Source organism: Pseudoroseicyclus sp. H15 (assembly GCF_054353345.1).
This window is the reverse complement of sequence record NZ_JBTHJE010000002.1, coordinates 605,796-719,203: the sequence shown is the minus strand read 5'-3', so window position 1 is coordinate 719,203 and position 113,408 is coordinate 605,796. Positions and strand designations below refer to the sequence as shown.

Sequence of the window (113,408 nt, the reverse complement as noted above, 5' to 3'; positions counted from 1 at the left end):
GCGCCTGGTCAACCTCGCAATCGGAGGTTTTCCTCACCGCGATCAACCTGCGGCACCTGCTTCTCGCCGTCGCGCCCGCCGCCATCGTGGCGCTTGCGCAGCTCGTCGTGCTGTTGGTGCGAGGCCTCGATGTCTCAGTCGGCTCGATGATGAGCCTGACCGTCGTTGCCGCCTCCTTCCTCATCGCCGGAGGAGGGCCGGTGATGATCCTTCTCGGTGCGCTCGCCTGTCTCGCGCTCGGCGCTGTCGTTGGCCTGATCAACGGCTCGCTCATCCGGCTTGCGGGCGTCAACGCCGTAATCACCACCATCGCCATGCTCTCGGTTCTGGGCGGTATCGCCCTCGTCCTGCGGCCCACGCCCGCCGGCCTTATCGACGGCGGCTTCGCCGAAGTGCTCCGCACGCGGATCGGCTGGCTGCCCATCTCGACCGTGTTCGTCCTCGCCCTCGCACTCGCCGGAGATTGGTGGCTGAACCGCACCCGCGCGGGGCTGGAGGTCAAGGCCGTGGGCTTCCGCGAGGAGGCGGCGCGGCGCAATGGCGTGAACGTCAATGGCGTGCAGATCCGCGCCTATGTCATCGCTGGCACGCTCGCGGCGCTGGCGGGGCTGTTCCTCGGCTCCGAAGTGGGAGTCGGCCACCCGACCATCGGTGCCAACTACGCGCTCACCTCCATCGCCGCCGCCGTGCTTGGCGGGGCGGCGCTCACGGGCGGGCGCGGCTCGTTCCTCGGCGCGCTGGCGGGGGCGCTGTTCTTCACGCTGATGATCAACGTGCTGTCGATCCTCGGCCTGTCCTCCGCCGTGGGGGTGATTGCCAGCGGCACGCTGACCCTCCTGGCCATCTTCCTCTACTCCGGCCTGCGCGAGATCGACCGCCACCTGCGCCGGATGCGCAACTCAAGATCGGTGCGGCGGGCCGCGGCCACGCCGGCGGAATGACGCTATGACCGCAGGATCGGGAATGGACATGACCAGCAACCTCGCCTCCACGGCCGCGCGGCCGCCCCGCTACAGCCGCAAGGGCGTGAAGGGCCTGATGCGCTTCTTCGCCATCTGGATCGCGCTGGCCGTGCTCGTCGCCCTCTGCCTCGTCTTCGTTCCGCGGGCCGTGTCGCCGATGACGTTCCGCCTCATCATGCCCTTCATCGCCTTCCTCGCTATCGCGGCGATGGGGCAGGCGATCGTGCTGATGGCGCGCGGCATTGACCTGTCGGTGCCCGGCATCGTCGCCATGTCCTCGGCCGTCGTGCTCGGCGTCTCCAGCGGCAGCGACGATCGGATGTGGCTCGCCATTGCCGCTGCCCTGGGGGTGTCGACCCTCCTCGGGCTCATCAACGGGTTGCTCGTGGCGGTGATGCGGCTCAACGCGCTGATCGTCACGCTCGCGAGCGGCTCCATCATCACCGGCCTCACGCTGCTTTACCGGCAGGGCTTCGCCGCCGAGGCGCGGGTGCCGGACAAGCTGGCAGCCTGGGCCAGCATGCGGCTCTGGGCCGGCATCCCGCTGTCGGCCGTCGTGGCGCTCGTCGTCATGGTCCTGCTGATCATCCTGCTGCGCAAGACCGTGCTTGGCCGCCGGTTCGAGGCGGTGGGCGCCAACCCGGAGGCAGCCCATGCGACCGGGATCGAGATCATCCGCTACCAGGCGGGCGCCTTCGCCCTGGCCGGGCTGCTCTACGGGCTGATGGCGATCCTGCTCTCAGGCTTCATCCGCAACCCGACGCTGGAGGTCGGAAACGCCTACCTCCTCGCCCCCATCGCGGCGGCGGTGCTGGGGGGAACGGCAATGTCTGGCGGGGTCGGCAGCATGCTGGCGGTGACCGGGGCGGCGATCTTCCTGATCCTGCTTGATCAGGCTTCGAAGATGCTGGGCCTCGCGACCTCCTGGCAGATGATCATTCAGGGCGCCGCCATCGCCGCTGGCATGTGGCTTTCCGAAGCCACCGCGCGCGCGGGGCGAGGGCGCAGCTAGAGCTGCGCCCTCAGGGCTTAGATGCCGGATGGGAGTGGCGCGTCAGCGGTGACGCGGCACTCCCGCCTTAGGGTATCAGAGCTATCGATTGCAGCCTTGCGGCAGTCACTGCGTCATGCGTTCAACTCAGGGCCTTCGCCCAACCATTACCGATGCTGCCCTGCACACGCAGGATGAACCGGCTGACATCCGAGCGCGGGGCCTGGGACGACAGCCGGTCCTGGGGTCAGCGCTCTATTGCTCCGTCGGGGCCGAGAGCCCGTTCGCGAACATGTAGCTCACGCCTTCGATGAAGCCAGGCTCCCACACGGCCATGCCGTGGCCGCCGTTGAGGATGCGCAGCTCGGCGGGGCTGGCGGGGACGTCTTCCCATTTCTCGAACTCCGCCCCGTAGATGTTCTCGCGGTGGAGCGCGGTGTAGAAGGCGACGGCCTGCACCTCCATGTTGTACTTCGTGGCGTCCGCGGGGAGGTCTTCCTTCTCCGACAGGTGGTTCCAGTCATCGTCGCCCGCCACGATGAAGAAGGGCACGCGGTTGCCCTGCGCAGCGTAACTCTCGATGAGCGCCGGGTAGTTCAGCGCGTCCCAGCGGGCCGGATCGTAGGGCTCGCCGAAGGAGCCCCGCTCGATGGCGCCGGCGGTCGCGGGCGGCTGGCCGGATTGGAGCGCGGGGCTGAGAAGCGTCGCGGCGGCGAAGAGATCGGGGTAGGCGAGGCCGTATCGGGCTGCGCCGAAGCCGCCCATCGAAAAGCCGACGAGCGCGCGGCCGTCGCGGCTGGAAATGGCCGGCAGGGTCTCGTCGATATGGGGGATCAGGTCTTCGATCACCGCGGTTTCAGCGGCCCCGAAGGCGGCGGAATCGACCCAATAGGAATTGCCGGTGACCGGGGCGACGGCGATGACGGGGGGAATGGTGCCTTCAGCGATCATCGTGTCCAGGATGGGCCAGAAATCCTCCCAGGCATCCGCCTCGCCGCCGCTGCCGTGCAGCAGGTAGAGGACCGGATAGAGCGTGCCGGCATCGGCGTCGAAGCCATCCGGCAGATAGAGCGCGTAGCTCAGATCACTGGTCTCGGCATTGTCGTCCGCCGCGAGGGCGGGGGACGCCATGGATTCGACCGTCACGTCGCCGGCAAAGGCCGGTAGGGCCAGCGTGCTGGCCAGGGCAGGGACCAGGGCGGTCCTCAGAAGATAATGCATGTTAAAAACGCCTCCTCCGCGTTTTTGGGGGGTTAAAGCTTCGACAGAACTCTCCGCGCGCGGGCGATGATAGGGGCGTCGACCATGCGGCCATCTAGGCTGAAGGCGCCGGTCTCGTGGGCCTCTGCGGCGGCAAGGATGCGGCGGGCCCAGTCGATCTCTTCGGCGCTTGGTGCGAAGGCGGCGTTGAGTACCGGCGCCGCCGAAGGGTGCACGCAGGTGGCGCCGTCGAACCCGTGGCGGCGCGCTTCCTGCGCGGCGTCTTCGATGGCGGGAAGATCGCTGTAATCGGCGATGGTGCGGAACAGGCCGAGAGAGATCTTGCCATGCGCCTTGGCGGCGTAGTGGATCAGCAGCTTGGGCGTGCGCAGGACTTCGGGGTCGGGCAGGGCGCCGAGGGACGTGGCGAGGTCTTCTCCGCCCGCTGACAGGCCGATGACGGCGCGATGGGCGGCTATAGCCCCGACCTCCAGAAGGGCCGCCGGGTCTTCGATCAAGGCGAAGAGCGGCAGGCCGGGGGCGAGGGCGGAGATCACGTTGAGGCTGTCGAGGCTCGCCTTGGAGACGTAGAGCGCATCGGCCCCGGCGGCTTGCGCGGCGGCCGTATCGAGGGCGAGCGCATCGGCGTTGATACGCACGAAGGCCTTGGCGCCGCTCTGGCGGACGGATTGCACCGAGGCCGGCAGAGACTGCCGCGCCCCATCGCGCCGCTCGGGGCGGACGGAATCTTCAAGGTCGAGGATGATCGCATCGGCGCCGCGCTCGTGCGCCTTCGCAATGAAGCGCTCGTTGTCGGCGGGGACATAGAGAAGCGAGCGCAGCCTCATGCCTCCTTCCCCAGTGCGGCGGCGATGGCATCGGGGGTGAGGCCGATCTCGGAGAGGATGGCCTCGCCATCCTCTCCCAGCGCCGGGGCGGGCCGGAAGAAGCCGCCGGGCGTTTCGCTGAGGCGGGGCACGATGTTGTGCATCGGCAGGGTGCCGTACTCGGCGTCCTCGACGTCGAGGAACACCTCGCGCTCGCGGAAATGCGGATCGTTGAAGGCGCCTTCGATCGAGTAGATCGGCCCGACCGTGGCGCCGGCCTCGCGCATAATGGCGAGGGCCTCGTCGCTCTGGCGGGCGGCGAACCAGCCGCCGATGGCGGCGTCGACGAGGTCGCGGTGCTGGATACGGTCGGAGTTCGTGCGGAAGCGCGGGTCATCGATCATGTCGGCGCGGCCGATGATGGTGAAGATCCGCTCCGCCACCGCCTGGGTGGAGCCGGAGAGGGCGAGGTACGTGCCGTCGGCGCAGACATACACATTGCGCGGGCAGGAGGTGTTCGAGGCCGAGCCGACACGCTCTTTCACGATGCCGGTCTTGGCGAAGATCGCCGCCTCCGGGCCGAGGACGGAGAAGATCGGCTCAAGCAGCGACAGGTCGATCACCTGGCCCTTCGCCTTGCCTTTCTCGCGGGCAAGGAGCGCCGTGCTGACGGCGGAGGCGCCGTAGATGCCGGCGATCATGTCGGCCAGCGCCAAAGGCGGCAGGATCGGCTCGCGGTCGGGGAAGCCGGTGCGGTGGGCATAGCCGCTCATCGCCTCGACGATGGTGCCGAAGCCGGGCAAGTGCGCATAGGGGCCGGTCTGCCCGTAGCCCGAGACGCGCAGCACGATGAGGCCGGGGTTGCGCGCGAGCAGGGCCTCTGGCGCCAGCCCCATCTTTTCCAGCGTGCCGGGGCGGAAGTTCTCGATCAGCACGTCGGCGCTGTCGATCAGGCTCCAGAGCGCCTCCATGGCAGGCGGGCGGCGCAGATCGAGCGCGATGGAGCGCTTGTTGCGACCGTAGACCTTCCAGAAAAACGAGGCGCCGCCGTCCTTCCATGCGCGCAGGGGGTCGCCGGCGGGCGGTTCGATCTTGATGACATCGGCGCCGAAATCGCCGAGCTGCAGCGAGGTCATGTTGCCCGCCACCAGCCGCGACAGATCGAGCACACGCACGCCCTTGAGCGGCCCCTCGGCATTGGAATCGAAGGCCCGCGCCATCAGACCAGCCTCTTGCCCGAGGCGGGGTCGAAGAGCAGGGCACGCTCAGCGTCGATGCCCAGCGTAATCCGGTCGCCGGGGGAGAGGATGGCCTCGTTGTGCAAGACGACGGAGAATTCCGTCTCGCCGATCTTCACCACGAGGTCCTGGCTGTCGCCGTTCGGCTCGACCAGCACCACCTCTGCTTCCTGGCCCGTCTCTGCCAGCGCCATGTGCTGCGGGCGAATGCCGTAGAGAACCTCGGTGCCGGCCTTTACGTCGCAGGGCGCTGCGAGGGGCATGCGGGTGGCGCCTGTCGCGAGCTCGACTTCCCGCGCGTCGGGGCCGAGGGCCCTCGCGTCGAAGAGGTTGATCTCAGGCGAGCCGATGAAACCGGCGACGAAGGTGTTGGCCGGGTTCTGGTACACCTCCTGCGGGGTGCCGAGCTGGGCGATGTCGCCGTCGTTGAGCACGACGATCCGGTCGGCGAGCGTCATCGCCTCGGTCTGGTCGTGGGTGACGTAGATCATCGTCTTGCCGAGGCGCTGGTGGAGCTTCTTGATCTCCGAGCGCATCTTCACCCGCAGCTTCGCGTCGAGGTTCGACAGCGGCTCGTCGAACAGGAAGGCGGTGGGGTTGCGCACGATGGCGCGGCCCATGGCCACCCGCTGGCGCTGCCCGCCAGAGAGCTCGCGCGGCAGCCTGTCCAGCAGCGCCTCCAGCCCGAGGATATCGGCCGCTTCCTGCACGCGGGCCTGGATCTCGGCCTTCGGCTCGCCGGCGAGCTTGAGCGCGAAGCTCATGTTATCGGCGACCTTCATATGCGGGTAGAGCGCGTAGGACTGGAAGACCATGGCGAGGTCGCGCTGCTTAGCCGGCATGGTGTTGACGACCTTGCCGCCGATCTCGACCGTGCCGGAGGAGATATCCTCCAGCCCCGCGATCATGCGCAGCAGCGTGGATTTCCCGCAGCCGGAAGGCCCGATGAGAACGACGAACTCGCCTTCCTCGATCTCGATCGAGATGTTCTTGAGCACGGGAACCTGGCCGTAGCGCTTGGTGACGTTGTTGAGCGTGATGCGGGACATGGGGCTTTCGTCCTTCTGGCTATTGCTCGACGATCTCGAACGAGGAGACGGCAAACCGCCCCGGCCCACCGAGGCGCAGACCGGCCTGCCCGTAGGCAATGCGGTCATCGCGGGCGGTGAGGGCGGGGGTGCCATCGACAGTGACGCTGATCTCGTCGCCCTTGATTGTGACGGAGAGCTCGTATTCGCGCCCGATCTCCACCGGATAATCCGTCTCGGCGAGGACCGTCGTGCCGAAATCTTCACGGAGGATGCGCAACTTGCCGTCCTCGAACCCTGCCGCGTAGAAGCGCGAGGTGCCCTGCGCACGGACGCTCACGAGATGCGAGGCTCCTGAGAGCGGCGTGAGCTGAGCGGTGACGGTGGCGTCTTTCGTGTAGAGATGGCCTGTCCAGAGATCGGCGTCGGTGTCTGTCAGGCAGGTGATCAGGTCGCCTTCCTTCTTCCAGTAGCCGCGGTTCCAGGTGAAGCGGCTGATGGCCTCCCACTCCTCGGTCGCCTGCGCGGCGTAGATACGGGTGGTGCCGTGCCCGCTCACCTTGAAGTTGGCGAGGTAGAGCTTGCCGAGGAACTTCAGCCGCCCGAAATACTCGATATCGATGCCAATCTCGTCCACGGCGTCGCCGCCCGCCTCGGGGACGGTGAACTCGATATGGGTCCATCCGCCCGTCGTCGGGGTCTGGTAGGCGCCGGCCTCGATGATCTCGCCGCTGTCGGTGGCGCGCACATAGGGCGCGATGCGCAGGTGGCCGTCGCCCTCGAAGGGCTCCATGAGTACGTCGAACGAGACGGTTTGCCCTGCCGCCACGAGGGGCGAGAACATCGGGCGGTAGCGCTGATCGTCGAAATCGGTCTGGCGATAGAAGGGCTTCCAGAACACGTGACCCGAATGGCCACGCTCGAAGCGATCAACGAGGATCTCAAGGGCGCCCTGGCCCGCGTCGGTCTCCTTGTCGGCCCAGCGGAGTTCGAGCTGGTTGGTGCCGGAGGTGCGGAAGCCATGCGTCGAGCCGGGGAGGGCGAAGTCGAAGGAGACGCCCCGGTCGGTCATGGCCTCGGCCCAGCCGTCCGGCACGTCCTGGCCATCGAGCTGCAGGGCCAGCGTTGCCAGTTCGCGGGCGAAGGTGGGGATGTCGACGATGTTGAGCGCGCCGGTGACGCCAGAGGTGACGATCATGTCGTTGATCGGTTTGCGATACTTGTCCCAGCTGGGGCCCACGCCCTCGAAGGTGCCGATGATCGCGCCGGCGTTGCCGGCGTTGCAGTCGGTATCCCAGCCGCACATGGTGGCGATCTCGACGGTGCGGCAGAGGTCGCCTTGCCCGTAGATCATGGCCAGTGCCAGCACGCCGGCATTGGGGATGATGTGGCAGACACCCGGATAGCGGTCATAGCCCCACTCGCGCTCCAGCAGGTCACGGCAGCCGCGCCAGTCGGCCGGGTCGCTCTTGTGCTGCGCGAGCACGGCGTTGACGACGGCGGCGTAGGTGGACTCGGCCGGGATCACCGAAAGGCCGACCTCGAAGAGCTCGTCCACCGATTTGGCGGTGAAAGCGGCAGCGATCATGGCGGCGCAGAAGCGGGCGCCGTTCAGGCCCTCGCCGTCATGGGCCACGGAGGCAGCGGTCGCCGACATTTCGGCGGCGCGCGCCGGGTTGCCGGGGTTCACCCAGCCCCAGCTGTCGATGAAGATCTGCCCGCCGATCTGCTCGGCGATCGCGGCGCCGTTCTGCGCGATGGAGCCGGAGCGCGGCGCCTCGATCCCGGCGCGGAGGTTGAGATAGGCGGTGTGCTCGGTCGAGCGGCCATAGCCGCCCCACCAGTACATGCCATGCCCCTCGGCCGCGTAGTTCAGCCAGGTCTTGGCGACCTCCTGCGGGTCGGGCTGCAGCTGGTAGTCGCGCATGGCGCGGATGAAGTAGACCGGCCCGTTGGTATCGTCATCGGCGGCGAAGTTCTTGAAATCGCGCACGTATTGCGTGATCTCGCCATAGGTGTCGCGGATCCGCTCATAGCTCCAGATGGTGGGCTCCACCGGGGCGCCAAGGCGCACGCCGATGGCCTTGCCGAGGAAGCCCGAGTAGATGCGGAAGAGGATGTCGGAGGAAGAGAGCATGAGAGAATCCGGTCTGTAAGAGAGGTTAGGTGGCGGCAGCCATGAGCTGGCCACGCTGGCTTGCGAGACGCTCGAAACGGGTCTGGTCGGCTGCCTGAATGGCGCGGGCGGTTTGCGCGAAACGGGCGGATTCAGCGCCCAGATCGAGGCGGTTTATCTCGTCGATCTGATCGGCCTCGGCGCGGTCGATGACGGCCTCGCCATGCATCGCGCCAAGAATGGCGCCGGCCATCACGCCGATGGAATCCGTGTCGCGGCCCGAGTTGATGCCGTCTTCGATGGCGCGGCGGAAGTCGCCGCCTGCCACGATGGCGAAGCCGAGCGCCAGCGGCAGCTCCTCGATGGAGAGAAGGCGCGACGGCTGGTAATTGGGCGTCGCCCGGCCGACCTTGGCGGCGGTGTGATCGAGGTCATCCCCGAGGGGAGAGAAGGCGGCGATCTTGTCATGGAAGGTCGCGACGACCTCGTCCTGCTCGGCGCCCTTGGCGCGCAGGCGCTGGGCAACGTCGGCAATCTCGCCGATGGCATCGCGGGTGCCGTCCTTCGCAAGGCCATGGGCCGTGGCGACGATCTCGTCGATGGTTGTGCCGGGCACGAAGGCCGCGGCGACTGCGCCGGCCAGCACGCCGGCCGCCTCCAGCCCGTAGCTCTGCTGATGGCCGGAGGCGAAGGCGATGGCCTCGTCATAGGCGGCGCGGGGGTCGCAGGCGTTCACCACGCCCAAGGGGGCGATGTACATGGCGGCGCCGCAGTTCACCATGTTGCCGATGCCGCCCTGGCGGGGGTCGCAGGAGGAAAGCTGGTGGCGCTGGAAGATCCATTTCTCGGGGTAGAACAGCCGCTCCAGCAGCGGGCATTCACGTTGCAGCTCAGGCACGTAGCGCTTCACCCAGGCGATCTGGCGCACCATGCCATCGGCCATGTCCCATGCGTCGAGATGGCGCTGAACGTCGTTATAGACGGCCATGAGCGACAGCGTCATCAGCGTGTCGTCGGTGACGATCCCGTTGCCGCGCACGCGGCCGTTGCCCGCCGCCGGGTCTCGGCTGGTGCGGTGCCAGGCGTTGTCGAGCGAGGTGACGCGCCCGTACATCTCCTTGATCTCGGCCGGGGTGAGCTTTTCGACGGGGGCTCCGATGGCGTCGCCTAAAGCGACGCCATGGAGCAACCCGCGGACCCGGCTTTCAAAGCCGGGGCCCGCGTTTTGCTTAGTGGTCATGGAAGAACGGTCCTCGCGTGGTCGGTCATGGCCTGGCCGCCGGCGGCGTACCAGCCATCGACGTATTGGTCCCACTCATCCATCGACCATTCGCCAGAGACGAAACGGAACACGGATGTGCGGTAGTATTGCTCGGCCGCGTCGACCTGCGCGGCGAGTTCACTCGGCCAGACAAAGGCATTGTCGGGCGTGAAGTATTCGGCGCCCTGCTCAAGCGAGCCTTGCGCGACATCGGAGAGAAGCGGCACCGGCGGCTGCCAGTAATCGGGGTTCACCGTCCAGAAGCGCGGATACCAGGTGCCCATTTCCGGCAGGATCTCGTAGCTGTCGCCGTCTCTCGTGTAGTGCTGGCCTTCAAAGCCCATCCGGTCGATCAGCTGGCCTTCGGGGCTGGCGAGGAAGTCGAGCACGTCAAAGGCCGCCTCCTTGTTCTCGCTCATCGCGTGAATGGCGAAGCCGCGATCTTCCTTGGCAACATTCGTGGCCTCAAGCCCCGCCGGGGGATCGAGCAGCACCAGGTCAGAGCCGGGATTCACTTCCTGCATCTTGGTGCGGTAGATATCGACGACCTGACCGGCCGTGCCCATCACCACGCCGACTTCGCCGGAATAGAAGTTGTCTTCCTTCACTTCCCAGTTGGAGGTGACGTATTCCGGGTCGAGCAGGCCTTCCGCATAGAGCATCTGGTAATAGGCGAGCTTGTCGCGCTCGGCATCCGAAACGCGCGCATTGATCCACTCGCCGTTTTCGTCCTTCAGCCAGGTGGCGCTGACGCCGAAGGCCTGGTTGAAGATGGCGTCGAGCTCCGCGGTATTGCCGGGGGCGATGATGCCATAGGTGTCGTCGCTGCCATCCCCGTCGAGATCGGAGGTGCTGATGTCGCGCAGCAGCTGCGTCCACTCGTCGAGATTGGTCGGCGCGGCAGAGCCGAGCTGCTCAAGCCAATCCGAGCGCATCACCGGCGATTTGGTGCGCGCTGGGAAGACGTAGAGAAGGTAGGGGTAGTTCGCCAGCCGGTCGACATTGTGCGGCCAGAGCGCGTCTTTCAGATAGCTCGACTGGTCGATCCAGGGGCCCAGATCCTCCAGCACGCCCTGCGAGGCGAATTCCGCATCGCCGCCCTGGAAGTAGATGATGTCGGGAATCTCGCCCGACAGAAGGCGCAGGCTCATCGCGTCGGAATAGCCCGAAGAGGGCAGGGCGATCAGCTCGATATCGACCGGCGTGCCCGCTTCGGTCATCGCCTCTTCGATGCGGGCGAAATGCTCGGCATCCTGCGGGTTTTCCTGCGTGAGAATGGTCACGGTCGGAACGTCCTGGGCGAAGGCTGCGCCGCCCAATCCCGCTGCGACAGCCAAGGTGGCCGCCTGTGTCAAAAGGGTTCTTCTAAGCATCGGTTTCTCCTCCTCAATGCAAGTTGGCTCAGTCAGATCATCCCTTCAGGGCGCCGCTCATGGTGCCCTTCGTGAAGAATCTCAGAATGAGTGGGTAGACGGCCAGGATCGGCAGCATGGTGAACATGATCATGCCGGCGTTCAGCGACCGGGTCGAAAGCTGGCCTGCGCCTTCGTAATTCGTCATCGCGGCCACGCCGACCATCGCGGATTTGTCGCCTTCCACCACGAATTGGCGCAGCACCACCTGCAGCGGATGCATGTCTGAATCCGTCAGGTAGATCATCGGCCGCAGGAATTCGTTCCAGTGGTAGACGAGATAGAACAGGGTGATGGTTGCAATGGCTGGCTTGGTCAGAGGCAGAACCACCTTCCACAGCGTCTGGAAGGCATTGGCGCCGTCTAGCTCTGCCGCCTCCAGCAATTCGCCGGGCACTTCCTCGAAAAAGCGGATCAGGATGATCAGGTACCAGGCGTTGACCATCTTGTAGAGGATGACCGACCAGTAGGTGTTCAAGAGGCCGAGCTCGCGCACCACGAAGTAATCGGGGATAAGCCCGGGCTCGAAGATGATCGTCACGAGCACGAAGACGAACAGGATGCGCCGCCCCGGCAGCCGCGGGCGCGACAGGGCCCAGGCCATCAGCGCGGTGAAGGTGACGTTGAGCAGCGTGCCCGACACGGTGATCAGCAGCGAGTTAAACAGTCCGCGCTGCACGGCGGGGTGCTGGATCAGCAGGCTCCACACATCCAGCGAGAAGCCGGAGGGCACAACGGCCATCCCGCTCATTCCCGGCACCTGCGCCGGTTCCGACAGCGAGATGGCCAGCAGGTTGAGAATGGGCTGAACGGTGACGACCACCATCAGCAGCAGGGAAGAGACGATGATCGTCTGCTCGATGCGTTCGAGTGGCGTGCGATTGGCTGTATTCATCACCAAACCCCCTTGCCGGTAAGACGCTTGGAAATGGTGTGGGCCGCGACGATCAGCACCATGCCGATCACGCCCTTGAAGAGCCCGGCGGCGGTGGCGAGCGAGAACTGCCCCGATTGCAGGCCGAGCCGGTAGACATAGGTGTCGATGATATCGATCTGGTCGCGCACCGCGTCGTTCGACAGGTTGAAGATCTGGTCGAACCCGGCATTCATGAAGAGCCCGACGTTCAGGATGAAGAGCGTCGCGATCGTGGGCGCGATACCGGGCAGGGTGACGTTCCGGATCTTCTGCCAGCGGTTCGCACCGTCCATCTCGGCGGCATCGTAGAGCTGCGGGTCGATGGCCATGATGGCGGCGAAGTAGAGCAGGGAGTCCCAGCCCGCAGTGCGCCACATCTCGGAGAAGACGACCACCCAGCGGATCGAGCCGGAATCGGTCATGAAGGCCTTCGGGGCAAGGCCGACCGCTTCGCGGATATCGTTGACGACCCCGGTGGAGGGGGACAGCGCGGCGATGAAGACACCGGCGATGACGACCCATGACAGGAAGTGCGGCAGGTAGATGGCCGACTGGATGAAGCGGCGCATGTTGGTGCCGCGCACCTCGTTGATCAGCAGCGCAACGATGATGGGCACGGGGAAGACGCAGACCATCTTCATGGCCGAGATGATCAGCGTATTGGCGAGCACCTGGTAGAAGGCGGGGGCGCCGACCAGCGTCTCGAAGTGCTTCAGGCCGACCCAGAGGTTGTCGCCGAAGATGCGGAAATCCTCGAAGGCGAGCTTGGCCTGATAGATCGGGAAATAGTGGAAGATCAGGAAGTACACGATGCCCGGCGCCATCATGGCGTAATAGGGCCACCAGGTGCGAACCTTGATGCCAAAAGCGGCCCGTCGCGACAGAGGGGCACCCTCTTCGGGAACGTTCCCAAAATCGGACAAGTTCGACGCGAGATGTTTTTCGTCAAGGCTCATGGGTGTTGTCTTCCTCCCGCCACGGCCCGTGAAGGCGCCGCGGAGTCGGCCTGCCTGAGCGAGCCGCGAATGGTCAGCGTGCAGTCGAGCAGCACGCGGCGGTGGTCCAGCTTGTTGTCGATCGTCTCCGTCAGGAGCTTCATGCCTTCGGTTCCGATGGCCCGCGCCGGTTTGGCGATGGTCGTGAGCCCGGGGTCCGAGAAGGCAGTCGCGGGAATGCCGTCGAAGCCGAGGATCGAGATGTCGTCCGGGCAGCGCAGCCCCGCCTCGCGCACCGCCAGCAGAGCGCCGAGCGCCATCAGGTCGTTGGCCGCGAAAACGCAGCTTGGGGCGGTCTCCCTTTGCAGCAGGCGAAGCATGGCGGCGTGGCCGGATTCGACGGTATATCCGCCGTCTTCAACCGGCAGCGTCGCCGGGTCGATATCATGCGCCACGCAGTAATCATGCACCACGCGCATGAAGCGCACGCGCGCCAGGCGATGCGGCTTGCCAGCCAGCAGGGCAGGGCGATGGTGGCCCAGCGAAACGAGGTGGCTGAGGCCGAGGGCCACGCCCTGCGCGATGTCACTACCGACGCTGGAGAGCTCGGGAAAGCGCTCGGCGCTCGAGCCGATCAGCACGACCGGCAGGCCTGCGCGCCCGAAGTCATCCACCGTATCCGCCACGGGATTGACGATGGCCCCATCGACCCGCGCCTGTCTGAGGGCGCGCAAATGGCTCGCCTCGCGCCCGGCATCCCAGTCGGAGCTGAAGATGAGAAGCGACGCGCCATTCGCCGACGCCGCGTCTTGGGCGCCCCGCGCCACCTCGGCCCAGAAGGGGTTGGCGATGTCGGGAATCACGAGGCCCAGCATGCCCGTGCGGCCTGACCGCAACGACTGTGCGAGGTGATTGCGCTCATAGCCCAGGCGCCGCGCAGCCTCGGTCACGCGCTCACGCGACTTGGTGCCAATGTCCGGTGAGCCCGAAAGCGCACGCGCCACGGTGCTCTTCGACACGCCCGCTGCGCGGGCGATATCGATGATCGTAGGCTGTTTGGTGCGACCGCTTGTCATAAAGCTTCGCCCCCGCGAACGGCGGCATATCCTCCCAGATTTGGGAACGTTACCAGAGGCGGTCGGTTCTGTAAATCGCCGTTCGATATCGATGCTCCGGCGCGGCCGGGGCGCTGTAAATGCAGGCCCTCAGACGCCAGCCGATTTCCGCGACCTGCTTCGAGCGGCCACCTTCGAGTGGATGAACGGCGTGGGCGCCCAGACCTTCGCGAATCTGCTGACCTGTCAGCCCGCCGCGATCTCGCAGCACTTCGGCTTCGTCAGTAGCGCCTGCCCGAGGACGGCTTCCAGACCTCGCCCTGCCCGGGCAGGGGCCTCAGCCCATCCGGTCGGAGGCGTAGGCGCCGGGGCTGGCGGGAAAGACGACTGTCTTCTCCTTGTTCAGGAACACCCGGTGCTGCGCATGGGCATGCACGGCCCGCGCCAGCACCTGAGCCTCGACATCGCGGCCGAGCGAGACGTAGTCCGACGGGCTCTGCGCATGGGTCACCCGCGTCGTGTCCTGCTCGATGATCGGCCCCTCGTCGAGATCGGCGGTCACGTAGTGGGACGTCGCGCCGATGAGCTTCACGCCGCGCTCGAAGGCCTGCTTGTAGGGGTTCGCACCCTTGAAGCTCGGCAGGAAGGAATGGTGGATGTTGATGATCCGCCCCGACATCTTGCGGCAGAGGCTGTCCGACAGGATCTGCATGTAGCGGGCCAGCACGACGAGCTCGGCGCCGCTGTCCTCCACCACCTGCAGCAGCTGCGCCTCGGCCTGTGCCTTGTTCTCCTTGGTGACCTTGATGTGGTGGAAGGGCAGGTCGTGGTTCACGACCACCTTCTGGTAGGTCATGTGGTTGGAGATGACGCCCACAATCTCGATGGGCAGCGCGCCGATCCGCCAGCGATAGAGCAGGTCGTTCAGGCAATGGCCGAAGTTCGAGACCATGATGAGAACCTTCATCCGGTCGGCGCTGTCGTGGATGCCCCATTCCATACCGAAGCTCTCGGCGATGGGGCCGAAGCCGGTGCGCAGCGTCTCCAGCTCGGCGCCGGTCTCGGCCTGAAAGCTGATGCGGGCGAAGAAGCTGCCCGTCTCGGTATCGTCGAACTGGGCGGCATCGGTGATGTTGCAGCCCTGCTCGGCGAGAAAGCCGGAGATGGCGGCGACGATCCCGCGCCGGGCGGTGCAGTGGACGGTGAGAACATAGGTCATGGGGCGGTCTTTCAGGTCAGGTCTGCGGGCCGAGCGGCGTTGTCGGTGCACTCTGGGCGGAAAGTCGGTCCGGGGAAAGGGCGGTCTCTGGCGCGGGCGTCATCTGAGGCTGCTCTGGAGCGGCGGTGCCTGACGGGCAAGCAGATGCGGTGGGGATCGCCTCGGGCTCGTCAGCTAACGGGGGCGACAGCCAAGCTAAGCGCCTGCCGCACACATGGACCGGGTGGTCCCGGTGCGTCGGCGGCTACTGGTCAGACCGCGTCATCGCCGGCGGTGATCGTATAGGCCTGGAGCGTTCTGCCGTTTGGATCTCGATCTTCGATACGGCGGGCGAGCGCACGCGGCCACTGGGGCAGGTGGCCCCAGAAGACCGGACGCCCGCCGCTTCGCTATGCCAGCGCCTTAAGCCCGCTCAGTGCCTGGGTGAGGTCGGCCTTCAGGTCGTCCTCCGCCTCCAGCCCGATCTGCAGCCTGATCACCGGGCCGAGATCGTTCCAGAGCGGCAAAGTCCGGCTCTCGGGATGCATCGGCAGCACGAGGCTCTCGAAGCCGCCCCAGGAAAAGCCGATAGAGAAGTGCTGCAGGCTGTCGATGAAGAGCCCCGCGGCATCGGGGTGGCGCGAGGCGAGCTCGATGGAGAACAGGCCCGAGGAGCCCGCGAAGTCGCGCGCCCAGATCTCGTGGCCCGGGAAGCTGGGCAGGGCCGGGTGCAGCACCCGGGCGACCTCGGGGCGGGTCTCCAGCCATTCGGCCAGCTCCAGCGCCGCCGCGCCCTGCCGCTCCAGCCGCACGCCAAGCGTGCGCAGGCCCCGCAGCGCGAGGTTGCATTCCTCTACGCCCGCGCAGCCGCCCATATCCTGCGCCGCGGCGCGGACCTTGTCGTAGACGGCGGCGTTGGTCGTGAGCACACCGAGCATGCCGTCGGAATGGCCGACGATATACTTCGTCGCGGCATGGATCGACACGTCCACCCCAAGCGACAGTGGTTGCAGGTAGAGCGGCGTCGCCCAGGTGGCGTCGATGGCCGTGGCGATGCCGCGCGCCTTGGCGACGGAGACGATGGCCGGGATGTCCTGCACCTCGAAGGTGCCCGAGCCGGGGCTTTCAAGGTAGATCAGCGTCGTCGCCTCGGTGATCAGCTTGGCGATGCCCGCCCCGATGCCGGGGTCGTAGAAGGTGGTGGCGATGCCCATCCGCCCCAGCGTGCGCGTGCAGAAGCGGCGCACCGGCTCGTAGACGGTGTCGGGCACCAGAAGATGCCCGCCCGCCTCGGCGAAGGCCGTGATCGTGGCGGTGATGGCGGCGAGGCCCGAGGCGGTGGCGATCGAGCGGTGGCCGCCCTCCAGCGCGCAGATCGCCTCTTCGAAGGCGAAGGTCGTGGGCGTGCCGACGCGGCCGTAGAACGCCCCGTCGAAGGGGGTCTTCGCGGCGGTCTGGAAGCTTTCGAGGCTGTCGAAAAGGAAGGTCGAGGCCCGCACGACAGGCGGGTTCACCGGGGCGGGGGAGGCGCCGTGCGGACGGCCGGCGGTGACGAGCTTGGTGTCGGTCTTCACAGGCTTTCCTTCGGCAAATCGACGCGCTGGCCCCATTCGTGCCATGAGCCGTCATAGAGGCGCACATCCGTTCGCCCGGCGCGGGCGAGCTGGAAGAGCAGGATGGCGGCGGTCACGCCCGAGCCGCAGGTCGCGATCACGGGGCCGTCCTCCGGCACGCCGGTCTCGGCGAGAAGGGCGCGGGTTTTTTCCGGGGCGGTGAAGGTGAAATCGCCCTGCTGCGGCAGGAGCTTGCCCCAAGGCAGGTTCACGGCGCCGGGCATGTGGCCGCCGGCAACGCCGGGGTAGCCCGAGGGTAATTCGCCGGTGAAGCGTTCGGCGGTGCGGGCGTCCAGCAGGGTGGCGCTACCGGTTTGCAGTGCACCGAGCACCTCCTCCCAGCCTGCCACGTCGTCTTGCGGCGCGCGCGGCGGGAAGGTCGCCTGCGGGGCGGGGGCGGGCTCGCCGGCTTCCACCGGGCGCCCCTCGGCCAGCCAGCGCTTGATGCCGCCGTTCAGCACCGCGACCTCGGCATGGCCGAAATGGCGGAACATCCACCAGACGCGGGCGGAGACGTAGGAGCTGTCGTAGATGACCACCCGCGTCTGCGCCCCGATGCCGAGCGACGCGGCAACAGCCGCGAAGACCTCGGCGCTCGGCAGCATGTTCACGTAAGGCGAGGCCGCGTCCGAGGCGGCGTCGAGATCGAAGAAGCGCGCGCCGGGGATATGCCGCTCGCGGAACTCGTCCAAGCCGCGCTTGCCGGCCTCGGGGATGTACCACGAGCAATCGAGCACCACGAGATCGTCGGTGCCGAGCTCAGCCTCCAGCCACTCGGGCTCTACCAGATACTTGTCCATGGCTCAGAACCCGATCGGCCAGTGCTTGATCTCCGAGCCGTCGATGAAGCGGCTGTGCCGGAAGGGCTTCGGATCGACGCAGGGCGCGTCGCCGGTGATGAGGTCGGTCATCAACTGGCCCGCTCCGGGCGCGATGCCGAAGCCGTGGCCCGAGTAGCCGGTGGAGATGAAGAAGCCCGGGATCGCCTCGACCGGCGAAATCACCGGGATGGCGTCCGGCGTCACGTCGATCCACGCGCTCATGCGCTCGTTCACCTGCATGTCCTTGAACTGCGGGAAGAGCGCCTTGAAGTTGATCGTGGCCTGATCGAGGATCTTGTGCCCCGGCTCGGGCCGCATGATGCGGTAGGTCTCGAAAGGCGAGCGCTGGTCCAACTTCCAGCCGCGCTCCATGTTCACTTCCTGGAAGCTGCGCTTGCCGATGCGGAATTTCATCGCCCGCCACTCGTTCTTCAGCGCCGGCACGTAGTCTTTCACGAAACGGAAGCTGTCGGGCACGATGTCGACCGCATGGGCCGAGCGCATGCCGACGTTGTAGCCGCCGTCGAGCCGCTCGCGAAAGCCGAAGCCCGGGCCGGAGCCGCAGCCCTTGAGCATGCCGTCGATGGGCCGCGTGCGCATGACCTGGCTGAGCATCTTCAGCTGCGGCATCTTCACATCGATGCTGCGCGCGAAGAGCGATGACCAGATGCCGCCGGCGAGCACGACCGTCTTGCACTTGATGCGGCCCTTCTCGGTGACGACCTCGCTGATCTTCCCGCCTTCCGTCTCGAAGCCGCGCACCGCGCAGCCCTCGATGATGCGGGCGCCCAGCTTCTCGGCGCCGCGGGCGATGCGCTTGGTGGCGACATGCGGCTCGGCGAAGCCATCCGACGGGGTGTGCAGGCCGCCACCGAATTCGCGCGTGCTGCCGGGGGCGTATTTGCCGATCTCGGACTTGCTGACCCAATGGGTGTCGAGATCGTATTGCGCGACCTCCTTCATCCATTCCTCGTAGCGCGAGAGGTCTTTCTCTTCATTGACGAAATAGGTGATGCCGCGCACGCGGAAGCCGACATCGTCTTGCACCATGCCATCGAGCTGGCCCCAAAGATCCATCGCCAGCTTCATCAAGGGCACTTCGCGCGGGTCGCGCCCCATCTTGCGCACCCAGCCCCAGTTGCGGCCCGATTGCTCCTCACCCAGCACGCCCTTCTCGCAGAGCGTGACGGGGATGCCCTTCTTGGCGAGGAACAGCGCGGTCGAGGCGCCGACAATGCCGCCCCCCACGATGACCACCTCGGTCTCGAGCGGGGTGACGGAGAAATCGGCTTGCGGGGAAGAGGGGGCGTTCATTCGTGGGTCCAGTATCGTGAAAGGGTCAGCCGGCGGTCGTCTTGAGCGAGTCCTTGAGCGAGGACGCGCGTTTCAGAACGAAGGCATGGAAGGTCTGCGCCGCGATGGAGAGGGTCTCCTCATCGGCGATCATGCCCAGGGTGATGGGCATGGCGGGCAGGAAGGGGCGGAACTCGAGCCGCGGGTTGCGCCGCAGATGCGGCGAATACGGGCTGACGATGGAGATGCCGAGCCCGGAGGCGACAAGGTTGCAGACCGCCTCATGCGTCGTCGCCTCGGTGCGCAGGCGCCGGTCGATGCCGCGCTTCTCGAACAGGCTGTCGGTCTCGAAGCGGAAGGGCGCGCCGCGCGGGAAGCTGACGAAACTCTCGTCCGCCAGGTCCTCGGCCTTGATCTCTGTCTTCTCGGCCAGCCTGTGCCCCGCCGGCATGACGCAGAGCGCCGGCATGGTCAGCAGCTCGTGCACGGTGACCTGACCGTTCGAGATCGGCAGCGAGACGAAGCCGATATCGGCCCGACGCGTCGCCACCCATTCGCTGATCCGGCCCTGCGGCTGGCTTTCGAGCCGGATGGAGATGTCGGGGTAATCCTCGCGGAAGCGCGCCACGATCTCGGGCAGCAGGCCGTTGTCGTAGGGGCCCATCGCGGCGATGGTAACCGTGCCGCTCGCCAGCGCCTTGATGGAGCGCACCTCTTCGTTCATCTCGTCAAGGCCGACGAAGAATTTGTCGACCAGCTCAAAAAGGCGGCGCGCATCTTCGGTGGGCTCGGCGCCTCCGCGTGAGCGGCGGAACAGCTTGAACCCGACCGCCTCTTGAAAGTCGACCATGAGTCGCGACACGGCGGGCTGAGAAATGCCCAACGATTCCGCAGCCTTGGTCATGCTGCCGAGCGTGATGATCGCCCGGAAAGCCTCGATCTGTCTGACGTTGAAGCGTTTCACGAAGGAGCCTTCCGTCCGCAGGGTGCCGCCGGTTTGCACAAAAATTGTGCCGTTGCGGCGATCTTGTGATTGAGGTTGGTATATAACGTCTAGCACGTCAAGGCCGGCGTTGACGGCATAAATGTTATTTCCTAGCGTCGTCTCAACAGCCGCGTCGCGGCCACCTTTTGCCGAGGGCCTTCATGACCGACACATCGCATCTTCCCCTGTCCGCCTCGCATTGGGGCGCGTTCCGGGCCGAGGTCGCGGAGGGCAAGGTCGTGAAGATCCACCCGTTCGAGCATGACCCGCGCCCGAGCCGCATGAACGAGGCCTGGCCCGAGATGCTGGATGCGCCCTTGCGCGTCACGCAGCCCGTGGTGCGGCAGGGCTGGCTCGACGGTGACGGCGGCGCGGCGCGCGGCGATGACACCTATGTCGAGGTCTCGTGGGACGAGGCGCTTGATCTCGTCGCCGGAGAGATCGGTCGGGTGCGCGAGGCGCATGGCAACGGCGCGCTCTTCGGCGGCTCCTACGGCTGGTCGAGCGCCGGGCGCCTGCATCATGCGCGCACGCTGGTGCGCCGCTTCTTCGGCGCCATCGGCGGGTTCGTCGATCAGGAAACGAATTATTCCTACGGCGCCGCGATGGCCTTTCTGCCGCGCATCGTGGGGCAGGGGATGATCGGCTCGTCGGTCACTTCGCTGGCCTCGATCAAGGCCGAGTGCGACATCTTCCTCGCCTTCGGCGGGCTGCCCGCCAAGAACTGGGAGATCCAGTCCGGCGGCGTCGGCGCGCATGTCTATGACAGCTTCATGGGCGGCGCCACCGGCGGCCCCCGCTGCATCAACATCTCGCCCTACCGCAAGGATGTCGAAGACCGCTTCGGCGTGGAATGGCTGCCCGTCCGCCCGAACAGCGATGCGGCGCTGATGATGGCGCTGACGCAGGTGATCGTGGCCGAGGGCAAGGTCGATACGGACTTCCTCGCCCGCTACACCAGCGGCCACGAGGGCTACCTTGCCTATCTCGCCGGCGAGAGCGACGGCGTCACCAAGACGCCCGAATGGGCGGCGGAGCTGACCGGCATCGACGCCGCGCGCATCCGCGAACTGGCGCGCGATCTGCCCGGCAAGCGCGTGATGGTTGCCGCGAACTGGAGCCTGCAGCGCGCCCGCCACGGCGAGCAGCCCTACTGGGCCGCCATCGCGCTGGCCTGCGTGCTGGGGCAGGTGGGTCTGCCGGGCGGCGGCTTCGCCTTCGGCTACGGCTCGTCCAACGCCATGGGCAACCCCAATTACCGCACACCGCTCTTCGGCCTGCCGACGCTGGGCAACCCCACTGGCCAGTCGATCCCCTGCGCCCGGGTCTCCGACATGCTGCTGAACCCGGGCACGAAGTATCGCTACGACGGCGAGACGCGCACCTACCCGGAGGTGAAGCTCGTCTACTGGGCCGGCGGCAACCCGTTCCACCACCATCAGGATCTCAACCGCCTGCGCGAGGCCTTCCGCCAGCCCGAGACGATCATCGTCAACGAAGGCTACTGGACGGCGACGGCCCGCCACGCCGACATTGTGCTGCCCACCACCGTGACGCTGGAGCGCGACGATATCGGCGGCGCCTCGCGCGACCGCTACATGCTGGCGATGCACAAGCTCGTCGAGCCCAACGCCGGCGCGCGCGACGATTACGCCATCTTCGCCGATCTCGCCGAACGGCTGGGGCAGGGCGAGGCCTTCACCGGTGGCAAGACGCAGCCCGAGTGGCTGGCGCAGACCTGGGGCAAGATCAGCGACACGCTGGCGGCGCGCGGGATCAACCCGCCGAGCTTCGCGGAGTTCTGGGCGCAGGGCTATCTGAAGATGCCCAAGCCGGCCGAGGATTACGTGATGCTCGCCGATTTCCGCGCCGACCCGGACGCGCATCCGCTGCACACCCCCTCGGGCAAGATCGAGCTTTATTCCGCGCAGGCCGCCGCCGAGCCGGGCCAGACCGGCCACCCCGTCTGGCTCGACCCCGAGGAGTGGCTGGGCGCGGCGACGGCAGAGGCGCCGCTGCATCTTCTGTCGCCGCAGCCCGCCCGCAAGCTGCACGGGCAGATGGATTTCTCCGCCCCCTCGCGCGAGGGCAAGGTGCAGGACCGCGAGTGCCTGCAGATCAACCCCGCCGACGCCGCCGCGCGCGGCATTGCCGAGGGCGACGCCTTGCGGGTGTTCAACTCCCGCGGCGCTTGCCTCGCCATCGCCAGGTTCGATGACGGCGTGATGCCGGGCGTCGTGCTCTTGCCGACCGGCGCCACCTATGACCCCGACGGCCCGCTCGACCGCAACTCCAACCCCAACGTGCTGACCCGCGACATCGGCTCGTCAGAGCTGGGGCAGGGCTGCGCCGCACAATCCTGCCTCGTCGAGGTGGAGCGCTATGAGGGGCCGCTGCCATCCCTGCGCGTCACTCAGCCCCCCGAGATCAAGACCCGAAAGACCGCCTGACATGACCACCCCCTTCGACCATATCGTCCTGCTCGTGGATGACCTCGCCGCTGCCGAGGCCGACTTCACCGCGCTCGGCTTCACCGTGCAGGAGCGCGCCGATACCGAGCATGGCAAGACGCGCTTCCGCTTCGTCTCCTTCGAGGATGGCAGCTACATCCTGCTGACCTCCTTCGCGACGCCCGAGGATCAGGCCGCCCACCGGCTTGGCGAGGTGCTCTCCGCCGGCGAAGGTCTGGCCGACTGGAGCTTCACGCTGCCCGAAGTGGCCGAGACCGCCGCGGAGCTGGCGGCGGCGGGGCACCCCGTGAAGGGTCCGGTGCGGGTGGCGAATGTCATCGCCGACGGCACCCCCTGGGGGCTCGACCTGCTGATGTGCGGGCGCGGCGCCGGCGGCGACGTGGCGCTGCCGTTCGTCGTGAGTGATGTCGAGGGCCGGGATGCCCGCATCCCCGCGCCGAAGCCGCATGCCAACGGTGCGACCGGCATGGTCGGCCTGCGCCTGACCACCGGCGATGCAAGCGCGGTTGGCGAGGCTCTGAAGGTCATCGGCTGCGAAGAGACCGCGCCGGGCCGCTACGCCTTCGCCGATGGCTGGGTGGAGGTGCTGCCGCTCGATACGCCCGGCGGCCGCGCCGGCGGCGGCATCCTCGAGGTCGTGCTCACCGGCCCCGAGGCGGCCACCTTCGACGCCGCGCTCACCCATGGCGCGCCGCTGTCGATGGAGGCGCGCTGATGCAGCCGACCGACAAGACCTCCAGGCAGATCTTCCGCGACTATCAGGCCAACCCGCGCGTCCCCGCCCGGGGGCTCGGCGAGACCATCGCACTCATCAATGTCGACCTGCAGCGCCGCTATACGGATACCGCGACCTTCTCCTCGGCCTACGCCGGCCACCCCCGCCAGTTCGAGGCAACCAACGCGCTCGCCCGCGCCGTGCGTGCCCTCGGCGGGCCGGTCGTCTGGGCCTATGTGGCCTATCTGCCGGATGGCTCCGATGCCGGCATGTGGTCGAAGCTCTCCACCAGCGACATGGCGCTGCACAAGGTCGGCCATGACAGCCCGCAGGCGGAGTTCGACCCGCGGCTCGACATCGAGCCCGGCGATCTGAAGCTGCACAAGCGCATGAGCTCGTGCTTCTTCGAGACGCACCTGCCGAGCTACTTCAACTTCCACCGCGTCGACACGGTGATCGTCACCGGCGGCGCCACCTCGGGCTGCGTGCGCGGCACGGTGATGGATGCGCTCTCGCTCGGCTACCGTGTCTGCGTGCCCGAAGAAACGGTCGCCGACCGCGAGGAGGGCGCCCATTACGCCAACCTCTACGACATCGCCTTCAAATACGGCGACGTGGTGCCGGTGGACGACGTGCTCGCCCGCCTTGCCGCCCGCCTTCCCGCAGGAGACCAGCCATGACAGCCTGGGCCGAGCCCTTTTCCTACGACTACGCGCCCTACACGGGCCGCCCGAAGATCGAATGGCCGAACGGCGCGCGCTTGGCCTTCTGGGTCGCGCCCAATATCGAGTTCTACGAATACGCCCCGCCGCCCTCGCCGACGCGCGAGGTCTGGTATCGGCCCGAGCCCGATATCCTGAACTACTCGATGCGCGACTACGGCAACCGCGTCGGCTTTCACCGCATGGCCGATGTCATGGCCCGGCACGGCGTGCGCGGCTCGGTCTCGCTGAACGTGGCCGTCTGCGACCACTTCCCCGAGATCATCGAGCGCTGCTGCGAGCTGGAATGGGAGCTGTTCTCCCACGGCGTCTACAACACCCGCTACCTCTATGACATGACGGAGGATCAGCAGCGCCAGATCATCCGCGACAGCCGCGAGACCATAAAGCGCGCCTCGGGGCAGGATCTCGACGGCTGGCTCTCGCCCGCGATCTCGAACCTCGAGACGACGCAGGATCTGCTGGCCGAAGAGGGCGTGAAATACACGCTCGATCTCTTCCACGACGACCAGCCCATGCCGGTGAAGACCCGCAGCGAGAACCGTCTCGTCAGCGTGCCTTACATGATGGAATGCAACGACGTGCCGGTCTTGAACTTCAAGAACATCTCGCCGCGCAATTACCTCTCCATCATCAAGAGCCATTTCGACCGGCTCTATGCGGAAGGGGAGGAAAGCGGCACCGTCATGTGCCTGCCGCTGCACCCCTACCTGATCGGCCAGCCGCACCGGCTGCACATCCTCGACGAGGCGCTGAAATACATCACCGGCCACGACAAGGTCTGGCTGGCGACGGGGCGCGAGATCGCCGCGCATTTCGAGGCGAATTACTACGACAGCTTCCAAAGCTGGATGGATGCGGAGGGCGCGGCATGAGCCTGATTTCAGACGATTACTTCGACTACCCGAACCGCGGGCCGCAGATGGATCAGGGCCGCTACGGCATCCGCTACCTGCGTGACCTTCCCAAGTTCGAGTGGCAGGGCGGCGCCTCGCTGATGGTCTGGGTGACGGTGCATCTGGAGCATTTCCCGATGGACATGCCCCGCGGCCCGGTGAAGCCCATCGGAGCGATGGAGCGCCCGGCGCCCAGCGTCTGGGATTACTCCAGCCGCGACTACGGCAATCGCGTCGGCATCTACCGGCTGATGGAGGTGCTGGACGCGAATGGCATCCGCCCGACGGCGGCGATGAACTCCGCGCTCGCCACCCGCTACCCGCGCCTGATGGCCGACGTGCTGAAACGGGGCTGGGAGGTTGCGGCCGCCGGCACCGACATGGGGCATCTGCACCATTCGGGGCTGAGCGAGGCCGAGGAGACGGCGCTGGTGGCCGAGGCCTTCGCCACCCTGCGCGACATCTCCGGCCAGCCCGTCACCGGCTGGCACTCGCCGTCGCATTCGCAATCGGCCATCACGCCCGATCTCGTGGCCGAAGCGGGCGGGCAGTACATCTGCGACTGGATCAATGACGACATGCCCTACGCGTTTCACACGCGGGCCGGCGATCTGACGCAGATGCCGCTCTCCTACGACCTGTCGGATCACAAGATCCTCGCCGCGCAGCACATGCCGATCGAGGATTACGAATACCAGCTCGGCGCCGCCTTCGACATGCTGCTCGCCGAAAGCCGCGAGCGCGGCGGGCGCATCCTGTCGCTGTCCCTGTCGCCCTGGGTCATCGGCCAGCCCGGCCGCATCGACGCGCTGAACCGCCTGCTGACCCGCTTCATGGCGACAGACGGCGTGGCCACCGCCACCGGCGCCGAGATCTGCGGGCAGTGGACCGCGCTGGAGCTCGAAGCCTGATGACCCCCGCGCGCCCCCCTGCCAACTGGCTGACCGCCCGTGACGCGCTGGCCGAGATGCGCGCCGGCGCGCTCTCCGCCAGCACGCTCATGGCCGATTGTCTCGCCCGCTGGCGGGAGCGTGACAGCGCAGTGCGCGCCTGGACCTATCTCGACGCCGAGGCCGCCATGGCGCGGGCCGAGGCGGCGGGGCAGGGGCCGCTCGCCGGGCTGCCCATCGGCGTGAAGGACATCATCTACACCAAGGACATGCCGACGAGCTTCAACTCGCCGCATTTCGAAGGGCATTTCCCCAATATCGACGCCGCCAGCGTCGCCATCCTCCGGCAGGCCGGGGCGGTGATGATGGGCAAGTGCGATACTGTGGAATTCGCCGTGAACGGCCGCCGCGCCGCCACGACCAACCCGCATGACCCGGCCCGCACGCCCGGCGGCTCCTCCTCCGGCTCCGCCGCCGCGGTGGCCGACGGGCAGGTGCCGGTGGCTCTGGGCACGCAGACAGGGGGCTCGGTGATCCGCCCCGCCTCCTATTGCGGGGTCTATGCCATCAAGCCGACGTGGAATGCCGTCAGCGCCGAGGGCTTCAAGGTCTGCGCCGCCAGCTTCGACACGCTCGGCTGGTATGCCCGCAGTGCCGATGACCTCGACCTGATCGCCGAGGTGCTGGGGATCGAGGCTGTGCCCGCCCCCGCCACGCTGCAAGGCGCCCGCATCGCGCTCTGCAAGACGCCCGTCTGGGACAAGGCCCTGCCGGAAACGCGCGAGGCCATCGCCGCCGCTGCCCGCGCCCTTGAAGGGGCCGGCGCCGAGGTGACCGAGCTGGAGCTGCCGGAGGCGTTTGGCGGCCTCACCGAGGCGCACCGCGTCATCATGCAGGCCGAGATGCGCAGCTCTTTCCTCGTAGACTGGCGCCAGCTCGGCGACGCGCTCTACCCAGAGCTCGTCTCGATCCTGCGCAACGAGCGGGGCGACAGCCGTGCCGACCTCCTCGCCGCGCTCGACCTTGCCGCCGCCTGCCGCGCGGAGTTCGACCGGCTCGCCGCGCCATTCGATGCGGTCCTCACGCCCAGCGCCCCGGGCGAAGCCCCGCTCGGCCCTCAGGATACCGGCGCCGCGATCTTCAACCGGATCTGGACGCTCCTTCACATGCCCACGGTCAACGTGCCCGGCCTCACCGGCCCGAACGGCCTGCCCGTGGGCGTCACCCTCGCCGGACCGCGGTACAGCGACCGGCGGCTCATTGCCCTGGCTGGCCAGCTCGGCGCTCTTCTGCCGCAACCGCGCCGGCCCGGCGTGCAGGCGTCAGAGGAGGCTGCCCTCTGACAGAGCTGTGTCCTGCCCCTCTCCCTCCCGTTCCTCTATCCTGGCGCAAGCGATGCGCGCCGCGACTACCCCCACTGGCCCCGCCAAAAACCCTCACCGGCGGGCCCGACTGTCTCGCGATCATCGCGCAATACGGAGTACGTACCCTTGTCCAAGTCGTTTGAAATGAACCGCCGTGGTTTCCTCGGCAGCCTCGCCGCCGCCGGCCTTGTCCCCGCTGGCATGGTGGCCTCCGGCCCCGCGCTCGCCCAGGACGCGGGCGGCATCCTGCGCACGCCCTTCTGGCCGGCGCCGACCTACCTGAACTCGGCCATCTCGACTTCTGGCCCCGAGAGCTTCCTCTCGCCCAAGTTCTACGATGGCCTCCTTGGCTACGACAGCGGCATGGTGCCGAAGCCCTCGCTCGCCACCGCCTGGGAGATCAGCGAAGACGGCCTGACCGTGACCTTCACCCTCCGCGAGGGCGTCACCTGGCATGACGGCGAGCCCTTCACCTCGAAGGATGTCGCCTTCACCTTCATGGAGGTCCTGAAGGTCCACCACGGGCGCGGCGTGAACACCTTCGCCAACCTGACCTCCGTCGACACGCCCGACGAGTACACCGCGGTCTTCAACCTCTCGAAGCCCTCGCCGGCCATGATGCGTGCGCTGGACAGCCGCGAATGCCCCATCCTGCCGGCACACCTCTACGAGGGCACCGACATTATGGAGAACCCGGTGAACACGGCCCCCGTCGGCACCGGCCCCTTCAAGCTGGAAAGCTACGAGATCGGCTCTGCCGTCGTCATGGTGCCCTACGAGGATTACTGGGACGAAGGCTACCCCCTGCTCGACCGCTTCATCGTGCAATTCGTGCCCGACCCGGCGACGCGCGCCGCGATGCTGGAATCCGGCCAGACCGACGCGATCTTCCTCGGCATGATCCCCACGCAGGACATCCTGCGCATCGCCGAGATGGATGGCTTCGAGATGACCACCACCGGCTTCGAGGCGATGCCGAGCGGCATGCAGCTCGAATTCAACCTCGAGAACGAGATCCTCTCGAACAAGCTCGTCCGGCAGGCCATCGCCCATGCCATCGACGCCAACTGGATCCTCGAAAACGTCTTCTACGGTGTGGGCCAGACCGGCGCCTCGCCGCTGCACTACGACCAGCGGCCCTTCTACACGACCGAGGGCGTGCCGAGCTATCCGTTCGACCTTGCCAAGGCCAACGAGCTGCTCGACGAGGCGGGCTACCCGCGCGGCGAGGGCGACATGCGCTTCAAGCTGATGCTCGATCCCTCGCCCTGGGGCACGGATGCGATCAACTCCTCGGCCTATATCCGCGAGGTGCTGCGGCAGGTCGGGATCGACATCGAGGTGCGCCAGCAGGACTTCGCCGTCTTCGTCACCACCGTCTGGACGGAGCGGGCCCACGATCTGGTGCTCTACACCGCCACCATGGGCGTCGACCCGACGATCGGGGTGCACCGCTTCTACCTGTCGAGCAACTTCCAGCCCGGCACCGGCTTCTCGAACGGCGCGCATTACGACAACCCCGAGGTCGATGCGCTCTTGAACGAGGCCGCCATCGAGATGGATGAAGAAGCCCGCATCGCGCAATATGCCGAATTCCAGCGGATCGCCTACGAGGATCTGCCGATCATCAAGATGATTGACATCGCCGCGGCGCCCACGATCGCGAGCACCAGGGTGCATGATTACGCGCCCGACGCGCTCGGCGCCCTCGGCAGCCTCAAGCAGACCTGGGTCGAGCAATGACGCAAACCTCCGGACCCATCACCGGGAACGGGACAAAAAAGGCGGGGCCGTTCGCGGCCCTGTCTTCCCCGCTTGGGCGCTATATCCTGCGCCGGCTGGTCCAGGCCCTCTTGGTCATGGCTCTGGTCATGGTCGGCAGCTTCTTCCTGATGAAGCTCGCGCCCGGCGATTTCGTCGACGTGCTCGCCGGCACGCGCGACCTCACCGCCGAACAAACGGCAGAGCTGCGCGCCCGCTACGGGCTCGACCAGCCGCTGGTGATCCAGCTCGTCCGCTACATGGGGCTGCTCGCGACCTTCGACTTTGGCTATTCGCCCATCAACGCGGCGCCGGTGACGGATGTGATCCTCGCCCGCCTGCCGGTGACGGCGATCCTCGTCGTCGCCTCGGTCAGCCTGTCGATGGTGATCGGCACGCTCTTCGGCATCGCCGCCGCCCGCAATGCCGGCAAGCCGGTGGACCTTGGCATCTCCATCTTCATGCTGCTGCTTTACGCGACGCCCAGTTTCATCGTCGCGATCATGCTGATCCTCGTCTTCGGGCTGAAGCTCGGGCTCATGCCCATCGCGGGCTACGAGAGCGTCGGCATGGGCTATACCGGCTGGCAGCATGTCTGGGACGTGACGCGCCACCTGACGCTGCCCGTCGTCGCGCTCTGCACCTTCTACATCGCCATCTACGGCCGCATCGGCCGCGCCTCGATGCTGGAGGTGATGCGCCTCGATTTCGTGCGCACCGCCCGCGCCAAGGGCATCTCGGAGGGGCGCGTCTTCTACGTGCACGCCCTGCGCAACGCGCTTTTGCCGCTCATCACCATGGCCGGCCTGCAGGTGAGTTCGCTCGTCGGCGGCGCCGTGCTGATCGAAACGGTCTTCGGCCTGCCCGGCATGGGCCGCACGGCCTATGACGCCGTCCTGCAACGCGACACCAACCTGCTGCTCGGGGTGATCTTCACCTCGTCGCTGGCGGTGGTGACCGTCAATTTCGTGATCGACATGCTCTACATGGTGCTCGACCCGCGGGTGAACCTGAAATGACAGGGACCTTCGCACATATCCGGCGGCTCGCCCGCCACCCCTCGGGCCTCTTCGGCCTTCTGCTGCTCGCGGCGATCATCCTGATGTCTGTCTCGGCGGGCTGGATCTTCCCCGAGGGGCCCTGGGCCATGGTCGGCCCGACGCGCCTGCACCCCGGCGTCGACCCGCGCTTCCCGCTCGGGACCGACACCTACGGGCGCGACATCGTCTCCGCCATCTTCTACGGGGCGCGGGTGTCGCTCTTCGTGGGCATCGCCTCGGCGGCCATCGCGCTGATCGTCGGCATCGTCGTCGGCGCCATCGCGGGCTATTTCGGCGGCAAGGTCGATGACGCGCTGATGCGGCTGACCGATGCCTTTCAGACCATCCCGAACTTCCTGCTCTCGATCGCCATCGTCGGCATCATCGGCGCCTCGCTGCCCACGATCACCTTCGCGATCTCCATCGTCGCCTGGCCGATGATCGCGCGGCTGGTGCGGGCCGATGTGCTGCGGCTGCGCACCTATGACTTCGTGCAGTCCTGCAAGATCATCGGCATGTCCGACATGCGCATCGTCTTCCAGCAGATCCTGCCGAACTGCATGGCGCCGATCATCGTCACCACCTCCGTCCTCGTTGCCAACGCGATCATCGTCGAGGCCAGCCTCGCCTTTCTCGGCCTTGGCGACCCCAACGTGATGAGCTGGGGCACGCTGCTCAATGTCGGCCGCCAGCAGCTTCGGACAGAGGCGTATATCACCATCGTGCCGGCCGTCGCGCTCGTGCTGACCGTGCTGGCGCTCAACCTCATCGGCGATGCGCTCAACGACGTGCTGAACCCGCGCCTGAAGGAGCGGACATGAGTCTGATTACCAGCAGCGAGCCGCCCATCCTGCAGATCGACAAGCTGCGCATCGGGCAGGGCACGAAGGCGCCCATCGTCGAGCAGATGAGCCTCACCGTCAGCCGGGGCGAGACGGTCGGCCTCGTCGGCGAAAGCGGCTGCGGCAAGTCGCTGACGGCGCTCTCCGTCATGGGGCTTCTGGCCGGCAACCTGAAGGTCGTGGGCGGATCGATCACGCTGGATGGCGACGAGATCCAGGGCCTCTCGCAAAGGAAGCTCCGGCGCCTGCGGGGCGAGAAGATGGGCATGATCTTCCAGGAGCCGCTGACGGCGCTGAACCCGGTGATGACCATCGGTGCCCAGATCGCCGAGATGGTGCGCGCCCACCGCGACGTCTCGCGCAAGGCGGCGCACGAGCGGGCGCTGGAGCTTCTGCGCCTCGTCAAGATCCCCGACCCCGAGGAGCGGCTGGGCGAATATCCGCACCAGATGTCGGGCGGCATGCGCCAGCGCGTCGTCATCGCCATGGCCATCGCCTGCAACCCCGCGCTCCTGATCGCCGACGAGCCGACCACCGCGCTCGACGTGACCGTGCAGGCGCAGATTTTGGAGCTGCTGGCGCAATTGCAGCGCGAGGAGAACCTCGGCCTGCTCATGATCACCCACGACCTCGATGTCGTGCGCCTCGTCGCCGACCGCATCGTGGTGATGTATGCCGGCTCGGTGGTGGAGGAGGGCGCCGTCGAGGCAGTGCTCGACAACCCGCGCCACCCCTACACGCTCGGCCTCATCTCGGCCCGGCCCACGGGCAGCTTCGCCGCAGGGGCGCCGCGCCTTGCCGACATTCGCGGCAGCGTGCCGGCGCCCGACGACCGCCCGGCGGGCTGCGTCTTCCGCGACCGCTGCCCCTACGCCCAGGAGACATGCGCCGCGACCCGCCCGATGCTGGAGGAGGGGCAGGGCGGCCATGCCGTGCGCTGCCACTTCCCGGTGGATCGCCAGGCCGATGCGCCCAAGGAGCTTGCCCAATGAGTGCCGTCCTCAAGCTGACCGACCTGCAGGTCCACCACGACACCCCCCGCGGCGCCCTGCGCGCCGTCGACGGCATCTCGCTGGAGATCGCCCGCGGCGAGACGCTCGGCCTCGTCGGCGAAAGCGGCTGCGGCAAGTCCACGCTGGCCCGTTGCGTCACCGGCATCGACACGCCCACCGGCGGCAGCGTCGAGATCGAGGGCGTCACCGCCGGGCGTGGCAAGGCGGCACGTCTGCAGCGCGCCCGCAACGTTCAGATGATCTTCCAGGACCCGTCGGGCGCGCTGAACCCGCGCCTGCAGGTCGATCGCATCATCACCGAGCCGCTCAGCGTCGCCGGTGAGGAAAGCCGCTCGGCACGGCGGACGCGCGCTATCGAGACGGCGCACAAGGTCGGCCTGTCGGATTACCACCTCGAGCGGATGCCGCACGAGCTTTCCGGCGGGCAGCGTCAGCGCGTCTCCATCGCGCGGGCACTGGTCTTGAACCCGAACCTGCTGGTCTGCGACGAGGCGGTCTCGGCGCTCGATGTCTCGGTACAGGCGCAGGTGCTGAACCTGCTGCTCGACATCCAGAAGGAGCTCGGCCTCTCCTACCTCTTCATCAGCCACGACCTTGCCGTGGTGCGCTACATCTCGCACCGTATCGCTGTGATGTACCTCGGCCGCATCGTCGAGATCGGCGCGGCGGAGGATGTCTGGGCCGGCCGCCTGCATCCCTATACGCAGGCGCTGATCCACTCGATCCCCGAGGAAGCGGCGAAGTCCGGCCGCACGGTCACCCTGGAAGGCGACGTCCCAAGCCCCGTCAACCCGCCCTCCGGCTGCCCCTTCCGCACCCGCTGCCCCTTTGCGCGTGGCGCCTGCGCGGAGACGCGGCCGGAGCTGCGCCAGGTCGGCAGTCACGAGGTCGCCTGCCATTTCGCCGAGGAGATCGCTGAGACGGGCGGCCTGATGGAGGCTGCCAGGGCCTGAGCGCCGGCTTTCGCCTCACTTGCCCGCCATCTCGGTCGCAGCCTCCTCCCGATGCAGGCCATGTTCGCCGCAGAGTTCGGCCAATACGGTGTGCAGGCGTGCGATGATCTCGGCGCGGGGAGACGACGTGCGCTCGACAATCCCGATCTGCCGCGTCGCCTGCGGCGAGCCGAAGGGAATGCGGATCAGGCCGGCATCCTCCGGACCCGCCAGGGCGACGTGAGGAACAACCGAGATGCCAAGCCCCTGGCGCACGCAGGTGACGATGGCGCTGATCGTGTCGATCTCGGCTACATCCTGCGTCACAACGCCGAGGCGCGACAGCTCTGTGTCGATGAGGTTGGCGAGTGGCACGGCGCTCTTGAAGCGCACATAGGGGCGGGTGTTCAGCAGGCGGAACGGGTCGCCCTCTCCGGTGCCCTCCGGAGCAATCAGCCAGAGCGGTTCGCGCAGGAAGGGGCTCCAGCGCAGGGCGCTCGGCATGCCCATATGCTCGGCCACCATGGCGGCGTCGAGCCGGCCGGAGGCGACGTCGGAAATCAGCGTCGACGACAGCGAGATGCGCAGGCTGGTCTTCAGTTTGGGGTAACGCTCGCGCATCCGCACCAGCGCTGTCGGCAGCAGGTTGAGGGCGCTGGAGCGGACAGAGCCGATCATCAGCGTGCCCGCCATCTGATCGCCGCGCAGCGAGGTCTTCGCATCCTCTTCCAGCAGCAGGATCTGCCGGGCGAGTTCGAGCACCTGTGTGCCTTGCGCGGTCAGCTTGGGCGGCCGCGAGGCCCGGTCGAAGAGCTTGACGCCAAGCTCCTGTTCCAGCGCGTGAATCTGCTGGCTGACGGCAGAGGGGGTGAGGCCCACGATGTCGGCCGCCATGGCGAACGTGCCATGCGAGGCGATGGTGGCGAGGGTCTTGAGCTGGCGCGTATCCATGGGGTCATTCAGTTTTGCTTAATCACCTGTCCAGAATTACGCGCTTTCGTACAGAAGCGCTATCCCTTACGCCAATGGGCGGAGGAACGCCGCCTCGGTCTGAGGAGCCCGTCGCGGATTTCACACACGAGACGTATCCCCCTGGCCGGGTTCTCCCGGGCCAGGCCACGAGAGGCTTGCCATGAGCAAAACGATCCTTGTCACCGGCCCCGATCTGCACCCGTCCGCGGTGGAGATCGTCAAGGCGCACGGTTACACAACCGCCCATACGCCAGCCTATGCCGATAGCGCCAAGATCATCGAACTCCTCGCCGAGACCGGCGCGCAGGGCATCGTCTCTCGCATGGGCCGGATCGATGCCGAGGTGATGGACAGCGCCCCCGATCTCAAGGTCATCTCCAAGCACGGCGTCGGCGTCGACAATATCGACCTTGAAGCCGCCGCCGAGCGGGGCATCCCCGTGATCGTGGCAACCGGCGCCAATGCCGTTTCTGTCGCCGAGCATGCCATCGCGCTGCTGCTGACCGCTTCGAAGCGCATCCTGCCGCTCGATGCCGGGCTGCGCGCCGGGCGCTGGGAGAAGCCGGGCTTTTCGGGCATCGAACTTGCCGGCTCGACCATCGGCCTCATGGGCATCGGCTCCATCGCCCGGGCAACCGCCCGCATGGCGCAGGGGCTGGGCCTGAACGTGATTGCCTACGATCCCTATGCCGACCCCGCCCAGTTCGAGGCGATCGGTGCCGGGCGCTGCGAGAGCTTCGAAGAGCTGGCGAGCCGCTCGAACATCCTCAGCCTGCATTGCCCGCTTACCAATCAGACCCGCGGCATCCTCAATGCCGACGCGCTGGCGCGGATGCCCGAGGGCTCCTTCGTCATCAACACCGCCCGCGGCGGGCTGATCGACGAGGCGGCGCTTGTCGCCGCCGTCCAGTCGGGCCACATCGCCGCCGCCGGGCTCGACAGTTTCGCCACCGAGCCTCCGGGCGAGGGGCACCCGTTTTTCGCCGAACCGCGCATCGTGGTGACGCCCCATATCGGCGGGGTGACGGCCCAGGCCAATGCCCGCGTGGGGCGCAATGCCGTGGAAGGCATCTTCGCCGTGCTCGACGGCGCCCCGCTGCCGCCCGAGCGCATCATCAACCGCAAATTGCTCACGCGCGCCGACAAGCCGCTGCCCGCCATGGAGACCCTGTCATGACCGTTGGATTCCGCATCCTCAACCGCACCGCGACCGCCAGCAAGGAGCTCGTCGATGCCTTCGCCAAGCTCCCGGTGGCGAATGTCTCCGACGCCATGTCGCGCATGACGGCCGCCGGCCCCTCGCTGCGGCCGATGCACGCCTCGGGCGGCATGGCCGGCGTGGCGGTGACGGTGAAGGCGCGGCCGGGCGACAACCTGATGCTGCACAAGGCCATCGACATGGCGGTGCCGGGCGACGTGATCGTCGTCGACGCGGGCGGTGACTGCACCAACGCGCTGATGGGCGAGCTGATGCTGGCCCACGCGATCAACCTCGGCGTTGCCGGCTTCGTCATCAACGGCGCGATCCGCGATGTCGATGCCTTCGTGGAGACGAACCTGCCGACCTTCGCCGCGGGCGTCACGCACCGCGGCCCCTACAAGGACGGCCCCGGCGAGATCAACGTGCCGATCAGCCTGGGCGGCATGGTCATCAACCCCGGCGACATCGTGATCGGCGACGCCGATGGCGTGCTGGCCGTGCCGATGGCCGATGCCGAAGAAATCCTGCGCAAGACCCAAGCCAAGCAGGACGCCGAGACGCGCCAGATGGAAGCGATCAAGGCTGGCAAGAACGACCGTTCCTGGGTGGACGCCGCGCTGAACAAGCTCGGCTGCGCGCTGCCCGAGAATTCCTGAAACCGACTGCATGCAACGGAGGAAAACATGCTGAAACTCGCACTCAACACCACCCTCGCGGGCACGATCGCCCTCGCTGCCGGCGCTGCCATGGCGCAGGACTATCCCGATGAGCCCATCGAGGTCATCGTGGGCTACGATGCCGGCGGCGGCACCGACGTGATGGCCCGCACCGCGGCGCCCTTCATCGAGAAGTACCTCGGCGACGGCGCCAGCCTCGTCGTGCGCAACATGCCCGGCGCCAGCGGCCAGATCGGCATCACCGAGGTCGCCAATTCCGACCCCGATGGCTACACGATCGGTACGTTCAACCTGCCCGGCATGATGGCCCGCACGCTCGACCGTGAAGCCGGCTACGACCGTGACAGCTTCACCTACCTCGCCAACGTCGTGAACGACCCCAACGTGATCGTCACCTCGCACGACAGCGGCATCGAGAGCATCGACGCCCTGATCGCCGAGGCGACCGAGAACCCGGGCGCCGTGACGGTGGGCATGTCGAGCCTTGGCGGCGACGACCACTTCATGCTGATCAAGCTGCAGGAGCTGACCGGCGCCGAATTCACCATCGTGCCCTTCTCCGGCTCTGCGCCGGCGCGGACGGCCCTGATGGGTGGTCACGTGACGATGGGCATCCTCAACATCTCCGAGGTTGCCGAATTTCAGGAAGAGCTGAACGTGCTGGGCGTCGCCCAGGCCGAGCGCTCGCGCTTCGCCCCCGACCTGCCGACCTTCCGTGAGCAGGGCGTGGATATCGTGAACGGCTCCATGCGCGGCTTCGTCGCCCCCGCCGGCCTGCCCGATGATGTGGAAGCCCAGCTGGTTGCCGCCTTCGATCAGCTCGCCACCGACGAAGAGTTCATGGATGCCATGGCCGCCACGGCGAACCCCGTCGAAGTGGTCACCGGCGAAGACTTCCGCGCTCTGACGTCCGATCTTTACGATCTGGCCGAAGGCGTCTGGAACGAGACCCCCTGGAACTAAACTCTCCAGCCCCCCGATAGGGGCCCGAGTGAGCCGGGGGCAGCGATGCTGCCCCCGGCGCTTCAGTACATTCCCCCCCGTGAGGCGCCAATCATGTCCGCACAACATTCATCGCGTATGACCCGGCCGGAGACGATTACGGCGATTGCCATCGCGCTCATCGCTGCCGGGTTGCTTATTCCCGCTGCCGCTCTGCGCCCGATTTCGGCGCTTCTGCCGGCGGCGATGCTCGTCGGCCTGATCGTTCTCGCGGTCTTCCTGCTCATCGCCGACCAGCGCAAGGCGACGCTCGAGCGCAACGGAGAGCGCGAGCCGGCCGGCCCGCTCAGCGACTCGCCGAAACGCGCCCTCGGGGCCTTCGCCCTCATCGTGCTCTACGCGCTGGCTGTCGATTTCGCTGGCTTCTACCCCAGTACCATCGTGATGATCCCGCTGGTGACCTACACCTTCGGCTATCGCTCGATACCGGGCATCGCGCTGGCCACCGCGATCGTCATCGCGACGATCTATCTCATTTTCTCGGTCGGGATGTCGCAGAACTTCCCCACCGGCATGCTCTGGGAGTCGTAGGAAATGTATGGCGACCTTCTGAGTGCGCTGCCCGAAGTTATCGGGTTCACCAACTTCGCCGCCGTGGTCATCGGCGTCATCGCCGGCATCGTGGTCGGCGCCATGCCGGGCCTCAGCGCCACTATGGCGATCTCGGTTCTGGTGCCCTTCACCTTCGGGCTGGAGCCGCTCGTCGCGCTCGGCATGATGGCCGGTATCTACAACGGCGCCATGTATGGCGGCGCGATCCCCGCCGTCCTGCTGCGCATCCCCGGCACGCCGGCGGCCGTGGCCACCACGTTCGACGGCTACCCGATGGCCCAGAAGGGGCAGGGCGGGCTGGCGCTGCAGGTGGCAGTGGTCTCCTCCTCCATCGGCGGCATCGCCTCGGCCTTCGCGCTGATGCTTCTGGCCCCGCCGCTGAGCCGCGTGACGCTGCTCTTCGGCCCGTCGGAAGTGTTCTGGGTCGCCGTCTTCGGCCTCGCCTCGATCATCTTCCTGCTCGGCGGCAACATCGTGAAGGGCCTGATCAGCGCCTGCTTCGGGGTGTTCGTCTCCGTCATCGGCTCTGACCCGATATACGGCTCCGACCGCTTCACCTTCGGCCAGCTGGAGCTGCTCGACGGCATCTCCATCGTCATCCTGCTGGTGGGTCTCTACGCCCTGCCGCCGGTGATCGACCTGCTGGAGACGCCGCTGAAGACCGACGAGGTGAACAACTCCAAGCTCGGGACTGACCCGATCTGGAAGTCGCTGCCCTCGATGAAGGGCTACTGGAAGACCTGGCTGCGCGGCTCGATCATCGGCATCTGGATCGGCATCCTCCCCGGTGCCGGCGGCTCGATGGCAGCCTTCATGAGCTACAACGAGGCGCGCCGCGCCTCGAAGAACCCCAAGGATTGGGGCGAGGGCGAGCCCGAAGGCGTCGCCGCCTCCGAGGTCGCCAACAACGCCGACACCGCCTCGGCGCTGATCCCGGCGCTGACGCTCGGCATCCCAGGCACCGCCGTGGCCGCCGTCATGCTGGGTGGCCTGCTCATCCACGGGCTGCAGCCGGGGCCGATGCTCTTCCGCGAGAACCCGACCATCGTCTTCGGCTTCATGTGGCAGTTCCTCTTCGGCGCCATCCTTCTCGTGCTGCTCGGCGGTTCGCTGGCCACCAACAGCTTCGCCAAGCTTCTGAACCTGCCGCGCCCGCTGCTCGGCTCGGTCATCATTATGCTGATGCTGATCGGCGTCTATTCGATCCACGGGCGGATGTTCGATGTCTACCTGATGCTCGGCTTCGGCGCGATCGGCTGGGTGATGGACAAGCTGAAGTTCCCGCTGCCGCCGGTGGTTCTGGGCCTCATCCTCGGCGCCTTCGCCGAAGAGAACCTGCGCCTCGCCCTTCGGATCGGCCGCGGTGACTGGACGCATCTCGTCTCCAACACCACCAGCCAGATCCTCGTCGCCCTGACGGTGGCCGTGGTTGTGGGGCCGATCATCAAACGGCGCTTCATCGACAGGCGCAAGAAAGACAAAGCGGCCTGACGCAACCGCTGATACGACACCAAGGGGGCCCTCCGGGGCCCCCTTCGCCATTTCACCCGAGGGGCCCATGCGCCTTCTGCTGCACCGCGATCTTTCGCTCTACCTCGCCGGCAACTTCGCCTCGATCACCGGCACATGGGCGCAGCGTGTCGTCGTCTTCTGGCTGGCCTGGGAGCTGACGGAATCCCCCTCGATCCTCGGTGTGCTGGCGGCGCTGGAGCTTCTGCCCTCGATCATCTTCGCCCCGCTCGCCGGAACATGGGCCGACCGCCGCCCCGCCGCCCGGCTGGCTCGGGACGTGCAGGCGGCCTCGATACTGCCGCCGCTGGCGCTGCTCGCCGTGGCGCTGATGGGAGAGCCGGGCCTGCCCGCGCTGGTGCTGGTGACGCTGGCGACAGGCGTGCTGAACGGGCTCGACCATCCGCTGCGCCTGCTTCTGGTGGGGCGCGTGGCGCCGAAGGGGCAGGTCTCGGGCGCGGTGGCGTGGAACTCGGCCGCCTTCAACGTCGGCCGCATGATCGGGCCGGCGCTCGGCGGCTGGGCGATCTCCGCCGGCCGGCCAGACCTCGTCTTCGCCTATAACGCGCTCTCCTACCTCGGCTTCGTCGTCGTGCTCACCATCGTAGGCCGGCACATGGCAGAGGCGGGGCCCGGCCCCGCCGGCGCCGGACAAGCAAGCTGGCGGAACCTCCTGCGCGCCTTCCCCCGCGATGTGCTGCTGCTGTTCGCGCTTTTCGCCGCCACCGCCGGCCTCTTGCGCCCGATCTTCGAGCTCCTGCCGAGCTTCGCCGACGCGCTCAGCGGCGGAGTAGGGGAGGCGAGCGCGCCCCCCCCAGGCGGGGCCGCCCCAAGCGGGGCAGGGGCCTTCTCGCTGCTCACCACGGCGCAGGCCGCGGGCGCGGTTGTGGGGGCGCTGGTTGCCTCAGTCCTGTTCGGCAGGTTCGGCAACCGGCGGGTCGCCATTGCCATGGCCTTGGTCGCCGCGCTCTCGGCGCTCGCCTTCGTCGCGGCGCCGACGCTTGCGCTGGCGGTGCTGGCCGTCGCCGTCATGTCGGGCGCCACGCTCGCCAATGGCATCGCCACGCAGGTCGACCTGCAGACGACGCTCGACGAGACCGTCCGTGGCCGCGCGCTCGCGCTCTACACCATGACGTTCCGCGGCCTGCCGGCGCTCGGCGCGCTGCTGCTCGGTGTGCTGGGGGAGGCGCTCAGCGTGCATCTCGCAGCGGCGCTCTCGGCGGTCGTGCTGCTGGTCGTCTGGGCGGTGCTGGCGCTGCGGATACGGCGCCACTAAGGGCGCCGTCGCAGGATCTTAGAGGTCGTAGATCTCGATATCGAGCGCCGTGATCCGGTAGCCGATCTCTGCGATCTCGGTGGAGCTGTGCGATATCTCCAGCCGTCCAGTCACCCAGACCGCTGTCCAGAAGCCGGTGCCTTCCAGAGGCTCGTTGGTCGTGACCATCACGAGCTGGTTCGGCGGCGGCGGGGGAACGTGGATGCAGGCACCCACGAAAGGCGCGAGGATGAACTCGGTGATGCCGCTGCCAGAGGTCTCCATCGGAATGATGAAGCCCGGCATGCGGATCAGCTTGCCTTCAAGGCTGGTGTTCAGCCGCGAGGCGTTCTCGTCCCAGACGGGCTTCCAGGTATCGGCCTCGACGTCGATCTCGCCGTCCTCGACCACCTCGGGGTAGGCGACATCTTCGGGGATAAGATCGCGCCAGGCGATGGTTTGCGGCGTCTGCGCCAGCGCCGTGCGGGGGGCGAGGGCCAGAGCGCCGCCGAGGGCCAGCATCTGGCGGCGGGAGAGGGTGGGGAAGGCGGGAATACGGCTCATGTCAGTTAAGTCCCTTTGCAATGATAAATGCGCGCCACGGCGGGAGGAACCGGGCGCGCATGCCCGGCGAGAGGGTCGCTCTCGCCGGGGTAGGAGGTCTTACTCGACCGGGGCGGGCACCGGGATGTCGGCGCCGTCAGCGACCATCTGCGCCACGTCGGCGGAGAGGCAGTTGCGCCAGGCGCTGTAGTAGCCGAGCACCTGCTCGTGGCCCACGATGTAGGGGTTGGTCGACGGGTCGGCCGCCATGTCGGCGATCTTCGTCAGGCCGTCATCGCCGATGGTGTGGTTCGACATGATGACGTCGGCGCCCATCAGCTCGCTCCAATAGGCCATGCGGTCGACCGACTCGCGCCACTGGTTGACGGTCGCGATGTCGCGCGGCGCGCCGACGCCACCCATGTAAGAGCCCATGTGCTCTTCACCTTCCCACGTCAGCGGGATCATGAACGACACGGTGCCGGGCGTGTGGCCGGGCGTGAGCAGAGCGGTCAGCGTGGTTTCGCCAAGCGTGATCTCCATGCCGTCGGTGATGACGAAGTCATTCTCATCCCGCTCGGGAATGTCGCCGGCGATCATCGCAAGCTGGTAATCCGCTTCGGACATGCCGACAGAGGCACCGGTCAGCTCCTTGAGATACTCAAGGCCGCCCGTGTGGTCGCCGTGGCCGTGCGAGATGATGATGATCTTGATGTCCTGCGGGTCGAGGCCCATGCGCATCATGTTGCCGACGATGAAGCCCTCGGCCTCTTCGGCGTCACGCAGCGTGTCGAGCAGGATGATGCCTTCGCTGGTGTCGAACGCCCAGATGTTGTTGGCGTCGTTGCCGATAGAATAGACGTTGTCGAACACTTCCAGCGGCACGGGGTATTCGGCGTTCAGCGCAGTGCCGCCATGGGGGTTCTTGCACTGGTAGAACATCGTCGGTCCCCAGTTGCCGTCGGCAGCGATGGCGGCGAGGCTGGCGTAGTCGAGCGCCGCGGGAGCGCTGTAGCCGCTGGTCTCGACCATCTCTTCGACGGTGTTGATCTCGGGGCGGCCGCCGTTCGGCGTGTCTTCATGGCCTTCCCAGACAGCACCCTGCCGCTCGGGCGAAAGAGGCGTGTTCTCGGGGTAGGGCGGGATGTTGTCCTGCGCGAAGGCGATGGTGCCTTGCAGGGCGAGGGCGGCAATGCCGGTCGCCAGGGCCAGTTTGGATTTCATTTGCATAAGCTGTCTCAGCCCCTTGGGCTGACCTCCTCATTTAGTGTTGCCCCGTTTCCGGGGCGTCCGTCCGACGAACGAGCATACGTGGACGCGGCCGGCGATGCGCACATCGCCAGAATGAACGGCCGAGCAAGGCGCGACCGTATCCAACCGCCCCGCGTGCGGGGCGTGTCAGGTGCTAAATTTTGTTTTTGAAACCGAGCCGCCCTCCGGCGACCTGTCTCCTCCTGAAAGGAAGGATGGCATGAAGAGCTTCTGTAGAGAAACGGAAATTTCTACACGTTAGGGTAAGGAAAACTGTACGATCCGGTGCGGACGCGCAGCCGTCTTCACAGCTTATTCAGGCTTCCGTGCCACCTGACATGGCCACGTCACGAGACGCTGCTTCGGATGGTTGAGGCCGAATCGTGCCCTCGCAGCAGGGCGCGAAACCCCGAAACGCCCAATCCCTGACATCGCAAACCACGCCCTAGCCCCGCCCCAATCTGGCGCGATGGGCGCAATCCTACACGCCGTGATCCCGGCGATGGGTGAGGCAGGGAACATCCCTGCAGCCGACGCGCAAAAAACTGGCAGGCTGAGCTCTGCACCTTTTGCATAGCAGCTAGTCGGCTGCTCCAACCGCATCTCGACGGCAGCGCGCATTCTGCGGGGCTCGTCGAAATCGGAGGAGACAAGATGAATACGCACGTTTCAATTCTTGCCGGCTGCACGCTCGCGCTTGGCATCGCCGGCGCCGCCAGCGCGCAAGACGTCGATCGCTCGGACTGGCCGTCCAGCTTCACCGTCGGCACCGCCAGCCAGGGCGGCACCTATTTCGCCTATGGCTCCGGCTGGGCGAACCTCGTAGCCGATGAGCTCGGCCTCTCCGGCGGCGCCGAAGTAACCGGCGGCCCGATGCAGAACATGGCGCTCGTTCACACCGGCGATCTCGCCTTCGGCATGACGACCCTCGGGCCGGCCCGCGAGAGCATGGAAGGCACCAACCCGATTGCGCCCGGTCTGGAGATGACCAATGCCTGCGCGATCTTCCCGATGTACCAGACGCCGTTCTCGGTGACGGCGCTCACCTCCTCGGGCATCGCCAGCATTTCCGATATCCCCGATGGCGCGCGTATCGGCTTCGGCCCGGCAGGCTCGACGTCTGACACCTATTTCCCGCAGATGATGGACATTCTGGGCGTCGAGTACGAGCGCCGCAACGGCGGCTGGTCCGACCTTGGCGGCCAACTGCAGGACGGTTTGCTCGACGTGATCGCCTTCGCCGCGGGTATCCCGGTGCCGGCGGTCAGCCAGCTCGAGGTGCAGACTGACGTCAACATCATCCAGTACACCGAAGAAGAGCAGCAGCAGCTGATGGATGCTTTCCCGGTGTCTCAGTTCGAGATCCCGGCGGACACCTATTCCAGCCTCTCCGAGCCGGCGCGCTCGGTGGCGATGTGGAACTTCGCCATCGCCAATTGCGACCTGCCGGCGAGCTTCGTGGAAGCGGTTGTCGATGTCGTCATGTCCGACAACGAGCGGATGGTGAACATCCACCGCGCCGCGCAGACGACGGTGCCGGAGAACGCCGACAAGAACACCGTTCTGCCCTGGCATCCCGGTGCGGCGGCCTGGTTCCGCGAGAACACCGACGTCGAGATCGCTGACGACATGATCTACAGCGGCGGCAACTGAGCGCTGTGACAATCCGGCGGGCCCCGCATGCCGGGGCCCGCCCGTTCAGAGGGAGGGGATAGAATGGTCGCAGTTCAGTCAGCGAAAGAGGAAAGCCTGATCGCCGAAGGCGTCGATGAAGAGGTCATCGAGAACAACCGGCGGCTCTTTGTCGGGTGGCGCTTCACCCTCATCGCCGTGGCCGCGGGCCTTTATGCCGCGTTCCACATGGCGGCCCTCACCGGGCTGTCGATCTCTGGAATGACGGGCATCGATCTGCCGTTCCTGCCGACCTTCCCGATGGAAACCTGGAACTTCCGCATCGTGCACGTGGCCGGCGCTCTGATCCTCGGCTTCCTGCTCTACGCGCCCAACGCCTTTCCCGAAGACAAGGACGGCGAGACCCGGCTGATCGGCATTCTCGCCCTGGCCCTCGGGATACCGGCGGTCTTCTCGCTGATCGTGGCGATCTGGTTCGCCCTGCAAATCAACTCCGGCGTCCAGTGGACGGGCATGGACCCGGTTATCAAGTTTCGTGAGACATGGCTCTTCGGCGCCCCGCTCTGGCTTGCCACCTTCGGTGGCATCGCCCTGAGTTGGTGGCACCGGCGCGTTCGCACGGGCTATGCGATCCCCGACATCGTTCTGTCGATCTGCGCCGTTGCGGTCGCTGTCTACCTGATCGCCATCTACGGCACGCTTATGCGTAACTCGACGGGTACGCCCTTCGCCCCCATCGGCATCTCGATGGCGGCTGTGGCAGGCTCGGCGCTGATCCTGGAGATGACCCGGCGGGTCGCCGGCCTGGCGCTCGTCGTCATCTCGGCGATCTTCCTGATCTACGTGTTCACCGGGCAGTTCCTGCCGGGCTTCCTGAACTCTCCGCAGATCGAATGGGGCCGCTTCTTCAGCCAGCTCTATACCGACGCCGGCATTCTCGGCCCGACAACGGCGGTCTCTTCCACTTACATCATCCTCTTCATCATCTTCGCCGCCTTCCTGCAGGCCTCGAAGGTGGGGGACTACTTCGTGAACTTCGCCTTCTCGCTCGCCGGCCGCGCCCGGGGCGGGCCGGCCAAGGTGGCGATCTTCGCCTCCGGCCTCATGGGCATGATCAACGGCACCTCGGCGGGCAACGTCGTGGCCACCGGCTCGCTGACGATCCCGCTGATGAAGAAGGTCGGCTACAAGCCCAAGACCGCCGGCGCCATCGAGGCCGCGGCCTCTACCGGCGGGCAGATCGTGCCGCCGATCATGGGCGCGGGCGCCTTCATCATGGCAGAGATCACCGGCATACCCTACACGCAGATCGCCATCGCCGCGATCATCCCGGCGATCCTCTACTTCGTGTCGGTCTACTTCATGGTCGATTTCGAAGCCGCCAAACTTGGCATGTCGGGCATGCGCAAGGAGGAGATCCCCTCCACCCGCAAGCTGATGAAGCAAATCTTCCTCTTCATCCCCATCGTCATCCTGATCGTCGCGCTGTTCTTCGGCTATTCGGTGATCCGTGCCGGCGTCTATGCCACGCTCGCCGCCGTTGCGGTGAGTTGGCTGACGGTCAATCGCATGGGGCCGAAGAAGATCGCCAAGGCGTTCGAGATGGGCGGCATCATGGCCATCCAGATCATCGCCGTCTGCGCCTGTGCGGGCATCATCGTGGGCGTCATCAGCCTCACCGGCGTCGGCGCGCGCTTCTCTTCTGTGCTGCTCGACCTCGCCTCGACCTCGCAGCTGCTGGCGCTGTTCTTCGCGATGTGCATCTCGATCCTGCTGGGCATGGGCATGCCCACGACGGCCGCCTATGCCGTTGCCGCCTCGGTCGTGGCACCGGGCCTCGTGCAGCTCGGCATCAGCCCGCTGACGGCGCATTTCTTCGTCTTCTACTTCGCGGTGCTCTCGGCAATCACGCCGCCGGTTGCCCTGGCCAGCTACGCTGCGGCGGGCATCTCGGGCGCCAACGCGATGGAGACCTCGGTCGCCTCGTTCAAGATTGGTATCTCGGCCTTCATCGTGCCCTTCATGTTCTTCTACAACGCGGCGATCCTCATGGACGGCACGGTGTTCGAGATCGTGCGGGCCGCCATCACCTCGATCATCGGCGTCTACCTGCTCTCGGCAGGCGTCCAGGGGTGGTTCATCCTCGGCAGGGCCAGCTACGCGACACGGGGCCTTCTCATCCTCGCGGCGCTGGCGCTGATCGAGGGCGGGCTCATGAGCGATCTCATCGGCGTGGCGCTGGTCGCGGCGGCCTATGTGATCCACCGCTTCAAGGACGCGGACATGACCGCAACCGAGCTGCTGAACGGCCAGGACAAGTCGAGCGTCAGCTGATCGCTCTCGGCGCGCGCCCCGACCTTCACGGGGGGCGCGCGCCACCAGCTTCAAGCGAAATGATGGCCATGCGCCGCCCGGCCGCAACCCGTTGCGCGGCCGGGAATTTCCATCAAGACTTTCGGGCAGCAAAGCGCGACAACAGGTCATGACCGAGGAAACAGCCACCGGCGCCTTCAATCCGCCCCGCAACGGCACTGCCGCGCGAGGGGCTGCGAAGGTGCGGCGGGGCCGCCGCTGGCCGGCCTGGCGCACGCTGACGATACTGACTGTCGTCGCCGCGGCGATTGGCTTTCTGGTGCTGACCTTCCTGCTCAGCTTCTTTCAGGATCAGGCCACCCAGCGCGCCCGCACGGCCACAACCAGTTCGGCCGATCTGGTGGACGACTGGTTCTCGCACTTCGCGCCCTTGCCCTATCTTCTGGCCCGCGACCCCCGGGTGATCGACGTCATGGCCAGCGAGGCGGATGCCGCCGATCTGGGCTGGCTGAACCGCGAGCTGGAGGTGTGGAAGGACTATACCCAGACCTCCGACATCTACCTGATGGCGCCCGATGGAACGACGGTCGCCGCCTCCAATGCCGAGACGGACATCAGCTTCGTCGGCCAGAACTTCTCCTACCGCCCCTATTTTCAGGAGGCGATGGAGGGTGAGGCGGGGCGCCTGTTCGCCCTTGGCACCACGTCGGGCCTGCGCGGCTACTACCTGTCGGCCCCGGTGCGCAACGGCGCCGAGGTTGTCGGCGTCGCCGTGGTGAAGATCTCCATCGACCCGCTGGAGCTGGCCCTCGCGAACAGCCCCTTCAGCCTGTTCGTCACCGATCAGACCGGCGTGGTCATCATCTCCAACGTCGAAGAGCTGCGGCTGTCGTCCCTCGGCGCCCTCACGCCGGACGCCGCGGATGAGATCACGCGAACCCGTCGCTTTGATCTGGAAGGGATCGACCGCGCGCCCATCGTCGCTGCGGGCAGCTGGGGACCGGAGCGGCCACTGGTGCGCGGGCCGTCCAAAGAGGGCGGGCAGGCGCGCACCTATCTGCATCTGACCGAACCGCTGACCCAGAACCCCTGGACACTGCACTTGCTCTACGACACGGCGCCGGCGCGAAGCTCGGCCCTGACGTGGAGCCTGGTGGCCTTCTCCCTCTTCCTCGCGGCCCTGGCCATGAGCGCTCTCGCGCTCGGGCGCCGCCGCCGCCTGATCGAGCGGCTGAACGAACGCGAGCGGGCCGAGCGGGAGCTGGAGCGTCGGGTCGCCGCCCGGACCGTCGCTCTGGAGACAGAGGTGAGAGACCGCCGCGCCGCCGAGACGAACCTGCGCCAGACCCAGCACGAGCTGGTCCAGGCCGGCAAACTCGCGGCGCTCGGGCAGATGTCGGCGGCGCTGAGCCATGAGTTCAACCAGCCGCTGACGGCCATCCGCACTTATGTCGAAAACGCCGTCGCCTTCCACGAGGCGGGCAAGAAGGCGCAGGCCACCCAGAACCTCGACCGGGTGCTGCGCCTGACCGAGCGCATGGCGCAGCTGTCGAAGCGCCTGAACCGCTTCGCCCGCAAGTCCGACAACGAGGTGCACCCTGTCGAGATCGACGCCGTGATCGACGAGGCGCTCAACCTCCTCTCCGGCCGGATCGAGCGCTCGGAGACCCGGATCGACCGGCAGGGCGAGCGGGGCCTTGTGGTTCTGGGCGGCGAGGTGCGCCTGCAGCATGTGGCCATGAACCTGATCGGCAATGCCATCGATGCCGTCCCCGAAGATCGTGAGCCGGCGATCAACGTCCGCATGGTCTCAAATGGGATGACCGCCCAGATGATCGTCGAAGACAACGGCACCGGCATCCCCGACGAGGTCGCCGACCGGATCTTCGACCCGTTCTTCACCACCAAGGAGGTCGGGCGCGGCCTCGGGCTGGGCCTGTCCATCTGCTACAACATCGTGCGCGACTTCGGCGGCACGATGGTTGCCGAAACACGCCCCGAAGGCGGCGCGCGGGTGACGGTCACACTGCGTCTGTCCAAAGCGGAGCCGGGCCCCGCATGAGCGATCCTGACATCATCCTGGTGGACGACGACGAGGATATCCGCCTGTCGCTGAGCCAGACCCTCGAACTGGCAGGGCACGACGTGCTGGCCTTCGCGCGCGGCGAGCGCGCCGTCGAACGGATCGGCCCCAATTTCGCCGGCGTCGTCATCTCCGACATCAAGATGCCCGGGATGGACGGTTTACAGCTGCTGGAGGCGGTTCTTCAGATTGACATGACGATCCCCGTCGTCATGATCACCGGCCATGGCGACGTGCCGCTCGCTGTCGAGGCGCTCGGCAAGGGCGCTTTCGATTTCATCGAAAAGCCCTTCGCCAGCGACCGGCTGACCAGCGCCATCGAGCGCGGCATCGAGCACCGCAGGATGGTGCTGGAGCTGCGCGACCTGCGCGAGACGGCAACGGTCGACTCGTCGCTCGAAAACCTGATCCTCGGGCAATCCGCCCCGATCGTCGAGCTTCGCCAGAAGGTCGAAACCATCGCCAGGAGCGATATCGATGTGCTGATCGTCGGTGCGACGGGCACCGGCAAGGAACATGTCGCCCGTGCGATCCACAGCAGGGGCGGGCAGGAGCGCGAGGGGCCGTTCGTCACCATCAACCTCACGGCCCTGCCCGAGGCGCAGATCGAGAACGAGCTCTTCGGCTATGTCTCGGGCGCCTTTCCCGGCGCCAACCGCGCCCGCATCGGTCGGCTCGAACATGGGCGCGGCGGCACCATCTTCCTCGACGAAATCGGATCGGCCCCCCTTTCGCTGCAGGCCAAGCTGCTGCGTGTCATCGAAGACCGCGCGGTCGTGCCCTTGGGCGCCTCCGAGCCCGTGCCGCTTGAGGCTCGCTTCATCGCCTCCAGCCGCTCGCCCCTAGAGCCGCTGGTCGCCGCCGGCGAGTTCAGGGACGATCTGCTCTACCGCATCAACCCCGTCACGATCCGCCTGCCGGCGCTCTCCGACCGGCCCGAAGACCTGCCACGGCTGTTTCAGCGCTTCGTCACCGACGCCGCGCGCCGCTTCAAGAAGCCCGAACCACCGATCACGCCCGAGCAGCTCATCGAGCTGGGCAACCGCACCTGGGCCGGCAACATGCGCGAGCTGCGCAACGCGGCGGAGCTCTTCGTGCTGGGGTTGGAGACTGAGAGACCGACAGAGGCTGCGAGCGGGCAGACCCTTCCGGAACGCATGGACCGCATCGAGCGCGACATCATCGCGGCAACCCTGGCTGCCCAGAACGGCAGCGTGAAAAAAACCTACGAGGCCCTAGGTCTGTCGCGGAAGACGCTCTACGACAAGATGCAGAAGCACGGGCTGCGCCGCGAAGAGTTCTCCGGCTGAGGGCAGAGGGCGCGGGGGCGGGTGGCAAACTGCTGGCCCGCACAGCCACCCGTGCTCTGTCAGCACTCCGGGTTGCAGGCGGCCTCGTAGATCCTGAGCACGCGCGTGACCGAGCCGAGCAGCAGCGAGTGGGCATCGGAAGCAAGTGCGCCGCTCACCACCTCGGGCCAGAGCGGCGCGAGATATTGCGAGATCAGCGTCTCCGGCACGGACCGGTCGCCGAAGCGCTCCAGCAGGGCAGCCACCAGCCGCTGCGCCTCGGACTCTCCCCAGTAGTAACGGATGCGGTCGGAATAGCTGAAGTGGCGCAGCAGCTTCTGCTCGCCCGCGTCGCCCGGATAGTAGCGCTGCCAATGGCCGGGGCTCTCCAGCATCAGGGCCTCCATCCCGGCGCGGAGGTCACTTTCGCCGAAGAGATCCATCGCGATGGCGTCGAGCGAGTAGAGCGCTTCGCGAAGGGCGAAGGTGAGCCACGGGCCGACCTTGAGGATGGCGAAGCCGTCCCGCACCAGCGCGGCCAGCGCCTCCGGCGGCTGGTAATCGGTGGAATGCGCCTCGAAGAGGAGGCCCAGATCGGCGCGCGCGGCGACCAGTTTCCTTGCGGCTTCGGGGTCGTAGCCGATGACGTTGTCATGCCCGAACTCCACCCCCGGCTGCACGACGAGGGCGATGGCCCGGCCGAAGGCGTCGCCGACGCCGGCTTTCTCGAAGGCCCGGGCGGCGTCGCGGGTGGTGGCGCGCGCGTCTTGGGGCGTCGTCACCTCCAGCGTATCGACATGCTCCGTCGCGCCGCCCGGCACCGGCACCTCGGTGCCGATGACATAGACGGGGGCAGGGGAGGCACCCACGCGTTCGGCGGCCGCCGCGAGCCGGGCGGCGCGCTCGGCCATCGTGGCTTCGGGCAGAGGAACGGGGTCATCCGCGCAGCTCATGCTTGCGTCGAGGTGGATCTTGGTGAAGCCGGCGCTCGTGTAGGCGGCGACCATGGCGACGGCCTTCTCCATCGCCTCGCTCGCTGGCAGGTGGCGCCAGGGGTTGGGGCCGAGGTGGTCGCCGCCAAGGATAAGGCGCGCCGGGTCGAAGCCCACCCGCTCTGCGATGCCGAGCACGAAGTCGCGGAAGGCCTCCGGCGTCATGCCCGTATAGCCGCCCTCCTGGTTCACCTGGTTGCAGGTCGCCTCGATCAGCACCGGGCCTGAGCCCGCGGCGGCATGGGCCAGCGTGGCCTCCAGCACCAGCGGATGGGCCGAGCAGATCGAGGGGATGCCGCGCGCCTCGCCGGCGGCCTGACGCTCCATGAGCTCGTGAAAATATGTGCGCGCCATCGGGGCCTCCTGGGCGATATGATCATTAACGATCAAAAATGCGATTGACTCTGATCGTTAAGCCCATGCATGCTGGTCATGCAAGATCGAAATCGACCACGGGACCTTCCATGAAGCTCGAACGCGCCTCGTCCATCCGACAGCTGCTCTTCGCCAAGGGGCAGATGACGATCGCCGAGATTGCCGAGGCGGTGAACGCCTCGGAGCCGACGGTGCGGCGCGACCTGATCGAGCTGGAAGCCAAGGGCCTGATCGAGCGCAGCCACGGCTCGGCCCGCATCGCGGAAGAGACGGGGGCGGAGATCGGCTTCGAGATGCGCGAGCGGATCCGGCTGGAAGAGAAGCGCGCCATCAGCGAGGCGGCCTACCAGCGCCTGCGCCCGCGCACCTCCGTCTTTCTCGATGCCGGCACGACCGTTCTGCAGCTCGCCCGGCTCATCCGCCTTTCGCCGATGCCGCTGAAGATCTTCACCAATTGCCTGCCCGTCGCGCAGGTGCTGATGGCGACCGACGATGTTGAGCTCACGCTCATCGGCGGCGCGATGCGGGCCGAGAATGCCTCCATGGTCGGCCCGCTGGCCGAGGCCATGGTCGGGCGCCTGCATTTCGATCAGGTCTTCCTCGGCATGGGCGCGCTCGGCAGCGACGGGTGCATCTACACCGCTCACCCGCAGGAGGCGCAGCTGAACGCGCTGACGCTGGAGCGCTCGGAGCAGGCGGTGATCCTCGCCGATGCGTCGAAGTTCGGCAGCTACCTCACCCATTTCGTTGCCGAGATGAGCAGCGGCATGGCGCTGATCAGCGATACCGGCCTTGATGCGGAATGGCAGGAGCGGCTCGTCTCGATCGGCGTCGCCACGGAACTGGCAGAGCTGCCGGCATGAGCCTGATCCTCGGCATCGACAGCGGCGGCACCAAGACGCTCGCCCTCGCGGTGGATCACGACGGGAAGGTGGTGCGCGCCAGCACCGGCCCGGGGCTCGACCCGACCGGCAGCGCCGCGCCGGAGGCAGAGCTGCGCGCCGCGCTCAGCGCCATCCGCGCGCAGACGGGCGAGGTGGAGGCCGCGACGCTGGGGCTGGCCTATCACACCGAGCTCGCCGAGATCAGCCGCATGCAATCCGCCGTGGCGGCGGAGGTGCTGGGCGGCGGCGCGCGCGTGCTCAACGACGTGGATATCGCCCATCGCGGCGTCTTTCAGGGGCAGGAGGGCATCCTCTGCCTCGCCGGCACCGGCTCGATGGCCTGGGCGGTTGGCCCGAACGGCACCGCGCGCGCCGGGGGCTTCGGGCCGCTGATCGGCGACGAAGGCTCGGCGTATGACATTGGCCGCCGCGCCCTGCAGCTCCTCTCGCACGAGGCCGATGGCCGCCGCCCGGCCAGCCCCTTCGGTGCCACGCTCTCCTCTGCGCTGGGCATCCCGCCCGAGGGCCTGATCGACTGGATCTACACGCACCCCAGCCCCCGCGCCGGCGTGGCCGACGTGGCCCGCACCGTCTCCGCCCTCGCGGCGGAGGGCGATGCGCAGGCGCAAACGCTTCTTACCGGGGCCGCCGCCGAACTGGCCGCCGCCGCCCGTGCCGCTGCGGGGCAAGCGGGGCTGGGGCAGGGCGCGCCCTGGGCCACCGGCGGCAGCGTCTTCCGCGATGCCGTCTTCTCGCAGGCCCTGACCGAGCACATGGGATCCGCCCCGAAGCAAGGCGGCCTGCCGCCCGTGGGCGGGGCGCTGATCGATGCGGCGAAGCGCGCCGGCTGGCCCGTCACCCCCGATTTCACCGGGCGCCTCGGCGCCGCGATTCAGACCCATCTGTCAAAGAAGCATCAGGACACAAGATGACATCACTCACCGAAACGGTCATTCGCGGCCAGTTCAGGTATCTGCGGGAGGCGCTCTCGCTGCCGGTCCCCGCGCTGACATCCCCGCCCGGGCCGCTCGTGTTCGTCGGCTGCGGCACATCCTACTATCTCGCGCAGGCGCTCGCCGCCGTCGCGAATACGCGGGGCCTCTCCGCGCTCGCCGTGCCCGGCGCCGAATGGACGCACCGCCCCGAGGCCTACCTGCCCGACAGCGCCGGCGCGACCGTCATCGGCCTCTCCCGCTCCGGCACGACGACCGAGACGGTGGCCGCCCTCAACGCCTCCCGCCAGCGCGGCCTGCCCACCGTGGCCATTTCCTGCGAGGAGGGCTCAACGATCCTCACCGCGGCGGACACCGCCGTCTACCTGCCGACCGATGGCCGCGAGGGCATCGTGATGAGCGTCTCCGCCAGCCTGATGCTGCTGGGCGGCCTGCGGATGCTGGGCGTGCCGCTCGCAGAGCAGGACGTGGCCGAGGGCGAGGCGATCCTCGCCGCGCTGGACGAGGGGGCCGCGCTGATCGACGGCACCACCCATCACGTCTTTCTTGGCGCGGGGCCGCTCTACGGCATCGCCAGCGAGGGCGCGTTGAAGCTCATGGAAATGAGCATCCTGCCCGCGCAGAGCTTTCACCCGATGGAATTCCGCCACGGCCCCATCTCGCTCACCGACGAGGGCACGCTGGCCGTCATGCTCTACAGCGCCGCCACGGCGACGCACGAGGCCGCTGTCGTGGCCGATCTGCAAGGCAAGGGCGCCCGCGTCATCGGCTTCGGCGGCACCGGCGCGCTCAGCCTCGGCAAGCCCGCCGCCGATGACGCGGCGAGCTGCCTGCATGTGCTGCCCGCGCTGCAACTCCTTGGCGAGAAGGTCGCGCTAAGCCGCGACATCGACACCGAAACCCCGCGGCACCTGACGAAAGTCGTGGTGCTGAACCAACAGGACTAAACATGGCCAAGATCACCTTCATCGGCGCGGGCTCGACCGTCTTCGCGCAGAACATCCTCGGCGACGTGCTGTCGAACCCAGAGCTTGCCGACAGCGAAATCGCGCTGTTCGACATCGATGCCGAGCGCCTATCCACCTCCGAGATCATGGCGCGCCGCATCGCGAGCACTCTCAAGCTGCAGGGCCTCAGCATCACGGCCACGACCGACCGGCGCGAGGCGCTCAAGGGCTCCGATTTCGTGGTGCTGATGATGCAGATCGGCGGCTACAAGCCCTCGACCGTCATCGACTTCGAGATCCCCAAGGAATTCGGCGTGCGCCAGACCATCGCCGACACGCTCGGCATCGGCGGCATCTTCCGCGCCCTGCGCACGATCCCCGTCGTGCTCGACGTGGCGAAAGACATGGACGAGCTCTGCCCCGGCGCCCTGATGATGAACTACGTCAACCCGATGGCCATGATCTCCTGGGCCGTGCAGGAGGCCTATCCGAACCTCGCCTATGTCGGCCTTTGCCACTCGGTTCAGGAAACCTCTGAGCATCTGGCTCGTGTGCTGGGCGAAGACATCGGCCAGATCGATTACACCTCGGCCGGCATCAACCATGTCGCCTTCTTCACGAAGTTCCAGAAGCGCCTGCCGGGCGGCGGCCATGAAGATCTCTATCCGCGCCTCAAAGCCATCGCCGAGGAGGGCCGCGCGCCCGAGGGCGACAAGGTGCGCTTCGAGGTGCTGCGCAGCCTCGGCCATTTCGTCACCGAAAGCTCCGAGCATTTCAGCGAATACACGCCCTGGTTCATCAAGTCGGGCCGCGACGACCTGATCGACCGCTACCAGGTGCCGCTCGATGAATACATCCGCCGCTGCGAAGAGCAGATCGCCGAATGGAAGGTGCTCAAGCACGAGCTGGAGGATGAGAGCGCGCCGCTGGAGGTGGAGCAATCCAACGAATACGCCGCCGCCATCATTCACGGCATGGTCACCGGCACGAACCACCTGATCTACGGCAACCTGCGCAACAACGGCCTCATCACCAACCTGCCCGCCCAGGCGGCGGTGGAGGTGCCCTGCCATGTCGACCGCAACGGCATTCAGCCGATCCGCGTGGGCAACGTGCCGATCCAGCTGGCCGCCGTGATGCGCTGGCAGATCAACGTGCAGGAGCTGACGGTGGCCGCCGCGCTGACGGGCAAGCGCGAGCATATCTACCACGCCGCGCTGATGGACCCGCACACGGCCGCCGAGCTGGCGCCCGACCAGATTCGCAAGCTTTGCGATGCGCTGATCGAGGCGCATGGCGATTTCCTCCCGGCCTATAGCTGAGCGGAGGGCCAACCCGATGGGCCAACTGGCGGTAAACAACCTGCGCAAATCCTTCGGCACCGTGGAGGTGATGAGCGATGTGGGGTTTGATGTGGCGTCCGGCGAGTTCGTCGCCCTCGTCGGCCCGTCGGGATGCGGCAAATCCACCTTGCTGCGCATGATTGCCGGGCTGGAGGAGATCACCTCCGGCACGATCAGCATCGAGGGGCGGGTGGTGAACGACATCGCCCCCAAGGCGCGGAACATTGCCATGGTGTTCCAGAACTACGCGCTCTACCCGCATATGAGCGTGCGCAAGAACATGGGCTTCTCGCTGTATCTTCACGGCGAGACCAAGCCCGAGATCGAGCGCCGCGTGCAGGAGGCCGCCAAGATGCTGGGCCTCGAGGCGCTGCTCGACCGGCTGCCCGGCCAGCTTTCGGGCGGGCAAAGGCAGCGGGTGGCGATGGGCCGGGCCATCGTGCGCCAGCCCGCCGTTTTCCTTTTCGACGAGCCGCTGTCGAACCTCGATGCCGCCCTGCGCGTACAGATGCGCAGCGACATCCGCGCGCTGCATGACCGGCTCGGCACGACATCCGTCTTCGTCACGCATGACCAGATCGAGGCGATGACGATGGCCGACCGGATCATCGTGCTCCGCGGTGGCAGGCTGGAGCAGATCGGAGCGCCGCTGGAGCTCTACGATACACCCTGCAATGTCTTCGTCGCCGGCTTCATCGGCTCGCCCGCCATGAACCTTCTGCCCGGCGTGGCAGAAGCGGGCCAGCTCCGCGTCGGCACGAGCACTCTCGTGCCGCTCGATGCAGAGGTCGCGGGCCCGGTGACATGGGGCATCCGGCCGGAGCATCTCGACTGGGTGGCCGAGCCGGGGCCGGGCGTCCTCACCGGCAAGGTGACGGGGCTGGAGCGCACGGGCGCCACGGATTTCGTCATCGCCGATGCGGGCGGGGTGGAGCTGCGCGCCGTTCTGCAGGAGCGCCACGCCATCGCGCGGGGTAGCGACATCCACCTGCGCCCCCGCGCCGGCCTGTCGCATTACTTCGACCCCGAGACGGAGCTGCGCCTGTGATGGACCCGCGCCTCTCCGAATTTCGCCCCCGCCCCGCGGTGGTGCGCCTGGAGACGCGGCTCTCCGGCCCGATGATGCCCTTCATCGACGCGCACAACCACCTCGGCCAGTTCGGCGGCAACTGGGCCGACCGCCCGGCGGAGGAGTTCTTCGACCGGCTGGAGGGGCAGGGGTGCGTTCACTACGTCGATCTCGATGGCGGTTGGGGCGAGGACATTCTCGATGATCGCCTGCGCCGCTACAAAGAGCGGGCGCCCGAGCGCTACCGCGTCTTCGGCGGCGTCGACTGGGCGCTCTGGGGCGAGGAGGGCACCGCCTTTCCCGAGCGCGCCGCGGCCCGGCTGCGGGCGCAGGTGGCGCGCGGCGCCGAGGGGCTGAAGATCTGGAAGCCGTTCGGGCTTACCGTGAAAGACCACGAGGGCAAGCTCGCCCGCGTGGATGACCCGGCCCTCGACCCGATCTGGCAGACCGCCGGCGAGCTGGGCCTGCCGGTGCTGATGCATGTGGCCGACCCGGTGGCCTTCTTTGACCCCATCAGCCCCACCAACGAGCGCATCGAAGAACTCGGCGCCCATCCAGAATGGTCCTTCCCGTCGCCGCCCTATCCGGCCTTCCTGTCCATCCTCGACGCTTTCGCCTGCCTCGTGCAGCGCCACCCGGGCACGACCTTCATCGGCGCGCATGTCGCCTGCTATGCCGAAAACCTCGCGTGGGTCTCCGCCCTGATGGACGAGTGCCCGAACCTCTACATCGATTTCTCCGCCCGCATCGGTGAGCTCGGCCGCGTGCCCTACAGCGCCCGCGACTTTATGCTGCGCCATTCGGGCCGCATCCTCTTTGGCACCGATGCCGGGCCGGACCCGGCGACCTGGGGCCTTTACGCGCGCTTCCTTGAGACGCGCGACGAGTATTTCTCCTATTCCACCGAGCCTGTCCCCGGGCAGGGGCGGTGGATGATCTACGGGCTCGGCCTGCCGAAGCCCGTTCTCTCCGCGATCTATCACGACAACGCAGCACGGCTCTTCGGCCTGCAAGCTGCGGCACCGGTCGCGGACCCGCCCGCCGAAAATCCTCCTTCCACAGGGATCCATTGATATGAAACATCTACTTTCCTCGACCTTCCTGCTGTCGCTCGTCGCCACCGGCGCCGCTGCGCAAGACACTCAAATCACCTTCTCGCTCTGGGGCAGCCCGCAAGAGGGCGAAGTCTGGGAGCAGATCGCCGAGGCCTTCGAGGCCGAGCACCCCGATATCGACGTGAACATCGAAGTGGCCGACTGGGACGGCTATTGGGAGAAGCTGCGCGTGCAGGTCGCCGGCGGCACGCCGCCCGATGTCTTCGCCATGGATGCGCCGCTCTACCCCGACTGGCAGTCGCGCGATGTGCTGCTGAACATGCAGCCCTATATCGACGCCGAGCCGGGCCTGCTTGACGGTGTCTTCCCCGTCACGCTCGAAGCCTACAAGACCGACGAAGGCCTCTTCGGCCTGCCGCGCGACTTCCAGACCATCGTTCTGTTCTACAACAAGGACATGTTCGACGAAGCTGGCGTCGACTACCCGACCGCCGACTGGTCATGGGACGACTTCCGCAGCACCGCCGCCGAGCTGACCATCGACAAGGACGGCGACGGCACCATCGACCAGTGGGGCGCCTGGGCCGAGGTCTATGACATGGAGCCCTTCTGGGGCCCGGTCGTCCTGTCGCACGGCGGCCAGATCGTCGACCCTGAGGCGGGCGAGACCCTGCTTCTGAGCGACGGCGCCGTCGAGGGCTTCGAGTTCATCCGTGAGCTCTGGCTCGACGACAAGTCGATGCCGACCGAGCAGCAGCTCTCGCAATACGGCTGGGACGGGCTGCTCTCCGGCGTCGCCGCCATGGGCTTCTCGGGCCACTGGTCGGTGCCGGAATACAGCGAGGCGGGCCTCAACCTCGGCATCGTGCCCGTGCCCGCCGGCCCCGAGGGCCGCGTGACGCTGGTGAACTCGGCCGGCTTCGTCATCTCGAAGGACACGCCCAACCCTGACGCGGCCTGGGAATTCGTGCAATTCGCCATCTCCGAGGCCGGCCAGTCGGCCCTCGCCGAGATCGGTCTCTCGGTGCCGATCCTGGAAAGCGTGGCCTCCAGCGATGCCTATCTCGGACAAGAGGTTCAGCTGAACCACCAGCTCTTCGTAGACGCGCTGGATTACGCGACGCCCAAGCCCTCCTTCCGCGGCTACGAGGAGTGGTCGGGCGCTGTGGGTGACGCGCTGGGCCTCGCCTGGAACGATGGCGAGGATCTCGACTACGCCCTCGAAGAAGCCGTCGCCTATGGCGACGAAGCCCTCGCCCGGAACCGGTAAACCGGCATGGGCCATCTAAGACCTCTCGGTCTTGAGCGAGTGTGGGTGCTGGTCTTTCTGGCACCCACCCTGCTGGGCCTGATCGTCGGCGCCTTCGGCTCGATCTTCGCATCGATCGGGTTGAGCTTCGTCGACTGGGACCTGCTGACCCCGCCCACGCCGGCGGGGATCAGCAACTACACCGGCCTGCCGAGTGACAGGCTGTTCAGCCAGTCGTTCTGGAACACGCTGGCCTTCGCCGGCCTCTACGTGCCGCTCACCATCGTCATCAGCCTCTTCGTGGCGCTGGGCCTCAACCGCAAGCTGCCGGGCATCTCGCTGTTCCGCATCGCCTTCTTCCTGCCCACCGTCTCCAGCCCCACCGCCGTGGGCCTGCTCTGGACATGGATCTACGCGCAGGACAACGGCGCGCTCAACGAGATGATCACCGCGCTCGGCGGTGACCCGGTACGCTGGCTGTCGCGCGACGTGGCGCTCTATTCCGTCACCATCGCCAATGTCTGGGGCGCCATCGGCGGCGGCATGATTATCTTCCTCGCCGGGCTTCAGGCCATCCCGAAGGATTTCTACGAGGTCGCCCATATGGACGGCGCCAAGCCGTGGCAGCGCCTGTGGTTCATCACGCTGCCCGCGCTTGCGCCCTCGATCTTCTTCCAGGCGGTGCTGACGACGATCAACGCCTTTCAGGCCTTCGATTACATCTACATCCTCACCCGCACGGGCAACGGCAACTCCACCATGCCGACGATGGTCTTCTCGATCTATCGCAGCGGCTTCCGCTTCTTCCGCATGGGCGATGCGGCGGCGCAGGCCGTGGTGCTGACGCTGATCATCCTTGGCCTGACTGCCATCTACTTCCGCCTGCAAAAGAAATGGGGAGCCCAGGCATGAGTGGCATGACCGCCCTTGGCCGCAGCCGCGAGCGCTGGGGCGACATTGCCGCCTTCGCGTTCCTCACCCTCGGGGCGCTCTGCATGATCGGGCCCTTCGTGTGGATGATCTCCACCTCGCTGAAGCCGCTCGCCGAGCAATACGACATGCGCCTCATCCCGGCGACGCCGACGGTCGAGAACTATCCGCGGCTGTTCGAGATCATGCCGGTGCATCTGCAGCTTTGGAACAGCTTCAAGATCGCTGCGCTCACCACGTTCGGGCAGCTGCTGACCTGCTCGATGGCGGCCTTCATTTTCGCAGTGGTGCGCTTTCCCTTCCGCAACGCGATCTTCGTGCTCTTGCTGATCACGCTGATGGTGCCGGCGCAGGTGACGGCGATCCCGCAATTCATCATCTTCAAATACCTCGGCCTCTACGGCACCCAGGCGCCACTCTACCTTCCGGGGTTTCTCGGCGGAGCGTTCGGCATCTTCCTGATGCGGCAGTATTTTCTGACCATTCCATTGGAGCTAGCCGAGGCGGCGCGCATCGACGGGGCGTCGCTGGCGCGGATTTTCTTCACGATCTACCTGCCGCTGGCGAAACCGGCGCTGGCTGCCTTCGCGATCTTCGCCTTCATGTTCTCGTGGAATGACCTGTTCAACGCGCTGATCTACCTGCCGTCAGACATGGAGCGCACGACGCTGACCGTCGGCCTCGCGCTCTTCCAGACGCAGTATTCAGGCCAGTGGCCGCTGATGATGACGGCTTCGCTGATCACGGTGGCGCCGATCATCCTCGTCTTCTTCTTCGCGCAGCGCCATTTCATCGGCGGCATGGCGATGTCGGGCATGAAGTAGGGGCCGGGGCAGGGCGGCGTGACCCTTGAGCTGTTGTCCAGCGGGTCACGCCGAGCTCCCGCTCACCGCACCTGCGACGCGGCGAGCCCGACCTCCAGCCCCGGGTACTTTCCACCCTTGGTAGGTGCCGCCCATCAGCCGCGCCTGTCGCGGTTATCGGGTCGTTGCGACGCGCAGCAGGTTACACCCGCCGATGACGCCAGCCCCCGCTGTCGAGCAGGTCGCCACTCGCGACCACAGCTCCAGCTCTTCTAGAACACCCCAAATCTGACAGCCAGCGCGCCAGCCGACCCGCGTCGGCCGGCCTCTGCATCCTCACGCGCGGCAATTTGTCCAGCTCGCCGACCGCAAGCCCGCCTCGCGCAACGCGTCCCCGAGCGCGCCATTGCTCGCTCTCATAGCGCGTATAGTAAAAAGCTATGGCATGGATTGAGATATCGGTTTCGCTAATCCATTGCGAATCCGAGGGCTTCACTATGGTATGGGAATCGACACTTCCCCAGGACGATAAGGCGCTATGAGCAATCAGAAATCCCTAGTCAGAGCGGCCCTGATCGGGGCTGCGCTCTCCTGCCTCAGCATAAGCAACGCCTATGCTTTTAGCGACATGACCGATGAGGAGCGGGCAGCACGCGAGGCGGCACAGGAGGCGGCGCGCGCCGAGGCGGCGGGCGAGAGCGAGGCCGAGAGCCAGGAGATGACCATCTGGGATGGCATCTATACCGAGGAACAGGCGCTCGCCGGCCGCACGCTCTACGGGCAGAACTGCAATGCCTGCCACGGTGTGCGCGGGCGGGGCACGCCGGGCGGGCCCGGCATCATCGGCAACGTGCTCGATGACAAGTACCGCGATATCCCGCTGAGCGCCTACTACGACTTCATCCATTTCCAGATGCCGAAGGGCCAGCCCAACTCGCTGACCTCCGAGCAATATGCCGACGTGACCGCCTTCGTGCTGTCGCTGCACGGCGCGCCTGCGGGCGACATGGAGCTCCCGGCCGACTACGACGTGCTTGATCAGATCATCATCACGGCCGAGCCGGAGGAGTGACCGGCGGCCGGCGGTCCCTCCGGGCCGCCGCTCCCACCGGACAAGAAGATGCGGCCCAGTCGAGGAGGTGGCCGCAGCAAGACGACTGCAAATATGGGAGGAGAGACCCGATGAAATTGCGTTCTATGATGCTGGCATCCGTGATGATTGCCACCGGCGGCGCCGCGCTGGCGCAGGTCACGCCGGTCACCGACGAGATGCTTGCCAACCCCGATCCCGCCGACTGGCTGACCTATGGCCGCGCACAGGATAACTACCGCCACAGCCCGCTGACGCAGATCACGCCCGAGAACGTGGGCGATCTGCAGCTCGTCTGGGCGCGCGGCATGGAAGCCGGCCCGGTGCAGGCCTCGCCGATCATCTATGACGGCGTGATGTACATGCCGAACCCCGGCGACGTCATCCAGGCCATCGACGCCGCGACCGGCGACCTGATCTGGGAATACCGCCGCGCCGTGGGCGACACGATGCTGCTCAACTCGCTGGGCGACCGCAAGCGCGGCATCTCGATCTACGAAGACAAGCTCTACTTCGCGACCTGGGACAACCACCTGGTGGCGCTCGATCTCGAAAGCGGCCAGCTCGCCTGGGAGATCGACCGCGGGCAGGGGACCGAGATGGTCTCCAACACCTCCGGCCCGATCGTCGCCAATGGCGTCGTCGTCCTCGGCTCCACCTGCCAGTTCTCGCCCTTCGGCTGCTTCATCACCGGCCATGACAGCGAGACCGGCGAAGAGCTGTGGCGCAACGAGTTCATTCCGCGCCCCGGCGAGGAAGGCGACGAGACCTGGGGCAACGATTACGAGGCGCGCTGGATGACCGGCGTCTGGGGCCAGATCACCTATGACCCCGAGCTCGATCTGGTGTTCTACGGCTCCTCCGGTGCCGGCCCTGCGTCCGAGGCGCAGCGCGGCACGCCGGGCGGTACGCTCTACGGCACCAACACCCGCTTCGCCGTTCGTCCCGAAACGGGCGAGATCGTATGGCGCCACCAGACCCTGCCCCGCGACAACTGGGACCAGGAATGCACCTACGAGATGATCACGGCCGACATCGCCGCGACGCCGAGCGAAACGATGGAGGGCATGCTCGCCATCGGCGACGGTGCCACGGGTGACACGCAGCGCGTTCTGACAGGTGTGCCCTGCAAGACGGGCGTCATGTGGCAGTTCGACGCCGAAACGGGTGACTTCATCTATGCCCGTGCGACCGTCGAGCAGAACCTGATCGACAACATCGACGGCGACGGTCTCGTGACGGTCAACGAAGATGCGGTGCTCAGCACTGTCGGCGAAACGGTCTACCACTGCCCGACCTACCTGGGTGGCCGCGACTGGAACCCGTCGACCTACGATCCGAACTCCAACCTCTACTACATCACGCTCACCAACGCCTGCTACGAGGCCGAAGCGATCGATCAGGAGTTCGGGGCGCTCGACGTCTACAACACCGACACCTTCTCCGTGCTGCCCGAAGGGGTGGAGAATGTCGGCCGGATCGACGCCATCGACATCACCACGGGCGAGACGGCCTGGAGCTACGAGCAGCCCCTGCCGATCTATGCCCCGCTTATGTCCACTGACAGTGGCGTGCTGTTCTCGGGCGGCGTCGACCGTGTGTTCAAGGCGCTCGACAGCGCGACGGGCGAGATGCTCTGGTCGACCAAGCTGGCGGCCGCGGCCTCTGGCCACCCGGTGACCTACGAGGTCGACGGGCGCCAGTATGTCGCGATCCCGGCCGGCGGCCCGAGCTACGGCGCGAGCTTCGCCTCGCTCGTCGGCGAACAGCTCGACCTGCCGACCACGGGCAACGCGGTCTACGTGTTCGCCCTGCCGGAAGCCGACTGACCCTCATCGACACCACGCTCCGGCGGGCGATCCCGCCTGCCGGAGCCTTCGATGATCGCGGGGTCGGCCATGTGCCGGCCCCGCGCCACAGCCCGGCCAGCCGGGCCGACAAGGATGAACGAGATGCGACCGAACCAGCGCCTGACCGCGGCGGTGCTTGTCGCCGTCACGGCTGTCTCAACTGCGGCCGCCGCCCAGGAAGGGATCATCAGCCGCGATCTCTACCAGGACCGGCTGCGCAACGACGGCAACAAGATCACCTTCTGCTACAACCCCTTCGGCATGATGGCCGATTTCGAGCGCGAGCTGGCCGAGACGCTCGGCATGGCGCTGCTCGCAGAGGTCGACTTCTTCGAGATCCGCCGCGGCGATCTGCAGACCATCCAGTCGCAATACGATTACCGCATTCCTCTGACGGTCGATCAGATCTTCTACATGTTCGTCCAGTACTGCGACGCCTTCACGGGCTTCCTGGTCAATGACCGGAACCCCGAGTGGATCAGCGTCACTCGACCCTATCTCAGCGCCGACACCGTCATCTTCTCCCGCGATGCGGAGGCGGAGGACGCGGGCGATCTGCCCGAAGACACCCGCATCGGCACGCGCATGCTGGCGCCGGGCGATGCGCAACTCATCAATTACCTCTCTGCTCAGAACGGCGGATGGACGCGTGTGCCCTATTACGACAACGCGCTGGTCCTGGAGCGGATCGAGGATGGCACCAACACCGTCGGCATGATGTGGCTGCCCGGGCTGCTCAACGCCACGGGCGGCGACCCCGAGGCGGCCGGCTATCACATCCTGCCGCAGATGCCCTTCCAGGTGCGTAGCGTCGATGTCGGCATCGCCACTCGGTCGCAGGACAGTTTCCTCAACGCCACCCTGAGCGATGCCATCGCGGCGCTGGAGGCGGACGGCACCATCGAGGCGCTGCTCGTCGCGCACGATCTGGCGCGGCCCGGCGGCGGATGACCTTGCGGTCGCGGCGGTCACCATGAGGGACATATCCGTCTGGCAGATGCTGCTGAGGGCCGTTGCCGCGCTGGTGCTGCTGACGGCGCATGGCGCCGCCTTCGCCTTTCTCGCCCGCCTTCTCGGTGATGCCGGCCCCGAGAAGGATGGCCGCGTCACGCTGAACCCAGTCGCGCAGGTGCCCATCTGGGCGATCCTCGCCGCGGTGCTGGGGCGCGCGGGCTGGGTGAGGCCGGTCGATGTCGATCCCGGCAAGCTGCGCGGAGGACGGGCGGGCCTGCTGCTCTGCGTCGCCGGCGCGCTCTGCGTGATCCTCGCCCTCGGCGCGCTCGCATGGGCATTGCGGCCGCTGGTGTTCGGGACGTTCTCTCCCGGCTTGTCGGCGGGCCTCGCCAACTGGCTGAAGACGACATCCGAGCTCGCGCCCTGGATCGTGCTGCTGGGCCTCATCCCCATTCCGCCGCTTCCGGGAGGCTACCTGCTGCTGGCCGTCTGGCCCAAGGGCTACGAGGCCGTGGCGCAGCGTCACCAGATCGTCGGCGTGGCCCTGGTCGCGCTCTTCTGGGCGCTGCAGAGCAGCGGTGTGGCCGATGTGCTGCGCCCGCTGGTGCGGCTCCTCACTCCGGCCCTGTCATGAGCGCGCCGCCCGATCCCACAGGCGGCGCCCGCGCGGCGCTGTTCGAGGCCGTGCAGCGGGTCGCGCGGCGGGCGGGGCTTCGGCGCGCGCTGACCGCTCTGCTGGCGGCGCTCCTCGCCGGGGCGCTTGTTGGGGCCGCGGCGGAGATCGCCGTTCGGGCAAATCTGGCGAAGCCGCTGACATGGACGGTCGCCGTCGCGGCCATTGGTGCCGCGCTGATCGCCGGCGGCGCCGTCTTCCTGCTGCTGTGGTGGCGCCGCCCAACCGGCACGGCGCTCGCCTTCCGCATCGACCGGCGCGCCGGCCTCGGGCAGGCCTTCGGCACCGCCGTTGACGTCGCCAGCCGCCGCGACCCCGCCGGCCCGGTCGGCGAGGTGCTGCTGGGGCACGTCGCCCCGCAGGCCCGGTCGCTCGATGCCCGGCGCATCGAGCCGCTCTTCCCGCGGCCCGTCGTGATCCTCGCCATCAACGCTGCGATCATCGTCGTCGCCGTCCTCGTGAGCCTCGCCCTGCGCGAGGCCGCGGCCCCGTTCGACCTTTCGTTCACCCCACGGGTCGCGCAGAGCCAGCCGGAGGACCCCGAGGCGGCGCTACAGGCAGCGGCAGAGCGGATGGCGGCGGATGCCGACGCCAGCGGCGACCCTTACCTGGCCGCCGTGGCCCGCGCGATGGAGGATCGGCTTGAAGAGGCCCGCGCCGGTGGCGGCGAGATCAGCACTGCCGAGGCCGAAGAGCTGCTCGAACACGCCGCCCGCGCCTATGGCGAGGAGCGCCCGGACTGGCTGGGCGAGGGGGCAGGGGAGCGGCTGGCCGGCCTCGGCGACCGGCTCGACGAGGCGGCCCGTGCCGACGCCGCCCGGCAGGCGGCCGAAGAGGCCCGCGCCGCGCTCGACGCCTCACGCCCGCCGGGCATGTATGACCGGCCGCCCGAGATGGCCGAGCGCTACGTCGGCCGCGGGCAGGACGAACTGCTGAACGACCCCGAGGGCGCGAGTGGCAGCGGCGAGGCCTCGGCCGACCCCGGCCTGACTGGCGGCGGCGGCGATGATGAGCCCCGCCGCATGGACGGCGAAGATCTGCAATTCGCGGGCCGCGTGCCTGTCGGCGCGGCGCTGCAATCCGGCCGCGGCGAAAGCGACATGGCCGGCCTCGGCTCACAGGAGCTGCAGGAGGATGCCGACTTCACCACGCTGGAAGCCGGCGCCGGCGAGGAGATCCTCCTCGACGCGCCGGATTCGCCGGAGGGCAACCGCATCCGCATCGAGCTGCCGCCCGAGGTGGCCGAGGCAGCTGCAGAGGCCGCGGCAGCCGCCGGCTTCGCCAGTGGCGCTAACAGTGCCGCACCCGGCGAGATAGGCAGCCGCAGCGTCGTCTCGCTCGCCGGGCGGGATGTCGTCGCTCGCTATCTCGGCCGCGGCGCCGCCTGCGAGGGCGGAGCATGCTAGGCTTCGCCGCCCCCGCCTTCCTCCTGTTCGGGCTGCTTGCCGGCGCGGTGCTGCTGCTCCATGCCGTGCGGAAGCGACGTGCCGTGGTGCCGAGCCTCATCCTCTGGCGCCGCTTCGCGCTGCCCGAGGGCCGCCGCCAGGCGCGCCGCCGCTGGCCGCCGTTCAGCTGGCCGCTGGTGCTGCAGATCGCCGCGATCCTGCTGATCGCCCTGGCGCTGACCCAGCCTTACCTCTCACGGCAGAAGCCGGCTGACCACCTCATCCTGGTGCTCGATGGCTCGGGCGCGATGGCGGTAACCCAGCCGGGCGGGGCCGCACCCTTCACGGCTGCCATCGACGAGCTGCAGGCGGAGCTTCAGCGCCCCGGCGCCGTCCCGCCGGTCCGGCTTTCCGCCATCCTCGCCCGCCCCAAACCGCGGGTCATCGCTGCCGGCTGGCCCTGGCGCGCCGAATTCGCCGGCCCGCTCCTCGCCGGCCTCACCTCCGCCGAAGCGCCGGCAGACTGGGCCGAAGTGGCACGCATGGCCGAAGGCCTGGGCGCCGGGGAGGAAGGCGCTCGCCTCGTCCTCGTCACCCCCGGCGCCGTACCGGACGAGCTGGCGCCCTTCGCGCCGGAGCTTCGCCGCCCCGCCGCCTTGCCCGCCCCGCGCCCCACGGTCTCGGCGGAGGTGACCGCGCTCGATGCCGGGGCCGGGCGCTGGCGCGTCGCTGCCGAGGTGACCTTGCCGGGCGACGCGCCCGCCCAGCTCACCCTCGGCTACAGCGACGCACCGGGTGTCTCCCCGCTCCCCTGGGTGGAGCTGGAGGTCACCCCGGACGAGGACGGGACGGCGAGCGTCTCCCGCGATCTGGAGCTCCCCGGCCCCGGCATCCTCACCATCTCGCTCGATGGCCGGGAGGCGGCGCGCTTCACGCTCGGGCTGCCGGTGCCGGAGCTGCCGGTGCTCTACCTCGGCCCCGGCGAGCAACCGCTGCTTGCGGCCTTCTCCGCCGTGCCCCAGGTGGCGCTCTATCAGGCCAATGAGCTGCCGGACGATCTGGAGGGCTACGCGCTCGTCATCGTCGATGGCATCCGCGTGGCGCGCCCGCCCGAGGTGCCGACCCTCTGGATCGGCGCGGGCCATGCCGAGGGCACGCCGAACCCCGTCGCCGTGGCTGGCCCCGATCCCAGCTCCTGGTCGCAGGCCGGCCCGCTCGGGCAGGCGCTGCCCTGGGCGGACCTGACGCTGAGCCGCGCCTATGCGAGGCCGGCGATGGAGGGGGCAGAGACGCTGCTCGCCGGCGATGGCTTGCCGCTGGTGGAGCTGCGGCGCGAGCCGGGCCGGGCCGACCTACGGCTCGCCTTCGACCCCGCCGACACCAACTGGCCGGGTCGTCCGGAGATGGCGCTGCTCGCCCGCGCCGTGCTGGAGGCTCTGGGGCTGCCGACACGGGCGACCGGGCCGGCCTGCCTCGTCGGCCAGTCCTGCGCGGCGCGGCTGGATGGCATGGTGGATGCCCAGAGCGGCGCGCCGCTGGCCCATGCGGGGGCAGTGCCCCTTGCCGCCGGTCTCTTCCGCGACCCGGCATCGGGGCAGCTCCTCGCCGTCAACGCGCCGGCTACCCCGTTGGAGGTCGCCCCTCCGGCACCCGACACCGCGCCCGCGCAGCTCCTGCCGCGCGCGCTGGCCCCCTGGCTCATCGGCCTCGCCGCCGCCTGCATTGTCGCCGACCTCGCCTATGCCGCCGTCGCCGAGCGGTCCCCGCGGCGGCTGCCGATCCTGTCCCTGCTGGCACTCGCGCTTCTCGTGGCCGGCGTCCTCCGCCTGCCCACCCCGCAGATGTCTCCCCGCGAGGGGCTCGTGCTGGTCGGGGCAGAGACCGCCGAATTGCCGCGCCCCGGTTTGTTCGGCCCCGCCGTGAGCGCCGTGTCGGCGGGCACGATCCCCGCGATTTCGGGCGACGCCGCCGAAGCCGACCCGGCCCGGCAGCCTTTCGCCCAACCGCTCCTGAACAGCAATGAAGCCCTGCAGCTGGCCGCCGCCACCGTCCCGCCAGGGCAGGCCGGACGCATCCTCCTCACCGGCGCGCCCGCCCATCGCCCCGAGCTGGAAACCGTCCTCGGACGCTCCAACGCCGTCGCCGCCCGCGACGCCAGCCTGCAGGTGGATCACCTCCGCCCGACGCGGCTGCCTCCCGATGAAGTCGTCCTGCGCCGCATCGAAACCGCCCGCGCTGCGCTGATCGGCGACCGCCTGCGCGTCACCGGCCTTGTCGAGGCGGGGCAGGGGACAGAGCGGCGGCTGCATGTCTTCCGCGACGGCGCCGAGATCGCCTCGCAGGTCGTGACGCTGCGCGCCGGCGCGAACCGGCTGGAGATGGTGCTCCCGGCCGAGGCAGAGGCAGCGCCGGTGCTCATAGAGATGCTGATCGACCCGGACGGCGCCGACATGGCCGCCAACAACCGCGCCGGGCAGATCGTGCAGCCGCGGCCCCTGCGCCCCGTCGCCGTCATCAGCCCCGATCCGGCGCATGGCGAGGCCTTTGCCACCCTGCTCGCCGGCGCAGGGCTGACCGCAGACGTCCTCTCCCCCAGCGACGCGCCTGACTACGTGCGCGGCTGGCTCGGCTACGGCACCGCAGTGCTGCTCAACACTCCGGCAATCTCGCTGACCAGCCGCAAGCAGGAGATCCTTGAGGAAAGCGTGCGCGAGCACGGGCTCGGGCTGATCCTCCTCGGCGGGGCCAACAGCTTCGGCCCCGGCGGCTATTTCGAAACCCCGCTGGAGGACCTCTCGCCGCTCTCCGCCAAGGTGCCGCGCGATGCGCCCGAGGTGGCGATGATGTTCGTGCTCGACCGCTCCGGCTCCATGCAGCAGGCGGTGGGCGAGGGGACGCGGCTCGACATGGCCAAGCGCGCGACGCTCTCGGCCATCGAGCTCCTCAACAGCGAGAGCCAGGTGGGTATCGTTGTCTTCGACGCCGAGGCGCGCACCGTGCTGCCGCTGAGCGACCTGGAGATGGCGGGGGCAGAGGCGGCGCTGGCGGGCGTCGATACCGGCGGCGGCACCTCGATCTATCCCGGCCTCGTTGCGGCATGGGAGCAGATGCGCGGCGCGGAGTCTGCTGCCCGCCATGTGATCGTCATGACTGACGGCCTGTCGCAGCCGGGCGACTGGCCCGGCATCCTCGGCCAGATGCGCGAGGCCGGTGTTACCGTCTCGGGCGTTGCCATCGGTGACGGATCCGACAGGGGCACGGTGGAGCAGATCGCCGCGCTCGGCGGTGGGGCCGCGCATGTCACCCGTGATTTCGCGGCGCTGCCCTCGATCCTCTCGCAGGAGGCGATGATGTTCTCCTCGCCCGTCGAGGAAGGCGAGCGTCAGCCTGTCTGGACCGACCGCTCCGCCCCCGGCGCCGCGGCGCTGCCCGCCCGCCTGCCGACGGTCACCGGCTTCGTGCTGACGACGCCGAAGGACGAGGCGGAGGTGGCGATCACCGTACCTGACAGCGATGGCGAGGACGCCCCGCTGCTCGCCGCCTGGTCCTACGGCACAGGCCAGGCGCTCGCCTTCACTTCCGATGCGACTGGGCCCTGGACAGAGGCCTGGCACGGGCTGCCGGGCTATGGCGCCTTCTGGGCCAGCGTCGCGCGCAGCCTGCAATCGCCCCTGCCGGCCACCGGCCAGCTGCTGGAGAGCCGGAGCGATGGCGAACGGCTGATCCTCAACCTGACGGTGCTGGACGAGGAGGGGGCACCGGAAGGCGGCCTGCACCCCGAAGCGCAGGTGGAAACGCCGGGCGGTGAGACCGCCCGCGTGACGCTGATCGAGGCGCAGCCGGGGCTCTACGAGGGGGCGATGCCGCTTTCGGCCCCCGGCACCTACAGCACCGTGGTGGGCGAGGGGGAGGAGGCGGCAACGACAGCCTTCCACCTCTCCTATGCGCCCGCCTTCAGCCCCTCTGCCGATCCCGAGGCCGGTGCCTGGCTATCGTCACTCACAGGCGGCGAGGCGACGACTTTGGAGGAGGCCCTAGCGGCGGCGCAGGGCCTTCGTCTCGACTGGCCGCGCGCCCGGCGCCCCTGGGTGCTGGCCGGGCTGGCGCTCTTCTTCGCGGCGCTACTGCGCCGCTACATCGACTGGCCCGGGCAGGCCAACAGGACCCGCAGGGAGGGAACATCATGAGCGACCCCGACACCATGGCCAGGGAAGGCAGCGCCCCGTCGGGCGGCGCGGCGGAGCTGACACGTCTGCGCGCGGCGCTCGCCGGCACCCTGACGGGCATGCGGACCAGCGTCGTCGGGCAGGAGGGGCCGCTGCGGCTGATCCTGACCGGGCTCATCGCCGGCGGGCACATCCTGCTCGAAGGCCCGCCGGGCGTGGGCAAGACGCTGATGGTGCGCAGCCTCGCCGAGGCGACGGGCCTCGGCTTCAGCCGCATTCAGTTCACGCCCGATCTCATGCCCGCCGATATCACCGGCGCCATGGTCATCGTGCCGGGGGAGGACGGCCGCAATCACCTTGAGTTCCGCCGCGGCCCGATCTTCGCGCAGCTGCTGCTGGCCGACGAGATCAACCGCGCCACGCCCCGCACCCAGTCGGCGCTGCTGGAGGCGATGCAGGAGGGCACCGTCTCCGCCGCCGGCGAGTCGATGCAGCTGCCGAAGCCCTTCTTCGTGCTCGCCACGCAGAACCCGATCGAGATGGAGGGGACGTACCAGCTCCCCGAGGCGCAGATCGACCGCTTCCTCTTCCGCGTCGACATCGCCTATCCGGACAGCGAGATGCTTTCCGGCATCCTTGCGGCGACGACCGGAGGCGCCTCCGCCGAGCAGGCGCAGACGATCACGCCGGAGGATATCCTCGCCCTGCAGCGCCTCGTGCGCGCGGTGCCGCTGGCCGAGCGGCTGCGTGCCGCGGTGGCCGAGCTCTGCGTGCGCTCGCAACCGGGCAGCCCCGATGCGCCGGAGGAGGTGAAGCGCAACATCCGCTTCGGCATCAGCCCGCGCGGCGCGCAGGCGCTGGTGCTCTCGGCCAAGGCCAACGCCATGATCGCCGGGCGCGACCATGTGGCGGTGGAGGATCTGCGCGCCGTGCTCGGCCCCGTCACCGGCCACCGTGTGCAGCCCAATTTCGAGGGCCGGGCCAGCGAGATCGACGTGGCCGCGCTGATGCGCCGGCTCTTCGACCAGACCGTGGGGGCCGTCTGATGCGCCCGCCCGCCGCCCTGCTCGACAGGCTAATGACCAGCCGGCTGGTGCCCGTGCGCGCCCAGCCGACGGCGGGCGTCGGCGAGCGGCGCTCGCGCCAGAAGGGCGCGGGCATGGAGTTCGTCGACCACCGGCCCTACCAGCCGGGCGACGACACGCGGCATCTCGACGTGCATGTCATGGCTCGCTCGGGCGAGACGGTGATCCGCCAATACGCGCAGATGCGCCAGCTGCCGGTGACTGTGTTCGTCGACCTCTCCGCCTCGATGGAGGGGGAGAAGGCGCGCATGGCGCGGCTGATCGCGCAGGTCTTCGGCTTCATCGGCCTCGCGGCGGGCGACCGGGTGCAGGTGGTGACTTGCGGGGGCGGCGCGCCCGCGCAGGTCTCGCCCCGCTGGCAGGGCTCTGGCCGGGCCGACGACCTGTTTGCCTGGCTCGCAAGGGTGCCGGGCGGCGGTGCGGCGGATGTGGGCGGCGCGCTGCGCCAGCTGCTCGGCTCGCTCACCGCGCACGGGCTCATCATCGTCATTTCCGACTGGTGGGACGAGGCGCTGCCAGAGCAGCTCGCCCTCGCCGAGGCGCAGGGGCAGGAGCTCTGGGCCGTGCAGCTGCTCAGCGCGGCGGAGCGCAACCCCGAGGGGCTGGGCTCCGGCGTCATGACGCTGGGCGATGCCGAGACGGGCGACGAGATCGACGTGCGGCTCGATGCCGCCACGCTCGCGGGCTACGCCGACGCGCTGCGCGCCTGGCAGGCCGAGATAGAGGGGGCCTGCCGCCGCCGGCAATGGCCCGCCATCGACGTCGCGGCAGAGGAGGACCTTTCGGACCTGTTCCTGCGCCGTCTTCGGGGCAGGGGAGTTCTGACATGACGGGCAATGCGATCCTGGTAGAGGACGTCCGCAAGGAATTCGGTCGCGTCACCGCGCTCGGCGGGGTGAGCATGGCGGTGCCCGCCGGCAGCCATTTCGCCATCCTCGGCCCCAACGGGGCCGGCAAGTCGACGTTGATCGACATCCTCTGCACCATCACCCGCGCCGATGCCGGGCGGGCAGAGGTGGCCGGCCTCGACGTGGTGAAATCTCCGCGCGAGGTGCGCCAGCAGATCGGCGTGGTCTTCCAGGACCCGACGCTCGATACCCGCCTGACGGTGCGCGAGAACCTGGAGTTTCACGGCCTCGTCTACCGCATGACCCGCGCCCACCGCCGCCGCCGCATCGCCGAGATGCTGGAGCTGGTGGAGCTGGCCGACCGGGCCGAGGCGCCGGTGCGCACCCTTTCCTCCGGCATGAAGCGCCGACTGGAGATTGCGCGCGGGCTGCTGCATGAGCCGCAGCTCCTCTTCCTCGACGAGCCGACCGTCGGCCTCGACGCCCAGTCGCGGGCGCGGATCTGGGAGTACATCGCCGAGCTACGCAGCCGCAGCGAGCTGACGGTGGTGGTGACGACGCATTACATCGAAGAGGTCGACAATTGCGACCGCGTCGTCGTGATCGACCGGGGAGAGGTGCGCGCCGACGCCACCCCCTCGGCGTTGAAGGCCGAGCATGGCAAGACCGTTCTGCGCGGCCGCCCCCTTTCGCTCGAGGCGGGCGAGCGGCTGCACACGCAATTCTCCACCGCAGTCGCCACGGCCGACGGCCGCCTCGCCATCCCGGTGGACGATCCCGTCGCGCTTGGCCGCATCCTGCAGGAGTCGGGCGGCGAGCTGGACCAGATCGAGATCGACCAGCCCAGCCTCGAGAGTGTCTTCCTCTCCCTCACCGGGCGCGATCTGCGCGATGAGCCGGCGGCACCGGCGCGAAAACGGGGCGGGCGCCGTGGATAGCCGCGCCCTCTCCGAGCGCACCTGGCTGGTGGCGCTGGCGCGGGTCGGCTTCGTCGGCCTGCTGCTGCTGCTGTGGTGGATCGCCTCGCTCAGCGTCTCGCGCAACCTCATCCCGGCGCCGTCGGAGACATGGGCCGCGGCGCAGCGGCTCTTCGCGGAAGGCCGGCTGCAATCGGCGCTGCTGGAGAGCCTGACGATCTACGGCTCGGGCTACGCGCTCGCCATCCTCGTCGCCATTCCGCTGGGGCTGCTGATGGGCGCCGTCCGGCTGCTCGGCCGGGTGCTCGACATCTTCGTCTACGCGCTCTCGGCCACGCCGCGCGTCGCCTTCATCCCGCTGATCATCGTGCTTCTCGGCCTCGGCTTCGAGGCGAAGACCTTCATCGTCTTCCTCGGCGCCGTCATGCCGATCATCATCAACACCTATGCCGGTGTCCTGCAGGCCGACGAGGAGCTGGTGGAGATGGCCCGCTCCACCGGCGCGGGGCGCTTTCGCATCTTCGCCCGCATCGTTCTGCCGGGGGCGATGCCCTACGTCATCGTCGGGCTGCGCCTCGGCGCCACCATCGGGCTGATCAACACCGTCGTCGCCGAGCTCTACACGGCCGTGGCCGGGCTCGGCGGCCTTCTTTCGATCTACGGCAACACCTTCCGCATGGCCGAGTACTTCGTCGTGGTGCTCACGCTCGCGGCCATCGGTGTCGTCGTCACCGAACTTCTGCGGCTCGTCGAGTCGCGGCTCGCGCGCTGGAAGCGAGACCTGTGACAGCGCGCACTATCAGGAGGAGGATTACCATGACACTCACCAAGACCGGCACATCGCTCGGCCTCGCCCTCGGCGTGGCCCTGCTCGGCTCCACCGCGATGGGGGAGCCCTTCCGGCTGATCGTCACGCATCTGGAGCCGCCGCTGGTGCCCAACTCCATCCAGGACATGGCCGCCGACCGCGGCTATTTCGAGGAGGAGGGCGTCGAGGTCGATCTGGTGCGTGTGCAGCAGACGCCGTCCGCCGTCGCCGCGTTGCAGTCCGGCGAGGGGGAGATGGCCAACATCTCCGTCGAGGCGCTGGTGCAGCTCGTCCTCGGCGGCTCGCCCGACATGCGCGCCGTCACCTCGCCCAACAAGTCGCTGCCCTTCCTCATCGCCTCCAGCGACGAGATCGCCTCGCCCGAGGATCTGGCGGGCGCCAGCTTCGGCGTCGGCCGGATCGGCAGCCTCGACTACACGCTCTCCGGCGAGGTCCTCTCCGGCTACAGGCTGGAATGGGACGACCTGGAACTCGTCGCGCTCGGCCAGCCCTCGGTGCGGGGGCAGGCGCTCTCCGCCGGGCAGGTCGATGCGACGACCATGTCCATCGGTGTCTGGTCCGAGCTGCCGGACCAGACGGGTCTGCACATCCTCGTGCCGCAGGACGCCTATTACGAGGCGGCGCCCGTGGTGAACAAGGTCAACGTCGTCCTGCAGGAGACGCTGGACGAGCGGGGCGACGAGGTCGAAGGCGTGATCCGCGCCCTCATCCGCGCCAGCCGCGACGTGGCCGACAACCCGCAGCTCTGGGTCGATTACATGAGCGAGGTGCGCCCCGACGTGGCGCCCGAGACGCTCGACATGCTGGCCGAGAGCTTCGCCGGCGGCTGGGAGGTCAACGGCGGCCTCAATGCCGAGGAGCTGCAGTTCACGCAGGACTTCCTCTACCAGAGCGAGGATTTCGCCGATCAGCGCGAGGTGACGCTGGCCGAATGGGTCGACTTCGGCCCGGTGGACAACGTCCTCGCCGATCTCGGCACCGCCGAGGGCGCCTCGGACATGCCGGTTCGCTGATGGCGGGCGCCGCCACAGACTGGCGCGAGCCGGGCGCCCCCCGGCTCGTGCTGGACGGCGTCACCAAGCGCTTCAACCGCCCCGGCGGGGCGGAGTCCGTTGCGCTGAAGGACGTCTCGCTTGCCTGCGACGACCGCACCTTCGTGGCGGTCGTCGGCCCCTCGGGATGCGGCAAGACCACGCTCCTGCGCGTCGCCAACGGGCTGATCCGGCCGGAGGAGGGGCAGGTGCGGCTCGGCGGCAAGGCGCCCCGGCCGGGGCCGGAGGCGGGCTTCGTCTTCCAGTCCTTCCGGCTGATCCCGTGGCTGACGGTGCGGCGCAACATCGAGTTCGCGCTGGAGGAGCTGCCTCTTTCCGCCGCCGAGCGGAAGGAGCGGGCGCTGCATTACCTCGATCTCGTCGGGCTCGCCCGCGTCGAGGGCAGCTACCCTGCCCAGCTCTCGGGCGGCATGCGCCAGCGCGTGGCGCTGGCCCGGGCGTTGGCGGTGGAGCCGATGATCCTGCTGATGGACGAGCCCTTCGCCAGTCTCGACGCGCAGACGCGCGAGCTGATGCAGATGGAGCTGATGGCGATCTGGCAGCGGAACCGGGCGCTTGTGCTCTTCGTCACCCACAGCGTCGACGAGGCGCTCGTGCTGGCGGACCGCGTGGTGCTGATGGGCGGCGGGCAGGTGCTCGACGATATCGAGGTGCCGCTGCCGCGCCCGCGCTTCGGCGAGGAGGTGCGCGCCAGCGCCGCCTTCCTCGAGCTGCGCGCCTACCTCTGGGGGCGCATCCGCGACCTCGTCCTCTCCGACCCGGCGTCGGATTTCTATGGCCGCGACCCGGCCGCCGCACAGAAGGAGGCTTCGGCATGATGGGCTATCTCGGCGGCGTCTATGCCATCTGGCTGCGCGAGGTGAAGCGCTCTCTGCGCGACCGCGGCCAGCTCATCGGCGGCGTCTCGCGCCCGCTTCTCTGGGTGCTGATCCTCGGCATCGGGCTCAACCCCTACTTCCGCGGCGAGGTCTACGGGGAGGTCCGCTTCGTCGTGCCCTACACCTACCTGCAGTTCATCTTCCCCGCCGTGGTGGTGCTGAACATCCTCTATACCTCGGTGCAGGCCGCCGTCTCGCTGATCTGGGACCGCGAGTTCGGGTTCCTGCGCGAGGTGATGGTCAGCCCCATGCCGCGCAACCTCGTGCTGCTGGGCAAGATCCTCGGCGGCGCCACGACGGCGGTGATCCATGGCTGCATGGTGCTCGTCGTCGCCCGCTTCGTCGGCGTGCCGCTGACGCTGATGGACGCGCTGGCCGCCATCGCGCTGATGTTCACGCTCTCCTTCGGGCTGACGTCCTTCGGCATCGTCATCGCCAATTACGTGCGCGGCTTCGAGGGCTTCGGCGTCTTCTCCAACGCCGTGATCCTGCCGCTCTACTTCACCGCCAGCTCGGTCTTCCCGCTCGACCCGGCGCTGACCCGGGCGCAGACGCTGGCGATCTATCCCGAGTGGCTGGTGGTTGTCGTGGAGTGGAACCCGCTGACCTACGCGGTGGACGCGATGCGGGGCATCCTCATAAACTTCAACCAGTTCGACGCCTCCTTCGACCTGCGCGTCGTCGGCATCACCACCCTGGTGCTCTTCCTCGTCGCGGTCTGGGAGTTCCGCCGTGTCTGAGGCGAGGAGGGCCAGAAGCAGGGCGGGGCCGCGCCCGCAATATTGGCGGCGCCTTGGCTGGCTGCTGCCCGTGGCGATCTGCTTTGCGGTGGTCTTCGCCCTCAGCTTCCTGCCGCCCGACCGGTCGCTGCGGCAGATCGACGAGCAGCGGCTGATCAGCGTCTGCATGCCGGAGAATTACCCGCCGCTCGTCACCGGCGATCCGGACCGGCCGGGCTTCGAGGTGGAGCTGGTGCAGGAGATCGCCGCGCGCGCCGGCTGGCGGCTGCGCATCTCGTCGAACCCCTACATGGGGCGCGATTTCAACCCGCGCGCCTGGCACATCAACCGCAGCATCTGCCAAATGGTCGCCGGCGGCGTTGCCCTCTCTGACGCGACGCAGGCCTTCATGGATACCGGCGCTGCCCATCTGGAAACGGGCTGGGCCATGCTCTCGCGCGAGCCGCTCGATGAGCTCCAGCCGGGCGAGAAGGTCGCCTTCTACGCGGGTCTCGCCGGGCTCGACCGGATCGGGCTGGGCCAATACCTGCGCGCCCGCGAGACCTCGGTGCAGATCGTGCAGTCGCCCGAGGCGCTGCTGCAGGCGCTGACCTCTGGCGAGGCGGATGTCGCCATCAGCGAAGCTCTTCTCGCGCAGTCGCTGGCCTCGACGCAGGGCGATCTGGTGCTGACCTGGCTGCCCGGAGAGCTCGCGCCGATCCCGCTCGGCTTCGGCTTCTGGCGCGGAGATCAAACGCTGAACCGGGAGGTCACGCGCATCCTCCACGGACTGGAGGCCGACGGAACATTCACAGAGCTGGCCGCGCGCTACGGACTGACGAACGAGGGGGAGAGGGGCCTTGATTAAGCACCAAGAGAGCATCGCCTGTAACTGGATCGACCTGTCCAATCCCAAGCAGCCCTACGAGGTTCAGCTCGACAGCAACGCCGCCGCCGGGGCGACCTGGCGCTGGCGCCACCGCCGCCGCGCCGAGAACGGCGAGGTGCCGCCGCCCTGGCGGCCGGGTCACCCCTCGGAGGTCGAGATCGACGATTGAGGGGCGGTCACCCACCTGGAGGTTCGGGCGCTGTTCCCGGAGGCCGCCTCCGATGGGGAGAGCTACAGCTCCACCTCGTAGGGCAGGGGGCGCCCGTCGAAATAGGCGGTGAGGTTGTCCAGCGTCATCTGCGCCATCGCCCCGCGCGCCTCCACCGTGCCTGAGGCATGGTGCGGGTAGCAGGTGACATTCGGCAGGCCGGTTAGCGCCGCATCGGGCGTCGGCTCATCGTGGAACACGTCGAGCCCCGCCGCCCCGAGCGTGCCGTCCGTCAGCGCGGCGATCAGGGCCGCCTCGTCCACCACCGAGCCGCGCCCGACATTGACGAGGATGCCCTCCGGCCCCTGCGCCGCCATCACCTCGGCGCCGATCATGTGGCGCGTCGCGTCCCCGCCCGGCAGGCTGACGATCAGGTCGCCCGCCCACTTGGCCAGCTCCGTCAGGTCATCGAAATGGCGCCCCGGCGCGTCCGGCTTCTCGGTGCGTGAGAAGTAGCCGATCTCCTTGCCGAAGCCCTCGGCCCGGCGCGCCACGGCGGCCCCGATCCGCCCCATCCCCGCGATGCCGAGCCTGCCGCCGGTGAAGCTGTGGAGCAGGGGATAGGAGCCATCCGCCCAGTCGCCCGAGGTGACATGGGCATGGGCGCGCGGCAGGTCGCGCCGCGCCGCCATCAGCAGCAGCACGGCGGTATCGGCCACGTCATCCTCCAGCGCGGGGGAGACATTGCCCATGCGGATGCCCCGGCGCTTCAGGGCCGCGGTGTCGATGAGGTCATAGCCGGCAGAGGCGCAGGTGACGAACTCGAGCTTCGGCAGCCGCTCCAGCAGCGCCTCGTCCACCGCCTTGCCGCCATCGGTGACGATGCCGCGGACCCTGGGGCCGGCCTCGCGCAGCACGGCCTCCCGGTCGTCGGCGTCGAAGAGCCGGTGCACGGTGAAGCGCTCCTCCAGCTCCGATTGCAGCTCGGTGGGCAGGGAGGTGAGGCAAAGGATGTCGGCCGTCATGTCGTTCCTTCTCAGACGAGGAGGCGCTCAGGCGGCGCCGGGGATGCCCCTATTCGAAATGTTCTGCCAGGCTGTGGCTCCCGTATTCGTGGCCGCCGATTGCCTGAGGCCGCCGAAGGGAAGCGGCGGTGTCAAACTCAGGATAGGTCAGATGAACGGTCTCGGCCACCGGCGCCCCGGGAGGCTGCGTTCAAGATGCTCAGCCGGCCAGTCTGCCTGAAGCGGCAGGGTCGCCGGGCCTCCTGCGGGGAAGATTGCTGGCCAGGCGACCGGGCGTTTCCACCCTCAGCCTCAGCCTCAGCCTCAGCCCATCAGCCGCTCGACCAGCCGGTCACAGAAGGCCCCGTCCGTCTCCAGCACCACACGGCAGTTTCCGCCGGTGATCCCCGTGAACCCCCGGTACTTCGCCCGCGTGTCACAGATCGTGGCGCCGCGGCCGGGGCCGTCGGTGCAGTCGACTGTAACGTCGATGACGGGGGCGATGAGAGAGGTCGCCTCGCCCGTCAGCACACCAGCGGCGAGGGCGTCGTGGCAGGGGGACTGGAAGCGCCCGTAGCTCTCCTGCCCGTAGCCTTGCATGTAGAACTCGGTGACCGCCGCGACGAAGGCTGGCAGGGGCTTGCCTATGGCGATCAGCGCGTCGCGGTGCGCCTCTGTCAGCACTTCGCGCATGGTGACGTCGAGGGGGACGAGCGTCGTCTCCCACTCGGCCTTCAGCACCTGCTCAGCGGCTTCGGGATCGTGGATGATGTTGGCCTCGGCGGCCGGTGACTGGTTGCCGGGCGCATCGGCGGCGCCGCCCATGATCACGACGTCCTTCACGCGGCCCGCCAGCCCGGGCAGGGCATCCAGCGCATGGGCGAGGTTGGTGAGCGGGGCGAGGGCGAGGATGCGCAGCGCGCCCTCGTGCTCGCGCGAGAGCTGGTCGATGAGCTCGACGGCGCTGAGAGGGCTGACCTCCGACCGAACCTCCATCGGAAGACCGGCATCGCCGAGCCCGTCCTTCCCATGCACATGCGTCGCGAGATAGGTGACCTCGCCGATGAGCGGGTTCTCTGCGCCGACCGCCACCGGGATGCCCTCGGCCTCCGCCAGCTCCAGCACGCGCAGGCTGTTGATGGCGCATTGGGCGGCGGTGTTGTTGCCGAAGACGGTGGTGACGCCGACAACCTTCACGTCCGGGTGGCGCAGCAGGTAGAGCAGGGCGATGGCATCGTCGATGCCGGTGTCGCAATCGACGAGAACGGGAACGGGGGGCATCGGTCAGCCTTTCGGGATGATGGCGGGGACATGCAGGGTCAGCCCCGCGTCGTATTTGCCGCGTTGCAGGATGCCCTGCAGCGCCAGGGCTGCCACGGTCACCACATAGGGCAGTGCCTGGATGAGTTGGCGGGCGACGAAGCCCGTGCCCTGCAGGTAGATCGCGACCGAGCTCGCGAGCGCGAAGATGATCGCCGCCGAGATGGTGCCTAGCGGGGTGGCGCGCCCGAAAATCACCGCGGCGAAGGCGATGAAGCCAAGCCCGCCGGTGAGCTGCGAATTGAACGAGGCGACCGAGCTCATCGAGAGGTAGGCTCCGCCGATCCCCGCCAGCCCGCCGCTGATCGCCAGCGCAAGGGTGCGCACGAGGATGAGCTTGATGCCAACAGCCTCCGCCGCTTCCTCCGAGGCGCCGACGGCCTTCACATGCGCGCCGAAGCGGGTGCGGTTCATGGTGATTGTGGCGAGGATGGCGACGGCGATGACGACGTAGAGCAGGGCGCTCTGCCGGTCGAGCGCGGCGCCGAGGACGGGCACCTCCGCCAGAGCGCCGAGGCCTAAGCGGGGAATGAGCGTCACGCCGAAGGGCGCGTAGGTGCCGGTGGAATCGAGCAGATAGCGCACGACGAGAAGGCAGATGCCCACGGCCATCAGGTTGAGCGCGATGCCCGAGATGATGATGTCGCAGCGCAGGGCAAAGACGGCGAGCGCCAGCAACAGCGCGAAGATCGTGCCGGTGATCACCGCGGCCAGCACTCCGATCCAGGGCGAGCCGGTCGCCACGCCCACCGCCAGCGCCGCGAGGGCGGAGACAAGCATGCAGCCGTCGAGCGCGATGTTGGGAACGAAGGCCCGGTCGGCAAACATGCCGCCCATGGCCGCGGCGAGGATGGGCACGAGGCTGGAAAGCGTCAGCGCGAGGAAATCACCGAGGAACATGGGTCAGCCTCCGAAGCGCTTGCTGGTGATCAGAAGGATCAGCACGGCCTGCAGGATGAAGACGAGCGCATAGGGCACGTCGCTGGTGGCCTGCATTACCGTCGCCCCGGTTACGAGCGTGCCGTAGAGCACCGCGGCGGCGAGGATTCCGATGGGTTTCAGCCGGCCGATCAGGGCGACCGTCAGCCCGAGGAAGCCGTATTCAGGCGAGAAGCCCGAGATGTACGAATGGCTGATGCCGAGGATCGCGACGCCGCCGCCGAGGCCCGCAAGAGCGCCGCTGGCAACCATCGCCCAGAAGAGCACGCGCTCGGAGCGGATGCCCAGATACTCCGCGAAGGCCGGTTGCAAGCCGACGACCTCCATCCGCTTGCCGGTGCGCGTGCGGTCGAAGAATAGCCACATCGCAATGGCGAGCAGGATGACTAGGAAGATGGCGACGTTGGCGGCAGATGGCGGCAGGATGCGTGTCAGCCACAGGTCACGCTCCAGCCGCGGCGTTTCGACCGCACCGGAGGTCGGGTCGCGGAAATAGGCGTTCACGAGGAAGAGGGCGAGCTCCGCCGCGATGTAGTTGAACATCAGCGTGGTCAGGATCTCGTTGGTGCGAAAGCGCACGCGCAGGAAGGCGGGAATGGCGATCCATAACCCTCCGGCCAGGGCCGCGGCACCAAGCGCAATGGCCTGCCCGCCGATGCCGCCCACGCCGCTCGCCGGCGCGACAACCGCCGCCGCCAGACCGCCGAGCACCAGCTGCCCCTCCACCCCGATGTTGAAGGCGCCGGCGCGGAAGGCCGAGGTCGCGGCGAAGGCCGTCAGCGACAGGACGGTCGCGATCGCGATCATCGTGCCGAAATTGTAGGTGTTCGAGAAGGTGCCGAACACGAAGGACGTCACCGCGATCACCGGCTCATCGGCGAGCGCGAAGATGAGGACGGCGCAGCAGGCGACGCCCACCACCACGGCGGCGATGGAGAGCAGCAGCCCGCGCGGGATCAGGCGGTGGAAGGGGCGGCGGCCCTGCGGCGTGTCGGTGGTGGTGCTCATTCCTCGCCTCCCAGGATGGCGCGGCCGATCTCGGCCTCTGTCGGGCGGCGGCCCTCGAAACGGGCGACGATGCGCCCGGCCGACATCACCAGCAGCCGGTCGGCGATCTGCACCACCTCCTCCAGCTCTGACGAGATCAGCAAGACGGCCGAGCCCGCGTCGCGCCGGGCGACCAGTTCGTTGCGGACGAATTCAGCCGCGGCGATGTCGAGCCCGCGGGTCGGCTCGGCGCAGATGACGAGATCGGGCTCGCGCGAGAGTTCGCGGGCCAGCACCATCTTCTGGGCATTGCCGCCGCTGAGACGCCGGGCGAGCTGCATTTGCCCGCTGGCGCGTACATCGAATTGCCTCATCAGCTTCTCCACCAGCGCGCTGATCCGGCTGCGGCTGAGAAGGCGGGTGCCGACTTCGGGTGTGTCGAGATAGCCGACGGCGATATTGTCGCGCACCGGCCAGTAGCCGGCCATGCCGCGCAGAATGCGGTTCTCGGGGATATGGGCGATGCCGGCGGCGCGCAGGGCGCCCGGGCCCTTGTTGGTGACATCGGTGCCGTCCACCACAACCCGCCCACCGGAGACGGGGCGCAGGCCGGTGATCGCCTCAACCAGCTCGGTCTGCCCGTTGCCGGCGAGGCCAAGAACGCCGACAATCTCGCCCTCGGCGACGTCCAGATCGACGCCCTTCACCTTCTCGGTGCCGCGCTGGTTGACGACATGCAGCCCCTGCACCTCCAGCCGGCGGGGGCCATCGGCGCGGCGCATTTCTACCTCGCTGACGATGGCGCGCTCTTCGCCGGTGATAAGGGCGGCCAGCTCGGCATTGGTGACCTCGTCGATGCCGAGATCGGCGACCTTCTTGCCGCGGCGAAGCACGCTGACATGGTCGGCGACGGCGCGCACCTCTTTGAGGTGGTGGGAAATGAGAATGACGGCGAGGCCGCGCGCCGCGAAGCCGCGCACCACCTCGAAGAAGCGCTCTGTCTCGGCCGGCGTCAGCACGGCGGTCGGCTCATCGAGCACGAGGATCTTCACCTCGCTCGACAGCGCCCGCAGGATCTCGACCCGCTGCTGCGCGCCGACAGAGAGCGAGCCCACGACATCGTCGGGGTCAAGGCGCAGGCCGTAGGTCTCGACCAGCTCGCGCACCCGGTCGCGCGCGGCGCGGCGCTTCAGGAAGGGGCCGGCGACGGGTTCGTTACCGAGGAAGACGTTCTCGGCCACCGTCATCGAGGGGACGAGTTTGAAGTGCTGGTGCACCATGCCGATGCCCAGCGCCTGCGCGCGGCGCGGCGAGGTCACCTCGATCGGCTGGCCTTCCAGCAGGATCTGCCCTTCGTCGGGCTGCAGCAGGCCGAAAAGGCAGTTCATCAGGGTCGACTTGCCAGCGCCGTTCTCGCCGAGCAGGGCATGGATCTCTCCCGCCCGCACTTCGAGGTCGACGGCATCCACGGCCGTCATCGCGCCGAAGCGCTTCGTGACGCCCCGCAGGTGCAGCACGGGGGCCGTGGCGGTGTCGGTCCGGGGCAGGGCGCTTGCAGTCATCTGGTCTTCCGGGTCTTGCGGCCGGCTCCGGGATTGCCCCGGAGCCGGCCAATGGTCTTAGAGCGCAGTATCGACCGTGATTTCGCCGGCGATCACCTGATCGCGGATGGCGTTGAGCTGGTCGATCATCTCGGCGGGCACGAGGTTGGTGTTGATGGCGATGTCCACGCCGCCGTTCTCGATGGTGCCGTCGATTGTCGTGCCCAGTTCCAGCGTGCCGTCGAGGAATTGCTGGATGGCGAGGAAGACGGTCGCGCCGACGGCCTTGATGGCGCTGGCGGGGGTCGATTCCGGGTGCAGGTAGTTCTGGTCGCTGTCGGTGCCGATGGCGTAGCCGCCATTGTCGGCGCCGGCTTGCAGCACGCCGAGGCCCGCCGCGCCGGCCACCTGGTAGACGACATCGGCGCCGGCGTTGAAAATCGCCGTGGTGATGTCATAGGCGCTCTGGGCGCTTTCGAAGTCACCGATGAAGCGCAGGTCCATCGCGATCTCGGGGTCCACCGATTTCGCGCCCTGCTCGAAGCCGACGGCGAAGTCGCGGATCACGGGGATGTCCATGCCGCCGACCAGGCCGACCTTCTTGTTGCCGCTGGAGCGGGGGAAGGCATCCGGGTTCGTGGTGATCAGGCCGGCAAGCACGCCGACGAGGAAAGCGCCCTCGTTCTGCTTGTAGGAAATGCCGGTGACATTCGGGCCGACCGAGGGGGAGTCGAAGATCAGGTAGGGCTGGTCGGGGAATTCCTCGGCCACACGCTCCAGCGTCGAGGCCATGACGGTGCCGCCGGTGACGATCAGCTCGAAATCGCCGCTGGCGGAGGCCTGCGTCAGGTTGCGCTCCCAGGCCGGGGCGTCGGAGGCGCCGGCTTCGACCACGCGAACGGATACGCCGAGCTCTTCAGCGGCCTGCGTGAGGCCGGCATTGGCGCTGTCCATGAAGCTCTGGTCACCCAGCTGGCCGCTGAGCGGGGCCGAGATGCTGATGGAATCCTGCGCCGAGGCGCGGCCGACGAGGCCGGTGGCGAAGGCGGCGGTGCCGAGCATCAGCGTGCTGCGGCGCGTGAGGTTGAGAGACTTGGTCATGGTTACACTGGTCCTGTCGGTGAAGGTAAAGTTGCATGGCGCGCCGCTGTCTTGCGGGCGGCGCACCCCGATCTGGCTCGATGGGCCTTTGCTTCAGAGTGCCTCTTGATGGGCGGTTGCGTCACGTGGCTCACCCCCGCACCAGCATCCGGCCGCCATCGACGAGCAGGGTATGCCCGGTGACGAAGGCGGCATCGTCGCTGGCCAGAAAGTGGTAGGCGGCCGCGATGTCTTCCGGCCGGCCGACACGGCGGATCGGCTGGGTCTGGCCCGTCTGGGCCACGCCGTCGGCGCCCAGTGAGTTCACGGCATCCAGGGTCTGTGGTGTCTCGATGATGCCGGGCGCGATGGCGTTGACGGTAATGCCGTGTGGGCCGACCTCGCCGGCAAGCGAGCGCACGATGCCGAGGATGCCGGCCTTGGCGGCGGAGTAATGGATATGCTCGGGCCAGGCCTCGAACGGGCCGGCGGTGGAGGCGGTGGCAAGCAGGCGGCCCTGGCCGGCCTCGATCATGCCGGGCAGCACGGCGCGGAAGAGGCGCCAGACTCCCTGCAGATCGACATTCAGCGTCTGCGCCCAGGCCTCATCATCGAGCTCGGGTGAGGGGACGCGGCGCGCGATGGCGGCATTGGCGAGTGCGATGTCGATCCGCCCGAAGCTGCGGAGCGCCTCGGCAACGAAGGTCTCGACAGAGGCGGTGTCGCTGACATCCGTCTCCACCACGCAAACTCGCGCGCCGGCGGCCTCGGCATCGGCGCGAACGCCGTCGATATCGTGCCCGTGGGCGGAGAAGCTTGCCAGCGCCAGGTCGGCCCCCGCAGAGGCGAAGCGGCGCGCTGTGGCGGCGCCAATGCCCGAGGCGGCGCCGGTGATCACGGCGACCTTACCGGAGAGGCTGAACATGGCGTCGGGAACTGGTGCGGACATCACAGACCTCCAGGCATCAATACGCTGTCCATCCGCCATCGACGGAAAGGACATGGCCCGAGACGAAGCTGCAATCGTCGGAGGCGAGGAACAGGGCAGGGCCGGCGATATCATCCGGCCGGCCAAGACGGTGGAAGGGTGTGCGGCTGAGCGAGAAGGCGGTGGCCTCATCGACCGTGCCGTCCGCCACATAGGCGGCCTCGCCCGGATGGTAGCCGGTGATGATGCGGCCCGGGGCCAGCGCATTGGCGATGATGCCCTTCGGCCCGTAGTCAACTGCGAGCTGCCGCGTCATCTGCGCGACGCCGCTCTTGGCGACGCTGTAGGTCAGATGGCCGGGCGGCGCGGTGATGCCGAGCTGGGAAGCCATGTTAACGATGCGGCCGCGCACCTCATTGACCGGCTCCTGTTCGAGCATGACGCGGATGGCGGCGCGGTTGACGAGGTAGTGGCTGCGCAGGTTCAGATCCATGTCGGCCTGCCAGGCCGCGGGATCGGTCTCGGTGATCGGGGCGCCGCGAAACTGGCCGGCATTGCTGACCACCACGTCGATCCGGTCGGAGCAGATGATCGCCGCATCGAAGAGGTCATCCACCGCTTCTGCGTCGGTCACATCGGTCTTCTGAAAGCTCGCCCGCCCGCCTGCGGCGCGGATCGCGTCTGCCGTGCTAAGGGTGCTGGCGGGGCCGGGGCCGTCCGTCAGGTCGGTGAGCACCACATGTGCCCCTTCGGCGGCGAAGCGCAGCGCAATGGCGCGGCCGATGCCGGCCGCGGCGCCCGTGACAATCGCCGTGCGCCCCTTGAGCCGGCCGGTCATTTCAGCCCGTCCTCGCCCACGACATCTTCGCGGGCCAGGCCGCCCAGCCGGGCGTGCAGGCGCCCGCGCGAGGCGGCGGCCCAGATGACGAGCACCTCGTCGGGGCGGGGGGCGTCGGCGAAACTGGCCGTCAGCGTGTCGTAATGCGAGCGCACGTAGAGCGCGTCCTTGAAGGCAAGCGGCACGTCTATGCTGCTGCCCGGCCCGCCGATCTTGCCGGTCGAGGGCACCCAGGCCTTGCCGCCGCCCACCGCCTCGCGCACCGGATCGGCGGCGAACTGGGTGAGGAAGGCGTTGCCGTGCTCGTATTCGCCATTGGCGCCGACGATGCAGGCCTTGCCGTAGCTCTCGATGTCACCGCCAAGCGCGGCGGCGAGCCGCCGGCCGATCTCGGCGCCAATCTCAGCCGAAGGGGCGACGATCTCTTGCAGGTCTTCGCTGAAGCGGCCCGCATAGGGGTTGCTGGCTGCAACGGCAACCAGAGCGCGGCGCAGGGGGGTGCCGTCGGCCTCAATGCCGGTCTCGTTGCGCAGAGTTTCGTCCTGCTGCGTATACCATTTGCGAATCGTGACGCCGCTCATTCCGTTCCATCCGTGCCTTGAAAGATCAGCCCGTCCGGCGCCGGTTCTGCGGCGGCGTTCAGGCGGCGGCCCTCGCCGCTGAAATCGAGAACCTGCATCAGCACGTGATGGCTCGCGCGCACATGGTCGCGCATCAGGCGCTCGGCCGTGGCGGCGTCGCGCGCTTCGATCACGTCGAGGATCGAGGCATGCTCATGATCCGATTGCGGGGCCCGGCCCGAGCTGCGGACGGTCAGATGCACGAACTGCGAGTGCAGCAGCTGGTTCATCAGAAACTTGTAGACCTGCATCAGCTTCGAGTTGCCGGCGCCGCGCATGATGAGGTCGTGGTATTCGTGGACGAGCTCGACATAGCGGTCGAGGTCGCCGCTCTCGACTGCTTCGTCCGACTGGCGCACGTTCTCGCGCAGCAGGGCAAGCTCGGGGATGTCACCGCGCGTGGCGAAGAGGCGGGCCGCCGCGCCCTCCAGAATTTCCTTCACCTCGAAGAGCTCGTTCACCTCCAGCCGGGAGGGGGCCGAGACGAAGGTGCCAACCTTGGGGCGGATGACGACCAGCCCCTCCGCCTGCAGCTGCTTCAGAGCCTCGCGGATGGGTGTGCGGCTGACGTTGAATTCCTCGGCCAGCGCCGCCTCGGACAGAGCGCGCCCGGGGACGATCTTGCCGCCGATGATCTGCTGGCGAAGCTCGTCAGTCACGCGTCTTTGGGTGCCGTGGGGTTTCAATCGGTCATCCTTCACATCCTGTTGCATGGTATAGCATCGAAAATTTGCCGATCAAACGTTCTGTTTGGATGGAACGCGGTGGCGGGTTAAGATTGCGAGGTGTTGCCCGGAATCTGTGCATTTACAGCGGTAATGGCGCCGATCTTGCCGAGTCCATGCGAATCTCAGCTGCGAGGCTTGCGACTCTACTGCACTGTGTGGCCGTATGAAGCATGCAACAGAATCTGAGTCGTCCATAAACTGCCATGCAACATTCCACTCTCCATTCCGCCGTCAGCCGCTCCCAGCCGACGATCCACTTTCTCGACATTCCGGCGGATGAAGCGAAGGCGGACGAGCTTCCGCTTTTGCTCCTGCATGGGGTTGGAAGTTCGTCTCACACCTGGCGCCGGCTCCTGAGGCAGCTGGATCGCCGGCGCATCGTGGCGCCCGACTACCGCGGCCACGGCCGCTCCGCCGCCCCGCCGCCGCCCTATGAGGCCGACGACTTCGTAGAGGATGCCTTCCGCCTAATGGACGAGCTCGACATCCCACGCGCGCATGTCCTCGGCTTTTCCATAGGCGCGCTTTTTGCCGAGCGTATGGCGCTGGCGCAGCCCGACCGGGTGGCAAGCCTGGTGCTCCTCAGCTCCATCGCCGACCGGACAGAGGCGCAGCGCACCCGTGCCGCAGAGCGGCTCGAACAGCTCTCCACCACCCCGCCGCGCGAGACGGCCCCTGCCAGCGCCGCGCGCTGGTTCACGCCGGGCTTCCTCGCCGCCAACCCAGAGCTCATCGCCGAAGAGGTCCAACTCACCGCCAATATCGACCATGCCGCCTATGCGAGCGCCTATAAGGTGCTGGTGGAGAATGACCCGATCGACATTGTGGCCGGCATCGGCTGCCCGACGCTGGTGATGACGGGGGAGGACGACATCGGCTCGACACCCGCGATGTCACAGGCACTGACCTCCCGCATCCCCGGCGCGCGCCTCAAGATCGTACCCGCGATCCGGCACTACATGCATCTCGAAGCGCCGGAGCGGCTGGCGCCCGAGATCAATGCCTTCCTGTCAGATTGCGAGACCGCCCGGCACGAGGCCGCGCCCGGCACCTGACAGGCAACGACACGACCCACTCAGAGGAGCACCTCATGAAAGACATCAAGGTCACTTTCGGAATTGACGTCGACGCTGTCGCCGGATGGCTCGGCTCCTACGGGGGCGAGGATTGCCTGCAGGACATCCAGCGCGGCCTCTGGGCCGGCGAGGTGGGCCTGCCGCGGCTCGTGCAGCTCTTCGAGCGTTACGACATCAAGTCGACCTTCTTCACCCCGGGGCACACCATCGAGAGCTTCCCTCGCCAGATGGAGATGGTCATGGAAGCCGGCCACGAGATCGGCGCGCATGGCTACAGTCACGAGAACCCGCGCGAGATGTCACCCGAGCAGGAAGAGGCCGTGATGGCCAAATCCGTGGATCTGATCAAGGGGCTGACCGGCGCCAAGCCCACGGGCTATATCGCGCCCTGGGGCGAGATGACACGCATCACCGCCGACCTGCTGCTGAAATACGGCTTTGAGTACGACCGCACGCACGTGCTGCACGACTTCCAGCCCTTCTACATCCGCACCGGCGACGACTGGACGGTGATCGACTACACCAAGACCGCCGAGGAATGGATGAAGCCGGTCACGCGGGGCAAGGAGATCGACCTCGTCTCGCTCGCCTTCAACTGGTATCTCGACGACCTGCCGCCGATGATGTTCGTGAAGTCCTTCGCCAACAGCTTCGGCTTCACCAACCCGCGGGACATCGAGGATCTGTGGCGCGACCAGTTCGACTGGGTCTACCGCGAATACGATTACGCCACCTTCCCGATCTGCCTGCATCCCGATGTCTCGGGCCGCCCGCAGAACCTGCTGATGCTCGAGCGGCTGATCGAGCATATGGCCGGCAAACCGGGCGTGACATTCGACACCTGCCACAACGTGCAGGCCGATTTCCGCAAGCGGCATCCCTTCGAGACGGACAGCAAGTACCCGTTCGACCGGGAATTCCAGTGAGCAGACGGCTGCGGATCATCGCGCTCGGAGGCACCATTGCCTCGGCTTCGGCCGGGGCGGGGCGGCCCGCGACGATGGACCTCAGCGCAGACGATCTGCTTCGCGGGTTGCCGCAGCTCGGCGAGGTGGGCGATGTCTCGGCAGAGACCTTCCGTGCCATCGGATCGGCCGAGCTGCGGCTCGCCGATCTGGCCGCGCTCGCCCGCCATATCATGCAGCTTGAGGCCAGCGGCGAGGTGGATGGCGTCGTCGTCACCCAAGGCACCGACACGCTGGAGGAAAGCGCCTTCGCGCTCGACCGCATGCTGGCCGGCAGCGACCTGCCGCTGGTGCTGACCGGGGCCATGCGTAACTCGGCCGCCCCCGGCGCCGACGGGCCCGGCAACCTGCTCGCCGCGGCTCGCGTCGCCCTCAGCCCGCTGGCGCGGGCGATGGGCGCGCTGGTGGTGATGAATGACGAGATCCATCTGGGCCGCTGGGTGCGCAAGGCCCATGCCACATCGCCCTCGGCTTTCAGCTCGGCGCCGTTCGGGCCTTTGGGCTTCGTCATCGAAGGCCATGTGCGGTTGCCGCTGATGCCCCGCCATCGCCCGGCGCCGCTGCTGCCGCCGGCCGATGCGCCCAGCCCGCGCGTGACGCATCTGACGATGGGGCTAGACGCCGACCCGACGCTCTTCGAGCTGGCCGCCGATGCCGGCTTCGACGGGGCCATCATCGAGTGCTTCGGCGCCGGCCATGTCGCCCCGGTGCTGCTCGATGCCATCGGCCGCCTCGCGCGCAGCTGCCCGACAATCTACGTCTCGCGCACAGGCGCGGGGGAGGTGCACCGGCAAAGCTGCGACTTCGCGGGCTCTGAGCTGCGGCTGCTGGAGCGGCAGGTTATGGCGGGCGGAGCCTTGCCCGCGGCCAAGGCCCGGGTGCTGCTGATGCTCCTGCTCGCGACTGGCGCCTCGTCTGCCGATATTGCCGTGGCGTTTATCGAGGCGGCGCGCTGAGGGGGCTGGCTCCCGCGAGAGACCCACGATCTGACAGGAGACGCTCGACGTCCGGGTCAAAACCCGCGATGCATGTCCCCGGCAACGCTACGATGACCGGGCGTTGCCGGCGGAGGAGAGAGTCATGACCCAGTCGCTGCTGAATGCCGACACCCTGCTGCCCGCCGATGCGGCCAGCGCCACCCTCGTGGGCCGCGTCTGGCTGCCGGGGGCGGATGGCCCGGCGGTGGTGCGGCTGGAGGGGGACCAGCTCGTCGATATCACCGCGCATTTCCCCACGATCTCGGCCCTCTGTGATGCTCCGCAACCGGCCGATGCGGCGCGTCAGGCGCCGGGTGAGCCGGTGGGCACGCTGGCGGACGTGCTGGCCAACACGGGGCCCGATGGCGCGCTGGGAGAGGGGCCGCATCTGCTGGCTCCCGTCGATCTGCAGGCGATCAAGGCCGCGGGGGTGACGTTCGCCGCCTCGATGCTGGAGCGGGTCATCGAAGAGCGGGCGCGCGGTGCGGCGGAGGCGGCGCAGGCGTTTCGGGCCGAGATCGAGGCGCTGCTCGGAAGTGACCTGCGCGCGCTGAAGCCTGGCAGCGAGGCGGCGGAGGCGCTGAAGGCCATGCTGGTCGAGCGCGGGGCGTGGAGCCAGTATCTCGAGGTCGGGATCGGGCCGGACGCGGAGATCTTCACTAAATCGCAGCCCATGTCTGCCATTGGCGCAGGGGCCGCCGCCGGGCTGCACCCGAAGTCGGCCTGGAACAACCCTGAGCCGGAGGTGGTGCTGGCCGTCTCCTCCTCCGGCGCCATCGTCGGCGCGACGCTCGGCAACGACGTCAACCTGCGCGACGTCGAGGGCCGCTCGGCGCTGCTGCTCGGCAAGGCGAAGGACAACAACGCCTCCTGCGCCATCGGCCCGTTCCTGCGGCTTTTCGACGAGCGCTTCGGGCTGGATGACGTGCGCAGCATGGAGATCGCGCTGCACATAGCGGGTGAGGACGGCTTCGAGCTGACCGGCAGCTCCTCGATGGGCGAGATCAGCCGCGACCCGGAGGATCTGGTGGGGCAGATGATCGGCCCGCAGCACCAGTACCCGGACGGGGCGGTGCTGTTTCTCGGCACGATGTTCGCGCCGGTGAAGGACCGGCGGGTCGAGGGTGGCGGTTTCACGCATGAATATGGCGATGTCGTCACCGTCTCGACGCCGAAGCTGGGCAGCCTGGCCAATGTTATGCGCGCCAGTTCGGATTGCCCGCCCTGGGCCTTCGGCACCGGGGCGCTGATGCGCAGCCTGGCGGCCAGGGGGCTGCTGAAGGGGTAGGTGGCGGTCCCCTACCGGAACCCCGCCGATCCTTCCCCTGCGCGGAATCAAGGGCTTCAGCCCACCGCGCGAGCGCCGTCCCGTCCCGGCAGGCTGGCGCTCTGGTGAGGGCAGCGCCTGGCCCGCCGCTGGGAGGGGCTTGGCATCCATAAAGCGCTGAAGCGGAGCAGGCGGAGCGCAACCCCACGGGCCGGCGTGCGAGGTGGTCGCTGCCGGCTCACGTTTCCCAGCTTGGCCGCCCGGCGCCTACACCTCCTGCCGCGCCCTCGCACCCCACTCCATCGACGTGAACTCCTCGCGGAAGGCGAAGCGCGCCAGGTGATCGTCGATGATATGTCGCGCCCTCTCTAGCCCCGCGTCATCGGCGGCCGTCACCTCGACGCTTAGCTCGCTGCCTGTCGCCGTCAGCACCGCCGGACCTATCGGCAACTGCACCACGCCGCGGTTCTCGTCATACTCGACGGCGATCTTGTGGGCGAAGTGCCGGCAGAGCTGCTGCAGGTACTTGCTCGCATATTCAGTGCGAAAGGTCCCGCGGTCAGTCATCGTCTCTTGCATCTCAGATTATCCCGATATTATCACTAAGGAATATCCTTACCGATTCTATCGGATAAGTCCATCAAGTCTGGAGACCTCGCCATGCTACGCACCGTTCCTCTCGCCGCCATCGCCGCTCTGGCCCCCCTCGCCGCCAATGCCGAGACGGTGACGGTCGAGACCTATCCGGGCCCGGTGGCCGTCGAGACGGGGCCGGAGACGGTCGTGGCGCTTGACCTTGCGGCCATTGATGCGCTCGATGCGCTGGGCATCACGCTCGATGGCGTGCCCGACTTCACCCCGCCGGCCTATCTGGCCGAGGCGATGGGGCAGGCCGAGACCGTCGGCACGTTGTTCGAGCCGGATTTCGAGACTCTGGCCGCCATGGCGCCCGACCTCATCATCGCCGGCGGCCGCTCGCAGGCGCAGGTCGAGCCGCTTTCTGCCGTGGCCCCCACGATCGACATGACGATCTGGGAAGATGTCGTTGGGCAGAGCAAGGAGAGGCTCGCCGCTTACGGCGCCATCTTCGGGCTGAGTGACGAGGCGGATGCGCTCGCCGCCGAGCTCGACGCGGCCATCGCCGAGGCGACAGCCGCGGCAGAGGGTCAGGGCGACGTGCTGATCCTGCTGACAACCGGCGGCACCGTTTCGGCCTATGGCGACGACAGCCGCTTCGGCTGGATCCACACCGCGCTCGGCCTGCCCGAGGCCTATCCTGACCTCAATGCCGAGACGCATGGCGAGAGCGTCTCCTTCGAGTTCATCGCCGAGGTCGACCCCGACTGGATCTTCGTCATCGACCGGGGCGCCGCCATCGGCCAGGCCGGCGAGGCGGCGGCGGTGACGCTCGACAATCCGCTCGTCGCCGGCACGGTCGCGGGTGAGGCGGGCCATATCGTCTATCTCGATCCGGCGCCGCTCTACCTGGCCGGCGGCGGCATTCAGGCGCTGATGCAGACCATCGGCGAGATCGACGCGGCCTTCGCCTCTGCCGACAGCTGAAGCCTTGCGCGGCATCCTCGCGGCCGCCCTGGTGCTCGCCCTGCTGATCGGGGCGAGCATCTGCATTGGGGCGGCCGATCTCTTTGGCGGTGATCTCGACACCACGCTGCTGCTCGTCGTCAGCCGTATCCCGCGTACCGTGGCGGCGCTGCTGGCTGGGGCCGGGCTGGCGCTGGCCGGGGTGGTGGTGCAGCTGTCGGTGCAGAACCGGCTGGTGGAGCCGGGGCTGGTTGGCACGCCCGAAGCGGCAATGCTGGGGCTGATGGCGGTGACGCTGATCGCCCCGGGCGCGGCGCTTCTGGTCAAGATGGGCGTCGCCGCCGGGGCAGGGCTGATCGGCATGCTCGGCTTTCTGATGCTCTCGCGCCATGTGCCGCGGCAGGATGCCGTGCTTCTGCCCCTGGTGGGGCTGATCTATGGCGGCATCATCGGCTCCGCCGCGCTTTGGCTCGCGTGGACGACGGACCTCACCCAATATCTGTGGAGCTGGATGAACGGTGAGTTCTCCGGTGTCCTCCGTGGCCGCTACGAGCTGCTGTGGCTCGTCGCCGGGATCGCGGGGCTGCTCTACCTTGCAGCCGACCGGATCACGCTGCTCGGCCTCGGCGAGGATGCCGCCCGCAGCCTGGGGCTCGACTACCGGCAGACGCTGCTCTTCGGGCTGGTGCTGGTGGCGCTGATCGTCGCCGTTGTGGTGACGACCGTGGGCACCATCCCTTTCGTCGGGCTGGTGGTGCCGAACATCGTCTCTCGCCTGCGCGGCGACAACCTGCGGCGCAACCTGCCGCTGGTGGCCTGGGCCGGGGCGGCGGCGGTGCTGGCGAGCGATATCATCGGCCGGCTGGTGCGCTGGCCCTATGAGATCCCGGCCGGCACGATCTTCGCCGTCGCGGGGGCGGGCATCTTCCTGTGGCTGCTCAATGCTCCGCGGGCGCGGAGGGCGTCGCATGCGTGAGTATCGACTGCCCCTGATGGCGCTGGCCCTGCTCGGGCTGACGGCGCTGTTCCTGCTCTGGGGCCTGCGCGCGCCTTATGGCTTCATCCTGTCGCTGCGGCTGACCAAGCTGGCGGCGCTGGTGCTGGTGGGCGGGGCCGTGGGCATGGCGACCGTGCTGTTCCAGACCGTTGCCGCCAACCGGCTGCTGACGCCAGGCATCGTCGGGTTCGACGCGCTCTTCGTGTTCGTGCAGACGGCGCTGGTGCTGACCATCGGCGGCGCCGGCTTCTCGACGCTGCCGGACATGCCGAAATTCCTGATCGAGACGGCGCTGCTGGTGCTCGCGGCGCTGGCCCTTTTCGGCACGCTTCTTCGGCGCGGCACCGACGACATCCTGCGCATGATCCTGACCGGGGTCATCCTTGGCGTGTTCCTGCGCGGGCTCTCCAGCTTCGCCCAGCGTCTGCTGGAACCATCCGAGTTCGCCACCGTCCAGCAGGCGGCCTTCGCCAGCTTCGGCTCGGTCGACAGGGCCCAGCTCGCCATCGCCGCGGTGCTGTTTGCCGCCGCCGCCATCGGGGCGCTGCGCCTGGCGCCCTATCTCGATGTGGCGGCGCTGGGGCGGGTGACGGCCCGCTCGCTCGGGCTCGACCATGAGCGCGTGGTGATGCTGGCGCTGCTGCTCGTGGCGCTGCTGGTCGCGGTGTCGACGGCGCTGGTCGGGCCGATCACCTTTCTGGGGCTGCTCGCCGCCAGTCTGGCCCATTCCGTGACCGGCAGCTCGCGGCATATCCTGCTGCTGCCAGCGGCGGCGCTGATCGGGGCGGCGATCCTCGTGGCCGGGCAATTCGTCTTCGAACGGCTGCTCGGCCTGCAATCGAGCCTGGCGGTCATCGTCGAGATGGCCGGCGGCCTCGTGTTTCTCGCTCTGGTGCTGAGGAGGCGCTACAGATGATCCGGCTTGACGATCTCACCATCAGCCGCGGCGAGCATAAGGCGCTGGATGGCATTTCGCTCGGCTTTGGCCATGGCGGCATCACGGCCGTCATCGGGCCGAACGGGGCGGGCAAGTCGACGCTGCTGCATGCCATCGCGGGGCTTTTGCCGGTCACCTCTGGCAGCGTGACGGTCGACGGGCTCGACATGCTCAAGTCCCGCCCACGAGACCGGGCCCGAGCGCTCGCGCTGCTGACGCAGAGCGAGCAGGTGACGGCGCGGCTGACGGTGGAAGAGCTGGTCTCCTTCGGCCGCTGGCCGCATCACCAGGACCGCCCGCGCGAAGAGGATCGCGCCATGGTGGCCGAGGCCATCGCGGCCTTCGATCTCGGCACGCTGGCGGGGCGCTCGCTGAGCACCCTGTCGGGCGGCCAGCGCCAGCGCGCTTTCGTCGCCATGGCCTATGCGCAGGATACGCCCTGGATGCTGCTCGACGAGCCGCTCTCGGCGCTCGACCCCCGGCATGCGCGCGACATCATGGACCGCCTGCATGAGCTCTCGCGCCCCGGCAAGCGCAGCCGCAGCGTGCTGATCGTTCTGCACGACCTCGGTATCGCGGCCCGCTACGCCGACCGCATCGTGGCGCTGAAGGATGGCCGGCTCGTCACCTCCGGGCCACGGCTTCTGGCTTTCACGGGCCGGATGCTGAGCGACGTGTTCGAGACGCCGCTGGCGGTGGACAGCGTGAAGGGCCAGCCGGTGGTTCTGCCGGGCTGACCCTTCTTCCGCTTGGCACGTCTCTAGTGCTTGCCGCTGCCCGTCCGGCGGTCTGTCTTCGGTGCATCGTCCCAGCGGTCATCTAGGATGCGCTCGCGGTCGCCCATGGGGTCATCGTACTGGCCGGAGCGCAGCGTCCAGACGAAGGTCGCAAGACCCGCGAGGCCGAGGAGCACGGAGATCGGGATAAGAACGGTGAGAACGTTCATCGCGATTTCCTCATGGCATTGAGCGTCACCGCCAGCGACGAGGCCGACATGGCCAGCGCAGCCAGCAGTGGCGTCGCGAAGCCGGCGAGGGCGACCGGGATCGAGATCGCGTTATAGGCCGCCGCGATGGCGATGTTCTGCCGCATCCGCGCCGTCGCCGCCTTGGCCGTGGAGAGGGCGGTGGGGATGGCGGTGAGGTCGTTCGACAGGAGCACCACATCCGCCGCCGAGCGGGCCGCATCGAGCGCGCTGCCCGGAGCGATGGCGGCATGGGCGACGGCGAGCGAGCCAGTGTCGTTGAGCCCGTCGCCCACCATCAGCACGCGGTGGCCGGCGGCGGCCTCCGCCTCGACCCAGGCGACCTTGGCTTCGGGCGTCATCGCGCCCTTTGCCTCGGCGATGCCCAGCCGTTCGGCCATGCGGGCCACGGCGCCGGGGCGGTCGCCCGAGAGTAGCGTCGCGGGCAGGCCGGCGCGCGAGAGAGCGGCCAGCGTTTCGGCGGCGTCGGGGCGGAGCGCCTCGCCCATGTCGAAGGGCAGGGGGGCGCCGGCGCCGCTGTCGAGCCAGACGGCGGCCTCGCCGGTCGCCCCGATCCAATCGCCGCGCCCAAGCCGCACGCGGCGGCCTTCGTAGAGCCCTTCGACCCCGTCGCCGGGGCGTTCGGTCAGCTCTGTGATCTCGGCGGGCGCGATGCCCCGCTCCTCCGCCGCTACGCGGATGGCGCGGGAGACGGGATGCGAGGAGGCGGCGGCGAGGCCGGCGGCGAGGGCGAGGTCTTTGGCGGCCGGGTTACCCTCCATCACCAGCGTGCCGGTGGTGAGCGTGCCGGTCTTGTCGAAGGCGACCTCGTCGATCTCGGCCAGGCGCTCCAGCGCGGTAGGCGACTTCACCAGCAGGCCGCGGCGGAAGAGCCGCGCGGTAGCAACGGTGGAGACGGCGGGGATGGCGAGGCCGAGCGCGCAGGGGCAGGTGATGACGAGCACCGAGATGGCCACCTCCAGCGCGCGGCCGAAGTCACCGGTCGCGGCCCACCATCCAAGGAAGGCGGCGGCGCTGAGCAGGTGGACGGCGGGTGCATAGATGCGGGCGGCGCGGTCGGCGAGGCCGGAATGGCGCGAGCGCTGGTTCTCTGCCGTCGCCACCATGTCGGCCATGCGCGACAGGGCCGTGTCGCGTCCCGCGCGGTCGACGCGCACGGTGAGCAGGCCGGTGAGGCAGGTCTCGCCGGCCACGACGTCATCGCCCGGACCGGCGGCGGCGGGCTGGGTTTCACCTGTGAGCGCCGAGCGGTCGAGATCGGTGCGCCCGGAGATGATCGTGCCATCCGCGGGCAGCCGGTCGCCGGGGCGCACGCGGATGAGGTCGCCGGGGTTGAGCGAGGCGGCATCGACGATGCGCTCGGCCTCGCCCTCCAGCAGCAGGGCCTGCGGGGCCTCCAGCGCGGCCAGTTCGGCGGCGGCGGAGCGGGCGGCGCGGCGGCCGGCTTCGTCGAGATAGCGCCCGACGAGCAGGAAGAAGGTCAGCGCCAGCGCGGCGTCGAACCAGCCGTGCCGCTCGACCCCGCCGAGAGCGTTGGCGAGCGAGACGCCGGTCGCGAGCAGGATGGCGAGCGAGATCGGCACATCCATGCCCAGCCGGCCGCCGCGCAGGGAGTTCAGCGCCGAGGCAAAGAAGGGCCGCCCTGCATAGGCCACGGCGGGCACGGCGATGGCGCTGGAGACGAGATGAAACAGGTGCGCCGTGCTGCCCGCCGCGCCCGACCAGACGGCGACGGAGAGGAGCATGACGTTCATCATGGCAAAGCCCGCTACGCCGATGCGGGTGAGCAGATCGCGCGAGGCATCGCTCTGCTTGGCGAGGCGCGACGTATCGAGCCGCTGGGCGCGGTGGCCGGCGGCGGCGAGCGTGTCGATCAGCGTGGCATCCGTCAGGGCGGGTGCCGCGACGAAGACGCGCTTGAGGCTGAGGTTGACGCGCGCCGAGGTGACGCCGGGCAGGTCACCGAGGGCGTCCTCGACGCCCGCGATGCAGGCCGCGCAATGGATGTCGGGCAGGTGCAGCACATGGTCCGACGCCGGATCGGCCCGCGCGGGCCGGTCCGGTATCGTGGCGCAGGCGGGGCAGGCGGCTGTCACGAGCGCACCCTCAGGACCATCTGATAGACGAAGGGGGTGCCGTCGGGTGCGTTGGCCGCCACGTCTAGGCGCCAGAGGCCGGGCGCCAGGTCGAGCGGCACAGTCCAGTTCGCATCGAGCGGGGCGGGCACGTCGTCGCGCTCTTCCGTCGGGCGGCCGACGTGAAGCGTCAGATCCTGCGCGGGGGCGCGCAGGCCCGTGGCATCGGTGATGTCTAACGCCAGTATGCCGTTCTCGTAGGAGGCGCCGACCTCCCAGCCCAGAGCCTCCTGCGCGGCGCGCTTGTCGTCGAAGAGCTGGCTGGCGACGTAGCTGTTGGCCACTTCCAGCCCCGGGAAGGTGCGCACCGCGTTGACGGCGAGCGAGACGTTCACCGCGATGATGATGCCGAAGCCGCCCACGAACATGAGCGCGACATGCCGGCCGTTGAGGGTGGTCATTGGTTGTCTCTCCCGTTGAAGGTGGTGGCCCGCGAGGCACGCTCGCCGCTGGCAAGCTCCTCGACCCAGAGGCGCAGGTCGGTGCGCTCGTCGCTGGCAGCCTCGCTGCCGGGCGCGGCGGTGAGATAGACGCGGGTCAGCGCCTGGGTGTCGGCGGGCACGGTGACAGTGCGGCCCTCGGCGCCCTCGACAGTCAGGTCCACCGCCGCCTCGGGCGAAACCGACAGGCGGAAGCGCCGTGCCTCGCCATGCTTGTTGCGCAGGCGCACGTCGTAGGTGTTGCGCACGCTGCCATCCGACAGGGTGACGAAAGTCGGGTTGCGGACAGGCGCGACGGTCATGTCGATCTCGGGCCGCACGAAGAGCGCGAAGACCAGCGCGGCGCCGACGAGCGACCAGATCGCGACATAGGCAATGTTGCGCAGGCGAAGGGCATGCCGCCAGGCGGGGATGGGCTCGCCGCCGGCCGCCTCACGCGGGGCATCGGAGAGGGCGACGTAGTCGATCAGCCCGCGCGGGCGGTCGATCTTGTCCATCACCTGGTCGCAGGCGTCGATGCAGAGCGCGCAGGTGATGCAGGCGAGCTGCTGGCCGTCGCGGATGTCGATGCCCATGGGGCAGACGTTGACGCAGGCGTTGCAGTCGATGCAGTCGCCGGGGCCCTGCAGCGTGGCGAAAGCGGCGTCGCGCGTTTTGGTATCGGGCACGCCGGGCATGGGGATGACGGGCGCACGGCCGCCGATCTGGGGCCCGGTGACGCGCAGGTCGGCTGCATGCTCGCGGCGCTTCAGGCCCTTGCCGCGCGGCTCGCCCCGCCAGTCGCGATAGGCGACGGTGAGCGTGCCCTCATCCATCATGGCGCCCTGAATGCGCGGCCAGGGGCACATGTAGATGCAGATCTGCTCGCGCATGAAGCCGCCGAAGGTGAAGGTCGTCGCCGTGAGGATTGCGATGGTCGTCCATGCGACGGGCGGCGCGGTGAAGGTGGCGAGTTCGCGCAGCAGGGTGGGCGCATCGGCGAAATAGAAGACCCAGGCACCGCCGGTGGCCAGCGCGATGAGCAGCCAGATGGCCCAGGTGGTGCCTTTCAGGCGGGCCTTGCGGGCGCTCCACGGCGCCTGATGCAGGCGCATGCGGGCGTTGCGGTCGCCCTGCACCCAGCGCTCGACGAGGAGGAAGAGGTCTGTCCACACCGTCTGCGGGCAGGCATAGCCGCACCAGACGCGGCCCAAGGCCGCCGTGAAGACAAACAGGCCGATGCCGGCCATGACGAGCAGGCCGGCGACGAAGTAGAACTCGTGCGGCCAGATCTCGATCCAGAAGAAGTAGAAGCGCCGGTTGGCCAGGTCGATCAGCACGGCCTGGTCGGGCAGGCTTGGGCCACGATCCCAGCGCAGCCAGGGAGTGAGATAATAGACCGCCAGCGTGAAGCCCATGATCCACCATTTCAGACGGCGGTACCAACCGGAGACGCGCCGGGGAAAGATCGGCATGCGGGCGGCGTAAAGAGAATTTGAGTCGTGTGTCATCTGGATCTTCCTGTTCGCGCGCCGGGTGTGACACGCGCGGCGGGCGCCCGGCCTTGACGTGGATCAAGCGGCAGGCCCTCGCCGATCACGAAAACGGGCGGCGGCCTCCCCAGCCGCCGCCCTAGGCTGCACCAGTCATGGTGCGAACAGGCCTGCTGCAGCCTATTCTGCCGGCGCCTCGTCGGACGCTTGCGCATCCGCCTCGTCAGGCGCGGGGTCTTCCGCGGGCGCCGGGGTATCTTCCGGCACCGGCTCTTCGCCGACCTGGGCCTCACCGCCGCCGAGACCGTGCACATAGGCGGCCACGGCGCGCACTTCGGGTTCGCTGAGGCGCAGGCCCCAGGCGGGCATGACACCGAACGGACCTTCGGAGATGATCTGCGTCAGCCGCTCGGTGCTGTCGCTATAGAGCCAGATCGCATCCGTCAGGTTCGGCGCACCAATCGAGCGGTCGCCCTTGGCATCGTCGCCATGGCACGAGGCGCAATTGTCGTAGAAGAGCTCGCCCCCCGGGCCGGCCAGCGGGTCTGCCCCCGAGGGCAGCGACTGGACATGGGCCACGAGCGTGTCGATCTCGTCGCGCGACAGCATGTCGCCGAAGGCGGGCATCTGCGACCAGCGCGCGTCGGGGTCGTCTTCGTTGCGCACACCGTGGCGCACCGTGTAGGCGATCTCTTCCAGTGTGCCGCCCCAGAGCCAGTCGTCATCGAGGAGGTTGGGGTAGCCCACCGCCCCCGCCGCGCCCGAGCCGTGGCATTGCGAGCAATTGGTGCGGAAGACGGCAGCCCCGGCACGCGTGGCGAAGGCGTTGAGCTCTTCATTGGCGGGCAGCGCGGCGAGGTCGACCTCGGTCAGCGCGGCGCGCATCTCGGCCTGAGAGGCCTCCACGGCGGAGAGCTCGGCCGCCACTTCGCCGCGGGTCGACCAGCCGAGGACACCCCCGGTGGCGCGATTGACCAGCGGCCAGGCCGGGTAAAGCACCACGTAGACCAGCGCGAAGACGATGGTGCCGTAGAACGTCCACAGCCACCAGCGGGGCAGGGGGTTGTTGAGCTCTTCGATACCGTCCCACTGGTGGCCGGTCGTCTCGCGCCCCGTGACGGGGTCTTTGCGTTTCTGGGTCATGTCAGATCCCCGATTTGGTCGGCTTGGCGGCCGGGCGGTCGCCTTCCGGCTCGCGGAAGATGGCGTCCGCTGCGTCGGCGTGGATGGCGCGGCTGCCGGGGCGGAAGGCCCAGAGGCAGCAGCCCACGAAGAAGGCCGTCATCGCGAGGAGAACCCAGCTGTCGGCGATTTCGCGGAGGAGGGTGTAAGTCTCGTGCATGGCATGTCCTCCTAGCGGCTCGAGTCAGCGATGAAGGTGGAGAAGTCGACGAGCGTGCCGACCATCTGCAGATAGGCGATCAGCGCATCCATCTCGGTGAGCTCCTCGCGCCCGTCGAAGTTGCGCACCTGCGCGCCGGGATAGCGCTCGAGCAGCCCGTCGTAGTCGCCGAACGGGTCGACCTGGACGCGGATGTCAGCGCTTGCCACCTCGATCATCTCGTCGGTGTAGGGCACGCCAACGAAGGCATGCGTGCGCAGCAGGTCCTCGATATGCTCGTAATCGAGCTCGGTGCGGGCGAGGTAGTCGTACTTCGGCATCACGCTTTCCGGCACCACCGACTGCGGGTCGGTGAAGTGGTCGACATGCCATTCATCCGAATAGCGGCCGCCCACCCGGGCCAGATCCGGCCCGGTGCGCTTGGAGCCCCATTGGTGCGGGTGGTCGTACATCGACTCCGCGGCGAGGCTGTAGTGACCGTAGCGCTCGACCTCGTCGCGCATCGGGCGGATCATCTGGCTGTGGCAGACGTAGCAGCCCTCGCGGACGTAGATGTCTCGCCCGGCCAGCTCCAGCGGGGAGTAGGGGCGCACGCCCTCTACTTCCTCGATGGTGTTCTCCAGCCAGAAGAGCGGCGCGATCTCGACGATGCCACCGATGGTGACGACGAGGAAGGAGAAGACCAGCAGCAGCGTCGCATTGCGCTCGATGATGCCGTGCTTGGCGATCAGCCCCGTTTCGGGCGGCAGCTCGTTGGGCACCTCTCCATCCTTCACGTCTTTCAGGGTCTTGGTGGTCGGGTCTTCACCCGGCGGGGGAACCTTATCGTTATGCTCGGTCATGGCGTTACTCCGCGGGAATGGCTTCGTTCGAGACGCCCTGGTAGGCCGGAGCTTTGCGGATGGTCATCCACATGTTCCAGACCATGACGAGGGCGCCGGTGAGGTAGAGGGTCCCGCCGAGGCCGCGCACCACGTAGTACGGGAACTTGGCGGCAACGGTGTCGGCGAAGGAGTTCACGAGGAAGCCTTGCGCGTCGACTTCACGCCACATCAGGCCTTCCATGATCCCCGAGACCCACATCGAGGCGGCGTAGAGAACGATGCCGAGCGTCGCGAGCCAGAAGTGCAGGTTGATCGCACCCATCGAGTACATCTTCGCGCGTCCCCAGAGCTTGGGCGTCAGGAAGTAGAGGCAGCCGAAGGTGATTAGGCCGTTCCAGCCGAGCGCACCGGAGTGCACGTGGCCGATCGTCCAGTCGGTATAGTGGCTGAGCGAGTTGACCGCCCGGATCGACATGACGGGGCCTTCGAAGGTGCTCATGCCGTAGAAGGCGAGCGAGGCGACGAACATGCGGATGATCGGGTCGGTGCGGATCTTGTCCCAGGCGCCTTCCAGCGTCATCAGGCCGTTGATCATGCCGCCCCAGCTTGGCATCCACAGCATGATCGAGAACACCATGCCCAGCGTCGAGGCCCAGTCGGGCAGCGCCGTGTAGTGCAGGTGGTGCGGACCGGCCCAGATGTAGAGGAAGATCAGCGCCCAGAAGTGGATGATCGACAGTTTGTAGCTGTAGATCGGGCGGTTCGCCTGCTTCGGCACGAAGTAGTACATCATGCCGAGGAAGCCGGCCGTCAGGAAGAAGCCCACGGCGTTGTGCCCGTACCACCATTGCGTCATCGCATCCTGCACGCCGGCGAAGACCTGCACCGACTTCGAGCCGAAGATCGAGACCGGGATCGAGATGTTGTTGACGACGTGCAGCAGCGCGACCGTCACGATGAAGGCGAGGTAGAACCAGTTGGCGACGTAGATGTGCCGCTCACGCCGGTTGATGATCGTGCCGAGGAAGACGGCGAGATAGACCAGCCAGACGATGGTCAGCCAGATATCGACGTACCATTCGGGCTCGGCATATTCCTTAGATTGCGTGGCGCCGAGCAGGTAGCCCGTGGCGGCCAGCACGATGAAGAGCTGGTAGCCCCAGAACACGAACCATGCCGCGTTGCCGCCCCAGAGCCGCGTCGCCGAGGTGCGCTGCACCACGTAGAACGAGGTGGCGAGCAGGGCGTTGCCGCCGAAGGCGAAGATCACTGCGCTGGTGTGCAGCGGGCGCAGGCGCCCGAAATTGGCGTAGCCTTCGGACCAGTCGAAGTTCAGCTCGGGGAAGGCCAGCTGGAAGGCGATGAACACGCCGACGAGAAAGCCCGCGATGCCCCAGAACGCGGTGGCGATGACGCCGGCGCGGACTGGGCCGTCCATATAGGCATGTGGGTCTGGCGGTGTGCGCGGCTCGCCCGTGCCGCGCAGGAAGTAGATGAACAGGCCGCCCGCGACGAGCATCACGATGACGGCGTGAACGGTATAGGCAAGGTCATGCCCAAAATTCGCAGCCATCGCGGCAAGCAGTGTCACGATGGCCAGCAGGACGAGCTTCAAGATATCCATATGGTCCCCCGGCAGGAATTGCCCGGCAGTTCGCCGGTTGTCGGGGTGCTCCTCGCAGGAGCGGCAGGGCGCTGCCTTGACATGGATCAAGATCGAGTGAGAGGGCGCCGATTGATCCTGATCAACGCGGCCGGCGGGGCAAAAGGCGTAGAAGAGGGCAGGGGCGAAGGAGGCCCCTGTCATGCAGAACGGAACGCTCGCCACGCTCGCCCTCGATATCGACGGGCCCGAACCCCTCGATACCGCCATCGCCAATGCGCGCCGCTTTGGCATGCATCTGGAAGTGCTCTGCGCCCAGACGGCGCAATTCGATATCTCGCCCTATCTCACGCCCGACGCCGTCACGGTGACGCGCCTGCTGGAAGAAGGGCTCGAAGCCCTGAAGGAGGTGCGGCAGAAAGCCGAAGCTCGCCTCTCCCGCGAAGAGATCGCCTGGTCGGTCAGCGTGCCGCAGCGCGAGGGCTCTGCCGTTGCCATCGAGATGGCGCAGCGCCTGCGCTTTGCCGATCTCGTCTGCCTGCCGCGTGCTGTCGTGGCAGAGCCGGCGCGGGCACGGCTGTTCGAAGCGATGCTCTACAATTCGCACGCGCCGCTGCTGCTGACGGATCGCGACCTTGGCGACGTCGGCACGGTGGTGATCGGCTGGGATGGCAGCGATGTCGCACTGTCGGCCGTTCGCGCGGCCCTGCCCATTCTGGCGCAGGCGAAGAGCGTCGAGATCGTCATGGTCGACCCGCCCTATGAGGGCTTCGGGCAGGCGCTCGCCGTCATGCTGTCGCGCCGGGGCATCGAGCCGGAACTGACGGCGCTGCCGAAGGGCAGCCGGCGCGTCGCAGATACGCTGGCCACGCGGGCGCGCGAGGTTGGGGCCGACCTGCTCGTCGCCGGGGCCTATGGCCATGCGAGGCTGCGCGAGGCGCTGATTGGTGGTGTGACGCGCGACCTGCTGGCGCCCTCCGACCTGCCGCTCCTGCTGGCGCGGTAGGGTGGGGCGGTCAGACGATCAGGCCGCCGTCGTCATCCTCTCCGGCTTCGAGGGCGAGGCTCTCGAAGTCGGGGATCAGGATGTCGCGCTTGCCGGGCGTCTCGATCAGGCCGTCCTTGCGCAGGGCGGTGATCTGCCGGCTCGTCGTCTCGATCGTCAGGCCAAGGTGGTCGGCGATGGCCTCTCGCGAGAGGGGCAGGTGCAGCATGACGCCTTGCTCGGGCCGCTTGATGCCCGAGGCGCTGGCATGGCGCCGCGCAAGGCTGACGAAGAAGGCGGCGACCTTCTCGCGCGCCGTCATGCGGCCCAGCACCACAGCCCAGTCGCGGGCGGCGTCGAGCTCATCAAGCGTCATCGTCAGCAGGCGCGAGGCGATATGCGGCGTCTCGCGCACCATCCGCTCGAAGGTGCCGCGCTCGAACCGGCAAAGCGTGACCTCGCTCAGCGCCTCGACATCATAGGCCGAGGTCTGCCGCCCCGGACGCCCGATGAAATCGGACGGAAGGAGCAGGCCAACCGTCTGGCGGCGCCCATCTTCCAGCGTGCGTGACATCGTCGCATAGCCGGTCACGAGCGACGAAAAATGCGTCAGCGGCACGCCGGCTTCGGCCAGGCGGGTGCCGGCCGGGAAGGTCCGGTAGCTTTTCGCGCGCTCGAGAATCGCGAGTTCTGCGGCGTCGCAGTCTGCACAGACAGCGTTAAAGCGGATCGGGCAGGCCTCGCAGCCGACGATGGGAGTAAGCTTGGTCATATCAACGGTATATTCTCCGCTTTGACGTCGATCAATGTGCGGGCCGTTGCGAAAGCTACAACGCTGCCATGACACATGACCGCCTGCGCTCCGCGCTTTTGACCGCCCGGGTCCCGCGTTACACCAGCTACCCGCCGGCCAACCATTTCACGCCTGAGATCGGGGCGCAGAGCCAGGAAGAATGGCTGCGCAACGTCAACCCGGCCGAGCCCATCTCGCTTTACGTGCATGTGCCGTTCTGCCGGAGGCTCTGCTGGTTCTGCGCCTGCCGGACGCAAGGTACGCGGACGGATGCGCCGCTCGACCGTTATCTCGACCATCTGGAGGAGGAGATCGCCCTCGTCCGCAGCCATCTGCCGCAGGGCGTGCCGATCTCGGCGCTGCATCTGGGCGGGGGCACGCCCACGCTGCTCTCGCCGGACAGGCTGGCCCGCCTCGGCGCCATGCTGAAGGCGGCGTTCCCGATCACCGAGGCCACCGAGGTTTCCGCCGAGATCGACCCCACCGAATGCGACGAGCCCCGCCTCGACGCACTGGTCGAGCTGGGGCTGCGGCGAGCGTCTGTCGGCGTGCAGGATTTCGACCCGCTGGTGCAGGCGACCATCGGGCGCGAGCAATCCGCCGAGGTGACGGAGGCGGCCATCAACGGCCTGCGCGCCCGCGGTGTCGACAGCATCAACGTCGATCTTCTCTACGGCCTGCCGTATCAGACGCCGCATCGCCTGCTAGCTACCCTCGCGCGGGTGCTGGAGCTGGGGCCGGATCGCATCGCTCTTTACGGCTATGCGCATGTGCCATGGACGGCCCGTCGCCAGCAGCTCATCCCCGAAGCCGCGCTGCCCACGCCCGAAGAGCGGCTCGACCTGTCGGCGCTGGCCCGGGCGACGCTGGTGCGGGCGGGCTACGAGCCGGTCGGCATCGACCATTTCGCCAAGCCCGGCGACAGCATGGCCGTTGCGGCCCGAGAGGGCACGCTGCACCGCAACTTCCAGGGCTACACGACCGACCGCGCTACCACGCTCGTCGGCCTCGGCCCCTCGGCCATCTCGCGCTTTGCCGAGGGCTATGTGCACAACGCCGGAGCCACCGGCATCTGGCAGGCCGCCGTGGCTGACGGGCGCCTGACAGGGGCGCGCGGCTTTCGGCTGAGCCCGGCGGATGCGCAGGCCGGGCGCATTATCGAGGCGCTGATGTGCTTCGGGACCGTCGATCTGGCCGAGCACGCCGCCGAGCCGGAGCTGGAGGGGCTTCTCGCCACCGCCGGCGCCGCCCTGGCCGACATGGCCGGTGCCGGCACGCTTGAGGGTACCCGCCTCACGCTCGCCGACTTCGCCTATGCGCGCCTCATTGCCCAGAGGTTCGACACCGTCAGCGTCCCCGCCGAAGCCCGCTTCAGCCAGGCCTGCTAGGTGGCAGCCGCCGCGCCGGGACCTCCCTCCCGGCGCGGTGTCGTAGCCCTGATCGCGCCCTGAGAAGGGACTTTCCGGCGCCGCCGGGCACGACCTTTCCTCATCCTCCCTTGATCCTTCCGGCAGGGTCTCGCCTCCCTCGCGGGGGCTGCCGCCTTGCGCTCCGCCGCTGGTTGATGCCATTGGAGCCTGCCGAGACAAGGAAGAGCCGCCCGACAGGGTGCTGCCCCTCCGCTTCCGGCTGCGCTGCGCCCTTCGCTCCGGGCCCCCGCCACCCCGCGATGCCACCTGAAGGATGCCGCCATGACCGACCAGACTCACGCCGACAGCTCAGACGAGCGCGTGTTTCGCCGGACGGCCAGCGTCGACCGTCAGGCGGGCCTCGGCGCCATCGCCCGCATCACCCGCATGTGCTTCCGCTACCCCGGCCGCGCCTCCATCGCGCTGGGCGCGACGCTGCCGGCGGTGGCGATGCAGCTGTCGATCCCCTTCATCCTCGGACGCGCCGTCGACCAGACCGTCGCGATGGAGGGGGAAAGCCCCGATGTGCGCGCGCTGGTGCTGATCGCGCTAGCACTGCTCGCGGCGAGCGTGCTGCGCGGGCTTTTCACCCTTGTGCAGAACTACGCCGGCGAGTCGGTGGGCCATGCGCTGGCGCAGGATTTGCGCGGCGACATCTACGCCAAGGTGCAGCGGCTGCCCTTCTCCTTTCACGACCGAACCCATTCGGGCGACCTCATCACCGTGGGGATGCTCGATCTGGAAGGGGTGCGGATGTATTTCTCCACGGCGCTGGTCCGCACCCTCCTTCTGACGCTGCTGATCGGTATCGGGGCGTGGATGCTGCTGAGCGCCGATGTCATCCTCGGCCTGCTGGCCCTGTCCTTCGTGCCCTTCGCGGCGTGGCGCGGCTCTGTCATGCAGCTCAAGCTGCGCAAGACCTGGCTGATCCTGCAGGAAAAGCTCGGCGTGCTCAGCCAGAAGATGGAAGAGAACCTCGCCGGCATCCGCGTTGTGCGCGCCTTCGCCGCGCAGGATTTCGAGATGGCAAAGTTCGACGCCTCCTCGAAGGACGCGCTCGAATACAGCCACGAGCGCATCGACGTGCGGGTGCGGAACACCTCGGCCATGACGCTGGCCTTCTTCGCTGCCATGGGGCTGGTGCTGCTCTATGGCGGGCGGCAGGTCGCGGCGGGGCAGATCACGGTCGGCACGCTCGCCACCTTCCTGACCTTCATGACCATCCTGCAGATGCCGGTTCGCCAGCTTGGCCTGATGGTCAACGCCTATGCCCGCGCCTCCACCTGCGGCACGCGCCTCTTCCGCCTGCTCGACATGCCCGAGGAGATCACCGAGGCCGCGGATGCGCCCGACCTCAAGGTGACGGACGGCACGCTGACGCTGGAGAACGTGGGCTTCGCCTATCACGGCACCGGCCGTCGGGCTGTAAGCGGCATCTCCTTCGAGGCCAAACGCGGCGAGACCATCGGCATCCTCGGTGCGCCGGGCGCGGGCAAGACGACGCTGATGCACCTGCTGCCCCGCTTCTACGACGCGACCGAAGGCGCCATCACCATCGACGGGCAGGACATCCGCGATGTCTCGCTCGGCTCGGTGCGCGAGGCGGTGGCCATCGTCCAGCAGGACAGCTTCCTCTTCACCACCTCGATCGAGAACAACATCGCCTATGCGAGCCCGTTCAGCGACGAGCGGCGCATTCGCGGCGTGGCCGACAGTGCGCAGCTGCATGACTACGTGCTGGGCCTGCCGCAGCAATACGGCACCGTGGTGGGCGAGCGGGGCGTGTCGCTGTCGGGTGGGCAGCGCCAGCGCCTGTCCATCGCGCGCACGCTGATGACGGAGCCCGCCGTGCTGATCTTCGACGACAGCACCGCCGCCATCGACGCCGGCACCGAAAGCCGCATCCGGCAGGCGCTGCGCGACTATGCGAAGGACCGGGTGACGCTGATCGTGGCGCACCGGCTCGCCAGCCTGAAACATGCCGACCGCATCCTCTTCATGGAAGACGGCCAGATCGTCGAGCGCGGCACCCATGACGAGCTTCTGGCGCTCGGCGGGCGCTACAAGGCCCTGCACGATCTGCAGATGCATCCCGAGGCCGACATGCTGACCGAGGAGGCAGACCAATGAGCCCCACCCGCACCGGCGAACCCCGCGACCCGCATGACGATGGCCGCCCCCGGATGCGCGCCGTCGTCGGCTCGACCCGCGTTGAGGAAGACATTTTCGGACGCGTCTTCGACGGCAAGGTCGTCTCGCGCATCTGGGCCTTCGTGGAGCCCTACAAGCCCAAGGTCTGGCTGGCCGTGGCCGCGGTACTCGTCTTCACCCTGTCGCAGCTCACCATCCCGCTGCTGATCCGCTACGCGATCGACCATGGCATGGCGCCGGGCGCGCCCGGCGGGCTGCTGGCCGGCATCGTCGGGCTCTTCGCGGTCGCGATCCTGGTGAACTATGTCGCCTCGCTCCTGCAGGAGCGGGTGACGGGGCAGGTGGCGGAGAACGTGCTCTTCGACATACGCCGCAAAATGTTCAGCCACTTGCAGCATGTCTCGCTCTCCTTCATGGACAAGACGGAGGTCGGCCGCCTCATGTCGCGCCTGCAGGGCGACGTGAACTCGATGCAGGAATTCCTCGAAACCTCCGTGCAGTCGGTGGGCGATATCGCCCTGCTGATCGGCATCGTGGGCGTGATGCTCTGGCTCGACTGGCAGCTTGCGCTTCTGGTGCTGATGGTGCTTCCGATCCTGCTGGTCGTGCGGGTGCTCTGGCTCGCCAAGGCCCGCGCCGCCTTCATCGCGGCGCACGAGGCCAACTCGGTGGCAAACGGCGCGCTGGCCGAGGCCATTCACGGCGTGCGCGCCGTGCAGGCGATGAACCGCGCCCGGCTGAATGCCGAGCTTTACGGCGACCTGACCGAGCGCACCTACAAAGCGCAGATCAAGGCCTCGCGGCTGGCGCAGATCATGATCCCCATCGTCGACACGCTGACCGGCATCGCCATGGCGGTGGTCGTCGTCGTGGGGGGGCTGATGGTGGTGAATGGCCGCATCGACGTGGGCGTGATGGTGGCCTTCCTCTTCTACATCCAGCGCTTCTTCGACCCGATCCGCTCGCTGACCATGCAATATTCGGTCATGCAGCGCGCCATGGCCTCGGGCCACCGGCTGACCGAGGTGCTCGACGTCGAGGTCGATGTGCAGGACGCGCCCGATGCCGTGGCGCTGAGCGATGACGATGACGGCGCGGTCGAGTTCCGCAATGTCACCTTCGGCTACGACCCGGCGCATCCCGTGCTGAAGGATGTGAGCTTCAAGGTCGCCTCGGGCGAGCGGGTGGCGCTTGTCGGGCCGACCGGCTCGGGCAAGTCGAGCTCGATCTCGCTCATCCACCGCTTCTACGACGTGCAGGAGGGGCAGGTGCTAGTGGGCGGGCATGACGTGCGCGCCCTCACGCAGGAAAGCCTCGGGCGCCACATCGCCATGGTGCTGCAGGAGCCCTTCCTCTTCACCGGCACGGTGATGGACAACATCCGCTATTCCTCGCACTGGGCGAGCGACGCCGATGTCATCGAGGCAGCAAAGGCCGTGGGCGCCCATGACTTCATCATGGCGATGCCGGACGGCTTCGACACCATGCTCGACGAACGCGGCAGCAACCTCAGCCTCGGGCAGCGCCAGCTCCTCAGCTTCGCGCGGGCGCTAGCGGCCGATGCCCGCATCCTCGTGCTTGACGAGGCCACGGCGAATATCGACAGCCACACCGAGATGCAGCTGCAAAAGGCGCTGGAGAAGCTGCTGGAAGGGCGCACCGGCCTCGTCATCGCGCACCGTCTGGCGACGATCCGCAATGCCGACCGCATCGTGGTGCTGCAGCAGGGCGTGAAGATCGAAGAGGGCGACCACGAGGCGCTGATGGCGCGCAAGGGGCTGTACTCGCAGCTCTACAGCTTGAACTACGCCAGCTTCGACGATATCCCCGCCGAGCTGACCGAGGCCGACAGGGCGGCGGCGACCTGAGGGGCGGCTAGCCCCTCACCAGCCGCCCATCCGCCCCGGCCTGAAGCCGCGATTGCGACGCCGCCGCCAGCGCGGCGTTGCTCGCATTCAGCAGGTCCGTCGCCGGCTCCAGGTCGCCCTGGCCCGCATCGGCGGGGGAGAGCACGCTGGCCTTCAGGAGCCGCGAATAGGGGTGGGCCGGGTCGTCGAGCACGGCGCGGGCCGGCCCCGTCTCTACCACGCGGCCCTTCTGCATGATCATGATGCGATCCGAGATATAATAGGCCGTGGCGAGGTCGTGCGTGATGTAGATCACCGTCACGCCCTGATCGTCACAGAGCCGGCGCAGCAGGTTGACGATCGACATGCGCAGCGAGGCATCCACCATCGAGACCGGCTCGTCGGCGATTAGCACCTTGGGCTGGCAGACGAGCGCCCGCGCGATGGCGGCGCGTTGCAGTTGCCCGCCCGACAATTCGTGCGGATAGCGCCCGCTCACCTCGGCGAGGCTGAGCCCCACATCCACCAGCGCCGCATCCATCGCCGCGTCGACCGCGGCCTTGGTCTTGAGGCCCCGGAAGGCGCGGGCGGTGGAGGCTAGGTAGCGGTCGACCCGTTTCAACGGGTTGAACGCCTCGAAGGGGTTCTGAAAGACCGGCTGCACCTTGGCCATGAAGGCCTTGCGTTCGACGCCGAAGCTGGTGTGGCTGACGGGCTGGCCCTCGAAGAGAATTTCCCCCTCCGTCGGCGCCTCCAGCCCCAGAATCATGCGGGCGAGCGTCGTCTTGCCCGAGCCGCTCTCGCCGACGATGGTGAAGATCTCGGGCCGCGCCTGCTCCAGCAGCAGATCAACGCCCACCACGGCATCCACCGTCGCCCGCGCCAGCAGCCCGCCCGAGGGGAAGCGCTTGGTGACGCCCTTCAGCTCCAGAAGCCCGCTCATGCCGGCACCTCCAGCGCCGGTTCCACCAGCGGCGTCACCTCGTCCGAGCGCCAGCAGGCGGCGCGCTGGCGGGGGCCGACAGCCTCCATCGGCGGCACGTGGTGGCGGCATTGGTCGATGGCGAGCGGGCAGCGCGGGTGAAAGCGGCAGCCGCTCGGCGGGTCGGCAAGGCTGGGCGGGCGCCCCTCTAGCGCGGGCCGGGGCCGCCGGTCGCCGATCTGCGGCAGCGAGGCGACGAGATGCGCGGTGTAGGGGTGCTTCGGCGCGGTGAAGAGCGTGCGGGTCGGCCCTTCCTCGACCAGCCGGCCGGCATAGACGATGCCGATCCGGTCAGCGACATTGGCATGCACGCTCATGTCATGCGTCACGAAGATGATCGACGAGCCCATCTGCTGCTGCACGTTCCGCAGGAGCGCCAGCACATCCTTCTGCACCACCACGTCGAGCGCCGTGGTGGGCTCGTCGGCGATCATGAACTCCGGCCGGCAGATCGTGGCGAGCCCGATGGTCACCCGCTGGCGCATGCCCCCCGACAGCTCGTGCGGATAGGCGCGCAGCACCCGGGCCGGCAGGCGCAGGCTCTCCAGATGCTCCTCGACCCGCTCGCGGAAGGCGCGCCCGGTGAGGCCGAGCGGCTGCTCCGCGAAGTCGCGGAAGGTCTTTCCGATCCGCCGCACCGGGTTCAGCACCGACATCGAGCCTTGCATGATGTAGCTCAGGTGCTTCCAGCGCACGTCGCGCAGCTCGGCCTCGCTCGCCTTGGTCGGGTCGAAGGCCCGCCCGCCGAAATCGTAGGTCACCGAGCCGCCCACCACGCGCAGGGGCGGGCGGATGGCGGCGGCGAGCACCTTGATGAGCGAGGTCTTGCCCGAGGAGCTTTCGCCGGCGATGCCGTAGATCTCGCCCGGTTCGACGGTCATGGTGATGTCGTCGACAGCGCGGATCTCGCGGTTCACGTCGAAATACGACATCTGGTAATAGGCCTTCAGGCCCTCGATCTTCAGCATGCTCATGCGCCGCCTCCCATCCGCCGCAGTCGCGAGCGGGGGTCGATATGTTCGTTCATGGACACGGCCAGCAGGAACAGGCCGAGGAAGGTGATGATGATCAGAACCACGGGGATGATGATCCACCACCAGATGCCCACCACCATCGCGGAGTGGTTGTTCGCCCAGTAGAGCGTCGTGCCAATGGTGGGCACGTTGATGTTGGTGAAGCCGAGCACGCCCAGCGTCACCTCGAAACCGATCGACCAGATCATGTTGGCCATCGCCGTCGAGAAGACGATGGGCATCACGTAGGGCAGGTGCTCCTGAAACATGATGCGCGCCGGGCTCATGCCCGCGAAGACCGCCTGCCGCGTGAACTCGCGGTGCCGCAGCCCGAGCGCGACCGAGCGGATGAGCCGCGCATCGAAGGCCCAGCCGAGGCAGGCCATGATGACGGCGAGCGTGTAAGTGTTCAGGTCGCTGCGCAGCACGAAGTAGAACAGGATCAGGATCGGGAAGATCGGCAGCGCCACGAAGATGTCGTTGATGAACATCAGCACCCGGTCGACCCAGCCGCCGAGGTACCCCGCTGCCATGCCGATCGTGATCGAGATCACCCGGCTGAGCAGCGCCACGATCAGCCCGAAGACCAGCGTGTTGCGGAAGGCGACCGAGAGGTTCCAGAACAGGTCCTGCCCGCGCGAATTGGTGCCGAACCAGTAGGTCGTGCTGGGCGGCATGTCGGGGATGACGTTGTAGATCTGCTCGGGCGGGTAGGGCGAGAAGACGCTGATCGCCGAATAGATCACGATGATCGAGACCAGCACCACGCCGATGCGGAACTCGATGTTGAAGCGGAAGAGGTCGCGGAAGGTCGTGAACATG

101 protein-coding genes (1 of these 101 only partly in view) are annotated in these 113,408 nt (G+C 68.0%); 59 read left to right on the top strand and 42 right to left on the bottom strand.

What is annotated here, in order from left to right; translation table 11 throughout:
* Positions 1-941, top strand: the final stretch of a protein-coding gene (locus ACXN5S_RS07285; protein ID WP_458604742.1) for an ATP-binding cassette domain-containing protein. Its footprint begins 1,591 nt before the window's first position; 941 of the gene's 2,532 nt are visible here — the last part of the coding sequence; its start codon lies beyond the left edge, outside the window; the stop codon is at positions 939-941.
* A 22-nt stretch (positions 942-963) separates the two neighbouring features.
* Positions 964-1,974 (top strand): ABC transporter permease, encoded by a 1,011-nt coding sequence (locus ACXN5S_RS07280; protein ID WP_458604741.1) that lies wholly within the window; start codon positions 964-966, stop codon positions 1,972-1,974.
* Positions 1,975-2,208: 234 nt separating this feature from the next.
* Here the strand turns inward: ACXN5S_RS07280 and ACXN5S_RS07275 are convergent, their stop codons facing one another.
* From ACXN5S_RS07275 to ACXN5S_RS07205, 15 genes are all read right to left on the bottom strand, one after another.
* A complete protein-coding gene (locus ACXN5S_RS07275) occupies positions 2,209-3,174 on the bottom strand; it encodes an alpha/beta hydrolase (protein ID WP_458604740.1) in 966 nt (321 codons plus the stop codon).
* A gap of 32 nt (positions 3,175-3,206) precedes the next feature.
* Positions 3,207-4,001 (bottom strand): HpcH/HpaI aldolase/citrate lyase family protein, encoded by a 795-nt coding sequence (locus tag ACXN5S_RS07270; RefSeq protein WP_458604739.1) that lies wholly within the window; start codon positions 3,999-4,001, stop codon positions 3,207-3,209.
* Entirely contained in the window at positions 3,998-5,200 is a 1,203-nt protein-coding gene (locus ACXN5S_RS07265; protein ID WP_458604738.1) for a CaiB/BaiF CoA transferase family protein, read from the bottom strand. The genes ACXN5S_RS07270 and ACXN5S_RS07265 overlap by 4 nt, the downstream gene beginning before the upstream one ends.
* Positions 5,200-6,267 (bottom strand): ABC transporter ATP-binding protein, encoded by a 1,068-nt coding sequence (locus ACXN5S_RS07260; RefSeq protein WP_458604737.1) that lies wholly within the window; start codon positions 6,265-6,267, stop codon positions 5,200-5,202. Before ACXN5S_RS07260 ends, ACXN5S_RS07265 begins: the two co-directional genes overlap by 1 nt.
* A gap of 19 nt (positions 6,268-6,286) precedes the next feature.
* The gene (locus ACXN5S_RS07255; RefSeq protein WP_458604736.1) at positions 6,287-8,383 is read right to left on the bottom strand and encodes an ADP-ribosylglycohydrolase family protein; all 2,097 of its coding nucleotides are present in this window, start codon (positions 8,381-8,383) and stop codon (positions 6,287-6,289) included.
* Between the two features lie 25 nt (positions 8,384-8,408).
* Positions 8,409-9,602, bottom strand: coding sequence for an ADP-ribosylglycohydrolase family protein (locus ACXN5S_RS07250; RefSeq protein WP_458604735.1), 1,194 nt, complete (start codon positions 9,600-9,602; stop codon positions 8,409-8,411).
* A complete protein-coding gene (locus ACXN5S_RS07245; protein ID WP_458604734.1) occupies positions 9,599-10,906 on the bottom strand; it encodes an extracellular solute-binding protein in 1,308 nt (435 codons plus the stop codon). The genes ACXN5S_RS07250 and ACXN5S_RS07245 overlap by 4 nt, the downstream gene beginning before the upstream one ends.
* A 127-nt stretch (positions 10,907-11,033) precedes the next feature.
* Positions 11,034-11,930, bottom strand: coding sequence for a carbohydrate ABC transporter permease (locus ACXN5S_RS07240; RefSeq protein ID WP_458604733.1), 897 nt, complete (start codon positions 11,928-11,930; stop codon positions 11,034-11,036).
* A complete protein-coding gene (locus tag ACXN5S_RS07235) occupies positions 11,930-12,907 on the bottom strand; it encodes an ABC transporter permease (protein WP_458604732.1) in 978 nt (325 codons plus the stop codon). Before ACXN5S_RS07235 ends, ACXN5S_RS07240 begins: the two co-directional genes overlap by 1 nt.
* A complete protein-coding gene (locus ACXN5S_RS07230; protein ID WP_458604731.1) occupies positions 12,904-13,962 on the bottom strand; it encodes a LacI family DNA-binding transcriptional regulator in 1,059 nt (352 codons plus the stop codon). Before ACXN5S_RS07230 ends, ACXN5S_RS07235 begins: the two co-directional genes overlap by 4 nt.
* 316 nt (positions 13,963-14,278) lie before the next feature.
* A complete protein-coding gene (gene purU / locus ACXN5S_RS07225) occupies positions 14,279-15,160 on the bottom strand; it encodes a formyltetrahydrofolate deformylase (protein WP_458604730.1) in 882 nt (293 codons plus the stop codon).
* A 389-nt stretch (positions 15,161-15,549) separates the two neighbouring features.
* Entirely contained in the window at positions 15,550-16,713 is a 1,164-nt protein-coding gene (gene metC, locus ACXN5S_RS07220; protein ID WP_458604729.1) for a cystathionine beta-lyase, read from the bottom strand.
* Positions 16,710-17,552, bottom strand: coding sequence for a sulfurtransferase (locus tag ACXN5S_RS07215; protein ID WP_458604728.1), 843 nt, complete (start codon positions 17,550-17,552; stop codon positions 16,710-16,712). The genes metC and ACXN5S_RS07215 overlap by 4 nt, the downstream gene beginning before the upstream one ends.
* A 3-nt stretch (positions 17,553-17,555) precedes the next feature.
* Positions 17,556-18,887, bottom strand: coding sequence for an NAD(P)/FAD-dependent oxidoreductase (locus ACXN5S_RS07210; protein ID WP_458604727.1), 1,332 nt, complete (start codon positions 18,885-18,887; stop codon positions 17,556-17,558).
* Between the two features lie 25 nt (positions 18,888-18,912).
* Positions 18,913-19,830, bottom strand: a complete 918-nt coding sequence (locus ACXN5S_RS07205; RefSeq protein WP_458604726.1) for a LysR family transcriptional regulator — start codon at positions 19,828-19,830, stop codon at positions 18,913-18,915.
* Positions 19,831-20,012: 182 nt separating this feature from the next.
* Here ACXN5S_RS07205 and ACXN5S_RS07200 point away from each other — a divergent pair, with 182 nt between their 5' ends.
* The 11 genes from ACXN5S_RS07200 (at position 20,013) to ACXN5S_RS07150 (ending at position 32,518) form a co-directional block, all read left to right on the top strand.
* On the top strand, positions 20,013-22,301 hold the full coding sequence (locus ACXN5S_RS07200; protein ID WP_458604725.1) for a molybdopterin-dependent oxidoreductase: 2,289 nt from the start codon (positions 20,013-20,015) through the stop codon (positions 22,299-22,301).
* A 1-nt stretch (position 22,302) separates the two neighbouring features.
* Positions 22,303-23,037 carry a VOC family protein gene (locus tag ACXN5S_RS07195; RefSeq protein WP_458604724.1) on the top strand — a complete coding sequence of 245 codons (735 nt, stop codon included), beginning with the start codon at positions 22,303-22,305 and terminating at the stop codon, positions 23,035-23,037.
* Positions 23,037-23,717 carry an isochorismatase family protein gene (locus ACXN5S_RS07190; RefSeq protein WP_458604723.1) on the top strand — a complete coding sequence of 227 codons (681 nt, stop codon included), beginning with the start codon at positions 23,037-23,039 and terminating at the stop codon, positions 23,715-23,717. The genes ACXN5S_RS07195 and ACXN5S_RS07190 overlap by 1 nt, the downstream gene beginning before the upstream one ends.
* The gene (locus tag ACXN5S_RS07185; protein ID WP_458604722.1) at positions 23,714-24,634 is read left to right on the top strand and encodes a polysaccharide deacetylase family protein; all 921 of its coding nucleotides are present in this window, start codon (positions 23,714-23,716) and stop codon (positions 24,632-24,634) included. Before ACXN5S_RS07190 ends, ACXN5S_RS07185 begins: the two co-directional genes overlap by 4 nt.
* Complete coding sequence (locus ACXN5S_RS07180; RefSeq protein ID WP_458604721.1) at positions 24,631-25,566, top strand: polysaccharide deacetylase family protein; 936 nt, start codon at positions 24,631-24,633, stop codon at positions 25,564-25,566. Before ACXN5S_RS07185 ends, ACXN5S_RS07180 begins: the two co-directional genes overlap by 4 nt.
* Positions 25,566-26,888: an amidase gene (locus ACXN5S_RS07175; protein ID WP_458604720.1), complete on the top strand. Its 1,323-nt coding sequence runs from the start codon at positions 25,566-25,568 to the stop codon at positions 26,886-26,888. The genes ACXN5S_RS07180 and ACXN5S_RS07175 overlap by 1 nt, the downstream gene beginning before the upstream one ends.
* A gap of 165 nt (positions 26,889-27,053) precedes the next feature.
* Positions 27,054-28,652, top strand: a complete 1,599-nt coding sequence (locus tag ACXN5S_RS07170) for an ABC transporter substrate-binding protein (RefSeq protein ID WP_458604719.1) — start codon at positions 27,054-27,056, stop codon at positions 28,650-28,652.
* Positions 28,649-29,689, top strand: coding sequence for an ABC transporter permease (locus tag ACXN5S_RS07165; RefSeq protein WP_458604718.1), 1,041 nt, complete (start codon positions 28,649-28,651; stop codon positions 29,687-29,689). Before ACXN5S_RS07170 ends, ACXN5S_RS07165 begins: the two co-directional genes overlap by 4 nt.
* Positions 29,686-30,531, top strand: a complete 846-nt coding sequence (locus tag ACXN5S_RS07160) for an ABC transporter permease (protein WP_458604717.1) — start codon at positions 29,686-29,688, stop codon at positions 30,529-30,531. Before ACXN5S_RS07165 ends, ACXN5S_RS07160 begins: the two co-directional genes overlap by 4 nt.
* On the top strand, positions 30,528-31,544 hold the full coding sequence (locus tag ACXN5S_RS07155) for an ABC transporter ATP-binding protein (RefSeq protein WP_458604716.1): 1,017 nt from the start codon (positions 30,528-30,530) through the stop codon (positions 31,542-31,544). The genes ACXN5S_RS07160 and ACXN5S_RS07155 overlap by 4 nt, the downstream gene beginning before the upstream one ends.
* On the top strand, positions 31,541-32,518 hold the full coding sequence (locus ACXN5S_RS07150) for an ABC transporter ATP-binding protein (RefSeq protein ID WP_458604715.1): 978 nt from the start codon (positions 31,541-31,543) through the stop codon (positions 32,516-32,518). The genes ACXN5S_RS07155 and ACXN5S_RS07150 overlap by 4 nt, the downstream gene beginning before the upstream one ends.
* A 15-nt stretch (positions 32,519-32,533) precedes the next feature.
* On the opposite strand, the gene ACXN5S_RS07145 is transcribed toward ACXN5S_RS07150, so the two are convergent.
* On the bottom strand, positions 32,534-33,448 hold the full coding sequence (locus ACXN5S_RS07145; RefSeq protein WP_458604714.1) for a LysR substrate-binding domain-containing protein: 915 nt from the start codon (positions 33,446-33,448) through the stop codon (positions 32,534-32,536).
* A 181-nt stretch (positions 33,449-33,629) separates the two neighbouring features.
* Here ACXN5S_RS07145 and ACXN5S_RS07140 point away from each other — a divergent pair, with 181 nt between their 5' ends.
* From ACXN5S_RS07140 to ACXN5S_RS07115, 6 genes are all read left to right on the top strand, one after another.
* The gene (locus ACXN5S_RS07140) at positions 33,630-34,646 is read left to right on the top strand and encodes a hydroxyacid dehydrogenase (protein ID WP_458604713.1); all 1,017 of its coding nucleotides are present in this window, start codon (positions 33,630-33,632) and stop codon (positions 34,644-34,646) included.
* Entirely contained in the window at positions 34,643-35,326 is a 684-nt protein-coding gene (locus ACXN5S_RS07135) for an RraA family protein (RefSeq protein WP_458604712.1), read from the top strand. Before ACXN5S_RS07140 ends, ACXN5S_RS07135 begins: the two co-directional genes overlap by 4 nt.
* A 27-nt stretch (positions 35,327-35,353) precedes the next feature.
* Positions 35,354-36,310 (top strand): Bug family tripartite tricarboxylate transporter substrate binding protein, encoded by a 957-nt coding sequence (locus tag ACXN5S_RS07130; RefSeq protein WP_458604711.1) that lies wholly within the window; start codon positions 35,354-35,356, stop codon positions 36,308-36,310.
* Between the two features lie 117 nt (positions 36,311-36,427).
* Complete coding sequence (locus ACXN5S_RS07125) at positions 36,428-36,880, top strand: tripartite tricarboxylate transporter TctB family protein (RefSeq protein WP_458604710.1); 453 nt, start codon at positions 36,428-36,430, stop codon at positions 36,878-36,880.
* A gap of 3 nt (positions 36,881-36,883) precedes the next feature.
* Entirely contained in the window at positions 36,884-38,392 is a 1,509-nt protein-coding gene (locus ACXN5S_RS07120; protein ID WP_458604709.1) for a tripartite tricarboxylate transporter permease, read from the top strand.
* A 67-nt stretch (positions 38,393-38,459) separates the two neighbouring features.
* Complete coding sequence (locus tag ACXN5S_RS07115; protein ID WP_458604708.1) at positions 38,460-39,686, top strand: MFS transporter; 1,227 nt, start codon at positions 38,460-38,462, stop codon at positions 39,684-39,686.
* Positions 39,687-39,704: 18 nt separating this feature from the next.
* On the opposite strand, the gene ACXN5S_RS07110 is transcribed toward ACXN5S_RS07115, so the two are convergent.
* On the bottom strand, positions 39,705-40,229 hold the full coding sequence (locus tag ACXN5S_RS07110; protein WP_458604707.1) for a DUF3299 domain-containing protein: 525 nt from the start codon (positions 40,227-40,229) through the stop codon (positions 39,705-39,707).
* A 99-nt stretch (positions 40,230-40,328) separates the two neighbouring features.
* Positions 40,329-41,432: an MBL fold metallo-hydrolase gene (locus ACXN5S_RS07105; RefSeq protein ID WP_458604706.1), complete on the bottom strand. Its 1,104-nt coding sequence runs from the start codon at positions 41,430-41,432 to the stop codon at positions 40,329-40,331.
* A 681-nt stretch (positions 41,433-42,113) separates the two neighbouring features.
* On the opposite strand from ACXN5S_RS07105, the gene ACXN5S_RS07100 reads away from it, so the two are divergent.
* The 4 genes from ACXN5S_RS07100 (at position 42,114) to ACXN5S_RS07085 (ending at position 48,797) form a co-directional block, all read left to right on the top strand.
* Complete coding sequence (locus ACXN5S_RS07100) at positions 42,114-43,112, top strand: TAXI family TRAP transporter solute-binding subunit (RefSeq protein WP_458604705.1); 999 nt, start codon at positions 42,114-42,116, stop codon at positions 43,110-43,112.
* 63 nt (positions 43,113-43,175) lie between these two features.
* On the top strand, positions 43,176-45,425 hold the full coding sequence (locus tag ACXN5S_RS07095) for a TRAP transporter permease (protein WP_458604704.1): 2,250 nt from the start codon (positions 43,176-43,178) through the stop codon (positions 45,423-45,425).
* 148 nt (positions 45,426-45,573) lie between these two features.
* Positions 45,574-47,466, top strand: coding sequence for a sensor histidine kinase (locus tag ACXN5S_RS07090; RefSeq protein WP_458604703.1), 1,893 nt, complete (start codon positions 45,574-45,576; stop codon positions 47,464-47,466).
* Positions 47,463-48,797: a sigma-54-dependent transcriptional regulator gene (locus ACXN5S_RS07085; protein WP_458604702.1), complete on the top strand. Its 1,335-nt coding sequence runs from the start codon at positions 47,463-47,465 to the stop codon at positions 48,795-48,797. Before ACXN5S_RS07090 ends, ACXN5S_RS07085 begins: the two co-directional genes overlap by 4 nt.
* 59 nt (positions 48,798-48,856) lie before the next feature.
* Here ACXN5S_RS07085 and ACXN5S_RS07080 read toward each other — a convergent pair whose 3' ends face one another.
* Positions 48,857-50,122, bottom strand: coding sequence for a D-tagatose-bisphosphate aldolase, class II, non-catalytic subunit (locus ACXN5S_RS07080; RefSeq protein WP_458604701.1), 1,266 nt, complete (start codon positions 50,120-50,122; stop codon positions 48,857-48,859).
* Between the two features lie 110 nt (positions 50,123-50,232).
* Here ACXN5S_RS07080 and ACXN5S_RS07075 point away from each other — a divergent pair, with 110 nt between their 5' ends.
* The 24 genes from ACXN5S_RS07075 (at position 50,233) to ACXN5S_RS06960 (ending at position 76,880) form a co-directional block, all read left to right on the top strand.
* Complete coding sequence (locus ACXN5S_RS07075) at positions 50,233-51,006, top strand: DeoR/GlpR family DNA-binding transcription regulator (RefSeq protein ID WP_458604700.1); 774 nt, start codon at positions 50,233-50,235, stop codon at positions 51,004-51,006.
* Entirely contained in the window at positions 51,003-51,959 is a 957-nt protein-coding gene (locus ACXN5S_RS07070) for an N-acetylglucosamine kinase (protein ID WP_458604699.1), read from the top strand. Before ACXN5S_RS07075 ends, ACXN5S_RS07070 begins: the two co-directional genes overlap by 4 nt.
* A complete protein-coding gene (locus ACXN5S_RS07065; protein WP_458604698.1) occupies positions 51,956-52,927 on the top strand; it encodes an SIS domain-containing protein in 972 nt (323 codons plus the stop codon). The genes ACXN5S_RS07070 and ACXN5S_RS07065 overlap by 4 nt, the downstream gene beginning before the upstream one ends.
* A 2-nt stretch (positions 52,928-52,929) precedes the next feature.
* A complete protein-coding gene (gene melA / locus ACXN5S_RS07060; protein WP_458604697.1) occupies positions 52,930-54,249 on the top strand; it encodes an alpha-galactosidase in 1,320 nt (439 codons plus the stop codon).
* Positions 54,221-55,318: an ABC transporter ATP-binding protein gene (locus ACXN5S_RS07055; protein ID WP_458604696.1), complete on the top strand. Its 1,098-nt coding sequence runs from the start codon at positions 54,221-54,223 to the stop codon at positions 55,316-55,318. Before melA ends, ACXN5S_RS07055 begins: the two co-directional genes overlap by 29 nt.
* On the top strand, positions 55,318-56,412 hold the full coding sequence (locus ACXN5S_RS07050; protein ID WP_458604796.1) for an amidohydrolase family protein: 1,095 nt from the start codon (positions 55,318-55,320) through the stop codon (positions 56,410-56,412). Before ACXN5S_RS07055 ends, ACXN5S_RS07050 begins: the two co-directional genes overlap by 1 nt.
* A gap of 1 nt (position 56,413) precedes the next feature.
* Positions 56,414-57,664 carry an ABC transporter substrate-binding protein gene (locus ACXN5S_RS07045; protein WP_458604695.1) on the top strand — a complete coding sequence of 417 codons (1,251 nt, stop codon included), beginning with the start codon at positions 56,414-56,416 and terminating at the stop codon, positions 57,662-57,664.
* A gap of 45 nt (positions 57,665-57,709) precedes the next feature.
* Positions 57,710-58,555 carry a carbohydrate ABC transporter permease gene (locus tag ACXN5S_RS07040; RefSeq protein ID WP_458604694.1) on the top strand — a complete coding sequence of 282 codons (846 nt, stop codon included), beginning with the start codon at positions 57,710-57,712 and terminating at the stop codon, positions 58,553-58,555.
* The gene (locus ACXN5S_RS07035; protein WP_458604693.1) at positions 58,552-59,397 is read left to right on the top strand and encodes a carbohydrate ABC transporter permease; all 846 of its coding nucleotides are present in this window, start codon (positions 58,552-58,554) and stop codon (positions 59,395-59,397) included. The genes ACXN5S_RS07040 and ACXN5S_RS07035 overlap by 4 nt, the downstream gene beginning before the upstream one ends.
* A gap of 607 nt (positions 59,398-60,004) precedes the next feature.
* Positions 60,005-60,448, top strand: coding sequence for a c-type cytochrome (locus ACXN5S_RS07030; RefSeq protein ID WP_458604692.1), 444 nt, complete (start codon positions 60,005-60,007; stop codon positions 60,446-60,448).
* A gap of 110 nt (positions 60,449-60,558) precedes the next feature.
* Entirely contained in the window at positions 60,559-62,295 is a 1,737-nt protein-coding gene (locus ACXN5S_RS07025) for an outer membrane protein assembly factor BamB family protein (protein ID WP_458604691.1), read from the top strand.
* Between the two features lie 123 nt (positions 62,296-62,418).
* Positions 62,419-63,267: a hypothetical protein gene (locus ACXN5S_RS07020; protein WP_458604690.1), complete on the top strand. Its 849-nt coding sequence runs from the start codon at positions 62,419-62,421 to the stop codon at positions 63,265-63,267.
* Positions 63,268-63,289: 22 nt separating this feature from the next.
* A complete protein-coding gene (locus ACXN5S_RS07015; RefSeq protein WP_458604689.1) occupies positions 63,290-63,904 on the top strand; it encodes a zinc metalloprotease in 615 nt (204 codons plus the stop codon).
* Entirely contained in the window at positions 63,901-65,349 is a 1,449-nt protein-coding gene (locus tag ACXN5S_RS07010; protein WP_458604688.1) for a hypothetical protein, read from the top strand. Before ACXN5S_RS07015 ends, ACXN5S_RS07010 begins: the two co-directional genes overlap by 4 nt.
* Complete coding sequence (locus tag ACXN5S_RS07005) at positions 65,343-69,515, top strand: VWA domain-containing protein (RefSeq protein WP_458604687.1); 4,173 nt, start codon at positions 65,343-65,345, stop codon at positions 69,513-69,515. The genes ACXN5S_RS07010 and ACXN5S_RS07005 overlap by 7 nt, the downstream gene beginning before the upstream one ends.
* Positions 69,512-70,540 carry an AAA family ATPase gene (locus ACXN5S_RS07000; RefSeq protein ID WP_458604686.1) on the top strand — a complete coding sequence of 343 codons (1,029 nt, stop codon included), beginning with the start codon at positions 69,512-69,514 and terminating at the stop codon, positions 70,538-70,540. Before ACXN5S_RS07005 ends, ACXN5S_RS07000 begins: the two co-directional genes overlap by 4 nt.
* Positions 70,540-71,409, top strand: a complete 870-nt coding sequence (locus ACXN5S_RS06995; protein WP_458604685.1) for a DUF58 domain-containing protein — start codon at positions 70,540-70,542, stop codon at positions 71,407-71,409. The genes ACXN5S_RS07000 and ACXN5S_RS06995 overlap by 1 nt, the downstream gene beginning before the upstream one ends.
* Complete coding sequence (locus tag ACXN5S_RS06990) at positions 71,406-72,365, top strand: ABC transporter ATP-binding protein (protein WP_458604684.1); 960 nt, start codon at positions 71,406-71,408, stop codon at positions 72,363-72,365. The genes ACXN5S_RS06995 and ACXN5S_RS06990 overlap by 4 nt, the downstream gene beginning before the upstream one ends.
* On the top strand, positions 72,319-73,131 hold the full coding sequence (locus ACXN5S_RS06985; protein WP_458604683.1) for an ABC transporter permease: 813 nt from the start codon (positions 72,319-72,321) through the stop codon (positions 73,129-73,131). The genes ACXN5S_RS06990 and ACXN5S_RS06985 overlap by 47 nt, the downstream gene beginning before the upstream one ends.
* Positions 73,132-73,160: 29 nt before the next feature.
* Complete coding sequence (locus ACXN5S_RS06980; RefSeq protein WP_458604682.1) at positions 73,161-74,186, top strand: ABC transporter substrate-binding protein; 1,026 nt, start codon at positions 73,161-73,163, stop codon at positions 74,184-74,186.
* The gene (locus tag ACXN5S_RS06975; protein ID WP_458604681.1) at positions 74,186-75,043 is read left to right on the top strand and encodes an ABC transporter ATP-binding protein; all 858 of its coding nucleotides are present in this window, start codon (positions 74,186-74,188) and stop codon (positions 75,041-75,043) included. The genes ACXN5S_RS06980 and ACXN5S_RS06975 overlap by 1 nt, the downstream gene beginning before the upstream one ends.
* Positions 75,040-75,843, top strand: coding sequence for an ABC transporter permease (locus ACXN5S_RS06970; protein WP_458604680.1), 804 nt, complete (start codon positions 75,040-75,042; stop codon positions 75,841-75,843). The genes ACXN5S_RS06975 and ACXN5S_RS06970 overlap by 4 nt, the downstream gene beginning before the upstream one ends.
* A 70-nt stretch (positions 75,844-75,913) precedes the next feature.
* Positions 75,914-76,690, top strand: a complete 777-nt coding sequence (locus ACXN5S_RS06965) for a substrate-binding periplasmic protein (RefSeq protein ID WP_458604679.1) — start codon at positions 75,914-75,916, stop codon at positions 76,688-76,690.
* Complete coding sequence (locus tag ACXN5S_RS06960; RefSeq protein ID WP_458604678.1) at positions 76,683-76,880, top strand: hypothetical protein; 198 nt, start codon at positions 76,683-76,685, stop codon at positions 76,878-76,880. The genes ACXN5S_RS06965 and ACXN5S_RS06960 overlap by 8 nt, the downstream gene beginning before the upstream one ends.
* Positions 76,881-76,942: 62 nt before the next feature.
* Here the strand turns inward: ACXN5S_RS06960 and ACXN5S_RS06955 are convergent, their stop codons facing one another.
* The 10 genes from ACXN5S_RS06955 to ACXN5S_RS06910 form a co-directional block, all read right to left on the bottom strand.
* A complete protein-coding gene (locus ACXN5S_RS06955; protein ID WP_458604677.1) occupies positions 76,943-77,884 on the bottom strand; it encodes a 2-hydroxyacid dehydrogenase in 942 nt (313 codons plus the stop codon).
* A gap of 303 nt (positions 77,885-78,187) precedes the next feature.
* The gene (locus ACXN5S_RS06950) at positions 78,188-79,144 is read right to left on the bottom strand and encodes a nucleoside hydrolase (RefSeq protein ID WP_458604676.1); all 957 of its coding nucleotides are present in this window, start codon (positions 79,142-79,144) and stop codon (positions 78,188-78,190) included.
* A 3-nt stretch (positions 79,145-79,147) separates the two neighbouring features.
* The gene (locus ACXN5S_RS06945; protein ID WP_458604675.1) at positions 79,148-80,083 is read right to left on the bottom strand and encodes an ABC transporter permease; all 936 of its coding nucleotides are present in this window, start codon (positions 80,081-80,083) and stop codon (positions 79,148-79,150) included.
* 3 nt (positions 80,084-80,086) lie between these two features.
* Complete coding sequence (locus ACXN5S_RS06940) at positions 80,087-81,130, bottom strand: ABC transporter permease (protein WP_458604674.1); 1,044 nt, start codon at positions 81,128-81,130, stop codon at positions 80,087-80,089.
* Complete coding sequence (locus ACXN5S_RS06935; RefSeq protein WP_458604673.1) at positions 81,127-82,671, bottom strand: ABC transporter ATP-binding protein; 1,545 nt, start codon at positions 82,669-82,671, stop codon at positions 81,127-81,129. Before ACXN5S_RS06935 ends, ACXN5S_RS06940 begins: the two co-directional genes overlap by 4 nt.
* A gap of 57 nt (positions 82,672-82,728) precedes the next feature.
* The gene (locus tag ACXN5S_RS06930; RefSeq protein ID WP_458604672.1) at positions 82,729-83,751 is read right to left on the bottom strand and encodes a BMP family lipoprotein; all 1,023 of its coding nucleotides are present in this window, start codon (positions 83,749-83,751) and stop codon (positions 82,729-82,731) included.
* 130 nt (positions 83,752-83,881) lie between these two features.
* Positions 83,882-84,679: an SDR family NAD(P)-dependent oxidoreductase gene (locus ACXN5S_RS06925; RefSeq protein ID WP_458604671.1), complete on the bottom strand. Its 798-nt coding sequence runs from the start codon at positions 84,677-84,679 to the stop codon at positions 83,882-83,884.
* 16 nt (positions 84,680-84,695) lie between these two features.
* Entirely contained in the window at positions 84,696-85,496 is an 801-nt protein-coding gene (locus ACXN5S_RS06920; RefSeq protein ID WP_458604670.1) for an SDR family NAD(P)-dependent oxidoreductase, read from the bottom strand.
* On the bottom strand, positions 85,493-86,077 hold the full coding sequence (locus tag ACXN5S_RS06915) for an amino acid synthesis family protein (RefSeq protein ID WP_458604669.1): 585 nt from the start codon (positions 86,075-86,077) through the stop codon (positions 85,493-85,495). The genes ACXN5S_RS06920 and ACXN5S_RS06915 overlap by 4 nt, the downstream gene beginning before the upstream one ends.
* Positions 86,074-86,775 (bottom strand): GntR family transcriptional regulator, encoded by a 702-nt coding sequence (locus tag ACXN5S_RS06910; RefSeq protein ID WP_458604668.1) that lies wholly within the window; start codon positions 86,773-86,775, stop codon positions 86,074-86,076. The genes ACXN5S_RS06915 and ACXN5S_RS06910 overlap by 4 nt, the downstream gene beginning before the upstream one ends.
* 272 nt (positions 86,776-87,047) lie before the next feature.
* Between ACXN5S_RS06910 and ACXN5S_RS06905 the strand changes: the two genes are divergently transcribed.
* The 4 genes from ACXN5S_RS06905 (at position 87,048) to ACXN5S_RS06890 (ending at position 91,150) form a co-directional block, all read left to right on the top strand.
* Positions 87,048-87,899 carry an alpha/beta fold hydrolase gene (locus ACXN5S_RS06905; protein ID WP_458604667.1) on the top strand — a complete coding sequence of 284 codons (852 nt, stop codon included), beginning with the start codon at positions 87,048-87,050 and terminating at the stop codon, positions 87,897-87,899.
* Between the two features lie 35 nt (positions 87,900-87,934).
* Positions 87,935-88,846, top strand: coding sequence for a polysaccharide deacetylase family protein (locus ACXN5S_RS06900; RefSeq protein WP_458604666.1), 912 nt, complete (start codon positions 87,935-87,937; stop codon positions 88,844-88,846).
* Complete coding sequence (locus ACXN5S_RS06895) at positions 88,843-89,841, top strand: asparaginase (protein ID WP_458604665.1); 999 nt, start codon at positions 88,843-88,845, stop codon at positions 89,839-89,841. Before ACXN5S_RS06900 ends, ACXN5S_RS06895 begins: the two co-directional genes overlap by 4 nt.
* 124 nt (positions 89,842-89,965) lie before the next feature.
* Positions 89,966-91,150, top strand: a complete 1,185-nt coding sequence (locus tag ACXN5S_RS06890; RefSeq protein ID WP_458604664.1) for a fumarylacetoacetate hydrolase family protein — start codon at positions 89,966-89,968, stop codon at positions 91,148-91,150.
* A gap of 246 nt (positions 91,151-91,396) precedes the next feature.
* Here the strand turns inward: ACXN5S_RS06890 and ACXN5S_RS06885 are convergent, their stop codons facing one another.
* Positions 91,397-91,696 carry a DUF2218 domain-containing protein gene (locus ACXN5S_RS06885; RefSeq protein WP_458604663.1) on the bottom strand — a complete coding sequence of 100 codons (300 nt, stop codon included), beginning with the start codon at positions 91,694-91,696 and terminating at the stop codon, positions 91,397-91,399.
* Between the two features lie 93 nt (positions 91,697-91,789).
* Here ACXN5S_RS06885 and ACXN5S_RS06880 point away from each other — a divergent pair, with 93 nt between their 5' ends.
* From ACXN5S_RS06880 to ACXN5S_RS06865, 4 genes are read left to right on the top strand one after another with little or no spacing between them, the layout of a single operon-like run.
* Complete coding sequence (locus ACXN5S_RS06880; RefSeq protein ID WP_458604662.1) at positions 91,790-92,692, top strand: siderophore ABC transporter substrate-binding protein; 903 nt, start codon at positions 91,790-91,792, stop codon at positions 92,690-92,692.
* Positions 92,693-92,696: 4 nt separating this feature from the next.
* On the top strand, positions 92,697-93,647 hold the full coding sequence (locus ACXN5S_RS06875; RefSeq protein ID WP_458604661.1) for an iron chelate uptake ABC transporter family permease subunit: 951 nt from the start codon (positions 92,697-92,699) through the stop codon (positions 93,645-93,647).
* Positions 93,640-94,584: an iron chelate uptake ABC transporter family permease subunit gene (locus ACXN5S_RS06870; protein WP_458604660.1), complete on the top strand. Its 945-nt coding sequence runs from the start codon at positions 93,640-93,642 to the stop codon at positions 94,582-94,584. Before ACXN5S_RS06875 ends, ACXN5S_RS06870 begins: the two co-directional genes overlap by 8 nt.
* On the top strand, positions 94,581-95,342 hold the full coding sequence (locus tag ACXN5S_RS06865) for an ATP-binding cassette domain-containing protein (protein WP_458604659.1): 762 nt from the start codon (positions 94,581-94,583) through the stop codon (positions 95,340-95,342). The genes ACXN5S_RS06870 and ACXN5S_RS06865 overlap by 4 nt, the downstream gene beginning before the upstream one ends.
* A gap of 23 nt (positions 95,343-95,365) precedes the next feature.
* Here the strand turns inward: ACXN5S_RS06865 and ccoS are convergent, their stop codons facing one another.
* The 8 genes from ccoS to ccoN all read right to left on the bottom strand — a co-directional run bounded on the left by ccoS (position 95,366) and on the right by ccoN (position 103,427).
* Positions 95,366-95,551 (bottom strand): cbb3-type cytochrome oxidase assembly protein CcoS, encoded by a 186-nt coding sequence (gene ccoS / locus ACXN5S_RS06860; protein ID WP_458604658.1) that lies wholly within the window; start codon positions 95,549-95,551, stop codon positions 95,366-95,368.
* The gene (locus ACXN5S_RS06855; RefSeq protein ID WP_458604657.1) at positions 95,548-97,686 is read right to left on the bottom strand and encodes a heavy metal translocating P-type ATPase; all 2,139 of its coding nucleotides are present in this window, start codon (positions 97,684-97,686) and stop codon (positions 95,548-95,550) included. The genes ccoS and ACXN5S_RS06855 overlap by 4 nt, the downstream gene beginning before the upstream one ends.
* Positions 97,683-98,126, bottom strand: coding sequence for a FixH family protein (locus tag ACXN5S_RS06850; protein ID WP_458604656.1), 444 nt, complete (start codon positions 98,124-98,126; stop codon positions 97,683-97,685). Before ACXN5S_RS06850 ends, ACXN5S_RS06855 begins: the two co-directional genes overlap by 4 nt.
* Entirely contained in the window at positions 98,123-99,655 is a 1,533-nt protein-coding gene (locus ACXN5S_RS06845) for a 4Fe-4S dicluster domain-containing protein (protein WP_458604655.1), read from the bottom strand. The genes ACXN5S_RS06850 and ACXN5S_RS06845 overlap by 4 nt, the downstream gene beginning before the upstream one ends.
* 162 nt (positions 99,656-99,817) lie before the next feature.
* Positions 99,818-100,780, bottom strand: a complete 963-nt coding sequence (gene ccoP, locus ACXN5S_RS06840) for a cytochrome-c oxidase, cbb3-type subunit III (RefSeq protein ID WP_458604654.1) — start codon at positions 100,778-100,780, stop codon at positions 99,818-99,820.
* 1 nt (position 100,781) lies between these two features.
* Positions 100,782-100,979 (bottom strand): cbb3-type cytochrome c oxidase subunit 3, encoded by a 198-nt coding sequence (locus tag ACXN5S_RS06835; RefSeq protein WP_458604653.1) that lies wholly within the window; start codon positions 100,977-100,979, stop codon positions 100,782-100,784.
* Positions 100,980-100,990: 11 nt separating this feature from the next.
* The gene (ccoO, locus tag ACXN5S_RS06830; RefSeq protein WP_458604652.1) at positions 100,991-101,821 is read right to left on the bottom strand and encodes a cytochrome-c oxidase, cbb3-type subunit II; all 831 of its coding nucleotides are present in this window, start codon (positions 101,819-101,821) and stop codon (positions 100,991-100,993) included.
* Positions 101,822-101,825: 4 nt separating this feature from the next.
* Positions 101,826-103,427 carry a cytochrome-c oxidase, cbb3-type subunit I gene (gene ccoN, locus ACXN5S_RS06825; RefSeq protein WP_458604795.1) on the bottom strand — a complete coding sequence of 534 codons (1,602 nt, stop codon included), beginning with the start codon at positions 103,425-103,427 and terminating at the stop codon, positions 101,826-101,828.
* A gap of 181 nt (positions 103,428-103,608) precedes the next feature.
* Here ccoN and ACXN5S_RS06820 point away from each other — a divergent pair, with 181 nt between their 5' ends.
* Positions 103,609-104,412, top strand: coding sequence for a universal stress protein (locus ACXN5S_RS06820; protein WP_458604651.1), 804 nt, complete (start codon positions 103,609-103,611; stop codon positions 104,410-104,412).
* A 10-nt stretch (positions 104,413-104,422) separates the two neighbouring features.
* On the opposite strand, the gene fnrL is transcribed toward ACXN5S_RS06820, so the two are convergent.
* Entirely contained in the window at positions 104,423-105,163 is a 741-nt protein-coding gene (gene fnrL, locus ACXN5S_RS06815; RefSeq protein WP_458604650.1) for a transcriptional regulator FnrL, read from the bottom strand.
* A 68-nt stretch (positions 105,164-105,231) separates the two neighbouring features.
* On the opposite strand from fnrL, the gene hemN reads away from it, so the two are divergent.
* The 3 genes from hemN to ACXN5S_RS06800 all read left to right on the top strand — a co-directional run bounded on the left by hemN (position 105,232) and on the right by ACXN5S_RS06800 (position 110,612).
* Complete coding sequence (gene hemN, locus ACXN5S_RS06810; protein WP_458604649.1) at positions 105,232-106,572, top strand: oxygen-independent coproporphyrinogen III oxidase; 1,341 nt, start codon at positions 105,232-105,234, stop codon at positions 106,570-106,572.
* A gap of 303 nt (positions 106,573-106,875) precedes the next feature.
* Positions 106,876-108,723, top strand: a complete 1,848-nt coding sequence (locus ACXN5S_RS06805) for an ABC transporter ATP-binding protein (protein WP_458604648.1) — start codon at positions 106,876-106,878, stop codon at positions 108,721-108,723.
* A complete protein-coding gene (locus ACXN5S_RS06800; RefSeq protein ID WP_458604647.1) occupies positions 108,720-110,612 on the top strand; it encodes an ABC transporter ATP-binding protein in 1,893 nt (630 codons plus the stop codon). Before ACXN5S_RS06805 ends, ACXN5S_RS06800 begins: the two co-directional genes overlap by 4 nt.
* A 7-nt stretch (positions 110,613-110,619) precedes the next feature.
* Here the strand turns inward: ACXN5S_RS06800 and ACXN5S_RS06795 are convergent, their stop codons facing one another.
* The 3 genes from ACXN5S_RS06795 to ACXN5S_RS06785 are packed head-to-tail and all read right to left on the bottom strand — an operon-like array spanning position 110,620 to position 113,407.
* Positions 110,620-111,534: an ABC transporter ATP-binding protein gene (locus ACXN5S_RS06795; protein WP_458604646.1), complete on the bottom strand. Its 915-nt coding sequence runs from the start codon at positions 111,532-111,534 to the stop codon at positions 110,620-110,622.
* Entirely contained in the window at positions 111,531-112,547 is a 1,017-nt protein-coding gene (locus tag ACXN5S_RS06790; RefSeq protein ID WP_458604645.1) for an ABC transporter ATP-binding protein, read from the bottom strand. Before ACXN5S_RS06790 ends, ACXN5S_RS06795 begins: the two co-directional genes overlap by 4 nt.
* Positions 112,544-113,407, bottom strand: coding sequence for an ABC transporter permease (locus ACXN5S_RS06785; RefSeq protein ID WP_458604644.1), 864 nt, complete (start codon positions 113,405-113,407; stop codon positions 112,544-112,546). The genes ACXN5S_RS06790 and ACXN5S_RS06785 overlap by 4 nt, the downstream gene beginning before the upstream one ends.
* Position 113,408: the final 1 nt, after the last annotated feature.

What these genes read in the sequence shown, in the direction of transcription:
- ACXN5S_RS06980 (WP_458604682.1), top strand. Translation starts at nt 73,161, where the DNA reads ATGACACTCACCAAGACCGGCACATCGCTCGGCCTCGCCCTCGGCGTG.
- ACXN5S_RS07160 (WP_458604717.1), top strand. Translation starts at nt 29,686, where the DNA reads ATGACAGGGACCTTCGCACATATCCGGCGGCTCGCCCGCCACCCCTCG.
- ACXN5S_RS07110 (WP_458604707.1), bottom strand. Translation starts at nt 40,229, where the DNA reads ATGAGCCGTATTCCCGCCTTCCCCACCCTCTCCCGCCGCCAGATGCTG.
- ACXN5S_RS07170 (WP_458604719.1), top strand. Translation starts at nt 27,054, where the DNA reads ATGAACCGCCGTGGTTTCCTCGGCAGCCTCGCCGCCGCCGGCCTTGTC.
- ACXN5S_RS06995 (WP_458604685.1), top strand. Translation starts at nt 70,540, where the DNA reads ATGCGCCCGCCCGCCGCCCTGCTCGACAGGCTAATGACCAGCCGGCTG.
- ACXN5S_RS07195 (WP_458604724.1), top strand. Translation starts at nt 22,303, where the DNA reads ATGACCACCCCCTTCGACCATATCGTCCTGCTCGTGGATGACCTCGCC.
- ACXN5S_RS07185 (WP_458604722.1), top strand. Translation starts at nt 23,714, where the DNA reads ATGACAGCCTGGGCCGAGCCCTTTTCCTACGACTACGCGCCCTACACG.
- ACXN5S_RS06800 (WP_458604647.1), top strand. Translation starts at nt 108,720, where the DNA reads ATGAGCCCCACCCGCACCGGCGAACCCCGCGACCCGCATGACGATGGC.
- ACXN5S_RS06915 (WP_458604669.1), bottom strand. Translation starts at nt 86,077, where the DNA reads ATGAGCGGCGTCACGATTCGCAAATGGTATACGCAGCAGGACGAAACT.
- ACXN5S_RS07280 (WP_458604741.1), top strand. Translation starts at nt 964, where the DNA reads ATGGACATGACCAGCAACCTCGCCTCCACGGCCGCGCGGCCGCCCCGC.
- ACXN5S_RS06870 (WP_458604660.1), top strand. Translation starts at nt 93,640, where the DNA reads ATGCGTGAGTATCGACTGCCCCTGATGGCGCTGGCCCTGCTCGGGCTG.
- ACXN5S_RS07020 (WP_458604690.1), top strand. Translation starts at nt 62,419, where the DNA reads ATGCGACCGAACCAGCGCCTGACCGCGGCGGTGCTTGTCGCCGTCACG.
- ACXN5S_RS07070 (WP_458604699.1), top strand. Translation starts at nt 51,003, where the DNA reads ATGAGCCTGATCCTCGGCATCGACAGCGGCGGCACCAAGACGCTCGCC.
- purU (WP_458604730.1), bottom strand. Translation starts at nt 15,160, where the DNA reads ATGACCTATGTTCTCACCGTCCACTGCACCGCCCGGCGCGGGATCGTC.
- ACXN5S_RS07035 (WP_458604693.1), top strand. Translation starts at nt 58,552, where the DNA reads ATGAGTGGCATGACCGCCCTTGGCCGCAGCCGCGAGCGCTGGGGCGAC.
- ACXN5S_RS06790 (WP_458604645.1), bottom strand. Translation starts at nt 112,547, where the DNA reads ATGAGCATGCTGAAGATCGAGGGCCTGAAGGCCTATTACCAGATGTCG.
- ACXN5S_RS06920 (WP_458604670.1), bottom strand. Translation starts at nt 85,496, where the DNA reads ATGACCGGCCGGCTCAAGGGGCGCACGGCGATTGTCACGGGCGCCGCG.
- ACXN5S_RS07275 (WP_458604740.1), bottom strand. Translation starts at nt 3,174, where the DNA reads ATGCATTATCTTCTGAGGACCGCCCTGGTCCCTGCCCTGGCCAGCACG.
- ACXN5S_RS06975 (WP_458604681.1), top strand. Translation starts at nt 74,186, where the DNA reads ATGGCGGGCGCCGCCACAGACTGGCGCGAGCCGGGCGCCCCCCGGCTC.
- ACXN5S_RS06925 (WP_458604671.1), bottom strand. Translation starts at nt 84,679, where the DNA reads ATGTCCGCACCAGTTCCCGACGCCATGTTCAGCCTCTCCGGTAAGGTC.
- ACXN5S_RS07135 (WP_458604712.1), top strand. Translation starts at nt 34,643, where the DNA reads ATGACCGTTGGATTCCGCATCCTCAACCGCACCGCGACCGCCAGCAAG.
- melA (WP_458604697.1), top strand. Translation starts at nt 52,930, where the DNA reads ATGGCCAAGATCACCTTCATCGGCGCGGGCTCGACCGTCTTCGCGCAG.
- ACXN5S_RS07055 (WP_458604696.1), top strand. Translation starts at nt 54,221, where the DNA reads ATGGCGATTTCCTCCCGGCCTATAGCTGAGCGGAGGGCCAACCCGATG.
- ACXN5S_RS06970 (WP_458604680.1), top strand. Translation starts at nt 75,040, where the DNA reads ATGATGGGCTATCTCGGCGGCGTCTATGCCATCTGGCTGCGCGAGGTG.
- ACXN5S_RS07005 (WP_458604687.1), top strand. Translation starts at nt 65,343, where the DNA reads ATGCTAGGCTTCGCCGCCCCCGCCTTCCTCCTGTTCGGGCTGCTTGCC.
- ccoS (WP_458604658.1), bottom strand. Translation starts at nt 95,551, where the DNA reads ATGAACGTTCTCACCGTTCTTATCCCGATCTCCGTGCTCCTCGGCCTC.
- ACXN5S_RS07065 (WP_458604698.1), top strand. Translation starts at nt 51,956, where the DNA reads ATGACATCACTCACCGAAACGGTCATTCGCGGCCAGTTCAGGTATCTG.
- ACXN5S_RS06905 (WP_458604667.1), top strand. Translation starts at nt 87,048, where the DNA reads ATGCAACATTCCACTCTCCATTCCGCCGTCAGCCGCTCCCAGCCGACG.
- ACXN5S_RS06885 (WP_458604663.1), bottom strand. Translation starts at nt 91,696, where the DNA reads ATGACTGACCGCGGGACCTTTCGCACTGAATATGCGAGCAAGTACCTG.
- ACXN5S_RS06940 (WP_458604674.1), bottom strand. Translation starts at nt 81,130, where the DNA reads ATGAGCACCACCACCGACACGCCGCAGGGCCGCCGCCCCTTCCACCGC.
- hemN (WP_458604649.1), top strand. Translation starts at nt 105,232, where the DNA reads ATGACACATGACCGCCTGCGCTCCGCGCTTTTGACCGCCCGGGTCCCG.
- ACXN5S_RS07240 (WP_458604733.1), bottom strand. Translation starts at nt 11,930, where the DNA reads ATGAATACAGCCAATCGCACGCCACTCGAACGCATCGAGCAGACGATC.
- ACXN5S_RS06945 (WP_458604675.1), bottom strand. Translation starts at nt 80,083, where the DNA reads ATGTTCCTCGGTGATTTCCTCGCGCTGACGCTTTCCAGCCTCGTGCCC.
- ACXN5S_RS07025 (WP_458604691.1), top strand. Translation starts at nt 60,559, where the DNA reads ATGAAATTGCGTTCTATGATGCTGGCATCCGTGATGATTGCCACCGGC.
- ACXN5S_RS07165 (WP_458604718.1), top strand. Translation starts at nt 28,649, where the DNA reads ATGACGCAAACCTCCGGACCCATCACCGGGAACGGGACAAAAAAGGCG.
- ACXN5S_RS07000 (WP_458604686.1), top strand. Translation starts at nt 69,512, where the DNA reads ATGAGCGACCCCGACACCATGGCCAGGGAAGGCAGCGCCCCGTCGGGC.
- ACXN5S_RS07230 (WP_458604731.1), bottom strand. Translation starts at nt 13,962, where the DNA reads ATGACAAGCGGTCGCACCAAACAGCCTACGATCATCGATATCGCCCGC.
- ACXN5S_RS07215 (WP_458604728.1), bottom strand. Translation starts at nt 17,552, where the DNA reads ATGGACAAGTATCTGGTAGAGCCCGAGTGGCTGGAGGCTGAGCTCGGC.
- ACXN5S_RS07150 (WP_458604715.1), top strand. Translation starts at nt 31,541, where the DNA reads ATGAGTGCCGTCCTCAAGCTGACCGACCTGCAGGTCCACCACGACACC.
- ACXN5S_RS07080 (WP_458604701.1), bottom strand. Translation starts at nt 50,122, where the DNA reads ATGGCGCGCACATATTTTCACGAGCTCATGGAGCGTCAGGCCGCCGGC.
- ACXN5S_RS07090 (WP_458604703.1), top strand. Translation starts at nt 45,574, where the DNA reads ATGACCGAGGAAACAGCCACCGGCGCCTTCAATCCGCCCCGCAACGGC.
- ccoP (WP_458604654.1), bottom strand. Translation starts at nt 100,780, where the DNA reads ATGACCCAGAAACGCAAAGACCCCGTCACGGGGCGCGAGACGACCGGC.
- ACXN5S_RS07075 (WP_458604700.1), top strand. Translation starts at nt 50,233, where the DNA reads ATGAAGCTCGAACGCGCCTCGTCCATCCGACAGCTGCTCTTCGCCAAG.
- ACXN5S_RS06845 (WP_458604655.1), bottom strand. Translation starts at nt 99,655, where the DNA reads ATGACACACGACTCAAATTCTCTTTACGCCGCCCGCATGCCGATCTTT.
- ACXN5S_RS07045 (WP_458604695.1), top strand. Translation starts at nt 56,414, where the DNA reads ATGAAACATCTACTTTCCTCGACCTTCCTGCTGTCGCTCGTCGCCACC.
- ACXN5S_RS06835 (WP_458604653.1), bottom strand. Translation starts at nt 100,979, where the DNA reads ATGCACGAGACTTACACCCTCCTCCGCGAAATCGCCGACAGCTGGGTT.
- ACXN5S_RS07260 (WP_458604737.1), bottom strand. Translation starts at nt 6,267, where the DNA reads ATGTCCCGCATCACGCTCAACAACGTCACCAAGCGCTACGGCCAGGTT.
- ACXN5S_RS07265 (WP_458604738.1), bottom strand. Translation starts at nt 5,200, where the DNA reads ATGGCGCGGGCCTTCGATTCCAATGCCGAGGGGCCGCTCAAGGGCGTG.
- ACXN5S_RS06820 (WP_458604651.1), top strand. Translation starts at nt 103,609, where the DNA reads ATGCAGAACGGAACGCTCGCCACGCTCGCCCTCGATATCGACGGGCCC.
- ACXN5S_RS07175 (WP_458604720.1), top strand. Translation starts at nt 25,566, where the DNA reads ATGACCCCCGCGCGCCCCCCTGCCAACTGGCTGACCGCCCGTGACGCG.
- ACXN5S_RS07235 (WP_458604732.1), bottom strand. Translation starts at nt 12,907, where the DNA reads ATGAGCCTTGACGAAAAACATCTCGCGTCGAACTTGTCCGATTTTGGG.
- ACXN5S_RS07190 (WP_458604723.1), top strand. Translation starts at nt 23,037, where the DNA reads ATGCAGCCGACCGACAAGACCTCCAGGCAGATCTTCCGCGACTATCAG.
- ccoN (WP_458604795.1), bottom strand. Translation starts at nt 103,427, where the DNA reads ATGGATATCTTGAAGCTCGTCCTGCTGGCCATCGTGACACTGCTTGCC.
- ACXN5S_RS06930 (WP_458604672.1), bottom strand. Translation starts at nt 83,751, where the DNA reads ATGACCAAGTCTCTCAACCTCACGCGCCGCAGCACGCTGATGCTCGGC.
- ACXN5S_RS07120 (WP_458604709.1), top strand. Translation starts at nt 36,884, where the DNA reads ATGTATGGCGACCTTCTGAGTGCGCTGCCCGAAGTTATCGGGTTCACC.
- ACXN5S_RS07130 (WP_458604711.1), top strand. Translation starts at nt 35,354, where the DNA reads ATGCTGAAACTCGCACTCAACACCACCCTCGCGGGCACGATCGCCCTC.
- ACXN5S_RS06865 (WP_458604659.1), top strand. Translation starts at nt 94,581, where the DNA reads ATGATCCGGCTTGACGATCTCACCATCAGCCGCGGCGAGCATAAGGCG.
- ACXN5S_RS06985 (WP_458604683.1), top strand. Translation starts at nt 72,319, where the DNA reads ATGAGCCGGCGGCACCGGCGCGAAAACGGGGCGGGCGCCGTGGATAGC.
- ACXN5S_RS07010 (WP_458604688.1), top strand. Translation starts at nt 63,901, where the DNA reads ATGAGCGCGCCGCCCGATCCCACAGGCGGCGCCCGCGCGGCGCTGTTC.
- ACXN5S_RS07015 (WP_458604689.1), top strand. Translation starts at nt 63,290, where the DNA reads ATGAGGGACATATCCGTCTGGCAGATGCTGCTGAGGGCCGTTGCCGCG.
- ACXN5S_RS06850 (WP_458604656.1), bottom strand. Translation starts at nt 98,126, where the DNA reads ATGACCACCCTCAACGGCCGGCATGTCGCGCTCATGTTCGTGGGCGGC.
- ACXN5S_RS07250 (WP_458604735.1), bottom strand. Translation starts at nt 9,602, where the DNA reads ATGACCACTAAGCAAAACGCGGGCCCCGGCTTTGAAAGCCGGGTCCGC.
- ACXN5S_RS06890 (WP_458604664.1), top strand. Translation starts at nt 89,966, where the DNA reads ATGACCCAGTCGCTGCTGAATGCCGACACCCTGCTGCCCGCCGATGCG.
- fnrL (WP_458604650.1), bottom strand. Translation starts at nt 105,163, where the DNA reads ATGACCAAGCTTACTCCCATCGTCGGCTGCGAGGCCTGCCCGATCCGC.
- ACXN5S_RS06900 (WP_458604666.1), top strand. Translation starts at nt 87,935, where the DNA reads ATGAAAGACATCAAGGTCACTTTCGGAATTGACGTCGACGCTGTCGCC.
- ACXN5S_RS06805 (WP_458604648.1), top strand. Translation starts at nt 106,876, where the DNA reads ATGACCGACCAGACTCACGCCGACAGCTCAGACGAGCGCGTGTTTCGC.
- ACXN5S_RS06785 (WP_458604644.1), bottom strand. Translation starts at nt 113,407, where the DNA reads ATGTTCACGACCTTCCGCGACCTCTTCCGCTTCAACATCGAGTTCCGC.
- ACXN5S_RS07030 (WP_458604692.1), top strand. Translation starts at nt 60,005, where the DNA reads ATGACCGATGAGGAGCGGGCAGCACGCGAGGCGGCACAGGAGGCGGCG.
- ACXN5S_RS07255 (WP_458604736.1), bottom strand. Translation starts at nt 8,383, where the DNA reads ATGCTCTCTTCCTCCGACATCCTCTTCCGCATCTACTCGGGCTTCCTC.
- ACXN5S_RS06935 (WP_458604673.1), bottom strand. Translation starts at nt 82,671, where the DNA reads ATGACTGCAAGCGCCCTGCCCCGGACCGACACCGCCACGGCCCCCGTG.
- ACXN5S_RS07115 (WP_458604708.1), top strand. Translation starts at nt 38,460, where the DNA reads ATGCGCCTTCTGCTGCACCGCGATCTTTCGCTCTACCTCGCCGGCAAC.
- ACXN5S_RS07125 (WP_458604710.1), top strand. Translation starts at nt 36,428, where the DNA reads ATGACCCGGCCGGAGACGATTACGGCGATTGCCATCGCGCTCATCGCT.
- ACXN5S_RS07210 (WP_458604727.1), bottom strand. Translation starts at nt 18,887, where the DNA reads ATGAACGCCCCCTCTTCCCCGCAAGCCGATTTCTCCGTCACCCCGCTC.
- ACXN5S_RS07200 (WP_458604725.1), top strand. Translation starts at nt 20,013, where the DNA reads ATGACCGACACATCGCATCTTCCCCTGTCCGCCTCGCATTGGGGCGCG.
- ACXN5S_RS06950 (WP_458604676.1), bottom strand. Translation starts at nt 79,144, where the DNA reads ATGCCCCCCGTTCCCGTTCTCGTCGATTGCGACACCGGCATCGACGAT.
- ACXN5S_RS06795 (WP_458604646.1), bottom strand. Translation starts at nt 111,534, where the DNA reads ATGAGCGGGCTTCTGGAGCTGAAGGGCGTCACCAAGCGCTTCCCCTCG.
- ACXN5S_RS06880 (WP_458604662.1), top strand. Translation starts at nt 91,790, where the DNA reads ATGCTACGCACCGTTCCTCTCGCCGCCATCGCCGCTCTGGCCCCCCTC.
- ccoO (WP_458604652.1), bottom strand. Translation starts at nt 101,821, where the DNA reads ATGACCGAGCATAACGATAAGGTTCCCCCGCCGGGTGAAGACCCGACC.
- ACXN5S_RS07050 (WP_458604796.1), top strand. Translation starts at nt 55,318, where the DNA reads ATGGACCCGCGCCTCTCCGAATTTCGCCCCCGCCCCGCGGTGGTGCGC.
- ACXN5S_RS07095 (WP_458604704.1), top strand. Translation starts at nt 43,176, where the DNA reads ATGGTCGCAGTTCAGTCAGCGAAAGAGGAAAGCCTGATCGCCGAAGGC.
- ACXN5S_RS06955 (WP_458604677.1), bottom strand. Translation starts at nt 77,884, where the DNA reads ATGACGGCCGACATCCTTTGCCTCACCTCCCTGCCCACCGAGCTGCAA.
- ACXN5S_RS07085 (WP_458604702.1), top strand. Translation starts at nt 47,463, where the DNA reads ATGAGCGATCCTGACATCATCCTGGTGGACGACGACGAGGATATCCGC.
- ACXN5S_RS07155 (WP_458604716.1), top strand. Translation starts at nt 30,528, where the DNA reads ATGAGTCTGATTACCAGCAGCGAGCCGCCCATCCTGCAGATCGACAAG.
- ACXN5S_RS07270 (WP_458604739.1), bottom strand. Translation starts at nt 4,001, where the DNA reads ATGAGGCTGCGCTCGCTTCTCTATGTCCCCGCCGACAACGAGCGCTTC.
- ACXN5S_RS07105 (WP_458604706.1), bottom strand. Translation starts at nt 41,432, where the DNA reads ATGAAATCCAAACTGGCCCTGGCGACCGGCATTGCCGCCCTCGCCCTG.
- ACXN5S_RS07180 (WP_458604721.1), top strand. Translation starts at nt 24,631, where the DNA reads ATGAGCCTGATTTCAGACGATTACTTCGACTACCCGAACCGCGGGCCG.
- ACXN5S_RS07140 (WP_458604713.1), top strand. Translation starts at nt 33,630, where the DNA reads ATGAGCAAAACGATCCTTGTCACCGGCCCCGATCTGCACCCGTCCGCG.
- ACXN5S_RS06990 (WP_458604684.1), top strand. Translation starts at nt 71,406, where the DNA reads ATGACGGGCAATGCGATCCTGGTAGAGGACGTCCGCAAGGAATTCGGT.
- ACXN5S_RS07100 (WP_458604705.1), top strand. Translation starts at nt 42,114, where the DNA reads ATGAATACGCACGTTTCAATTCTTGCCGGCTGCACGCTCGCGCTTGGC.
- ACXN5S_RS07145 (WP_458604714.1), bottom strand. Translation starts at nt 33,448, where the DNA reads ATGGATACGCGCCAGCTCAAGACCCTCGCCACCATCGCCTCGCATGGC.